The sequence below is a fragment of the Bradyrhizobium commune genome, from assembly GCF_015624505.1.
In the GTDB taxonomy this organism is placed as follows: Bacteria; Pseudomonadota; Alphaproteobacteria; order Rhizobiales; family Xanthobacteraceae; genus Bradyrhizobium; species Bradyrhizobium commune.
On the sequence record NZ_CP061379.1, the window covers coordinates 7,398,810 to 7,514,152 of the forward strand.

A 115,343-nucleotide genomic window follows, 5' to 3' on the forward strand; every position below is an offset into this window, starting at 1 on the left:
CCTTCAATTGATGACGGCTATTGGACCGCGGGGGCCAATCCGCACATAAGTGAAGGATGTAACAGCTGCGAGAATCGAGGGCGCATCATGGCCGCAAATCCCCATCGCGTCGTCATCGTCGGCGCCGGCTTCGGCGGGCTGGAGACGACCTACCGGCTCGACGGCAGCCCGGTCGAGATCACGCTGATCGACCGCCGCAACCATCATCTGTTTCAGCCGCTGCTCTATCAGGTCGCGACCGCATCGCTTGCGACCAGCGAGATCGCCTGGCCGATCCGCCATCTCATGAGTGACCGGCGCGAGGTGACGACGCTGTTTGCAAACGTCAGTGGCGTGGACGCGGAGAAGCGCTGCGTGCTGCTCGACGACGGCAGCGAGGTGCCCTACGACACGCTGGTGCTCGCGACTGGGGTCCGCCACGCCTATTTCGGCCATGATGAATGGGAACAGTTCGCACCCGGACTGAAGACGCTGGAGGATGCGACCACGCTGCGCCGGCATATTCTGGTGGCGTTCGAGCGCGCCGAGCGCGAGACCGATCCGGCGCGACGCGCGGCACGGCTCACCTTCGTCATCATCGGCGCTGGACCAACCGGTGTCGAACTGGCCGGCACCATCATCGAGCTGGCGCGGCACACATTGCCGCCGGACTTCCGCAACATCGATACGACCAAAGCGCGCGTCGTGCTGATCGAGGCGGGTCCTCGCGTGCTCGCCGGTTTCGCCGACGATCTCTCGGCCTATGCGCAGGCCTCGCTCGAAAAAATCGGCGTCGAGGTCGTGCTGGGCCAGCCCGTCACCGAGATCGACCGCGACGGCGTCGTCTATGGTGGACAGCGGCTGAACGCGAAAACCATGATCTGGGCCGCCGGCGTGCGCGCCTCGCCCGCCGCCGAATGGCTGGGCGCGCCGGCAGATCGCGCCGGGCGCGTGCAGGTCGAGGCGGATCTCACCATCCCCGGCCATCCCGAGATCTTTGCGATCGGCGACACCGTGAGCATCAACGCCTGGAACGGCAAGCCGGTGCCCGGCATCGCGCCGGCGGCCAAGCAGCAGGGCCGCCATGTCGCCGAGACCATCAAAGCGCGCCTGCGCGGCGCGGCGACGGGCCCATTCCGCTACAAGCACGCCGGCAGCCTCGCCCAGATCGGCAAGCAGCTCGCCGTGATCGACTTCGGCCGCATCAAGCTGCGCGGCACCGTCGCGTGGTGGATCTGGGGCATCGCCCACATCTACTTCCTGATCGGGCTCCGCCACCGCCTCAGCGTCGCCATGAGCTGGCTCTGGGCCTACGCCCGCGACCAGCGCGCGGCGCGGCTGATCACGCAGGGCAGCAGCAAGGTGGTGTAGGGGACGATTCTTCTCCCTCTCCCCGCTCTTACGGGGAGAGGTGAAGAACCCCTACTTCACCAGCTCGCACCCGCCCTCGGCCATCGGGCGGAACGCCTGATCAGGCGCAATCGTCGAGACCAGCCTGTAATAGTCGTACGGGTATCTCGACTCCTCCGGCTTCTTGACCTCGAACAGATACATCGGATGCACCACGCGGCCGTCCTGGCGAATTGTGGTGTCGCCGAACAGTCTGTCCTTGCCTTTGAACTTCTTCATTTCGGGCACGACGTCCTTCGCATTATCGCTGCCGGTGGCGGCGACTGCATTGAGATAGGCGAGCGTGGATGCATAGACGCCGGCCTGATTGCCGCTCGGCATCTTGCCGTTCATGCCGGGACGCGCGGCAAATCGCTTGGCGAAGGCGCGGGTGTCGTCGTTCATGTCCCAGTAGAAGGCTTCCATCAGCTGAAGCCCCTGGGCAACCTTGATGCCCATGCCGTGGACGTCGTTGATGAAGAGCAGGAAGGCGACCAGCTTCTGGCCGCCTTGCTGGATGCCGAATTCGGCCGCCTGCTTCACCGCGTTGATGGTGTCGCCGCCGGCGTTGGCAAGCCCGATCACCTGCGCCTTCGAGCCCTGCGCCTGCAACAGGAAGGAGGCGAAGTCTGACGTGCCGAGCGGATGCTTCGACGACCCCAACACCTTGCCGCCATGCGCTTCGATGTATTTCTGCGCTTCCGCCTCGATGCCCTTGCCGAGCGCATAGTCGACCGTGAGGAAATACCAGTCCTTGCCGCCGCGCGACATCATTGCGGCCGCCGTCGTATTGCCGGTCGCCCAGGTGTCGTTGACCCATTGGATGGTGTTGGGTGAACACGCCTTGCCGGTGAGATCGGCGCTCGCAGTCGACGACGCGAGGAACGTCATGCGGCTACCGCGCAACAGCGTGTTGATGGAGAGGCCGACCGCCGAGTTCGGCACGTCGACGATGGCATCGACACCTTCGACATCCAGCCACTTGCGCGCGATGGCGTTGCCGACATCGGCCTTGTTCTGATGGTCGGCATAGACGATCTCGACCTTGATGCCCTTACCCCCACCGTTGAAATCCTCCGCCGCCATGCGCGCGGCCTCGACCGAGCCCATGCCGTTAGTATCCTGGAAAATGCCGGAAATGTCGTTGAGCACGCCGACACGCACGACATTGTCGGAAATCTCTGCGCTCGCGGCGCCGCTCAACAGGCTCGCGGCCAGCGCAAACGCCCACTTCAGATGCTTCATTGGTCCCTCCCCTTTTGTTTCGCCCCCGGTCGCGTCAGGCCGGCGTGATCGTCACCGGCAGGCTGTCGAGCCCGCGCAGGGTGTTGTTGAAGCGGCGCCTCGGCTCGCCCGTGATCTCGATGCTGGCGACCCGGCGGGCCAACGCCGAGAGCATCGTCTCACCTTCAAGCCGCGCCACCAGCTGGCCGACGCACATGTGAATGCCGGAGCCGTAGCCGACATGACCGGAGGTGCGGCGCGTGATGTTGTAGCTGTCCGGCTGGTCCCAGCGCCGCGGATCGCGATTGGCGGCAGCGAGGAACATCAGCACTTTCTCGCCCTCGCCGATGGTCGCGCCTGACAGCTCGACCTCGCGTGTTGTCGTGCGGAAGAAAGTCTGCACCGGGCTCTCGAAGCGTACGGCCTCCTCGAAAGCATTACGCGCGAGCGTGAGGTCGCCACGCAAGCGCCGCCATTGCTCGGGGAAGCGAGCCAGGCAATAGACCGCAGCACCGATGCCATTGACCGTGGTGTCGAGGCCGGCCGACAGCAATGAGCGCACAAGCAGCGGTGCTTCAGTCGCGCTGATGGCCCCCTCATCGACATGGGCGTGGATGCAGGCGCCGATGCCGCCGGCCGTGAGGTTGTCGCGCTGGCATTGTGCGGTGACGTAGGCCTGGTGCGGCGCCGAGCGCGCGATTGCGTCCTGGCGCAGCTGGTTCGGGGGGCCGAAGGCGTTGAACACCAGACTGGCATAGGGAATGAGATTCTCGCGTCCCTCCGGCTTCAGCCCCAACACATCCGGGAAGATCGAGAGCGGATAGGCTTCCGCGAGATCCGTGATGGCGTCAAAACTGCGCTTCTCGAGCAGCACGTGGACCCGCGCCTCGGCCGCCGCGGCAAAGCGGTCGCGAAGCCCCTTCATCACGGTTGGCGACAGCACCTTTGACAGCACCGCGCGGGTGCGGGTGTGCGCGGGCGGGTCGGCCTCGAGGATCAGGCTCGGCGGCCGCCACGGCGTCTCCCTCTTGAAATCGGACAGGCCGACGCCGCGGCTGGAGCAGAAGGTCGCGGGGTCGTTCAGGACGGCATGGACCTCGGCGTAGCGCGCCACGCCATAGACGCTCCATTTGTCGAGATAGACCACCGGCCCCGCCTCCCGCAGCTGCTCATGTGCGGGATACGGATCGGCAAAAAAATCCATCGCGAAGGGATCGACGTCGAGATGCGGGACGCCCGACGCAGGGAAGCCGGATGCGCTCATGAAAATCCTCCCTCATTTTGATCTTGTGAAAGGGCAGCGCTTGCCCTTAGGTCTTCCGGCGCGCCACGAATGAGCCCGACATGCCGCCTTCGACCAGATCCCGCCAAAGACCTGCGCCCGCTGATGTGGGCCCGACGCTCGATCTCGATCGCTACGTCCCGGCCTTCATCACCTTCATCGCCAACAAGCTCTCGAACAGCGCGACCGCGTTCTATCAGAAGCAGTTCGGCGTCAACGTCACGGAATGGCGCATCATGTCGCTGCTGGCGATCGAGCCCGGCATTCCCGCCTCGCGCATCTGCCACGTCATCGGTTTTGACAAGGGCCCGGTGAGCCGCACGCTTGCGGGCTTGGAGAAGCGTGGGCTGGTGTCGATCCGCACCGATCCTGACGATGGCCGCACCCATTCGATCTCGCTGACGGCGAGGGGCCGCGCCACCCATGACAAGGTGATCGTCGCGGCGTTCGAGCGCGAAAAGCGTCTGTTGTCGTGTCTGAGCAAGGACGAGCGCGAGGTGCTGATCGATTTGTTGCGCCGGCTGCACGAAAATCTCGGCGCGGTGACCGACAGCAGTTACGGCTAACGCGAAGCGCGTCGTGTTGCTGCGTCCAGGCACGCACAGGCATTTGCCCGCGGCATCCTCTCTGCCGAGCATCGTTTCCTCCAGTATCAGGCGCAGCGGTTCCCCCGCCGTCATCCTTGTCTGGAACGGTTCGCATAAATTAGTTGCTTAAGCAACAAAAGAATCGTGCGGGATATTGCGGCAGAATGGCTGGCTTATCTATTTGGGCGAGCTACCCGCAGCCGATCCACTCCCCCGACGCATCGTCATTCAACCGCGCCACCTCACCCGCACGCCGCGTCAGCACCGCGCGCTGATTGATGTAGCCCTTGTCGGTGATCTCGCCGCCGTCGACCGACGGCGGCTCGGCGAGCAGCAGCGCGCGCGTGGCGTGGCCGGAGGAGTTGGCGCTCTGCTGCTTCAGCTTTGCGAGACCCTGCGCGATCGCAGTTTTGACCTTGTCATGCGCCAGCACGTCGCTTACGCCCGCCGTCTCGGGCAACCCGGCATGGGCGCGGCAGGCGGCGGTGTTCGGGAACACGAGGAAGCGCACCTCGTCGCCGCCATGACCTGTAACCACGATATCCTGTGCGAGCGGCGCCAGAGCCGCAATGCCGGCAACGCGCAACGTGCCGACGCTGACCCATGTGCCGGAATTGAGCTTGAAATCCTCCGCGACACGGCCGTCGAAGAACAGGCCGCGCTCCGGCCGCTGCGCATCGGCGAATTTCACGGCGTCACCGATGAGATAAAAACCCTCTTCGTCAAACGCCTGCCTGGTCAACTCCGGCGCCTTCCAATAGCCGGGCGTGACGTTGGGGCCGCGCACGCGCACCTCCAGCTTGTCACCGGAGGCGACGAGCTTCAACTCGGTGCCGGGGATCGGTACGCCGATATTACCGGAACGCTCCGCAAGGAAGTGGCAGTCGGTCGCAAGCGGCGACGTTTCGGTCGAGCCCCAGGCCGAGACCATCGGCAGCGGGCGGCCGACGGTCTCGACGGACAGCTGCTCGAGCGCATCCCAGAGGTTCTGCGGCAATGCCGCACCGGCATAGAAGGCGAACTTCACCTCGTCGAAGAAACGGCGGCGCAGCCCCTCGTCGCCGCGCAGCGCCGCAATCAGCATGTCGAAGCCGCGCGGCACGTTGAAATAGATCGTCGGCATCACGCTCTTGAGGTTCGCGATCGAGGCCGCAAACAGGGCCGGCGCGGGCTTGCCGCCGTCGATATAGAGCGAGCCGCCGTTGCGCAGCACGAGGTTGAAATTGTGGTTGGCGCCGAAGGTGTGGCTCCAGGGCAGCCAGTCGAGAATGACGAGATCGCCTGGCTGTTCGAGAAACGTCCAGGTCTGCGCCTTGGCCTGCTGGCTCGAGGTCAGCATGCGATGGGTGTTGATGACGGCCTTCGGCGTTCCGGTCGAGCCCGAGGTGAACAGAAATTTTGCGATCGTGTCCGGCGTCACTGCGGCGAAGGCCGTTGCGACGTCCGGCGTCTCAGCCGTTGCTGCAACGGTGCGGAACGCCAGCACTTCGTCGTCATCGGCATTGCCGCTGATGACCTGCGCGTGGTGCAGCGGCCGGATCGCCGCAAGCGCCGCGGCAAACGGCGTTGTCGCGGAGACATAGATCGCGCCGGGCTCGAGCAGCGCGATCATGCCCTTGAGCTTGTCAAAATCCTTCGACATCAGCGAATAGGCCGGCGAGATCGCAGCCGACGGCACGCCGACATGCTGCGCGGCGAGCGCGAGCAGCGCATGGTCGATGCTGTTGTCGGAGAGGATGACCAGCGGGCGCTCCGCGCCCAGGCCCTGCCCCAGGATCCAGGACGCCGCCCCACGCACCTGCCGCAGCGCCTGTGCATAGGTGACGGTGGTCCAGGGCCCTTCGGTGTTGCCGCGCTCGGCGAGGAAGATCGTATCCGGCGTCTGCCGCGCAAAATGCTCCAGCCAGTCGCCGACGCAGCGCGCGCTGTCGCGCAAAGGCTCCGGAGATCGCAGCACGATGCTGCCGTCGTCGCGATGCTCGGCGACGGTCTTTGGCGTTGCGAACGGGCTGGCAGCGTCACCGCGTGGGGCGGATGTCATGTGTTTCCTCCTCGCCGGACGTCCGGATCGGCCGCAGCCTCGTTCCGGGCCGCTTTGGCCATAATGTTGGGCAAGGCAATTGTTGTCGTCAACAACAATCTTTCGCTTGGACCATCGAGACGCTATGGTTGCACAGCAGGAGAGACGATGTGACAGCCACCGCAACCCAGACGTCCCCACGCAAGCGAGCCAGCAACGGCGCGGCGCGACTGAACGACGCGGACGAAATCGGGCTCGGCGCGCTGGTCGGGCACGCCGGCTATGCGGTGCGGCGTTTCCAGATCTGGATCTTTCAGGACTTCATCAAGACGCTCGGCGACGTCGACATCCGTCCGACGCAATATTCGGTATTGACGGTGATCGGCGCCAATCCGGGCCTGTCGCAGATGGCGGTCGCAAAACGCCTCGGCATCGAGCGGGCGCGACTGGTGCATCTGCTCGACAGCCTGGAGGGCCGCAAGCTGGTCAAACGGATCAAGTCGAAGGCGGACCGGCGCTCGCATGCGCTGCACCTCACCGCTCAGGGCGAGACGGCACTGGCAAAATTCAAGCGGCTTGCCGCCGAGCATGAGCGGCATGTCGAGGACAAGATCGGCAAGGCGAACCGGGAGCGGTTACTTCAGATCCTCGCCGACTTCACCTGACGCCAGCTGCCCAAAATTTATGCAAATGCCCGTTACGAGGCGCGAGCGCGGCACTGGCCCAGATTGTAAAAAATTCTCCTAACCACATGATCCTTCGATAACATCCGGAGCATCGCGCCTGCCCGGATTCTGTACACAATGGCACATCGCTTGCTTCGATCCGGGTGAGGACGAGTTGCCGGAGTTTTGACGCCATGGGGGCTGAGCAGCCTGAAACGATCGCCGCGATTGTGGCCGCGCATCGCGCGGGCACGCTCACGCCGGCCGAGACGATCGCCCGCACCTACCAGCGTATCCGCGACTACAACGACCCCGCCGTCTTCATCAGCCTGCGCGACGAAAGGGATGCGATTGCGGACGCCGAGAAGCTTGTCGCGCGCGCGGATGCCGCAAGCCTGCCGCTCTACGGCATCCCGGTCGGCGTGAAGGACAATATCGACGCGCTCGGCTTTCCCACCACGGCGGCCTGCCCGGCCTTCTCCTACAACCCGGCACATGACTCCACCGCGGTGGAGCGGCTGCGCGCGGCCGGTGCGATCATCGTCGGCAAGACCAATCTCGACCAGTTCGCAACCGGCCTCGTCGGCGTGCGCTCGCCTTACGGCATTCCCAGGAATTCGCTCCGCGAGGATCTGATCCCCGGCGGATCGAGCTCGGGCTCGGCGACCGCGGTCGGCGCCGGCCTTGTACCGCTGACTCTCGGCACCGACACCGCCGGTAGCGGGCGCGTGCCGGCGATGCTCAACAACATCGTCGGGCTGAAGCCGAGCCTCGGCATGATCTCAACCGCGGGCCTCGTGCCGGCCTGCCGCACGCTCGATTGCATCTCGGTGTTTGCGTTGACGGTGGACGATGCCATGCTCGCGCTGTCCGTGATGGCCGGCCCCGACCAGGCCGATCCGTTCTCGCGCGACCGGCCGCTTGGCGCGATCACGCCGTTCCCCGCGAACGTCCGCCTCGGCGTGCCGCGCAACGGGCAGCTGATCTTCTTCGGCGACAAGAAGGCGGAAGCGGCCTATGGCGATGCGTTGAAGCGCTGGACGTCGCTCGGCGCAACGCTGGTCGAGTTCGACCTCGAGCCATTCTACGAGACGGCGCGGCTGCTCTATGAAGGTCCCTGGGTTGCCGAGCGTTATCTCGTGATCCGCAACCTGCTCGCGTCCGCGCCCGACTCGATCCATCCGGTCACGCGCGAGATCACCGCGGCCGGCGCACGGCTGACGGCGGCGGAAACCTTCTCGGCGCTCTACCGTTTGCAAGGCCTGCGCAAGATCGCCGAGCGCACCTTTGCCAATATCGACGCGCTGGTGCTGCCGACGGCGCCGACGGCCTATACGACCGCGCAGGTGCTGGCCAATCCGATCGAGCTCAACAGCCGGCTCGGCACTTACACGAACTTCGTGAACCTGCTCGATCTCTGCGGTCTCGCGTTGCCGGCATCGATGCGCGCGGATAGCATTCCGTTCGGCATCACACTACTGGCGCCTGCGGGGCGCGACGCGATGCTCGCCAGCATCGGCCGCGTATTTCATGCGGACACGAAGATGACCGTGGGTGCGAAAGGCGTGGCACAGGCACCCCTGGCGCCGCTGCCGGCAAACAATGCCGACGAGATTCCAATTGCGGTGGTCGGCGCGCATCTCTCCGGCATGGCGCTGAATGGCGAGCTGAAGGCGCTGAACGGGCGCCTGATCGAGGCCACCAAGACAACGCCGGACTACAAGCTCTATGCGCTTCCGACCACGCCGCCGAAACCGGGTATGCTGCGCGTCGAAGCCGACAAGGGCGCGGCGATCGAGCTGGAGATCTGGTCGCTGTCCTCATCCGCGTTCGGCAAGTTCGTCAACGCGATTCCCGCGCCGATGGCGATCGGCACGATCCGACTTGCCGATGGTCGGAGCGTAAAGGGCTTTCTCGTCGAGCCGGAGGTGCTGGGCGAAGCGCGCGACATCACGAGCTATGGCGGCTGGCGCGCTTATATGGCGGAAGCGGCGACGGCGTAGCTGCCGTAGGGTGGGCAAAGCGAAGCGTGCCCACCATTCGCGAAGTCGGTACGGACGATAGATGGTGGGCACGGCGCGCGAAATGCGCGCCTTTGCCCACCCTGCGGCATCTACGAGATCACACTGACACCGCGTAAATCTCGTACTCCCCGCGCACCAGCTCGATATGCGCGCGCATGGCAGCCGCGGCACCCTGCTTGTCGCCGCGCATGATGGCGACGACGACGCGGTCGTGCTCGGCTTGCGACTTGGCGAGACGGCCGAGGTTGCGGAACTGGGCACGGCGGAACGGCTGCACGCGCACGCGCGTCGCGAGCGTGATTTCCGCGATGTAGCCGTTCTGTGAACCCGCATAGATCGCGTTGTGGAAGCGCTCGTTGACCTCATGGAAGCGATCGGGATTGCCGGTGTAGCTCAACACCCGCAGCTCTTCGTGGACGGCCTCCAAGCCGTGACGCTCCGCCGCCGTCATGCGCTCGGCCGCAAGGCCGGCGCACAGCGCCTCAAGCTCGGCCATCGCTTCGAACATGCTGGTCAGCCGGTCGATCGAGGGTTGAGCTACGACAGCGCCGCGATGGGGCCGCGCCTCGACCAGGCCGCTCGCCACCAGTTGGCGCAGCGCCTCGCGCACCGGCGTGCGGGAGACGCTGAAGCGGCGTGCAATATCGGTCTCGTCCAGCGGCGCACCGGGCCGCAGGGTTCCGCGTACGATCTCGTCGGCGAGCTGAAGGCGCAGCTCCTCGGCGCGCGTGACCTTCTGCACCGACGGCAGGGCGCGGTCGACGCGCGGCACCACCGGCTCGGCCGGCAGTATTCCGGGCGGAAGATCGTCGAGCGTCATACGGTCAGGTCTCTTTCGACTCGTCGATGATGCTGACATGGGCAGCGACGACGCGCCAGCCCTCCGGGAAGCGAATCCAGGTCTGCATCTGCCGGCCGACCCGGCCGGGCGACGTATCGCGATAGAACAGGGTGGAGGCGACCGCGGTGTCGCGTCCGTAGCTGGTGATGACGGTCTTGGCAGTGCGGCGGTTGAGGCCGACCGGCGAGCGCCCGGCGCGGAAGCCGGAGATCGCCTCATAGCCATAGAGGTTCTCGCCGATGCCGTAGCGCAGCGTGCGGGGATCGTTGCGGAAGAGCTCACCGAGCACGGCGACGTCGTTGGCAACGAGAGCCTGCTCGTAACGCTCGAACGCGGCCTTCACTTCCGCGATCACGTCGGGGAGATCGATCTCCATCTCAAAATCCTCTCGGCGCTGGCGCAGACGCCACGCCCATCTTTTCCAATGCGTAAGCGACACGCAACGCGATGTCCTCGCGCCAGGGCGCGGCGATGATCTGCACGCCGATCGGCAGCGGCTCGAGCGGCACGGGCACCGCGACCACGGGCAGGCCGATGAAGGAGATCGGCTGGGTGTGGATGCCGATATTGGCGCGCACCGGCAGGTCGACGCCGTCGAGATTGAAAGTGACTTGCCCGAGTTTTGGCGCGGTGCAGGGCGTCGCGGGCGCGAGCAGCACGTCGACCGATTTGAAGATCTCGGCAAACTGCGCGCGATACCAGCGGCGGAACTTTTGCGCGCGGTCGACCAGCGGCGCGGGGACCATGGCGCCGGCGATCAGCCGGTCGCGCACGGCGGGATCGAAATCGTTCGGGCGCTTGCGCAGGCGGTCGAGATGCAACGAGGCGCCTTCTGTGGTGGTGATGATATAAGCCGCCGCGCGGGCGCGCGCGGCTTCGGGCACGTCGACGACCTTTGTCGCGCCGAGTGCCTTGGCGACACGGCTGACAGCTTCGACGGCTTCTGGAAACAAGTTTGTCTGGAAGTGTCCGCCGGCAATCGCGATGCGCAGGTCCGAAACCGGATTGGCGATCAGCGGCGCCGTTGGCTCCAGCCCGCGCGTGGTGCAGGCGGCATCGTCCGCATCCGGTCCCTGCATCACATCATAGGCGAGCGCGAGATCGGTGACGGAGCGCGCGAACGGGCCGAGATGATCGAGGCTTGCGACGAACGGGAACGAGCGCGCCCGCGACAGCCGGCCATAGGTCGGCTTCAGGCCAAAGATGCCGCAGAAGGAGGACGGCACGCGGATCGAGCCATTGGTATCGGAGCCGAGCGCGATCGGCACCAGCGCGCCACCGACGGCGCTGCCAGAACCGCCGGACGAGCCGCCGCTCATCCGCGTCGTGTCATGCGGATTGCGCGAGGGACCGTCATGGACGTTCTCGCCGGTGAAGTCGTAAGCGTATTCGCCCATGTTGAGCGCGCCGACGAGGACGGCGCCGGCGGCTTCCATCCGCTCGATCAGCGTCGCGTCGCGCTTGGATGGCGCGAGATCGCGGTTGATCTTGGAGCCGGCGCGCGTGGCGAGGCCGGCGACGTCGAACAGGTTCTTCACCGCAAAGGGCACGCCGGCGAGCGGCCCGACCTTCTTGCCCGCGGCGATGTCGGCATCGATCGCGCGGGCCTTGGCGCGGGCGCGATCGGCGGTGACGTCGGTGAAGGAATTGAGGACGCCGTCGTGCTGCTTGATCCGGGCAAGGGCTGCTTCGGTGGCATCGAGCGCGGACAATTGGCCGCCGGCCACCGCTTTCGCGATGTCGGCCGCATTCATCTCTGGCTTGGTCGTCATGGCGGCGTCAGGCGGTGAAGATCGGCGCCGGCTCGGTCTCGTCCGGCAGCGCGAATTCATCGACCAGGCGGGCGAGCCGCAGCGACACGTCGAGATTGGCGCGAACCGCCGGCCTCCACGCCTGTTCGACCGGCAGCGCCAGCGCTTTGGATAAGGCGTCGATGTAGTCGTCCAACGGTTCGGCGGCCATTACTCTCTCAAACCATGCGTCTCGCGCACGAGATCGCGCGTGTCGGTCAGTGAACCGGCAACGGCGGGTGCGGGATCGCCGTCAGCAGCTCCTTGGTGTAGTCGTCCTGCGGATCGCTCAAAACCCTCTCGGAAGTGCCTTCCTCGACGATTCGACCCGTCCGCATGACAATGACACGATCGCACAACAAGCGCACTACATTCAAATCATGCGAGACGAACAGATAGCTCATACCTAGCGTCTTCTTGAGGTCCTGGAGCAGGTTCAGGACCACGGCCTGGACCGAGACGTCCAGCGCCGCCGTCGGCTCGTCCAGGATGACGAGCTTGGGGTGGAGCGCAATCGCCCGGGCAATGCCGACGCGGGCCTTCTGGCCGCCGGACAATTGATGCGGGAATCGGTCGAGCAGATTGTGCGGCAGCCCGACCATGGTGGCGAGCTCCTCGCAGCGGAAGCGGAGCGCCTCGCGCCCCCTGATGTCGCCGAGCTGCATGATCGGGTCGGCGATAGCACGCACGGCGGTGAAGCGCGGGTTGAGGCTGTCGGTCGGGTCCTGGAACACCATCTGGATGCGGCTGCGCTGGGGCAGCCGGGCGAAAGAGGCAGGCTGGATGGCGCCGATGTCCTCGCCGTCGAACTGGATCAGGCCGGAGGTCTGGTCGAGCAGGCGCATGACCATCATGGAGGTGGTCGATTTGCCGCAGCCGGATTCGCCGACCAGGCCGACGCTCTCGCCATGGCCGATCGAGAAGCTGATGCCGTCGACGGCGCGGAACACGTCGGGCTCCACGGGGGGCTTGCGGCCGAACAGTTTTCCGAGCGTCGCAGTGGCGCCCTGGCGGGGATATTCCTTGACCAGCTTTTCGATAAGGAGGAGAGGCTTCTGACTCTCGGCACTTGCCGCGGCGGCCGGAGCAGCCTCCGCGGGCGCGGCGGGTGCAGCACCCTCCTCTTCCGGCAGCAGGTCGCGCAAGGACACACCGAGCCGCGGCGTCGCGCGCATCAGCTTCTTGGTGTAGGGGTGCTGCGGGTTGGCAAAGATGTCGGCGGCCTTGGCGGTCTCGACCACCCGGCCCTTCTCCATCACCACCACGCGGTCGCAATAGGCCGCAGCCAGGCCAAGATCGTGGGTGATCAGGATGGTCGACATCGCCTTGCGTTTTGTGAGTTCGACGATCAGGTCCATCACCGCTTTCTGCGTGGTGACATCGAGGCCCGTGGTCGGCTCGTCGGCGATCAAGAGTTGCGGATTGCAGGCGAGCGCGAGCGCGATGACGACGCGCTGGCACATGCCGCCGGAGAGCTCGAACGGATAGGCGTGATAGCGCTCGCGCGGGCGGGCGATCTTGACCTGCTCCAGCGCCTCGATCGCCTTTTCTCCGTGATCCGAGACCATCGCCTGCTGCACGTGGGTGCGCAGCACGTCCTCGATCTGGTCGCCCACTTTGCGGATCGGGTTCAGTGCCGCGCGCGGGTTCTGGAAGATCATCGAGACCTCGCGGCCGCGCAAATCGCGCATCTGGTCTTCGGTCGCGGCCTTGACGTCGATGCCGGAGAACATCACCGAGCCCTCGGCGATCTTGCCGGCGCGGTCGAGGATGCGCATCACCGCGTAGGAGGTCACCGACTTGCCGGAGCCGGACTCGCCGACGATGGCGAGCGTCTCGCCCTTGGCGACGGAGATGTTGACGTGCTGCACGGCTTTGACGATGCCGCGTCGGGTGGTGAATTCGACGGTGAGGTCCTGGACGTCAAGCAAAGGCTGGGCGGTCATCGATGGCTCCGGTCGCTCAAGACGTCGAAAACAACCCCATGCACAGTAGAATCGACATTGAAATCATTGGAGAATTTTTGCCTGACGTTTGCCATCACGTCCTCCGCTGGGGGTCGACGATGTCGCGGAGGCCGTCGCCGAGGAGGTTGAAGCAGAACACGGCGATCATCAGCGCGAGGCCGGGGAACAGCGCAATCCACCATTCGCCTGAGACCATGAAGCCCGCGCCTTCGGCGACCATGATGCCCCATTCTGCCGTCGGCGGACGGACGCCGAGGCCGATGAAGGACAGGCCGGCGGCATTGAGGATGGCGTAGCCCATGGTCAGCGACATCTGCACGATCATGATCGGCATGATGTTGGGCAGGATATGCACCAAGAGGATGCGGAATTCGCCGTTACCGGACAAACGCGCGGCCTGCACGAAGCCGGCATTGCGGCGGACGTTGGCCTCGGCGCGCGCGACGCGGGCGTAGAGCGGGAAGTTCACGATGGCGGTGGCCAGGATGATGTTCTGCACGGTGTTGCCGAGTGCGGCCACGATGCCCATCGCCAGCACGAACAGCGGGAAGGCCATGATGGTGTCGGCGATGCGGCCGACGATGCGGTCGGTCCAGCCCCCGAAATAGCCGGCGGCAATGCCGGCGAGCCCGCCCATCAAGAACACCAGCACGACGGAGGCGACCGCAATGAACGTATCGAGCCGCGTCGCCACCACGACCCGGCTGAAGATGTCACGGCCCAATTGGTCGGTGCCGAACCAGTGCGCGGCCGACGGTGCTTTCAGCGCCGCCGCGGTATCGGAGGCGAGCGGATCATACGGCACCACATAGGGGCCGAAGACCGCGGCAAGGAGAATGACGATCAGCAGGGCGAAAGAGAAGCCCGTGACCTTGTTCTCGCCGAGAACGTAGCGCGTCTGTTCGAGGAGCGCGACGAGTCCTGAGGTTCGCGCGGGACCGGCGGGTTCGACGGCAGGTGCAACGGAGCTCATGGTTCAGCCCTCCAGCCTGACGCGTGGATCGATCACGCCATAGAGAATGTCGATCACGAGATTCAAAAGCACGTACATCACCGCCATGGTCAGGACAAAGCCCTGCACCGGCGCGAAGTCCGACGAGATCAGCGCCTCGACCGCATAGGAGCCGATGCCGGGCCAGGCGAACACTTTTTCGACCAGCACGTTGGCGCCGAGCAGGAACGAGAACACCATGCTGAGCGTGGTGATGACCGGCAGCATCGCGTTGCGGAATGCGTAGGTGACGATGACGGTCGCCGGCGACAGGCCGCTGGCGCGCGCGGTGCGGACGAATTCGGACGACAGCACGGCGAGCATCGAGGCGCGCGTCATGCGCGCGATCGGCGCCAGCGAGAAGATCGCAAGCGTCGTCGCCGGCAGGATCAACTGGCTCAGTGCCGAGCGAAACGCTTCGAGGTCACGCGCAATCAGCGTGTCGATCAGATAGAAGCCGGTCACCGTTGGTGGCGCGCTGTAGAAAACGTCCAACCGGCCGAGCGGCGCCGGCGACCAGCCGAGCTGGAAGTAGAAGAAATAGACCAGCACAAGGCCGGTGAAGAACACGGGTAACGACACGCCGGCTGTCGTCGTGACCCGACATAAGTGGTCGACCCATGATCCCGGTCGCGTCGCCGCCAGCACGCCGAGCGGAATCGCAATGACGATCGAAACGACGAGGCCGAGCAGCGTGAGCTCGGCCGAGGCCGGCAGGCGGTTACGGATCTCGGTCGCGACCGGCTGGCCGGTCGTGAGCGAATTGCCGAAATCGCCATGGGCGAGGTCGTTGGTGTAGCGGAAGAACTGCTCGATCAGCGGCTTGTCGAGGCCGAGTTTCTTGCGGATCTGCTCGACGGCTTCCTTGGTCGCGGCGGGACCGGCGAAGTATGCCGCGGGATCACCCGGCAGCGCGCGGGTCAGCAGGAAGGTGACGATGACGACGCCGATCAGCGACGGAATCGCGAACATCAGGCGCTTGCCGATCATGGTCAGCATGGGACGCGCTCCGCGCTTGCGAGTGGCGAGTAGCGAATGGCGAATGGTCGTTCGCGATTGACGGTCATGATCCCTGCTCCCCTATTCGCTATTCGCCACTCCCTATTCGCTCACCTCACCCCTTCGTCATCGCGCGATAGTCGAGGCGGCGGTGGAACCAGTATTGGTAGCCCGAGATGTTCTTCTGCATCGCGACGTTGACGAAGGGCTGGTACAGCGGGATGCGCGGGACGTCGGCAAAGGCGAGGTCGACAAAGCCTTTCACGTCGGTGTCGTAGGTCGCCATGTCGCCGGTGGCTGCCGCAGTGCGCGCGCCGTCGATGAACTTGTCCATCTCCGCCGACTTGTAGCTCATGGTGTTGAAGACGGAATTGTTGCCGTGATAGCACCAGTAGAAGAAGTATTCGGGGTAATCGAGCCAGCCCGAGAACACGTTGGTGAAGAGCGGCATCTCCTTCTTGTTCAACTCGGTGCGCCAGTTGGCGCCGGGCACCTTGTTGATGGTGGTCTTGATGCCGAGCTGCGCGAGCGATTCCTGCACCAGCACGCAGAGCGGCTCGTTGACGCCGGCGAAATTCAGATCGAACGAGATCGTGGTCTCAAAACCGTTGGCGAGGCCTGCTTCCGCCATCAGCGCCTTGGCCTTCTCGATGTCGGTGTTGTATTTGTGCGGCTGCGGCCAGGCGACTTCGGTCGGCTTGTCCTTGGCCGCACCGAACATCGGGTTCGCAAGCCCGAACATCACGGCGTCCATGATCTTCTGATAGGGCAGCGCGTAGGCGACCGCCTGCCGCACCTTCACATTGTCGAACGGCGGCTTGGTGACGTTCATGCCGATATACTGGATGCCGTTTGAGAACGGCAGCGACACCACATTGAGCTTGCCGTTCGCCTTCATCTCCTGAAAATCCTTGAACGGCAATTCGTAGGAGATGTCGGCGTCACCGCGTTCGAGCAGCGCACGGCGGTTGCCGGCCTGCGGCACCATGCGCCAGATCACGCGCTTGATCTTCGGCAGCGGACCGCCGACCCAATCCTCGTTGCGCTCCATGACGACTTCGGTGCCGGCGGTCCACTTCGTCACCTTGTAGGCGCCGGAGCCCGCGGTCTGCTGCTTGGTATATTCGAGACCCCACGGGTCCTTCTCGCTGGCGTTTTTCTTCACCAGCTCCGAATTGATGACGCAGGGCACGATGACGGCGAGATCGGGAATCGTCAGCCGATCCTTTTTCGCGAAATCGACGCGCACGGTGCCGTCGTCGACCACGACGAACTGCTCCGGTTTGGTCAGCGAGCCCGCGCTCATCTGGAAAGTCGGGAAGCCACCGACGGTGACGGCGCGATCGAGCGACCACTTCACGTCCTTCGCCGTGACCGGCGTGCCGTCGTGGAATTTGGCGTTCTTCTTCAGCTTGAAGGTGACCGACATGTCAGAGATCTTCATGTCGTCGGCGAGCTCGCCCTTGAACTTGTCGCGGTCGTAATAGGGCACGCCGCCCGGACCGCTCTTCATCTCGTGGCTGATCAGGCGGTCGTAGCAATTCCACGACACCTCATAGCCGGGCACGTTGGTGCCGACGCCGTGGATGTCGAGATTGTTGGGGCCGCCTTCCGAGACGATCAGCAGCGTCTCCGAGCGGGCATCGGCCTTGGCGGACGAGATCACGGACGGCACGACCGGAAGCGCCGCGCCCGCGGCCAATCCGGAAACGGACTTGAGGAAATCGCGGCGCTTCATGGCAATCGCTCCAACTCAGAAGTTTCTGGTTGGAACTGGATTCGCAAGGTTCGTGCCAAGGCTTAATGGGAGCTTGCTCGCGGCCTAAGGCATTGATATATTGAATATATTGTTGAGTCTAACAGGATGGATCGAGCGCCCATCATTGCATACAAAGATGCAGACTTGCTCATCAGATAGGCTGAATAGATCATCAGCCCATTTGGCAGGCTCTCTCGGCTATCGTCGTCCCGGCGAAGGCCGGGATCCATACCGCGAGGTCTGTCGGACGTGGGCGGTGTGCGTACCGAGCGACCGGTCTTCGCCAAACTCCTCCCTGGGGATATGGGTCCCGGCCTTCGCCGGGACGACGAAGGAGATTGAGGCGCGAGCGCGCTCACTCCGCCCAGATCAGGTCCTGAAGCCCGACGAGATCATCCGCCTTGTCCTGCCAGCCTTCGATGCAGATGTGGCTGTTGAGGTCGCTGGCCGAGTGCAGCAGCATCAGGGCCATCAGGCGGCGCTTGAGGGCGCCATCCGGCTTGGCATAGCCAAAGCCTCCGAGCAGGCTGCGCACCCTGCCCGGCCGGCCCGCCGCCATGAAGGCGCTGGGGCCGAGCAGATCGTAATCGCGCCAGCCTGCGCGCACGTCGCCGAAATCGAACAGGCCGGCGAGCGACCAGTTACTGTTGTGGCAGGCGAGCAGGAAATTTTCCGGGATGTATTCGCCGATCAGGATCACCGGCGGCGCGTCCATCGGAATCAGCGTCGCCGCGTCGCGCAGGAGATCGTCGAGGCCGGCGAGGAATTTTGGCGCAAGGCCAAGACGCTCGTGCCGCGCACGGCAGCCCTCAATCTGCCGGCGCATGAACGCGTCCCAGCGCGGCTCAATGCTCGCCAGCTGGCCGAGCGGGGCGCGCTGCACGGCGGCGATGGTCTCGCCGATCTGGCCCAGCACGCGCTCCTTCTGCTCTTCCGGCAACGACGGCCAGACCTCGGAGCCGAGCGTGCCGGCCAAGCGCGTGATGATCAGATAAGGCCAGCCATCGCGTTCGCCCTCCGCGACGATCTCCGGGATCGGCAGATCGAGACGGCCCTTGAGCTGCATCAGCGAGCCACGCTCGGAGACGAATTGCGCGCGGAGCAGCGGCGGGAAGATTTTCAGGATCAGGCGATCGCCGAAGCCGACAACGAGATTGGTGCCGGTGGAGAACACGTGCACCGGGCCATCGACGCCATGGCTGCGCGCGATGGCGATCGCGATCGGCAGCCATCGCGGCGGGTCGGAGCGGAAGGAGCGAAAGGCCTGAGCATCGGCGAAGGCCGGCAACTGTTGCGATGGAGCGATGGTCATTCGCGCACAGCAGGCGGTGCACCTCTCCCGCTTGCGGGAGAGGTCGCGCCCAACGGGTCGCGCCAAAGGCGCGCCCGATGATAGGCTCCGGCGCGGGTGAGGGTTCTCTCCTCTGGGGGAGTGTCCCGTTGCGGAGACACCCTCTCCCCTGCCCTCCCCCGCAGGCGGGGGAGGGAGCGCACCTCGGTCGCGGTTGCAGCGATATCCAATCGCGACATTCTACCGCTCCGGGCTGGCGCGCTCGAACTGGCGCAGCAGCTTGTTGCCGCGCTCGACCGCGGAATCGAGCGCGGCCTGCGCGCCTTTGTGGCCGGCAAAGGCCTGCTCCAGCTCGTCCTCGATCACGCCGCGGATCAGCACGAAGGAGCCGAGCCGGATGCCCTTCGAATTCTCCGTCGGCGGATGCAGCGTGATCTCCTCGAACGAGATCGCCGAGCCCGGATTGCGCTCGTAAAAGCCGATCGCGCGCGTCAGCTCGAAGGCGGCGCGGGTGATCGGCAGATAGCCCGTGTTCTGGTGCCAGGCGGCCTGCACGCCCGGCTGCGACAGATAGGCGAAGAACCGCGCCACGCCCTTGTATTCCTCGCGCGGCCGGTCGCGCAGCACCCACAGCGTGGCGCCGCCGATGATCGAATTCTGCGGCGCGCCCGCAACGTCCGGCCAGTACGGCATCAGGCCGTAGCCGATCTCGAATTTCGAGTTCGCCTTGATGTCGGCGCGCGTCGCCGAGGAGCCGATGAAGAGCCCGCATTCGCCGTTCTGGAAGCGCGGCTCGGCCGCCTGCCCGCGGCCGCCATAGTCGAACAGTTTTGTCTTTTGCCATTCGGCGAGCTGGGCGACGTGCTTGACCACGGTCGGATTGTTGATGGTCAATTCCGCGTCCAGCCCGGCAAAGCCGTTGGCGCGCGTGGCCAGCGGCAGATTGTGAAACGCGGAGAAATTCTCGATGTGGATCCAGGACGGCCAGGACGTGGTGAAGCCGCACACCGCGCCGCGGTCGCGCAGGCGCTTTGCGGCGGCACCGAGCTCGGGCCAGGTCTTCGGCGGCGTCTCCGGATCGAGGCCGGCGTCGCGAAACATGGTCTTGTTGTAGTAGAGGATCGGCGTCGAGGAGTTGAACGGGAACGACAACAGATTGCCGGATGCGTCGGTGTAGTAGCCGGAGACGGCGGGCAAATAATCGTTGAGCGAGAACGGCTCGCCCATGTCGCGCATCATGCTGAACACGGGATAGATCGCGCCCTTGGCCGCGGTCATCGTCGCGGTCGCGACCTCGTTGACCTGGACGATCGCGGGCTGGCTGCGCGAGCGGAAGGCGAAGATCGCGGCCGTCACCGTCTCGGTGTAATTACCCTTGTAGCTCGGTACGATCTTGTAATCGGATTGCGAGGCGTTGAAGTCGGCGGTCAGCTTCTCGAGCTGCTTGCCGAGCTCGCCGGACATCGCGTGCCACAGCGCGATGTCGGTTGTCGCCTGCGCCGGTGCGGTGAATGCGAGGACCGCAGTGGCGGCGGCGACCTGCAAAAAGCGCAATGCTGAAGTCACGATGGCTCGTCCCGTCTTGAGCGGCAAAAGGCGACCGCACCCTGCTTAAGGCGCGACACCTCCGGTTTCAACCGGGAATGAGGGCCGGGCGCGGCGCAGCGTCGCCGCCCGGGGCGGGATGGTCTTCCCTTCACTCGAAAACGCTCTAGATTGCATTGAACCTTTTGGTCCCGCCATAGACTCCATCTCCGAGGGGTTGAGTGTGCCAGTGCTAAACCGTGCCGAACTCTCACGGACCGGGGTGATTTTCGTCGCGCTTCTGCTCGCCATCTGCGCGACGGGCGCCGCTGCGCGCGAATTCCGCGCCGCCGACACCCAGACCGAGGATTACCCGACCGTCCAGGCGCTGCGTTACATGAGCGCGCTCATTGCCGAGCGCACCGGCGGCCGGCACGAGATCAAGGTGTTTCACTCCCGCCAGCTCGGCGAGGAGAAGGAGACGATCGAGCAGACCCGGGCCGGCGCTATCGACCTCAACCGGACCAATGTCGCGCTGATCGGCAATTTCGTTCCGGCGATGAACGTGCTGGCCATGCCGTTCCTGTTCCGGTCCATCGAGCACATGCAGAAGGTGCTGGACGGTCCGATCGGCAACGAGATCCTCGGCAGCTTCGAGCCCTACGGCTTCGTCGGGCTCGCCTTCTACGATTCCGGCGCGCGGTCGATCTACAACGGCGTCCGTCCGGTGAAGAGCATCGCCGACCTCAAGGGATTGCGGATCCGGGTGCAGCAATCGGAGTTGATGAGCCAGATGATCCGCTCGCTCGGCGCCGAGCCGGTCGAATTGCCCTATGGGCAGGTGCTCACGGGGCTCGCGACCCGGCTGATCGACGGCGCGGAAAACAACTGGCCCTCCTTCGTGACCACCGACCATTACAAATATGCCGGCTATTATACCTTGACCGAGCACACCATGAGCCCGGAGGTGCTGGTGATCTCGCTGAAGGCCTGGAAGAGCCTCTCGGCCGAGGACCAGCAGATTTTTCGCGAGGCTGCAGCCCGCTCGGGCCAGTTCATGCGCGAGAAATGGCGCGACCTCGAGGAGCAATCGCAGCGCAAGGCGGAAGCCGCCGGCGTCACCATCGTCAGGGATATCGACCGCAAGCCGTTCGAGGACGCGATGGCGGCAATCTACGCCAAGGCCGCGCAGGATCCCGCAGCCGCCGCGCTGATCGAACGCATTCGCAAGGTGGAGTGACGCGTCTTGGCAGCGCCCGGACACAGCGAGCTCGCGGAGCGGCCCCCCGGCCCGCTCGGGCGGCTGCGTGTGCGACTGGTCGGCGTGCTCCGCGCAGTGCCGATCCGCTGGCGCATCCTGTCGATCGCGGCGCTGAACTCCGCCGTCGTGATCGTGCTGGCCGCGCTGATCTGGAACGGCGCGCAGGTGCTGGGCTCGGCCTGGGACGACGTGCGCCAGGTGCGAGAATCCGACCGGATCCTGGCGCTGCTCGAAAGCGAGACCGGGCGCTTACAGAACCTGATCCACCGCTACATCAACCAGCCGAGCCCGGACCTGTTCGCCGAGATCCTGCTGCTGCGCGAGGCCGTGCTCGGCACGCTGACCGACCGCGCCGCCAAGGACCCGATGCTGGCGGGCTCGGTCGAGGAGCTGGAGCGCACCACCGACCGTTTCCTCAACGGCTTTGGCGAGCTGCGCAGCGTGCAGGCGACCATCGCCAAGACCTATGAGGAGCAGGTGCAGGGCCCGGCCAAGGACATGGCGGGGCTCTATTCCATCATCGAGGGCGCCACCGGCCATCGCGACGCGCTGATCTGGCCCTCGCTCGGCAAGTCGCGCGAGGCCTTCACGGCGATGCTGGTGGCGGCGAACTCCTATTACCTGTCGCTGTCATCAGGTGCGGCCGACGACGCCCGCCGCAACACCGAGACGATCGAGACCACCATTCCGGTGATGCTCGACCTCGCCGACAACGACCTCCAGCGCATGGCGCTGCAAAAGCTCGCGACCCGCACCATGGCGCTGCGCGAGGGCTTTGCAAAACTCTCCGAGCAGCTGATGAGCCGCACTGAGCTCCTGCGCAACACCATCGATGCCAGCCAGGCCGAGGCGATCGGCGCCATCGACGACCTCTCGACCAAGATGCGCCAGCGCGAGCAGAAGGCGCAGGAGACCTTTGACCGCACGCTGGCCGACATCTCCCGCCGCGTGCTCTCCATTGCCGTGATCTTCCTCGGCATCATCCTGACCGTCGGCGTGCTGATCGCGCTGTCGATCCGGCTGCCGCTGCAGCAGATCATGACGGCGATGCGCGCGATCACGCTCGGCGACCTCGACCGCGAGGTGCAAGGCACGCGCGCCCGCGACGAGGTCGGGGCCATGGCGCGCGCGGTCGAAGTGTTCCGCGAGAATGCCATAGCCAAGCGCCAGACCGAGGATGAGCTGCGCGCATCGAAGGAAAAGGCCGAGAGCGCGCTGCTCGAGCTCAACACCGCGCAGCAGAATCTGATCGATGCCGAGCGGCTCGCAGCCCTCGGCGGCCTCGTCGCCGGCGTCGCCCATGAGGTCAACAACCCGATCGGCATCAGCCTGACGGTCGCCTCCAGCTTTGCCCGGCGCAGCGAGATTTTCGAGGCTCAGCTCAAGGGCGACGGCGGCCTGCGCCGCTCGCAGCTGGAAGAGTTCGTGCAGGCCTCGCGCGACGCCTCGCAGCAGCTGGTCGGCAACCTCACCCGCGCCGGCGAGCTGATCCAGTCGTTCAAGCAGGTCGCGGTCGACCGCTCGCATGCCGAGCGGCGGCAGTTCTCATTGAGCGAAGCAACCGACCAGATCATCGCGAGCCTGCGCCCCGTCTTGAAGCGCTCGCCGATCACGCTCCAGGTCGACGTGCCCGAAGGGCTGCTGCTCGACGGCTATCCCGGCTCCTACGGCCAGATCCTGACCAATTTGTTCCTCAACGCCGCCAATCACGCCTTCGCCGACGGCCGCGCCGGCACCATCACGATCTCGGCGCGGCCGCGCGGGGCCGAGGACATCGAGATCATCTTCGCCGATGACGGGGCCGGCATGACCCCGGACGTGCAGCGCCAGGCCTTTGACCCATTCTTTACCACGAGGCGCAACGAAGGCGGCACGGGACTCGGGCTTCATATCGTCTATAACCTCGTGACCCAGCAGCTCGGCGGCCGGATGATGCTGGAATCCAAGCTGGGACAAGGCACTATCTTTCGGATTATCATGCCGCGGGTCGCCAAGGGCGGCGCGCCAAGCGCAGAAAGTGACGGGACTTCGCAATGGCCGAACAGGACGATGTCCTCCACCTGATCGACGATACCGGTACCGCGTCGGAGGATACGGACACAAGGAAGTGGAAGATCGCCGTCATCGACGACGATCCGGCCGTGCACGACGGCACCCGCTTCGCGCTGTCCGACTACAATCTCAACGGCCAGGGCCTCGAGATCCTCTCGGCCCATTCCGCGGCGGAAGGCCGCAAGCTGATGGCCGCGCACCGCGACATCGCCGCGGTGCTGCTCGACGTCATCATGGAGACCGACGTCGCCGGCCTCGAGCTGGTCGAATACATCCGCAACGAGCTGCGCAACGAGACCGTGCGCATCATCCTGCGCACGGGACAGCCCGGCCAGGCGCCGGAGCGGCGCGTGATCGTGCAGTACGACATCAACGACTACAAGGCCAAGACCGAGCTCACGGCCGACAAGCTGTTCACCTCGCTGACCGCGGCGCTGCGCTCCTACCAGCAGCTCGAGCGCATGGTGCAGACGCGGCGCGGGCTCGAGATCATCATCGATGCCGCGTCCACGCTGTACGACTTCAAGTCGATGCAGCGGCTCGCCGAGGGCGTGCTGACCCAGCTCGCCTCGCTGCTCAATGTCGACTGCGCCGGCATATTGGTGCTGCGCGACAATGGCGGCGTCGATCCCGAGCTGTCGGTGCTGGCGGGCAGCGGCTGCTACAGCCGCTTCATCGGCACGACCTCGTCGAAGGCGCTCGACCCTGACCTGCGCCAGCTGGTCGAGGACGCCTTCCAGCGCCGCAAGAACGAATTCGCCGACCATCGCAGCGTGATCTATCTGCGGACCGGAAGCGGCCGCGAGGTGGTGGTGCTGCTCCAGGCCGAGCGCGAGCTGTCCGAGACCGACCGCTCGCTGGTCGAGATCTTCTCCTCCAGGCTCTCGATCGCCTTCGACAACGTCATCCTCTATCAGCAGCTCCAGGACGCCAACACCCAGCTCGAGGACCGCGTCGCCCAGCGCACCCGCGCGCTGATGCAGGCCAATCGCCGCCTCTCGGCGCAATGGCTGCGGCTGCAACGCGCCAACGGCTTCAAGAACGAGATTCTGGGCACCGTCGCGCACGATCTGAAGAACCCGCTCGGCGTCATCCTCGGCCGCACCGAGATGCTGAAGGAGCTGATCTCGACCGGCGCCTCGGCCAGCGGCGTGGTCTCCCAGGTCGATCACATCCGCGACGCCACCAAGCGCCTGACCACGATGGTCGACCATCTGATCTCGGATGCGATGGCGGACGCCTTCGACATCACCATCCGCCGTGAGCCGGTTGATGTCGCAGCTTTGGTGAAAGAGGTCGCCGACGCCAACCAGCCGCTCGCCGTCAACAAGCAGCAGACGATCAGCGTCGCCGCGCCGGCCAACATCGTCACCATGTGCGACACCGACCGCATCCGCGAGGCGATCGACAACCTCATCAGCAACGCCATCAAATACTCGCCGATCGGCGGCAAGATCGTCGTCGCGGTGACCCATGAGGGCAACGACACCATCGTCCGCGTCAGCGACGAGGGCGCCGGCCTGTCGCCGGAGGATCTCGGCCGTCTGTTCGGCCGGTTCCAGCGGCTGTCCGCCAAGCCGACCGCGGGCGAGAGCTCGACGGGGCTTGGGCTTTCCATCGTCAAGCGTATTATCGACATGCATGGCGGCGAGGTGACCGCCGACAGCGACGGCCCCGGCAAGGGCTCGACCTTCACCATCACGCTGCCCGCGACTGAAATGCCATGACTGAAGTACAATGACTGAACTGCCATGATCTGAGTACCGAGATCTGAGTGACATGACACAAAGCCAGCACATCATGATCGTCGACGACGAGGCCCCGGCCCGGGAGATGGTCGGCGATTACCTCAAGATGCACGGCTTCACCGTGACGCTGTGCGACGGCGGCAAGTCGCTGCGCGCCGCGATCGACGGCAGCATGCCCGATCTCGTCGTGCTCGACCTCAACATGCCCGAGGAAGACGGCCTCTCGATCATCCGCGACCTCAAGAGCCGCATCAACGTGCCGGTGATCATGCTGACCGCGACCGCGAGCCCGATCGACCGCGTGGTCGGTCTCGAGCTCGGCGCCGACGATTACGTGGCAAAGCCCTGCGAGCTGCGCGAGCTGATGGCGCGAATCCGCTCGGTGCTGCGGCGGAGCGCGCCGGTGAAGGCCGCCGCGGCTGAAGCGGCGCCCGCAAAGTCGGACAAGGACCAGCTGGTGCGGTTTGGTACCAAATGGCTCGATCTCGAAGCCCAGGCCTTGCGCGACGACGAGGGCAACGAGCATCCTTTGACCGCATCCGAGTTCGGGCTGCTCAAAGTGTTCGCGGCCAATCCGAAGCGCGTGCTGTCGCGCGAGCGCCTGCTGGAATTGGCCAATGCGCGCGACGCCGAAGCGTTCGACCGCGCCGTCGATCTGCGCATCATGCGCATCCGCCGCAAGATCGAGCCCGATCCGACAAAACCCGCCGTGATCCGCACCATCCGCGGCGGCGGCTATCTGTTTTCGCCGGCGGGCGAGAAGGCGTAAGCGCGCGCGTCACCTGCCGCCATCGTCCCGGACAAGCCGGGTGTGCGGCAGAGCACACAACGCAATCCCCCGGATTACGTTCCAGGCCGTTCCGCCCAGTCCAAATGCGCACTTCCGTATTTTCCGCATATTGAAATTCCACGACTTTTTGCCCCGAATGTTTCGTCGGGGCCGTTCCGACGAAATAATTTGGCGGCGCACGAAACCATTTTCCCCTTTTGGTGCAGACGTCCCGAAACGTTGGCTGATTAACACTTTGGTCCAAGGAAACGCCGCTCGGTTGCGGCGCTACGGGGAGCCAAGTCAATGCCGAACGTCATCGCCATCAACGCCCAAGCCAGCCAGAGCATCATCGCCGCTCAGGCGACCTCGGACGACATGCTTCTTGAAAGCATTGCCGACGGCAACCGGACGGCCATGCACATCCTTTATTGCCGTCACAATGTGCGGGTGTACCGCTTCATCCTGCGCATCGTGCGCGACGCCACCACCGCCGAAGACCTGGTCAGCCAGGTGTTTTTGGACGTGTGGCGGACCGCCGGCCAGTTCCAGGGCCGCTCGCAGGTTTCGACCTGGCTGCTGTCGATCGCCCGCTTCAAGGCGCTGACCGCGATGCGCCAGCGTCGCTTCGAGGACATCGACCAGGAAGACGTGCGCCAGATCCCGGACGATTGCGACACGCCGGAGACCTCGCTCGACCGCAGCGACACCAGCGCCATCCTGCGCGCCTGCGTGGCAAAACTGTCACCCGCACATCGCGAGATCATCAACCTCGTCTACTACCATGAGAAGTCGGTGGAGGAGGTCGGGCAGATCATCGGCATCCCCCAGAGCACGGTGAAGACCCGGATGTTCTACGCCCGCAAGCAGCTGGCCGATTTGCTTAAGGGTGCCGGCGTCGATCGCTTCGCCGCGTAAGGCCAACAGTTTCAAAGGGATAGGACCGGACATCTGGTCTCGTCCCGGCACACGAAAGCGTTACCGCCGACGAAACAATTGAAACAATCGACAACATCAGGCGGAAAAACTTCCTCCCTATAAAGCTCACATACGGTTTTCGTTAAACCTCCCAAGGACCTCCAGCGACCCGGACGATGCCCCCGTCCGGGTCGTTTTGTATTTGGGGGGCGCTCTCGCCGCGCATTTCCGTCACGAACGTGTGACGCCACGTAACGACCTCCGCATCCATTCCGAACTGCCCTCGTGACCCCCATCACGAGTGCCCCATGCTCGAGCTTCTCTTCGCCGTCCTGGCCGGCGTCCTCACCATCGCGGCGCCCTGCACGCTGCCGATGCTGCCGATCCTGCTCGGCGCCTCGATCGGGCGCTCTTCGCAGCTGCGGCCGGCAATGATCGCGCTCGGCTTCGTGATCTCGTTCTCGGCGGCCGCGCTGCTGCTCGGCGCGCTGACAAAACTGTTCGATTTCGACCCGAACGTGCTGCGCGAGGCGGCGGCGATCCTGCTGCTCGGCTTTGGCCTGCTGATGCTGTGGCCGGCGCCGTTCGAATGGCTGTCGATCCGGCTCAATGGCTGGCTCAATCTGGGTGCTGCGAGCGACGTACAGCGCGAGGGCCCGCTCGGCGGTCTCGTGCTCGGCACCACGCTCGGCCTGGTCTGGACGCCCTGCGCCGGCCCCGTGCTCGGCTCGATCCTGACGCTGGTGGCGACGTCGAAGAACCTGGCCTGGGCGAGCGTCCTGCTGGTCGCCTACGCGATCGGCGCCGCGATCCCGATGCTGGCGATCGCCTATGGCGGACAGGCCGCGACCACGCGCGTGCGCAGCCTCGCCCGCATCTCGCCGCGGCTCCAGCAGGGCTTCGGCATCGTTGTGATCGCCTTCGCGGTGGCCGCCTATTTCCAATACGACACGCTGATCGTGGCGTGGCTCACCGGCTTCTACCCCACCGGCCAGATCGGCCTGTGATCACCCAGCATCTCAACCGGAGGACGCTTCCATGACACCCAAACTGCTCGCTGTATCCGCGGCCCTGATCGGCATGGCCGTGACCGGCGCCGTGATTCCCGGCATCTGCGGCGAGGCCGCCGCGCCGGTCAAGGTCGCGGCCGCGACGCAAGGCGCCGCGCCCGATTTCGCCGGCATCAGCAACTGGTTCAACTCGAAGCCGCTGAGCATTGCGGACCTGCGCGGCAAGGTCGTGCTGGTCGACTTCTGGACCTATGGCTGCGTCAACTGCGTCAACACGCTGCCGCATGTCACCCAGCTCTACGCCAAGTACAGGGACAAGGGCCTGGTCGTGGTCGGCGTGCACACGCCGGAATTCCCGTTCGAGCGCTCGGCCTCCAACGTGCAGGCCGCGCTGAAACGCCACGGCATCACCTATCCGGTGGCGCAGGACAATGATTCCAGGACCTGGGACGCCTACCGCAACCAGTATTGGCCGGCGCAATACATCATCGACCAGAACGGCAAGATCGTGTTCCAGCACGAAGGCGAAGGCCGCTACGACGAGATCGACCGCACCGTCGGCCGGCTCTTGAACGCCAGCAGCTGAGCCACACAGGGCGGATTTGCGTTGCTGCTTGACTCCACGGAGCCGTCCGTGGAGTTTCGCGCCAACGCAATCAGCCGCCCGCAATGGACGACGCGACCACCAGCAACGACATTCGCCTTCGCGAAGGCTCCTCGATCGCGCAGCGACTGGTCGTGGCCGGCTCTGCGGGGGCCGTTGCGCTCTGCTTCACGCCGGGCCTGTTCACGCACGACGCGTTGGAAGTGATTATCTCCCTGGCCGCGCTGCTCGCGGGCGCGGCGTTCGTCTGTGCCGTGATGCTTGCGCCGGCGGTGGTGTGGATCATCACGCCGGATGAAATCCTAATCGGACGGCAGCGTCCGTTCGGGAAGCTGCGCACGCGGATCGTCACGAAAGACGACATTACGGGATTGCAGGTTCCCGGCAGCAAGACGGCAAAGACCCGCTTCCAGCTGGCCTTCACGCTGGCTTCGGGCGAGCGCCTGACGTCCCCGCCCCTCTCCGACGTCACGCATGTTCGCGACACCGTGGCCCGGATCGCCGCGCAGTTCGATGTCGCCAATGTCGAGGCACCGGTCAACCCGCTCGATGCCTCCAATCCCGAGATGCATCTTGGCGATCCAGTCGAGGCATTTTCCGCACGCGACATCCGCATCGTTGCGTTGATCATCGTCGCGTTGTGCGTCGTGCCCTACGCCTACAAGCTTTGGCGCGGGCTGTCGCCCGGACCGGTCGACATCCTGCTGCTGCCGCTCGGCGCGATCGCCGCGTTTGCCGTGCATCGATACGCCAACCTCGCGGCCGGCAGCTTCTGGATCGTCCGGCAAGCGGATATCCGCGTCGAACGGCTGTGGGGCGACGGCACGGTGCGCGCCGACCATTTCGAAGGGCGCGAGGTGAAAACGATCACGGTCGAGCGGCGCGGCCGCTCCGAGGACGAGCACTGCATCGTCGTGATCCGATTGCGCTCCGGGCAACGGTTTCGCAGCCCCCGCATCGGCTCGCGGCTTGAAGCGCGCGCCGTGGGCGCCGAGATCGTCCGCCGGCTCGCCATTGCCCCGGAGGCGCGCCAGATCTAGGGCGCCTCAACCCTCAGGCGAGGTTGCGCGCACGGCTTTTTGCGCCATCCCCCGTTCAAGGCATTGCCGGGCGCCGTCAAAAAACCAAAGCATTCTCGTGACATACCAGCCGGACGCGCCATCAACTTGCCATGAAGCTGCCCCTGAGTTCAGATGGTTCCTGACGATTTGCGCTGTGGCAGCGGGGAGAGCTTGAAATGACGGATTTTCGTCGCCTGACCGGGGCGTTTGTGGCTGCGATCGGGCTGATCCTGTCCGCGCCGCACGCCTTCGCCCAGCAGCCCGATCGCGGCGACGAGCCTGGTCTGGTCGCCGATGACAGCTACGAGCTCGATCCGGAATGGCAGAAGCAGGTCGTGTACTACCGCACGACTGAAGCGCCGGGCACCATCATCATCTCGACCACAGAACGGCATCTCTATCTGGTGCAGCCCGGCGGGCGCGCGATCCGCTACGGCATCGGCGTCGGGCGCGACGGCTTTCAGTGGCAGGGACTGGTGAACATCACCAACAAGAAGGAATGGCCGGATTGGACGCCGCCGCCGGAGATGATCCAGCGCCAGCCTTATCTGCCGCGCTTCATGGCCGGCGGTCCCGGCAACCCGCTCGGCGCGCGCGCCATGTATCTCGGCACCACGGTCTACCGCATCCACGGCACCAACCGGCCCGACACGATCGGCACCAAGGTCTCTTCCGGCTGCTTCCGTCTCGTCAACAATGACGTCGCCGATCTCTACGATCGCGTCCCGGTCGGGACCAAGGTCGTCATTCGGCAGAAGCCGGAGCTCTAAGCTTATTGTCCGAGCATGATCTTCCGGATCATGCTCCCCGCCCTCGTCCAGCTTCCTTTTCTTCCCGATTTTTTCGAGAGAGTAACATGATGCGCACATTTCGAGGCGGCCTGCTGATCGGGCTCGCGGTCGCCGTGCTGGTCGCCGCCTTGGCCATCACTTACGAGTTCTACGACACCCGCACGCTGAAGCGCACCGTGCGCCGCGGCGAGGTGCTCTGCGGCGTCAACAAGGGCCTGCCGGGCTTTTCGATCCCCGACGACAAGGGCAACTGGAGCGGTTTCGACGTCGATTTCTGCCGCGCTGTGGCGGCCGCGATCTTCGACGACCCGAGCAAGGCGCGCTTCGTGCCGCTCGACGCCAGCGAACGCTTCAAGGAATTGCAGAGCCGCAAGGTCGACATCCTCTCGCGCAACTCGACCTGGAGCATGTCGCGTGAGCTCGACTACGACCTCTATTTCCCTGCTGTCGCCTATTACGACGGCGAAGGCTTCATGGTGCCGCGCTCCCGCAACAAGGAGACGTCGCTGGACCTCGCCGACAGCAAGGTCTGCGTGCAGTCCGGCACCACCACGCTGCTCAACCTCGCCGACTACTTCCGTGCCAACAACATGAAGTATGAGCTGGTGAAGTTCGACAAGCTGGAAGACGTGGTGAAGGCTTACGACACCGGCAAGTGCGACACGCTGACCGCCGACGTCTCCCAGCTCTATGCGCTGCGGCTGAACATGTCGAAGCCCGGCGATCACATGATCCTGCCCGACGTGATCTCCAAGGAGCCGCTCGCCCCGGTCGTGCGCCAGCGCGACGACGACTGGATGATGATCGTGAAGTGGACGCTCTACGCCATGATCAACGCCGAAGAGCTCGGCGTCACCTCGGAGAACATCGACGAGGCGCTGAAATCGAAGAAGCCGGAAGTGATGCGGCTGGTCGGCACCGAAGGCAATTACGGCGAGCAGCTCGGCCTGACCAAGGACTGGGCCGTGCGCATCATCCGCCGCGTCGGCAATTACGGCGAGATGTACGAGCGCAATATCGGCGAGAAGTCGCAGCTGAAGATCCCGCGCGGCATGAACCAGCTGTGGAATGCGGGCGGCGTGCAGTACGCGCCGCCGATGCGGTAGGACGCTGTGTCGTCCCGGCGAAGGCCGGGACCCATACCGCGTGATCTATCGATAGGCGCAGGTGACGGTACCGCGGGAAGACCGTTCAACTCCAAGTCTTCGTCAAACTGCTCCCTGGGGCTATGGGTCCCGGCCTTCGCCGGGACGACACCTGATATTGAGGCGCCACTCTGCCCGCCTCTCAATACCCCCGCGCCTTCGCGAGCTGCGCGGTGTGGTAGTTCGCATCACCAAACAGCTCCTCGCACACCCGTGCGCGCTTCATGAAGAAGCCGATGTCGAACTGGTCGGTCATGCCCATGCCGCCATGCATCTGCACGCCCTCCTGCACCGCGCGGGTGGCGGTGGTGCCGGCGCGCGCTTTTGCCACTGCGACGGCCGAGGTGGCCTTGGCGACGTCGGCGTCCAGCGCCTGGAGCGCCTTCATGGTGGCGGCCCGGGTGATCTCGATGTCGACATAGAGCTCGGCGGCACGGTGCTGAAGCGCCTGGAATTCGCCGATCAGCTTGCCGAACTGCTTTCTGTTCTTGAGATACTCGACGGTGCGGTTGAAGACCTCTTCGCTTAGGCCGACCATCTCTGAGGCGACCGCGCCGCGGCCAATGTCGAGCACGCCGTCAAGCAGCGTAGCCCCCTGATCAACCTCGCCAAGCACATTGTCGGCATTGACCTCGACATTGGCAAGCTCGATCCGCGCAGCATTGTGCGCGTCGACCATGATGGTGCGCTCGATCGCAACGCCCTTCGCCTTGGGATTGACCAGGAACAGCGTCAGCCCGTCGCGCTCGCCGGCGGAGCCCGCGGTACGCGCGGCGACGATGAAGAGATCGGCGACATGGCCGTCAACGACAAGCGCCTTGGCGCCGGAAAGCTTGAAGCCGTTGCCGGCGCGCACGGCCTGGAGGCTGATCTGGAGCGGGCGGTGCTTTGCGCCCTCGTCGATCGCGAGTGTCGCAAGCAGCGAGCCGTTGGAGATTTTTGGCAAATATTCCGACTTCTGCGCGGCATTGCCGCCGCGGTTCAGGGCCGAGGCCGCGATTACGCTGGTGGCGAGGAACGGCGACGGCATCAAGGTGCGGCCGATCTCCTCCATCACCACGCCGGCCTCCATGAAGCCGAGACCGCTGCCGCCGAATTCTTCCGGCACCAGCAGGCCGGCAAAACCCATCTCGGCGAAGGAGTGCCAAAACTCCTTGGAGAAGCCGGTGGGATCCTTGGCGTCGCGCAAGGATCGCAGGTGCGACACCGGCGCCTTGTCGCTGATCAGCCCGCGCGCTGAGTCGCGGAGCATCGATTGTTCTTCGGTGAGGACGAGGGCCATGTGCTTGTTTCCGATTCGAAATCTATTTTGTCTGCGTCATTCCAGGATGCGCCGCTAAACTCGGGCTTGCCCGAGTTTAGCATTTTGGTTGCCAAGTCGGCAGCAGCCGACTTGGGTGGGCGCAGGCCCGGAATCCATAATCCCGATTCGTGGTTATGGATTCCGGGCTCGCGACTTCGTCGCGCCCCGGAATGACAGGCGGTGGAGTACGCTTCACGCCCCCGGCAAATCCAGGATGCGCTTGGCGACAATGCCGAGCATCACCTCGCTGGTGCCGCCCTCGATCGAGTTGGCCTTGGTGCGCAGCCAGGCGCGCGGACGCGCACCCTGCCTGGAGCGTTCGCTCTCCCATTCCAGCGCGTCGACACCGCCGGCCGACATCAGGATCTCGTAGCGGCGCTTGTTGAGCTCGGTGCCGTAATATTTCATCGCTGACGAGAACGCCGGATGTGCCTGCCCGGCCTTGGCGAGATCGACGGCACGCTCGGCGCAGGCCGCAAGCGCGGCCTCGTCGACATCAAAGGTCGCGATCTGGCCGCGCAGCATCGCATCGTCGAGCTTGCCTTGCGCATCGGTGCCGACCGAATCGGCCGCGATCTGGCCGAGCGGACGGCCGACGCCGCGCTCGCCCATGCCTGATATCATCGCGCGCTCGTGCTGGAGCAGATATTTCGCGACGTCCCAGCCGCGGTTGACGGTGCCGACCACGTGCGATTTCGGCACGCGGACCCCGTCGAAGAAAGTCTCGCAGAACGGCGAATAGCCGGAGATCAGCAGGATCGGCTTGGTGGTCACGCCCTTCGAGGTCATGTCGAACAGGATGAAGCTGATGCCGTCGTGCTTCTTCGCTGTGGGATCGGTGCGGACCAGGCAGAAGATCCAGTCGGCATAATTGGCATAAGACGTCCAGATCTTCGATCCCGTGATGACGAAATCGTTGCCGTCGCTCTCGGCGCGGGTCTGGAGCGAGGCGAGGTCGGAGCCGGCGTTCGGCTCGGAATAGCCCTGGCACCAGCGGATCAGGCCCGCCGCGATTTTTGGCAGATGCTCCTTCTTCTGCGCTTCGTTGCCGTACTTGAGAAGCGCCGGCCCGAGCATCCAGATGCCGAAGCTCGACAGCGGCGGGCGCGCGCCCATCTTGGCCATCTCGCTCCGCAGCACCTTGTGCTCGGCGGCGCTGAGGCCCCCGCCGCCATACTCCTTCGGCCAGTCCGGCACGGTCCAGCCCTTGTCGCGCATGCGCTCGAACCAGATGCGCTGCGGTTCGGACGCGAACTTTGCGTTACGTCCGCCCCAGAACACGTCGGTATCCGAGGTCGCGGGCTTGCGCATTTCCGGCGGGCAGTTGGCCTCGAGCCAGGCGCGCGTTTCGCTGCGGAATTGTTCGAGATCGGCGTTTTCGGATTCGCTCATGGTCGTTTCCATCAATCACAATCGACTTGTTGGGCGCGACTCTGGGCCATCGCACTGCGGAATTCAACCACTTCCGTGCCGCGCATTCCGGTATAGTCGCCGTCACGACGGTGCTTGAAAACAAAGAGGAAACGAGAATGCGCCTGAAACTTCTTTCGCCTGGCGAAATGAGCGAGAGCCAGCGGCAGACCTATGATGAGTCGATTGCCGGCAAACGCGGCAAGCCGCCGGCGCCGATGATGGCCTGGCTCAACAGCCCCGACATGGCGCGGCACGCGACGCGGCTCGGCGAAGTGCTGCGCTACGACACGATCTTCCCGGCAAAGCTCTCGGAGATCGCGATCCTGGTGACGGCGCGGCACTGGACCGCGCACTACGAATGGTATGCGCACAAGCGTCTCGCGCTTGCAGGCGGCATGAAGCCGGAAATCATCGACGCGATCCGCGACCGCCGTACGCCGGACTTCGACGATCCCGTGGCTAAGATGATCTACGATCTCTCGAAGTCGCTGCATGAGGGCCATGGCGTCGAGAAAGGCCTCTACGATGAAGCAGCAAAACTGCTCGGCGAACGCGGCGTGGTCGAGGTGATCGGGCTGTGCGGCTACTACACGATGGTGTCGATGACGCTGAACGCATTTGAATTCGAGCTGCCGGAGGGCGAGGTGCCGGAGCTTTCGTAGTTGCTTGTCCGGAAACGCTGGGTTTCGGGAGAGGGCCGTAGCGCTGTCCCGAAGCCGGGCCTATCTGGAGTTCACAAACGGAGCACCATCATGTCGCAGAGCCCTGCCGTCGCCGCCGGCACCCGGATCGGCCACGTCCATCTCAAGGTCGCCGATCTCGATCGCGCGCTCGGCTTCTATTGTGGCGTGCTCGGCTTCGAGCTGATGCAGCGCATGGGCTCCGGCGCGGCCTTTATTTCGGCCGGCGGCTATCATCACCACATCGGGCTCAACACCTGGGAAAGCAAGGGCGGCTCGCCGCCGCCGCCGGGCACGACCGGGCTGTTTCACACCGCGATCCTCTATCCGACCCGCCCGGCGCTGGCGGATGCGCTGCACCGGGTGCTGACGGCGGGCATTGTGCTCGACGGTGCCAGCGACCACGGCGTCAGCGAGGCATTGTATCTGCGCGATCCGGACCAGAACGGCGTGGAGCTGTACTGGGACAAGCCGCGGGAGCAATGGCCGTTCGGGGCGGATGGCAAGCTTGCGATGGTGACGAAGCGGCTGGATGTGGAGGGGTTGTTGAAGCAGCGGGAGGCGTGACGCCGTAGGGTGGGTTAGTCTTACTGCGTCATGGTCGTCGCCGTCCATTTGACGCTGCGCTGGTGCCACAGCACGGACATCGCGGCAGGGTTTTGATGAGCGCGCGGATCAACCGGGCGCGCATGGTTGCGATCGAGTTCGGGATGTGGCGTTCAGGCCGCGTGGGCGGAGCCTCTGGGTCGATAATCGTCGGGTAAGCGAGGTAGCGGGACTGGCGCGGCGGAACGAGGTCCTGAGGGGGGAATCGTCGCCTGCTCGGCGATCAGGAAGCCGTAGGCTGCGATGCACAGAGTTGCGTGGTGATGGAAGCCACGCCAGCCGCGTCCCTCGTAGTGACTGAGCCCGACCTCTTGCTTGAGTTCTTGATAGTCGCGCTCGATGCGCCAGCGAAGCTTGGCGAGATCGACGAGCCGCTCGAAGCTGATGGTCTCCGGCAGCGTTGAGAGCCAGTATTTGGTAGGCTCTGCTTCCCCCTCGGGCCATTCGATCAGCAGCCATTCCGGCGACAGCTTCTCGGGGATCAGTTTGTTGTACCCGACACGGACGCGCACACGTGCAAAGCGCGAGGACAGCCGGTCGGCCGAGCCTTCCCGCCACGTCACCGTACGCCAGGCCTGCTTCGGCAGAGCAAGCGTCACTTCCTTGGCCGAGACAAGATCGGGCTCGTCGCGTCGGCCGGTATTGTTCAGCGGCTTGTCCTTGCGCCGTGGGCGAGTGCCGGGTCGCCACATCAATGTATTAGGCAAAATGCCGGCTACATAGAGCACGCCCAAGGCTGTCATTCCCGCGCGTAGCCGCGAGTCATTGCCATAGGCCGTGTCCATCAATCCGACACCGCGCGGCAGGCCGGCCTCGCAAGCCCAACGTATCTGCTCCAGCGCGATCTCTGGTTTGGTCCTAAACTTGATCTCCTTCGGAACGCCCGCCTTCTTCCGGCGCGCGCGATCCTTCGCCCAAGTCTCCGGCAAATACAGCCGATAAGTCGCTGGAAGACTGGCGGCATGGTTGGCGATCGACAGAGACACCGCCACCTGGCAGTTGGCCTGCTTGCCGAGCTGACCGCAATATTGGTGGTGGACGCCGACCGAATGCTTGCCCTGCTTGGGGAATGACGTGTCGTCGATGATCCACGCCTCGATCGGCCCGCTCTTCTCGATCGCGGGCAGCGCCATCTCGCGGACCTTGGCAAGCACGTCCGCGTCCGACCAGGTCGCGTTACCGACAAAATGCAACAGTGATTGGTGCTGGGCTGCCGTCCGCGCCGGGGCCGTGCGCGCCGCCATCGGCTCGACGCTCTTGCGTTCACCCGGCAGCATCAAGCCGGTGCAATAGTCACGCAGTGGTCTCATCCGCACGGCCTGACCGATCACACTTCCAAGCCCCGCCACATACGCCGTAAACCGTGCCTCGCTGCCTTCACCCTGATTGAGATCCATCTGGCCCCCCGTGTGCCAAACATTGAATCTCTTCAAATATTTGATTCTACGCCCCCGCGGGCGCGACCGAATGACTCAGTAAGGTTAGCCGAAGGCGTAACCCACCATGCTTCCGCACACGCGGGACGAGGTTGGTGGGTTACGCTTCGCTAACCCACCCTACGAAGATTTCCTTCCCCGCACCATGATCAGCGCAGCCGCCGCTACCTCCAGCGCGATGCAGAGATAGAACGGCAGCTCATAGCCGCCGGAGAGATCGCGCAGCAAGCCGACCACGCCCGGACCAAAAGCATACGTCACCTGGTTGATCGCGGTGTTGAGGCTGATCAGCACGCCGAACGAGGCGGAGTCGAATTCCCGTTGCACGATCAGCGACGGCAGGGTGATGAGGTTACCGACCGAGAAGCCGAATACCGCGCAAGCTGCGATCAGCACGTAGTCATTGTGCAGATTGATGACCACGCACAGCGCCGCCGCTTGGCTCAGGAACGACAGCGCGGAGGCGAGCCGCTGGTTGAGGCGGTCGATCACCATCGAGAACAGCACCCGGCCGATCACCGCCATCGCGGTCAGCACCGCGACCGCGATGGCCGCGCGCTCGCGGCCGATCACGGGATCGAGGAACGAGATCAGGTGCACGATGAAGCCGACCTGGGCGAACAGCACCAGCGCGAAGGCAATCGTCACCGTGAGGAAGCCGACGTTGCGCAGCGCCCAGCTGCGGATCTGCGTCGAGGATTGCGGTTTTGCTTTCGCCGCGCCGTGCCAGCCATGAAGATCCGGCGGCCGGCCGACGACAAGCAGGATCACCGGCACGAGCAGCACCAGCATGGCGCCTGATGTCGCGAACATCGCGTTTCCGAAGCCGATATGGCTGATCATCAGGATGAGCAGCGGCACGCCGACGATGCCGCCGAAGCTGGCGCCATTCAGCGCCAGGCTGATCGCCATGCCCCGCTTGTGGTCGAACCACAGGCTGATGGTGTTGGTGATCATGGCCAGACTGGTGCCGGCCCAGCCGAAGGCGAGCACGGCATCGGCCAGATAGAGCTGCCAGGGCTCGCGCACCGCGCCGATCGCTATGGCCGCAGCCGCCATCGCCAGCGTGCCGGCGATCAGGCAGAGGCGCGGGCCGTATTTTCCGACGGCCTCACCGACGAAGACGACGAGCAGCGCTCCGAACAGATAGAAGAACGTGGTGCCGGACGAGATCAGCGAGGTTGGCCAGCCGCGCGCACGCTGGAGCTCGGCGACATAGACGCTCTGTCCGTAGAAGCCGAGGCCCCAGCCGAAGGTGGCGAGCAGGAAGCAGACCGCGACGATGCGCCAGCCTTCATAGCGAAGGGAGGATTCGTCGATTGCTGGCGTTTGAGGATTATCAAGCATGGCGTTTGCTCCGTCATGCCGCGTCATCTAGTCAATCGCCTCACAAAATCACTTCGACCTGGATCGAAGTATCAACGTTGCTGACAGCCTCCTGCCAACTCAAATCGCGTCCGGGAACTCGCCCATCGCCGACTCGAGCCGCGCCCTGCGACGGCGGGCCCAGGAGACCAGCGAGAGCACGGCAAGACCCAGCGCGACCGGCGGGAACACCACCATGTTCACGGCGGACCAACCGTAATTGGCGAGCAATTGCCCCGACGAGAATGAGCCGATCGCCATCATGCCGAACACGCAGAAATCGTTGAAGGCCTGCACCTTGTTGCGTTCCTGCGGGCGGTGCGTCTCCAGCACCAGCGCGGAGGCGCCGATGAAGGAGAAATTCCAGCCCACACCGAGCACGATCAGCGTCGCCCAGAAGTGCATCGCAGTGATGCCGGAGAGGCCGATCGTGGCAGCGCCCGCCTCGAGCAAGAGGCCGGCGGCGACTATTCTGGGCGCGCCGAAGCGCGCGATCAGCGCCCCGGTGAAGAAGCTCGGTCCGTACATCGCGACGATGTGCCATTGAATGCCGAAATTGGAATCGCTGAGGCTGAGACCGCAGAGCTTCATGGCGAGCGGCGCCGAGGTCATCACCAGATTCATCATGGGATAGGAGATGACACCGCACAGCGCGGCTGCGATGAAGCGCGGCTGGCTGACGATCTGAAGCAGCGGGCGGCCGCCATGGAGATCGCCCGCGGCCGGCTTCGGCATGTCGACGCCGGCGACGATGCCCATCGCGACCAGCGCGACGGCGGCCTGCACCAGGAAGCTGAAGGCGAACAGATAAGGCGACCAGACGTTCATGGTCCATTGCACGAGCTGCGGGCCGAGCACGCCGGCGAACACGCCGCCCGCCATCACCCACGACACCGCCTTGGGCCGGTACGCGGCGCTGGCGCCGTCGGCGGCTGCAAAGCGATAGGATTGCGCCACCGAGCCGTAGAGGCCACCGAGGAAAGTCGCGAGACAAAACAGCGCGAACGAGGCGTGCAGGATCGCGAACGAGCCGGTGAGACCGGTGAGTGCGCCGAGGCCCGTGCCGATGACGAACGCGGCGCGGCGGCCGAAGCGGCGCGAGATCGCGCCGGTCGGCAGCGTGCCGGCGGCGAGTCCCACCACATACATCGAGATCGGCACGGTCGCGAACGACATGTCGGGCGCGAGCGTGGCGCCGACGATCGCGCCGGTGGCAAAGATCACCGCCGAGTTGGCGCCGGTCAGTGCCTGCGCCGCCGCCAGGCGCACCACATTTGCACGCACGCGCGCATCGTCGGCGATCTCATTGGCTGAAGTCACGTCTAGCATCGGCATTTCCGCCCGAACGGGCCTTGTTGATTCCCGGCACTATGGAGAGACGAGGGGGGTCGGGCAACCGCCGCAAACGGGCGCGGGCTATGCCGCTGACGCAATCGGGTCGATGATAACGCACCGCGCTCTTGACGGCTTGCGTTCGATCAAATCCTATCGCCCCGCGATTTTTGGGAGTTTCGATCATGTCCGTCGATGACAGGCCTACGCTCGACAAGCCCGACGACGATCCCTGGCTCTGGCTGGAGGAGATCGAAGGGACGCGTGCGCTCGACTTCGTTGAGCGACAGAACCGGCTGACGCTGGACAAATTCGCCCGCGCAGAGTTCGAACGCGATCGCGACGCGCTCGCGGCGATCTACGACCGATCGGACAACATCCCCTATGTCGGCCGCAGCGACGGCCTGCTCTACAATCTCTGGAAGGACGCGACGAACCCGCGCGGCCTGTGGCGGCGAACCACCATGGCGGAATTTCGCAAGCCTGAGACGTCCTGGGAGACGCTGCTCGACATCGACAAGCTCGCCGCCGACGAAGGCGAAGACTGGCTTCTGAACTGGTCGAGCTCGTTGCCGGGCGCCGCGCCGCAGACGATCCTGAGCCTGTCGCGCGGCGGCAGCGATGCCGTCACCTTGCGCGAGTTCGACCTCGACACCAAGGGCTTCGTTGCCGGCGGCTTCACGCTGCCGGAAGCCAAGGGCGGCGTCGATTGGGTCGATGCCGACACTGTGCTGTTGTCGAGCGCCTACGGCACGGACATGGCGACGACCTCCGGCTATGCGCGGACGGTGCGGTTGTGGCGGCGCGGCGAACCGATCGAGAGCACGCGCGTGGTGTTCGAGACGACGCCCGATCGCATGAGCGCCTCTTGCGATGTCGACCGCACCGGCGCGACGCCACGGTTCTGGTTCATCGACCGGCTCGACTTCTTCAATTTCGACCTCTGGCTCGGCACCGAGACCGGCGCGACCGTCAGGCTCGACCTTCCCTCCGACATCTGGCTGCAAGCTCACCGTGACTGGTTCGCAATCAAGCTGCGCTCGGCGTGGACCGTTGGCGGCGTAACTTACGCCGCGGACAGCATGCTCGGCATTTCGCTGTCGGCGTTCCTGGCGGGCGATCGCAACTTCACCGTCGTCTTTGCGCCCGGCGCACGCCGCGCGCTCCAGGGATTTTCCTGGGCCGACGGCAAGCTGCTGCTGTCGATCCTCGACGAGTTGCGGCCGGTGTTCGAGATCTGTACGCCGTCTGCCACCGGCTGGAGCCGCGAGACGCTCCGCGGCCTTCCTGGAATCGGCGTGGTCGACGTCTGGCGCTTCGATCATCATGAATCCGAGAGCAATGGCGATTTGCTCGCCAATGTGCAGGATCCGCTGACGCCGCCTTCGCTCTTATTGATCGAACGCGGCGTCGAAAGCCCGACTGTGCTGAAACAGGCACCGAAGACGTTCAACGCCGATGGCCTCGTGGTGACCCAGCACGAAGCGATCTCGATCGACGGCGAGCGCATTCCCTATGTACAGGCGGGCCCTGCCGGTGAGGCCGGCGATGCGCCTGTCTATATGACGGCCTATGGCGGCTTCGGGGTTTCGATCCGCCCCATCTACAATTCGTCACTGGGAAAACTCTGGATGGAGCGCGGCGGCACCATCGTGCACGCCAATCTGCGCGGCGGTGGCGAGTTCGGCACGCGCTGGCACGATGCGGGACGATACGCCGGCAAGCGGCTCTCGCATGACGATTTCGCGGCGGTGGCCGCCGATCTCGTGCGCCGCGGCGTCACGCAGCCGAAACGCATCGCGGCGCAAGGCGGATCGAACGGCGGCATCCTCATCACCAACATGCTGGTGCGCTACCCCGAACGGTTCGGCGCGCTGTTCTGCACGATTCCCTTGATCGACATGCGCCGCTACACAAAGCTGCTCGCGGGCGCGAGCTGGATCGCTGAATATGGCGACCCCGACAAACCTGATGAATGGGAGTGGCTGAAGACCTACTCCGCCTATCACAACGCAAGGCCCGGCCAGCCCTATCCGCCGATCCTGATCGCCACGACACGCCGCGACGACCGCGTCCATCCCGGCCATGCGCGCAAGATGGCGGCAAAGCTCCAGGCCATGGGCTACGAGGCCTGGTTCTACGAGCCGGAAGCCGGCGGCCACGGCTACGGCAAGGACAACAGGGAGCGCGCCGGCTTCCAGGTGCTGGGGTTTGAGTTTTTGAAGGACAAGATCGGATGGCGGGACGAAGAGGCGTGACGGCCCCGCCTCCTACAATCGCGCAAACACCAGCGTCAGATTGTTCGCGGGCATGTCGACGGCATCGACGAGACGAAGGCCCACCGCCCGCGCCAGTGCCTCGACGTCGCCGACATCGCGCACGCCCCATTCCGGATTGCCTTCGCGCAACGAGGTGTCGAACACGGCGTTGCTGAGCGCGGTGTGCTTGCCGTCGCGCTTGAACGGGCCGTAGAGAAACAGCTTGCCGTCGGGGCGCAGATAACGGCCGGCGCCGGCGAACAGGCCCTCGGCCACGACCCAGGGCGCAATGTGGATGACATTGGCGCAGAAGATGGCCGCAAGGTCCGTCGGCGTCCCGCCCTTCATCTCCGGACACCAATCAGGATCGGCGAGATCAACCCGTAGAGGCGCGCGAATGTTCAAGAGGCCTGAATGCACGCGCCAGGCCTCGATGCTCTTCAGGTGACGCTGGTTGAGGTCGCTCGGCCACCAGACGAGGTTTGGCGTATGGCGGGCGAAATGGACCACGTGCTGGCCGGTTCCGCTGCCGACCTCGACCACATCCCCCGCGAGCCCAGCGAGATGCCGTTCGATCGCCGCCCAGAGCGGCTCGTGATTGCGATGAAACGCCGGCGCGTCGAGACGGCCGTCAGGCTCGACCCTCCCGCCGTCCCTGCCAAATTCGACGACATATTCAGCCAATTGAAGTCCCCGGAAAATGAAAAAGCAGACGAAGACGCGATCCAGGCCAAACGCCCCGGAAAAATTGACTGGCCCCAATCCAGCTCTACGAACGAACTAGCTCTTCAGTTGCAATGCAGAAGATATTAACGCCATTTTGCAGCCTGCATAGTCTTGATTGTCAGGGCATGTCCTTTGTGCTTTGGAGCACTATATTTCTGCGCACGAGACCTTCGATATAACGCTCCGGAACGACGCCTTGACCGCCTTTCGCCGCAAGCCCGCCCTGCTCCTGGCGCTGGCCGCCCTCATTGGCTTCGCCGCGAGCCCGGCGCAGGCGCAATCCGCCGTGGCCGAGGGCCAAAAGCTCGCCTTCGATCGCGGCAAGGGCAATTGCCTGACCTGCCACGTCATCAAGGGCGGTGATCTGCCGGGTACGATCGGGCCGGAGTTGAAGAATCTCAAGGCGAAATACCCCGATCGCAACGAGCTGGTCGCGATCCTGTTCGACGAGACCAAGCGCAATCCGCAGACCATGATGCCGCCGTTCGGCCGCAACCGGCTTTTGACCGACCAGGAGATCAGCGCGATCGTCGATTTCCTGCAAACGCTGTAACGGTGGGCCAAGGAGATTTGAGATGACCACGCACACCGGCCCTCACCCGACCCGCCGCCTGATCCTCCAGGGCGCGACTTGCGTCGCGCTGATCGGCCTCGGCAGTCTGCCATTCGCGCCGGCGCGCGCCGCGGCCAACGACAAATATCCGGACGAGGCGTTCAAGCTAAAGAACGAAGCGGATGCGATCAAGGCGCTCTATGGCCGGACCGCCGAACCGTCCGACAAGATCAAGCTCGATGCGCCCGAGATCGCCGAGAATGGCGGCGTGGTGCCGATCTCGGTCGCGACGACGCTCGACAAGGTCACCTCGATCTCGTTCTTCGTCGCCGAGAACCCAAACGCGCTGGCGGCGTCCTACAAGTTTCCCGACGGCACGATCCCCGCTGTCGCCAATCGCCTGAAGATGGCGAAGACCAGCAACGTGACCGCAATCGTGGAAGCCGACGGCAAGCTCTACAGCGCGACCAAGGAAGTGAAGGTCACTGTCGGCGGCTGCGGCGGCTAGGGGAATCACCATGGCATCCAGCATTCGCGTACGCGCAACATCCAACGGCGACCTCACCGAGGTGCAGACGCTGATCCAGCACCCCATGGACACCGGCCTGGTCAAGGACGCCAAAGGCGAGTTGATCCCTGCACACTACATTCAGGAACTGAGGTTCGCCTGGAACGGCAAGGACGTGTTCGTCGCCAATTGGGGCACCGCGGTCTCCAAGGACCCCTACGTCAAGTTCAGCTTCAAGGGCGCCCAGAAGGGCGACGAGCTCAAGATCTCCTGGACCGACAACAAGGGTGCGTCCGACGAGACCACCGCGAAGATCGCATGATGACGGCCCGAACCTACCTCCTGCTTGGCTCGTTAAGTGCCGCGCTCGTTGCGCTCGCGCTTGCGTCGCCGCGCGTGAGCGCCGCCGACAAGACCGATCCCGCGGCTGACGCCAAGGCGTTCCAGAATTTCTTCTTCCAGAAATTTCCGAACGTGAAGCACGATGATTTCGTCAACGGTCCTTATTCCATGAACGAGGACATGAAGCGGCAGTGGCAGGAGAAGGAAGAGTTTCCGCCTTACGAATTCGCGCTCGACGCCGGCAAGGAGATGTTCGCGACGCCGTTCAGGAACGGCAAGACCTATGCCGACTGCTTTCCGAACGGCGGCATCGGCATTCGCCAGAACTATCCTTATTTCGATACCAAGGAAGGCAAGGTCGTCACGCTGGAGCTCGCGCTCAACCGCTGCCGCGAGGCCAATGGCGAGGCGCCCTATTCCTACGTCAAGGACGAGATGGCCTCGCTGACGGCGTACATGGCGTTCACCTCGCGCGGCAAGCCTTTTGACATCAGGATTCCCGATGATCCGCGCGCGCTCGAAGCGTTCGAGAACGGCAAGCGCTATTTCTACACCCGCCGCGGCCAGATGAATTTCTCCTGCGCGAGCTGCCATGTGCAGAGCCCGGGCGAGCGCATCCGCGCCGAGATTTTGGCGCCGGCGCTCGGCATTCTGAACGCGATGCCGATCTACCGCTCCGAATGGAGCGGCATGGGCACGATCAGCCGCCGCTTCATCACCTGCAACAGCCAGACCCGCGCGGTTCCGCTGGAGCCGCAGGCGGACGAATACCGCGACGTCGAATATTTCCTCTCCTACGTCGCCAACGGCCTGCCGATTTCCGGCCCGGGAGCGCGGCCATGAGCACGACCATGAGCACGGCCATGAGCACGGCCATGAAGCGGTCACTTCCCCTCGCCATGCTGCTGGCCTTGAGCCTCGCGCCGGCGGCGCGCGCGGCGACGGAAGCAGACTACAAGGCCGCCTATGCTGCTGCGGAGGCTGCTTCCAGGGAGGCAGCCGGCATGCGCAATCAATGGACCACGACCGTCACGACCTTGGCGGCCGCCAAGAACGCCGCCGATGGCGGCAATTTCGACCAAGCCGTGGCCGCGGCAAAAGAGGCCGAGGCGCTGGCAAAGGCGTCGATTGTCCAAGCGACGTCTGAAAAAGAAGCCTGGAAGGCGATGGAAATCCGCTAGAATACAAGCAGTGGAACCGTCGAGCTGCCGTTGAGAGGCGCGGAGAAATTTGAGATGGCGATCCGCCGCCGCGATTTCCTGAAGAGCACAGCTGCCGCCGCCGCGTCGCTCGGCCTGCCGCGGCTCGCACGCGCGGCCGAGACCGCGAGCGTTTACGACATCGAGCGGTTCGGCAATGCGCGGATTCTGCATCTCACCGACACGCACGCGCAGCTCAATCCGGTCTATTTCCGCGAGCCGAGCGTCAATATCGGCATCGGCGAGATGGAGGGTCGGCCGCCGCATCTTGTGGGCCGCGCCTTCCTGGAGCGGTTCGGCATCCGGCCTGACAGTGCCGATGCCTATGCCTTCACCTGCTTCGAGTTCGAGAAGTCCGCAGGCCGCTTCGGCAAGCTCGGCGGCTTCGCGCATTTGAAGACGCTGATCGACCGGCTTCGCGGTGATGTCGGCGACAAGCATTCGCTGCTGGTCGACGGCGGCGATCTCTGGCAGGGCACGGGCCTTGCCACCCTCATGCAGGGCCGCGACATGGTCGAGGTCGCCAATCTGCTCGGCATCGAGGCGATGACCGGGCATTGGGAATTCACCTATGGCGAGCAGGTGCTGCGCGACAATCTCGAGCGCTTCAAGGGTGAATTCCTGGCGCAGAACGTCTTCCTGACCGAGGAGGCCGCGTTCAACGACGCCCCCGCCTTCGACAAGGCGACGGGGCGCGTCTTCAAGCCGTCGACGATCAGGGAGCTCGGCGGTTATCGAGTCGCGATCATCGGCCAGGCTTTTCCCTATGTGCCGATCGCGCATCCGAAGCGGTTCACGCCCGACTGGACTTTCGGCATCCGCGAGGAGGAATTGCAGAAACATGTCGACGCTCTGCGCGGCACCGACAAGGTCGAGGCGGTCATCCTGCTCTCGCACAACGGGATGGATGTCGACCTCAAGCTCGCAAGCCGCGTCACCGGCATCGACGTCATCCTCGGCGGCCATACCCATGACGCGGTGCCGCAGCCGATTGCGGTGAAGAACGCGAGCGGCACCACGCTCGTCACCAATGCCGGCTCCAACGGAAAATTTCTGGCCGTGCTCGACCTCGCGCTCGACAAGGGCAAGGTCAGCGACGTCAAATATCATCTGCTGCCGGTCTATTCCGAATTGCTGAAGCCCGATCCGGCGATGGCCGAGCTGATCGGCCGGCTGCGTGCGCCGCATGTGACGGACTGGTCAGAGAAGATCGCAACGCCCGACCGCCTGCTCTATCGCCGCGGTAATTTCTCCGGCCCCGTCGACGAGCTGATCTGCACGGCACTGCGCACCGAGCTCGACGCCGAGATCGCGCTCTCGCCGGGCTTTCGCTGGGGCCTCACCGCGCTGTCCGGCCAGCCGCTGACCATGGAGGACGTGCTCGCGGAAACCGCGATCACCTATCCCGAGACCTATGTGCAGGAGATCACCGGCGCAGAGATCAAGGACGTGCTCGAGGACATCTGCGACAATCTCTTCAACCCCGATCCCTATTACCAGCAGGGCGGTGACATGGTGCGGGCCGGCGGTCTCAGCTACACCTGCACGCCGACCGGCGCGATCGGCAGCCGCATCTCCGAGCTGAAGCTCGCCAATGGCAAGGCGATCAGTGCGAGCCACCGCTACAAGGTCGCGGGCTGGGCCTCCGTCAACGGCCAGCAGGGCGCGCCGGTGTGGGATGTCGTCGGCAAATATCTGCGCTCGGGCCGGATGATGCCGGAGCGGCTCGGCGCCGGCGTGACGTTGAAGGGCGTCGACAACAATCCGGGAATTTCAGGACAGGGATGACGCGCTTGCGGATGTTTCGCGTGACGATGCTGGCGACGCTCGCCTGCGCGTTGATCACGCCGGCGTTAGATCAGAAGGCTTGGGCGCAGCAGGTGCCGCTCCAGGACAAGCCGTTCGCCGAGCACAAAATCGTGCTGCAACTCTCCGACGGCGATGCGAAGAAGCAAGCGTTGGTGCTCAGCGTCGCCAACAATCTCCTCAAGGCCTACGATCCGGACAAGGTCGCGATCGAGGTGGTGGCATTCGGTCCCGGCATCGACCTGTTGCTTGCGGGCAGCGAGCGCCGCAAGCAGGTCGAGAGCCTGATCGCGCAGGGCGTGCGCTTCGACATCTGCCTGAACACGGTCGATACGGTCGAACGCGAGACGGGGAAGCGGCCGGAGTTCATTCCGTCCGCCACGCCCGTGCAGATGGGGGTCGGGCAGATCCTGTTCCTGACGGAGAACGGGTACACGCTGGTACGGCCGTAATCTTAGCCACTCCCTCCGCCGTCGTCCCGGCGAAGGCCGGGACCCATACCGCGTGATCCAGCGATTGGGCGCCGCAGGGATACCAAACGACTGATCTTCGCCAAACCCCTCCCTGGGGGTATGGGTCCCGGCCTTCGCCGGGACGACACCGAGTTTGTGACGACCGAGCCGCGATAAAAAATTTCTAAATTCTATTCTACGGACAGTGAATTGCTTCTCTTTCTAACCCCCGAGGTAGTAGAATTTGGAATCAGTTCCACGCCGGGTCTTGCCATGATCTTCCGCCAGCTCTTCGACAGCGTTTCGGGCACCTACAGCTACGTCCTGGCCAGCCGCCCCGGCGGCGAGGCGCTGATCCTCGATCCCGTGCTGGAGAAGGTCGACCGCTACTGCCAATTGCTGCGCGAGCTCGACCTCAAGCTGGTCAAGGCGGTCGACACCCATCTGCATGCCGACCACGTCACCGGCCTCGGCGAACTGCGCGACCGCACCCATTGCATGACCGTGATGGGCGACCAGACCAAGGCCGACGTGGTGGCGATGCGGGTTGCCGATGGCGACAAGGTGACGATCGAAGGCCTGTCGCTCGACGTCATGTACACGCCCGGCCACACCGACGATTCCTATTCCTACCTGATGGGCGACCGCGTCTTCACCGGCGATACGCTGCTGATCCGCGGCACCGGCCGCACCGATTTCCAGAACGGCTCGTCGCGCGCACAATACGAGTCGATCTTCAATCGCCTGCTCAAGCTGCCGGACGAGACGATGGTATTCCCGGCGCATGACTACAAGGGCGACACCGTCTCCACCATCGGCGAGGAGAAGCGCTACAATCCACGGCTCCAGGTGCGCTCGGTCGACGAGTATATCGAGCTGATGTCCAATCTGAAGCTGCCCAATCCGAAGATGATGGACGTGGCGGTGCCCGCCAATATGCGGGTCGGCCTGCATCAGGAAGAGCTGGAGAAAGAGGGCCGTGCGCTCAGCGCGGTCGAGGCGATCCGCTCGCTCGGCCGACCCGATATCCTCTTGGTCGATTTGCGCGAGAGCAACGAGCGGGTGAAGCACGGCATGCTCGAAGGTGCGCTGCACACGCCCTATCCGTCCGTCGAGAAGAGCCTGAAACCCGGCGGCATGCTGCGCGAGGTCGCGGCCGCCACCGGCCGCCGCATCGTGTTCTTCTGCGCCTTCGGCGAGCGCTCGGCGATGGCGGTGGCCGCGGCCAAGGACGCCGGCCTCGCCAACGCCGCCCATATCGCCGGCGGCATCGATGCCTGGAGGAAGGCGGGCGGCCCGATCGTGCACGCCTGACGCCATCGTTAGCTGCCCTTGAGATAAGTCAGGCGCCGCACATATTTTCGGTCTAGAAGCGGACGACGCATCACCATCCGGGACCAGCGATGGCCAAGCCCGACAACAAGTCCGAGAACAAGACCGGCAAGCCCAGCGAACCGCCGAAAAAGGTGGACGACAAGGCGCAGAAGCCCAGGCGCCTGCGCGACGACGACGACGAGGACGGCGACATCGCCACACCGAAGCAGGATCGGTATGGCAATGATGACGAGCCGTTGTGAGGGGTCGGGCCGACGCGCGCTTTGACGGCGCGCTAGCGCTGCATACTCCGCTGTCGTCCCGGCGAAGGCCCGGACCCATAACCACAAGGCGCAGTTTGGCGACGGATCGTTGTTCGGTACTCCGATCGATCACAATCGAGAGGTCACGCGGGTATGGGTCCCGGCCTTCGCCGGGACGACTGCCGGAAACAGCCACCCGCACTACCTGCCATGCGCCCGCGTTCATGGACAAATAACCGGCCTCCCCGATAGTTTGCGCTCGCTTCAGGGAGTGAAACGGAACTGATGGTCGACGTTCTCGCCGCACCGCAACAAGGCAAGGCGGACAGCGCGCTGCGCACGCTGACCGGGATCTCGATCGCGCATTGGGTCAGCCATTTCCATCTGCTGGTGCTGCCGATGCTGTTCCCGTTCCTGAAGAGCCAGCTCGGCGTCGGCTATGTCGAGCTTGGATTCGCGCTGACCGTGTCGGCTGTCGTCTCCGGGCTGACGCAGGCGCCAACCGGCTATCTCGTCGACCATTTTGGCGCGCGCAGGATTTTGCTGGGCGGGTTGACGCTCGGCGGGCTCGCGCTGATCATGCTTGGGCTGCATCTGAGCTACGCCTCGCTGATCGCCTGCGCCGTGCTGCTCGGGCTTGCCAACAGCGTCTATCATCCGGCCGACTACGCGATCCTCGCCGAGCACATGGACGAGGCGCGGATGGGTCGCGCCTTCTCGGTCCACACCTTTGCCGGCTATCTCGGCGGCGCGGTTGCACCGGCGATCGTGGCCGCGCTCGTCACCGTGTCCGGCGGCGTCGGTGCGCTGATCGCGGCGGGCGCGGTCGGCATATTGGTGGCGCTGCTGCTGGTGGCGATGAGCATTCCCGATGCCGGCGCGCACAAGACGAAGCCGGGTGCGACGAATGCGCCGAAGCAGGCTGTGATCACGCCGGCGCTGATCACGCTGACCGCGCTGTTCATGCTGCTCAGCCTGTCGGTCGCCGGCATCAACAATTTCGGCGTGGTCGCGCTGATGAGCGGCTACGGCGCGTCCTATTCGATTGCCAATGTCGCGTTGACCGCCTTCCTCGCGTCCAGCGCCGCCGGCGTGCTTGCGGGCGGCTTCCTCGCCGACCACACCGAGCGCCACGGCTACGTGGCCGCGGCCTGCTTTGCCGCAAATGCAGCGATCGTATTGCTGATCGCGCTGGTCACGCTGCCGGGCTGGGTCTTGACCATGACGATGGCGACCGCGGGCTTCCTCTCCGGCGTGATCGCGCCGTCGCGCGACATGCTGGTGCGCAATGCGGCACCTCCGGGTGCCGCCGGGCGCGCCTTCGGCATCGTCTCCACCGGCTTCAATCTCGGCGGCATCGTCAGCCCGCTGCTGTTCGGCTGGATCATGGACCAGAGTGCGCCGCACTGGGTGTTCGGCACCTCCGTGATCTTCATGGTGGCAACGGTGGTGCTATCGCCGTTCACTGAGCGGAAGACGCAAGCCAAGCCGCCATAAATTCTACCGTCGTCCCGGCGAAGGCCGGGACCCATAACCCACGAAATGGAGTTGGAGCGCAGCGCTCCCACTCCGAGTCTTCGCCAAACCACTTCCTGGGGGTATGGGTCCCGGCCTTCGCCGGGACGACGATTGTTGGTTTGGTTGGTAGTGATTGCCCACCTTACGTCGGCGACACCGCGCCCTTCAGCTCGCGCGCCTGCGGGGCAGCGACGCGGGTCAGCCTGGCCTTCTCCGTGTTGGGCCAGAGCAGCAGCAGGCCGAGCAGGCCGGAGCCGACCATGATCACGGCGTTGATGGTGAAGCCGGTCATGTAGCCGTCGAGCATCGAGCCGGCGCGCTGGATCACGGTCCCCATCACGTTCGGCGCGATGGTGCCAGAGAGCGTGTAAAGCGCGCCATAGATCGCGATGACGGCGCCGCGCTGCGAGGCCGGCGTGAATTCGCCGAGCATCGGCGGGCAGACGACGTAGATCGCGCCGCACAGGCCGGAGCCGACCACGAGCAGCGCGATCTGGAGACCCGTGCCCTGGACGTGCGGCAAGCACGCCAGGATCAGGCCGCCGATGATCAGCGGCACCGAGCCGAGCACGCCGCGGGCGATGCGGGTGGTGTAGCCGCGCGCCATCATCACCTGCGAGATCCAGCCGGTGAGGATGACGATGGTGGCGCCGAACACCCAGGGCAGGATCGAGATGAAACCAGCCTGGCTCTGCGAGAAGCCGAGCCCCTTGACGATGAACGGCGTGAACCAGGTCAGGCCCAGCGACAGCGCCCAATAGGCGCCGAAGGTGGCGATCACGCAGCCGACGAAGGTGCGTGACGTGAGGAGCTGAATGTAAGGAATTTTCGGCTCGGTGACAGCGAGGACCTGGGTATCCTCGAGCGGGCCTTCCTTGCCGAGCGCGAGCCAGGCACAGACCCAGATCAGGCCGACAACGCCGAGCGCGCCGAAAGCGTAGTGCCAGGAGTGATTGACGATGACCCAGTTCAGCGCCGGCACCGCCAGGATCACGCCGAAGGCCGAGCCTTGCGACAGGATCGCGGTTGGCAGCGTGCGCTTCTCGTCGGGGAACCATTTGTAGATCGCATGCGCCGCGACCGAAAAGGCCGGACCTTCGCCCGCGCCCAGCACGATGCGGCAGATCAAGAGCGTGGTGAACGAGACGCTGCCGACCATCGGAAACTGCGCCAGCGCCCAGATCACCGCCAGCGTCAGCAGCACCCAGCGCGTCGGCACCTTGTTGACGATGAAGCCGACCACGATCGCCGAGATCGAGAACAGGAAGAAGAACGAGGAGCCGAGCAGGCCGAATTGCTCGGCCTCGAGCTTCATATCGGTCATGATCGGCACGCCGGCGAGACCGACGACGATTTTGTCGGCGAAGTTCACCACCATGAAGAGAAACAGAAGAAAAGTGACCGTCCAGGCGCCCTTCGGCGTTTCTTTGGACACCCCTGCCGTCTTAGCCGCCGCGGACGGCGTTCCCTGAGCGCTCATCGTTCTCCCCGTACGTGTTTTTTGGCACTTTTATGATTTGGCCGTTGCCGGAGCTAACAACGGCTTGAACGGCAACGCAACCCCGGCATTTCCGCATCAACTGTGCTACGCAGCAATTCCGTTAATTCCGTCCGGCGCCATTCATCGTGCTGAGCATCCGAAATCTCTCAAAGACCTTCGCCTCGGCCGGTGAGCCCGTGCATGTGCTGCGCGGCGTCGATCTCGACCTCAAGGCCGGCGAGCGCGTCGCGCTGACCGGTGAATCCGGCAGCGGCAAGAGCACGCTGCTGCACCTGATCGCGGGGCTCGACGCTGCCGACGACGGCACGATCCGGCTGGAGGACACCGAGGTCACCAAGCTGTCGGACGCAGGCCGCGCCGCACTGCGGCGGGACCGGGTCGGCCTGGTGTTCCAGCAGTTCAACCTGATCCCCAGCCTGTCGGTGGCCGACAATCTCGCCTTCCAGGCGCGGATCGCCAACCGGCATGATGCCGCCTGGACCAAGGAGCTGGTCGAGCGGCTCGGGCTCGGTGGCCTCATGAAGCGCTATCCCGAGCAGCTGTCCGGTGGCCAGCAGCAGCGGGTTGCGATCGGCCGGGCGCTGGCGACCAAGCCTTCGCTGCTGCTTGCGGACGAGCCGACCGGCAATCTGGACGAGGCCACAGCCGACGACGTGCTGGCGCTGACGCGCGACCTCGTCGCGCGCACCGGCTGCGGCTTCCTGATGGTGACGCACAGCCTGCATCTGGCGCGCACGCTGGACCGCCACGTCATCCTCCATGCGGGGCGGGTCGCATGAGACGCGCGCTGTGGGTCCTCGCGGTGCTGCTCAGCCATTGGCGCCGGCACAAATTGCAGTTCGCAACGCTGCTGATCGGGCTGATCGCGGCGACCGCATTGTGGAGCGGTGTTCAGGCCATCAACCAGCAGGCCCGCAATGCCTATGACCGCGCCGCGGCAACCTTCGGCGGCGTCCGCACGGCGATGCTGGTCGCGCCCAATGCGGCGACGTTTCCACAAGAGTTGTTCGTCAAGCTCCGCCGCGCGGGCTGGCCGGTGTCGCCGGTGCTGGAGGGCCGGGTCCAGATCAACGGGCGCTCGATGCGTCTGCTCGGCATCGAGCCGGTGACCTTGCCGACCGATGTCGGCAACGCGCCACGTCTTGGCGCTGCGGATTTGAGCAGCTTCGTTGCCGCTCCCGGCCAGACGTTGGTGGCGCAGGAGACGCTGACGGACTTGCAGGAACCGGAGGGTGCGGCACCCGCAATCAGCAGCGGCGCAAAGCTGCCGCCGCTGCATGTACTGCAGCAGCTCGTGCCTGACGTGCTGGTCGTCGACATCGGCGTAGCGCAGCGGCTTCTCAACAAGCCGGACCAGCTGTCACGGCTCCTGATCGGCAAGGCGAAGGGCAAGCCCGCGTCACTCGCAAGTGTTGTCGGCGACACGTTGCAGTGGGTCGAGCCGACTGCGGAGACCGAGCTGGAGCGACTGACCGACAGCTTTCATCTCAATCTTACGGCCTTTGGCCTGCTCTCGTTCTTCGTCGGCCTGTTCATCGTGAACTCAGCCGTCGGCCTCGCCTTCGAGCAGCGGCTGCCGATGCTGCGCACCTTGCGGGCCTGCGGCGCCTCGGCGCGGCTGGTCAACAGTGTGCTGGTGGTCGAGCTGGTGGCACTGGCGCTGGTCGCCGGATTGATCGGGCTCGTCTGCGGCTACTTCATCGCCGGTGCGCTGTTGCCCGATGTCGCAGCGTCGCTGCGCGGGCTCTACGGCGCGCCGATCCCGGGACAGCTTTCGCTGAGGCCGGAATGGTGGCTCGCCGGCATCGGCATCAGCGTAGCCGGCGCGATGGTGGCGGCGGCGACCAGCCTGATCAAGGCTGTCAGGATGCCGGTGCTGGCGACCGCGCAGCCGCACGCCTGGCAGCAGCGGCAACAACGCTGGCTGATCCTGCAAAGTCTTGCGGCCTGCACCGTGTTCGCGGTGGCGTGGCTGCTGCTCCACTACGGGCAAACGCTGATCGCGGGCTTTGGCCTTTTGGCAGCGCTGATGCTGGGCGCGGCGCTGATCCTGCCGGCCTTCCTCGAAATCCTTCTGCTCGCCGGCCAGCGCTTTGCGCGCGGGCCGCTTTCGCTGTGGTTCTGGGCGGACAGCCGGCAGCAACTCTCCGGGCTGTCGCTGGCGCTGATGGCGCTGCTGCTCGCGCTCGCCGTCAATGTCGGGGTTTCCACCATGGTGGAAACCTTCAGCCGCACTTTTGTCGGCTGGCTCGACGGTCGGCTTGCCGTCGACGTCTACATCAGCGCCGCCGACAATGCGCAAGCGACAGCGATCCGGAGCTGGCTGAAGCAGCGCAGCGAGGTCGAGGCGATCCTGTCGGGCGGACGCGCGGAGACGCAAGTGGAGGGCCAGCCGGTCGAGCTGTTCGGCCTGCCCGATCATCCGCTTTATCGCGAACGCTGGCCGCTCCTGGAGACCGCGCCGCGGGCCTGGACCCAACTCGTGCCGGGCAATGCCGCCTTCATGAGCGAGCAATTGAGCCGGCGGCTGAACGTTCGCGTCGGCGACGTCATCGAGGTGCCGGCGCCGGGCGGGACCTGGGAGCTCGACATTGTCGGCATCTATGCCGATTACGGCAATCCCAAGGGGCAGTTGGCGGTGAATGTCGCGGCGCTGATCCGGCAGTTTCCGCAAACGCCGCAGACCCGGATCGGGCTCATCGTCGCGCGGGACAAGATCCCGGGCCTGATCGCGGGCTTGCGAAAGCAGTTTGCGCTCGACGATCGCAGCGTCGCCGACCAGGCGACCGTGAAAGCGGAATCGATCCGCATCTTCAATCGCACCTTTGCGGTGACTTCGGCGCTGAACGCCTTCACGCTCGGCGTCGCCGGCATCGCGTTGCTGACGAGCCTCTTGACGCTGGCGAATTCCCGCCTGCCGCAACTCGCGCCGCTCTGGGCGATCGGCATCTCAAGGTCGCGCCTTGCGGCGATCGAATTGACCAAGACGCTGTCGGTCGCGCTGTTCACGTCGCTGCTGGCCGTGCCGCTCGGACTGATCGTGGCGTGGTGCCTGATCGCAATCGTCAACGTGAAGGCGTTCGGCTGGCGGCTGCCGTTCCATGTGTTTCCGCTGCAACTGATCGAGCTCGTCACGGTCGCACTGTTCGCTTCGCTGCTGGCCGCATTGCTTCCGGTCTTACGGCTGGCGCGGATGCAGGCCGCACACCTCGTCAAGGTGTTTGCCAATGAGCGCTGATGGCATTTCGCGACGCGCTTTTGCCGGCGGTCTCGCCGCGCTCGCTCTCGCGCGCGGCGCGGGCGCGCAAGGCTATGCCGGGCTCGGCGAGAAGGCGGACGGCTTTGCGCAGGTCGTGCCGGGAAAAGTGTTCTCCTTTCCCGCCGATCACGGACCGCATCCGGAGTTTCGCATCGAGTGGTGGTATCTGACGGCAAATCTCGTCGACAGCAACGGCGCTCCTTGCGGGCTGCAATGGACGCTGTTCCGGCAGGCGGCGCAACCGGGGCCGCAAGGCGAAGGCTGGGCCAATCAGCAGATCTGGATGGCGCACGCTGCGGTGACCCGCGCCGACACCCACCGTTTCAGCGAGCTGTTTTCGCGCGGCGGCATCGGACAGGCCGGGGTCGCGGCAACGCCGTTTGCGGCCTGGATCGACGATTGGGAGATGAAGGGGACTGATCGCACTGACGATCGAAGCCTGGCGCCGGTGACGCTGAAGGCGTCCGGCACCGATTTTAGCTACGCGCTCGCGCTGGAGGCCGATCATCCGGTCGTGTTGCAGGGCGATGGCGGCTTCAGCCGCAAGTCCGAGCGCGGCCAGGCGTCGTATTATTACAGCCAGCCGTTTTTTCGCGCGCGCGGCAGCATCGCCATCGACGACAAGCCGGTCGACGTTTCAGGCCAGGCCTGGATGGATCGCGAATGGAGCAGCCAGCCGCTCGACGCCGACCAGACCGGCTGGGACTGGCTGTCGCTGCATCTTTCCTCCGGCGACAAGCTGATGCTGTATCGGCTGCGACAGAAGGACGGCCGCGACTATCCGTTCGGCAACTGGATCAGGGCCGACGGGAGCACGCGGATGATTGCGGGCAGCGATATTCAGATGTCACCGAAGGCGACGGTCGAGGTCGCCGGACGCAAGCTGCCGGTGGAGTGGCAGATCGCGATCCCGTCGCGATCGTTCTCGATCGCCTGCAAACCGCTCAATCCCAGGGCGTGGATGGGGACCGGCTTCTCCTATTGGGAAGGACCGATCAGCTTTGCCGGCACGCATGATGGCGTCGGCTATCTCGAGTTGACTGGGTATTGAGCCGCAGCTCTTCGACGAACTCAGTGTCGTCCCGGCAAAGGCCGGGACGACACTGTAAGCTGTAGCGTCAATGTTGATCTAACTACTTCGTCAGCGGGCAGCCGCTCTCCTTCGCGGTGAAGAACGCCTTGTCGCCGGGGACGGTGGCGAGCTCCTTGTAATAGTCCCACGGCTTCTTCGATTCCGAGGGCTTCTTGACTTCGAACAGATACATGTCGTGGACCATGCGGCCGTTCGCGAGCACCTTGCCCTTGGCGAAGGCGTCGTCGACCGGCAGCTCCTTCAGCTTCTTGGCCACCGCATCGGAGTCCTTGGTGCCAGCGGCCTTCACCGCCTTCAGATAGCTCAGCGTCGCCGAATAGGTGCCGGCGTGGATCATGCTCGGCATCCTCCCGGTGCGCTTGAAGAAGCGCTCGGAGAACGCGCGCGTGGTGTCGTCGTGATCCCAATAGAAGCCTTCGGTCAGCACCAGGCCTTGCGCGGCCTGCAAGCCGAGGCCGTGAACTTCGGCAAGCGTCATCAGCAGGCCGGCGAGCTTCTGGCCGCCCTGAACGATACCGAACTCAGCCGCCTGCTTGATCGAATTGGTGGTGTCCTGGCCGGCATTGGCAAGGCCGACGATCTTCGCTTTCGAGCTCTGCGCCTGGAGCAGGAAGGAGGAGAAGTCCGACGAGTTGAGCGGCACGCGGACCGAGCCCAGCACCTTACCGCCATTGGCGGTGACGATCTCGCTGGTGTCCTTTTCCAGCGCGTAGCCGAAGGCATAGTCGGCAGTGAGGAAGAACCAGGTGTCGCCGCCAGCCTTGGTCAGCGCGCCACCGGTGCCGACCGCGAGCGCATGGGTGTCGAACGCCCAATGGAAGCCGTAGGGCGAGCACGCCGCACCGGTGATGCTCGACGTGGCCGCGCCGACCACGATGTCGATCTTCTTCTTTTCCTTCGACAGGTCCTGCACGGCCAGCGCCACCGACGACGTCGTCAGCTCCGTGATCATGTCGACACTATCGGCGTCATACCAGCGCCGTGCGATGGAGGTGGCCAAATCAGGCTTGTTCTGATGATCGGCAGTGACCATCTCGATCTTCTGGCCAAGCACCTCGCCGCCAAAATCCTCAATCGCCATCTTGGCCGCTTCGACCGAATATTTGCCGCCGTAGTCGGCGTAGACGCCGGACTGGTCGTTGAGGACGCCGATCTTGACGCCTTGCGCGGAGGCCGGCGCGGCCAGCAACAGGGCTGACGTTGCGACAGCGGCCAAAAGTGCTGATTTCATTCGTTGCTCCCAGCAGTGTTCTGTTTTGAAATCGCGCGGATACTAGTGAAGAACCCCGGCGCTGCCCATCCATTTCGGCGTAGGTCGTTAGTATGGGCGCGGCCGCACAAAAGGTGTCGTCAAGGTGACGGGACCACGCCCTTGTCGTTCCGCCCTTCCGCGAGGTTCCGCACCGCCACGTAGAAGATCGGCGTGAACAAGAGGCCGAACAGGGTGACGCCGATCATGCCGAAGAACACGGCGACGCCGACCGCCTGCCGCATCTCCGAGCCCGAGCCGGACGAGATCACCAGCGGCAGCACGCCGAGGATGAAGGCGAAGGACGTCATCAGGATCGGCCGCAGCCGCAGCCGGCAGGCGTCGATCACCGCCTCCAGCCGCGGCTTGCCTTCCTTCTCGATGTCGCGTGCGAATTCGACGATCAGGATCGCGTTTTTCGCCGCCAATCCCACCAGCACGACAAAACCAATCTGGGTGAGGATGTTGACGTCCTGGCCCATGAGGCGCACGCCGATGGTGGCGGCGAGCAGGCACATCGGCACGATCAGGATCACCGCGAATGGCAGGGTCCAGCTGCCATATTGCGCGGCGAGCACGAGATAGACGAACAGCACGCAGATCGGGAACACGTAGAGGCCGGCATTGCCGCCGGTGACCTGCTGATAGGACAGGTCGGTCCACTCGAACGTGAAACCGCTCGGCAAGGTGTCGTCGGCAAGCTTCTTGATGGCGTTGAGCGCGGTGGTCGAGCTCGTCCCCGGCGCCGGCTCGCCCTGGAGCTCGGACGCCGCATAGAGATTGTAGCGCGCGACGCGGTCAGGCCCCGAGACATCCTTGAAGTCGACCACGCTGCCGAGCATCACCATGTCGCCGGAAGCGTTGCGCGTACGCAGCCGCGCGAGGTCGGCGGGCTCTTTCCGGAACGGAAAATCAGCCTGCGCCGTGACGTGATAGGTACGGCCGAACAGGTTGAAGTCGTTGACATAGGTCGATCCGAAATAGGTCTGGATCGTGTCGTTGATGTTCGAGATAGGCACGCCAAGCTTCTGCGCCTTGGTGCGGTCGATGTCGACGAACAGCTGCGGCGTACTGGCCGAGAACGGCGAGAACACCGTCGGGCCGAGAAGCGAGGGCGATTTGCGCGCGGCGGCGACGAGCTCGTCGGTCGCGGATGCCAGCAGCTCGGGCCCTCGGCCCTGGCGGTCCTGGATGCGGATGGTGAAGCCGCCGCCGGTGCCGATGCCGGGCACGGCCGGCGGCGGGATGACAATAATGAAGGCGCCCTGGATCGCGGCGAGGCGCTTGCGCAGCTCGGCCGTGATGGCATTCGCCGTCAGGCCCTTCTTCAGCCTCACCTCGGGCTCCTCGAACACGGGGAAGAGCGCGGCCGCGTTGCCGGCCTGCGTGCGGGTGGCGCCGGAGAAGCCGGCGAAGGCGGCCACGCGGATAATGCCTGGCGTGTCCAGCGAGATCCGCTCGATCTCTCGGACAATCTCGGTGGTCCGCGCCAGCGATGCCGCACCCGGCAACTGCACCGAGATGATGACGTAGCCGCGATCCTGCGCCGGGATGAAGCCCTGCGACGTCGTCCCGATCAGCCAGCCGGCGCTGCCGATCAGCACGACATAGATCAGGATCATCACCACCGAGTGTCGGATCACGAAATTGGCGAGACCAGCATAGCCATGCGAGAGCCGATCGAAGACACGATTGAAGGCGCCCGTGAAGGCATTCCACCCCCGCGCGAGCAAATTCCAGGCGGCCGGCGGCCGCTTCTCCTCATGCGGCGTGAGGATCTGCGAGGCCAAAGCCGGCGACAGCGTCAGCGAGCAGAAGCAGGAGATCGCGGTGGCCACCGCAATGGTCACGGCGAATTGCTGGAAGAATTGCCCGGATATGCCGCCCAGGAACGCCGTCGGCACGAACACCGCGCAGAGCACCAGCGCAATCGAGACCAGCGCGCCGCCGACCTCCTCCATGGTCTTGAGCGCGGCGTCGCGGCGACTGAGGCCGTGCTCGAGATGGCGCTCGACATTCTCGACCACGACGATGGCATCGTCGACCACGATGCCGACGGCGAGCACCAGGCCGAACAGCGTGAGATTGTTGATGGAGAAGCCGAGCGCCGCCATCACCGCGAAGGTGCCGACCAGCGACACCGGAATCGCGATGATCGGAATGATCGCCGGCCGCCAGCCTTGCAGGAACACCAGCACGACGACGACCACGAGCAGCATGGCCTCGTAGATGGTCTTGATCAGCTCGTGGACCGACTGCGCGATGAATTCGGTCGGGTTGTAGCCGATATTGTAGTCGAGCCCCTTCGGAAAGCTCTCCTTCAGCTTCACCATGGTGTCGGAGATGGTTTTGGCGGTAGCGAGCGCGTTCGATCCCGGCCGTTGCGTCACCAGCATGGCGACCGCCGACTTGCGCAACAGGAAGCTGTTGGTCGAATAGGCCAGCGCGCCGAGCTCGATGCGGGCGACGTCGCGCAGTCGCACCGTGCGGCCGTCGGAGCCGGCCTTGATCAAAATATCCTCGAACTGCCTCTGGTCTTTCAACCGTCCGGTGAACACGAGATTCGGCTGAAAGGCACGATCAGCGATCGGCGGCTCGGCGATCTGGCCACCGGCGATCTGCACGTTCTGGGCGCGTATCGCGGCCAGCACTTCGGTCGAGGTCAGGCCGAGATTCGCAATGCGGTCAGGGTCGAGCCACAGCCGCATCGAATAGTCGCGCGCGCCAAAAATCTGGATGTCGCCGACGCCGTCGATGCGCAACAGCTGGTCGCGGACCTGGAGCAGCGCATAGTTGGAGATGTAGAGCTGGTCGAAGGTGTCGTCGGGCGACAGCATGAACACGACCATCAGGATGTCCGGCGAGTTCTTGCGGGTAACGACGCCGTTGCGCTGCACCTCGTCCGGCAATTGTGGCTGCGCGATCGCGACGCGGTTCTGCACCAGCACCTGCGCCTTGTCGAGGTCAGTGCCGAGCTTGAAGGTGACGGTGATGGTGAGCTGGCCGTTCGAGGTCGCCTGGCTGTAGAGATACAGCATGTCCTCGACGCCGTTGATCTGCTGCTCGATCGGAGCTGCGACCGTATCGGACACAGTTTGCGCCGATGCGCCGGGATATTGCGTGGTGACGACGACGGTCGGCGGCACCACTTGCGGATACTCGGAGACCGGCAGCGTCGTGTAGGCAAGCGCGCCGACGATCAGCAGCACGATCGACAGCACCATCGCCAGGATGGGCTGGTTGATGGAGAGACGGCCAAGATTCATGACTTGTCACCAGCCTTGCCACCGGCCGGCGCTTGCGCGGGAGACGGGGCGACCTTGGCGCCGACGCGGGCACGCTGGAGACCGTTGACGATGACACGATCTTCCGCCTTCAGCCCTTCACGGATCACGCGCAGGCCCTCGTCGAGCGGCCCGAGCACCACGGCGCGCGCTTCCACGGTGTCGTCCGGCTTCACCACGAAGACGATCTTGCGCGACTGGTCGGTTGCGACAGCGACATCGGGTATCAGCAGCGCCTCGTACGGCGCACTGCCGATCAGGCGGACGCGGCCGAACTGGCCGGGCAGGATCGACAGATCGGTGTTCTTGACCACGGCGCGGCTACGCAGCGTGCCCGTGGAAACGTCGAGCCGGTTGTCGAGGAAGTTGATTGCGCCGTCATGCGACGGCTTGGTCTCACCGGCGAGCGTCACCTGCACCGGGTTCGCGGTGTCACGCGAGCTCGGGCGCTTCCCCTCGAACCACAGCTTGCTGTACTTGATGAACGTGGTCTCATCCATGTCGAAATAGATGTAGATCGGATCGAGCGAGACGATCGAGGTGAGCAGCGTCGACGTGCCGGTGTCGCTGCCCTGCACGAGATTGCCGGGACTGACGAGATGCCGGCTGACGCGTCCGGTGAGCGGCGCGGCGACATGGGTGAACTCGATATTGAGCCGGGCAGCCTTCAGCGCGCCCTCGGCCTGGGTCTCGGCGGCGTGCGCGGCCTGCAAAGCCTGACGGCGCTGGTCGACGACCTGCTCGGAGACCGCGCTGGTCTGGACCAGATTCAGACCGCGATCGAGCTCGCGCTTGGCCAACTCCACCTTGGCGCGGGCGTCGGAGAGCTGGCCGTCGGCCTGCTCGGCCACCGCCTCGAACGGGCGTGGGTCGATCACGTAAAGCAGATCACCCTGGTGCACGATCGCGCCGTCCTGGAACTCGACGGAGTTGACGAAGCCGCCAACGCGGGGGCGCACCTGCACCTCCTCGACTGCCTCGAAGCGGCCGGTGTACTCGTCCCAATCGGTCACTGTGCGCTTGACCGGCTGGGCAACGGTCACCGGCGGCGGTGGCGGCGCGGCCGCCTGCGAATTCGGCTGTCCGCAACCGGCGAGTGCGAATGAAGCGGCAAGAAGGCCGCCGATGGCACTATGCCGCAGCTGAACGAAATCGTGCTTTTTGACAAACCGCTCGCTTCCGTCCGGTCCGCTCATCCCAGGTCCTCGCATCAAAGCCGCAGAAACAGCAGGGTACGCGCGTACCCGCGGGCGACACAAGATGGGTCGCCATGATGAAATCTTCAAGACGAACCCGCGCGCAATGCTCGGCAAGACACCCTAGCCGGATGATGGGTTGACACGGAGATAGCCGGCTTCGCGCGCGGCGGCTAGCGGGCGGAATGCGAATGGACTTTATTCGCGGGGCTCGTGAATGGAGTAGCGCCGAGTAAGTTCGGCACCACAGTGCCACCCTGCCCCTCCAGGCCTCTCCAGGGGAGGGTAAAGGTTGCCCAGCGTCTTCGCACATGACGGGCGCGGCGGGCTCGGCTAGATTACCCCTTACAAAACAAGACGAATTGTCCGGGAGGACAGGCGTGCATCAGGGACGTGTCGTTTATGGTGCGATCGAGGAGGTTGTGTTCGGCCACCCGGCAGCCGAGGCCATCGTTGCGCAAATGGACCGGCTGGGAACTCGCCGCGCCTTCCTGATGGTCTCCGGCACGCTGAGCCGGGAGACCGACGAAATCGCAGAGATCAAAGCGGCGCTGGGCGCGCGCTGCGCCGGGCTGTTCGATGCGATGCCTGCGCATACGCCGCGCGAGGCGGTAATCGCGGCAACCAACGCGGCACGCGAAGCCGGCGCGGACCTCATCGTCACCGTCGGCGGCGGCTCGATCACCGATGGCGCCAAGGCGGTGCAGCTCTGCCTTGCCAACGGGATCGACGATATCGACGGCATCGAGCGTATCCGCGTCCACAAGGGCGTCGCGCCGGAGATGACGCCGCCGACGGTGCGGCAGATCAGCGTGCCGACCACGATCGCCGGCGGCGAGTTCTCGTCGATCGCCGGCGTGACCAACCGCCGCACCCATGTGAAGGAGATGCTGCGGCATCCGCTGGCGGTGCCGCGCGCGACCATCCTCGACCCCGCCATCACCGTGCATACGCCGGAATGGCTGTTCCTCTCCACCGGCATCCGCGCCGTCGACCATTGCGTCGAGGCGATCTGCTCGCGCGAGACGCATCCTTATGCCGATGCGCAGTCGGTGAAGGGCCTCGCCATGCTTGCCGACGCGCTGCCGCGCGTGAAGGCGGACCCCGCCGATCTCGACGCACGGATGGACGCGCAGATCGGCACGTGGCTGTCGATGGGCGCGCTCGCCGCCGGCGTGCCGATGGGCGCGAGCCACGGCATCGGCTACGTGCTGGGTGCCGCCTTCAACGTGCCACATGGCTACACCTCCTGCGTCATGCTGCCGGCGGTGATGCGCTGGAATGCGAGCGACAATGCCGAGCGGCAGATGATCGTCGCAGCCGCGATGGGCTTTCCCGGCCAGAACGCCGCCGACGTGCTCGATGCCTTCATCCGTTCACTCGGCATGCCCCGCAGCCTCGCTGACGTCCGCGTCTCGCCGGAGCATTTCGATGCCATTGCCGAACAGGCGATGCGCACGAACTGGATCCCGCGCAACCCGCGCAAGATCGAAAGCCCGGCGCAGTTGCGCGAAATCCTGCTTCTCGCCGCATGATTTTCAAACCGGAGGACTGATGTACCCAGGTCTGCACGCTCGCCTGCGCCCGCTGCAACCCGCCTTCATCATGGCGGCGACGGGCGAAGCCGTCACCTATCGCGAGTTGGAGGCGCGCAGCAACCGGCTCGCACATCTGTTGCGCAAGCACGGCTTGAAGCGGCGCGATCACTACTCGATCTTCATGGAGAACAATTCCCGCTATCTCGAAGCCTGCGCCGCGGGCGAGCGGTCCGGGCTGTACTACACCTGCATCAACTCCTTCCTGACGCCGGGCGAGCTCGCCTATCTCCTCGTCAACAGCCAGTCGAAGATTTTGATCACGTCCGTTGCAAAACTCGACATCGCGCGCGAGGCGATCCGGGCCTGTCCCGACGTCAAGCTCTGCATCGTCGCCGACGGACCGGGCGAGAGCGACCGCATCGTCGGGCTCAAGGAGATCACCGCCGGTCTGCCGAAGACGCCGATCGCAGACGAACGGCTCGGCACCTCGATGCTCTATTCGTCCGGCACGACGGGACGGCCGAAGGGCATTTTGAGACCGCTGCCGGAGGAGCCACCGAAACACAATCTGCCGCTGTTCGATTTCCTGACCAAGCTCTGGCATTACCGCGAGGGCATGGTCTATCTGTCGCCGGCCCCGCTGTATCACTCGGCGCCGCAGGCCGCGGTGAATCTGACGATCCGCATCGGCGGCACCGTGGTCATCATGGAGACCTTCGATCCGGAGCGTTACCTCCAGCTGGTCGAGCAATGGGGCATCACCCACAGCCAGCTCGTGCCGACGATGTTTTCGCGCATGCTCAAGCTGCCGGAAGAATTGCGCAGCCGCTATGATCTATCCTCGCTCGAGATCGCGATCCATGCCGCAGCGCCCTGCCCGGCGCTGGTGAAGGACGACATCATCAAATGGTGGGGGCCGATCATCCATGAGTATTACGGTGCCACCGAAGGCCTCGGCTTCACCGCCTGCAACAGCGAGGAATGGCTTAGCCACCGCGGCACCGTCGGCAAGGTGCTGTTCGGCGACCTCCATATTCTCGATGAAGATATGAAGCCGTGCCCCACCGGCACGCCCGGCCAGGTCTGGTTCAAGACGGGATCGCCGTTCGAATATTTCAACGACCCGGAAAAGACCAAGGAGGCGCGCTCGGCCGACGGCAGCATGAGCACGGTCGGCGATGTCGGCTATGTCGACGACGACCGCTTCCTCTATCTCACCGACCGCGCCACCTTCATGATCATCTCGGGCGGGGTGAACATCTATCCGCAGGAATGCGAAAATTTGCTGATCACCCATCCCAAGGTCGCAGATGCCGCCGTGTTCGGCGTGCCCAATGCGGATCTCGGCGAAGAGGTGAAGGCGGTGGTCCAGCCGATGCCGGGCGTGATGCCGGGCGAAGCGCTCGCCGAAGAGCTGATCGCCTTCTGCGGCGCATCGCTGTCGCGGCAAAAGGTGCCGCGTTCGGTCGATTTCGAGAAGGAATTGCCGCGACTGCCGACGGGGAAGCTCTACAAACGGCTGTTGCGGGACCGGTATTGGGGCAACAAGACCTCGCGGATTGTGTGACGGCGTAACCGCAAACTCTCATGTCGTCCCGGCGAAGGCCGGGATCCATTACCACAGGGAGTAGTTTGACGGAGAAAGTCGTTCGGCACTCCTACCCGCGACAGTCGACAGATCACGCGGTATGGGTCCCGGCCTTCGCCGGGACGACGTTGGGGAACGAAGCGAGCCCCGCACTCTCACATTGTGAGAGACACACCCCTGCGGCTCTTCCGTCATCCGAATTGTCGAGAGCGCCGCCGCCCTTGCCGGTTGCCTCCCTTCCCCCGCCTCGGCTATCGTCCTGACAAACAGGCCGCAAACGGCCGATGTCCAGGGAGGGACCGAGGATGCGGAGCGTATGGGCGCTCGCCGCGATGGCGGCGCTATCTTTGCTGGCGTTTTCGACCATCGCGTTTGCCGACGAGGGCAAGCAGGGCGGGATCCTGCGGATGTATCACCGCGACAGCCCCGGCAACGCCTCGATCCACGAAGGCGCGACCTACTCGATCAACGTTCCCTTCATGCCTGTCTTCAACAACCTCGTCATCTACAAGCAGGACCAGGCCCAGAACAAGATGGAGAACATCGTCCCCGAGCTCGCCGAGAGCTGGGCCTGGGTCAACGACAACAAGACGCTGACCTTCAAGCTGCGCCAGGGCGTCAAATGGCATGACGGCAAGCCGTTTACCTCGGCCGACGTCAAATGCACATTCGACATGCTGATGGGCAAGTCGCAGCAAAAATTCCGGCAGAACCCGCGCAAGTCCTGGTACGAGCAGGTCAACGACGTCTCGACCAATGGCGATTTCGAGGTGTCCTTCAATTTGAAGCGACCGCAGCCGTCGCTGCTGGCGCTGCTCGCCTCGGGCTACACGCCGGTCTATCCCTGCCATGTCTCGCCCGGCGACATGCGCACGCATCCGATCGGCACCGGCCCGTTCAAATTCGTCGAGTTCAAGGCCAATGAATCGATCAAGCTGACGCGCAATACCGACTATTGGCGCAAGGGCCGGCCCTATCTCGATGGCATCGAATTCACCATCATCCCGAATCGCTCGACCGCCATCCTCGCCTTCGTTGCCGGCAAGTTCGACATGACGTTCCCGACGGAAGTCAGCATTCCGCTGTTGAAGGACGTGAAATCGCAGGCGCCGAACGCGGTCTGCGTGGTCGAGCCGAATAACGTTTCGACCAACATCATCGTCAATTCGAGCGCGGCGCCGTTCGACAACATCGACATCCGCCGCGCCATGGCATTGGCGCTCGACCGCAAGGCGTTCATCTCGATCATGTTCGAGGGCCAGGGCGACGTGGGCGGCACCATGCTGCCGCAACCGAACGGGCTGTGGGGCATGCCGAAGGAGATGCTCGAGAGCATTCCGGGCTACGGGCCCGACGTGAACGCCAACCGCGAGGAAGCCAAGAAGCTGATGCAGAAGGCCGGTTACGGACCGGACAAGCACCTCGCCGTGAAAGTCTCGACCCGCAACATCCCGGTCTATCGCGATCCCGCGGTAATCCTGATCGACCAGCTCAAGAGCATCTATATCGACGGCGAGCTCGACGTGGTCGAGACCGCAAACTGGTTCCCGAAGGTTGCGCGCAAGGACTACATGCTCGGACTCAACCTCACGGGCAATGCGGTCGACGATCCCGACCAGTCCTTCTACGAAAACTATTCCTGCGGCTCCGAGCGCAACTACACGAACTACTGCAACAAGGAGATCGAAAAGCTGTTCGACGTGCAGTCGCAGGAGACCGACATCGCCAAACGCAAGAAGCTGGTATGGGACATCGACAAGAAGTTGCAGGAGGACGTTGCCCGCCCGATCATCTTCCACGCGCGCACCGGCACCTGCTGGCAGCCTTACGTGAAGGGCGTGACGGTGATGTCGAACAGCTCCTATAATGGCTACCGGTACGAAGACGTTTGGATGGACAAGTAGCGCGCGAACGGCCCGACGGGAGGGGCGCGAATGTTTGCCTATCTGGTGCGGCGCCTGTTCCTGATGCTCGTGACCCTGTTCGGGATCTCGGTCGTCATCTTCTTCCTGTTGCGCATCGTGCCCGGCAATATCGTCGACATCCTGTTCGCCGCCGCCGGCTATGTCGATCCCGCCGACAAGGCCAATCTCGAAAAGGAGCTCGGCATCGACCAGCCGCTGATCGTGCAGTACTGGCACTGGATCAGCGGTTTTCTGCGCGGCGATTTTGGCTATTCCTATGTCTCGGAGAAGCCGGCGCTACAGGAGATCCTGCCGCGGATCCCGATTACGGCACGGCTTGCCGGCCTAGCGCTATTGTTCTCCGCGTCAATCGGCATTCCACTCGGCGTCATCAGCGCGGTGAAGCAGGGCACGCGGCTCGATTACGCGTTGCGCGTCGTCAGCCTCAGCGGCTTGTCCCTGCCCTCGTTCTGGCTGGGACTGCTCGTCCTCACCGCCTCGGTGGCGATGTTCGGCCAGATGCCGATCTTCAATCCGAACCCGCAGAGTTTTGGCGAGGCGCTTGCGACCTATTGCATCCCCGCGATGGTGGTCGGATTCCGCAGCTCGGCGCTGACCATGCGCATCACGCGATCCTCGATGCTGGAAGTGCTGCGGCAGGACTATATCCGCACCGCCCGCGCCAAGGGCGCATCCGACGCCGCAGTGAATTATCAGCATGCGCTGAAGAACGCGATTTTGCCTGTCATCACTGTCATCGGAATCGAGGCGGCATTCCTGATCGGCGGCCTGATCGTGACGGAGACCGTGTTCAACATTCCCGGCGTGGCGCGCTTCCTGGTCGAGGCGATCCGCTGGCGTGACTATCCGATCGTGCAGAACCTCGTGATGCTCATTGCCGTCGTGGTGGTGAGCGCGAATTTCATCGTCGACATGCTCTACGCGGTGTTCGACCCGCGCATCCGGTACACGGATTAGGAGATCAGCTTGGCTGCGATCGACTTTGAGGTTGAACTGCGACGCGCCGGCGCGAATGCGACCGGCGGCTGGCGGCGCGTGCTGTTCCTGGCGCAGCGGCATGTGCTGGGTGCGGCGGGGCTTGTCATCATGACGTTGTTCGTGCTCACGGCGATCTTTGCGAACTTCATTGCGCGCTACGATCCACTCACGGTGGACGCTGCACATGCGCTGGCACGGCCGAGCCTCGCGCACTGGATGGGCACGGACTCGTTCGGCCGCGACGTCTTCAGCCGCATCATCCATGGCGCGCGCATCTCTCTCGCGGTCGGGATCGGTTCGACCGCGCTGGGCGGCACGATCGGCGTGATCGTCGGACTGACCTCGGGCTATCTCTCCGGCTGGGTCGATCTGGTGTTCCAGCGTGTCTCCGACATTTTGCAGGCGCTGCCGCTGCTGGTCCTGGCCTTGATCATGACGGCCGCACTCGGCCCGTCGCTGCCGAACGTCATCCTCGCCATTGCCATTCCGCTGATCCCGACCGTCTCGCGCGTCACCCGCGCCAACACGCTGGCGCTGCGCGAGCAGCCGTTCGTGGAGGCGGCGAAATCGATCGGCATGAGCGAGGTGCGCATCGCGCTGCGACACGTGCTGCCGAACACGCTGGCACCGCTGATCGTGCTCGCCACCGCGCAGCTCGGCTCCACCATCCTCACCGAGGCCTCGCTCTCCTTCCTCGGCCTCGGCATTCCCGAGCCCTATCCGTCCTGGGGCCGCATGCTGTCTGAATCCGCCGCCGAATATGTCCGCACCGCGCCGTGGTTGGTGATCTTCCCGGGCATCGCCATCAGCCTCGCGGTGTTCGGCGCCAATTTGTTCGGTGACGCCCTGCGCGACATCCTCGATCCCCGGCAGCGCGGCTGATGGCGAAAGAATCCGATCTCGTGCTCGAGGTGAAGAACCTGAAGACGGTGTTCTTCACGAACTCCGGCCTGTTCAAGGCGGTCGACGACCTGTCGTTCGCCGTGCGGCGTGGCGAGACGCTGGCCATCGTCGGCGAATCCGGCTGCGGCAAGAGCGTCACGGCGCTGTCGCTGATGCGGCTGGTACCCGATCCGCCCGGCCGCATTGTCGGCGGCTCGGTGATGCTCGAAGGCACGGAACTGCTCGCGCTGGATGACGCAAAGATGCGCATGATCCGGGGAAATCGCATCTCCATGATCTTTCAGGAGCCGATGACCTCGCTCAATCCGGTGATGCGGATCGGCGACCAGATCGCCGAGGCCGTGCGGCTGCACCGCAATTTGTCGGCCAAGGAGGCCCAAAACATCGCGGTCGAGATGCTGCGGCTGGTGCGCATCCCCGAACCGGCGCGGCGCGCGCGCGAATATCCGCACCAGCTCTCCGGCGGCATGCGCCAGCGCGCGATGATCGCGATGGCGCTGGCCTGCCGGCCGGCGCTGCTGATCGCGGACGAGCCGACCACCGCGCTCGACGTCACCATCCAGGCCCAGATCCTGGCGCTGATCCTCGACCTCCAGAAGGAGCTCGGGACCGGTCTCGTGCTGATCACGCATGATCTCGGCGTCGTCGCGCAGACGGCGCAGCGCGTCATCGTGATGTATGCGGGACGAAAGGTCGAGGAAGCCGGCGTCGAAGCACTGTTCGCCGCGCCAAAGCACCCCTATACGCGCGGGCTGATGGCCTCGATCCCGGCCGTGCCGGCGTCCGGTATCCCCGCTTCGGCGCGGCTCAACGAAATTCCCGGCACCGTCCCGTCGCTGGTGCGGCTTCCCACTGGCTGTGCCTTCGCCCCGCGCTGCAAGCTCGCGATCAAGCGCTGCCAGGACGAGTATCCGCCGCTCACCGATTGGGGCGGCGGCCATCTCGCCGCGTGCTGGCGCGCGGCAGAAGTGGCGGAGGTCGCATGAGCGAGGCACTGCTCGAAGTCACCGATCTCAAGAAACACTATCCGGTGCGTGCCGGCGTACTGCGACGGCAAGTCGGTACTGTGCATGCGGTTGACGGTGTCTCGTTCTCGCTTGGCACCGGCGAGACGCTCGGCCTCGTCGGCGAATCCGGCTGCGGCAAATCGACGGTGGCGCGCAGCGTGTTGCGGCTGGTCGAGCCGACCTCGGGCCAGATCTACCTCGACGGCGAGGACATCACCCATCTCTCCAAGACGGCGCTGCGGCCACATCGCCGCTCGATGCAGATCGTGTTCCAGGACCCCTTTGCCTCGCTCAATCCGCGCATGGTCGCGGGCGACATTGTCGGCGAACCGCTGGCCGTGCACGGGCTCGCAAGCGGCAAGGCGCTGGAGGCCCGTGTCGCAAAACTGTTCGAGCAGGTGGGCCTCCGCCAGGACCAGATGCGCAACTTCCCGCATCAATTCTCCGGCGGCCAGCGCCAGCGCATCTGCATCGCCCGTGCGCTGGCGCTGGAGCCGCGGCTGATCGTCTGCGACGAGCCGGTCTCCGCGCTCGACGTCTCGATCCAGGCGCAAGTGATCAATCTACTGATCGACCTGCAACGCCAGCACGGCTTCTCCTATCTCTTTATCGCCCACGACCTCGCCGTGGTCGCCCATATCAGCCACCGCGTCGCCGTGATGTATCTGGGGCGGATCGTCGAGATCGCCGACAAGGACGAGCTGTTCAGGAATCCGCGCCATCCCTACACGCAGGCCCTGCTCGCCTCCGTACCGGTCGCCAACCCGCTCACGAAAAAGCTTGTGCCGCTGGTCGACGGCGACGTGCCGAGCCCGGTCAACCCGCCGCCGGGCTGCGCGTTTCACACGCGCTGCCGGTTTGCGATGGAGCGATGCAGGACGGAGCGGCCGGCACTGGTGGATGCCGGCGACGGACATCAGGTGGCGTGCCTGCTCAATGAGGGGACGGGGCGGGCGCCGTAGGGTGGGCAAAGCGAAGCGTGCCCATCACTCGCATCACGAATGCGGATGCAGGGTGGGCACGGCGCTTTGCGCCTTTGCCCACCCTACTAGACTGCGTTTGCCGCGCTACCTCGCCCCGATCTCCGCGACGATCCTGCCGGTGGTCACCTGCTCGCCCTCGGCGACGTCGATCGCGGCGACAACGCCGTCAATGCCGGCCTTGTGGACGTGCTCCATCTTCATCGCCTCCAGCGTCAGCACCGGTTGGCCGGCGGTGACGTGATCACCGGGCTTGACCAGCACGGCGACGACGCGGCCGTTCATGGCGGCGCGAACCTTGCCGTCACCGCCATTGGCTGCGGCGGCCTTTGGCGCGGCGAGGGTGAAATCAGTGACTGTGAGCGGGATGCCGCGACGTGCGAGATAGAGCCGGTCGCCATCACGCAGGAATTTTGCGTTGTCCATCACGCCGTCGTGGCGGAAGCGGATGGCGTTGGCATCGAACTGATCGATCTCGAACCTGTCCTGATGTTCATCGGTGGCGACGATGTAGCTGCCGCCACGCTCCCGGGTGATTTCGAGCTCGTGCGTCTGACCGGCGATCTCGATTTTTGCAGGCAGAGGGAATGTTGCCGACAGGCTCCGGCCACTCCGCCACGCCGGTGCGCGCGGATTCGTCACGTAGAGCAGCAGGCCTGCCAGCGCCGTATCGAATGCAGCGTCCGCGCGCGGCGCCAGCAACTCGTCGCGATGTGCGCCGATGAAGGTCGTCGTCGCCTCGCCCTTGGCAAAGCCGGGATGACGCAAGCACGACGTCAGGAAGGCCTGATTGGTGGTCACGCCAAACGCGGTCAGCTGCTCCAAGCCGACGATCAGACGCCCCCTCGCCTCCTCGCGCGTCGCGCCATGGCTGATCACCTTGGCGATCATGGAATCGTAGAACGGCGGGATCTCCGAGCCCGATTGCAGCGCGTGCTCGACGCGGATGCCATCCGGCACCTGCCAGCGCGCCATGCGGCCAGACTGCGGCATGAAGTCCTGCGCGGCATCCTCCGAGCAGAGCCGCACCTCGATGGCGTGACCGGAGAAGCGGATATCCTGCTGCTTCACGGTGAGCTGCTCGCCGCGCGCGACGCGCAATTGCAGCTCGACGAGGTCGAGACCGGTGATCGCCTCGGTGACGGGATGCTCGACCTGGAGGCGCGTGTTCATCTCCATGAAGTAGAACTCGCCGTTCGCGTCGAGCAGAAACTCCAGCGTGCCGGCGCCCTCGTAGCGCAGCGCCTTGACGGCCGCGACCGCGACCTCGCCCATTTTCGCACGCAGCTCCGGCGTCACGGCAGGCGACGGCGCCTCCTCGATCAGCTTCTGGTGCCGCCGCTGCACTGAGCAGTCGCGTTCGCCGAGATGGATGGCGTTGCCATGGCTGTCGCCGAACACCTGGATCTCGATGTGGCGGGGATTCTGAATGGCCCGCTCGAGGATCACGGTCGAATCGCCAAACGCGGCCTTTGCCTCCGACCGCGCGCTGCGCAGCGCGTCGGGAAACGACGTCGCATCGGTCACGAGCCGCATACCGCGGCCACCGCCGCCGGCGACCGCCTTGATCATCACGGGGAAGCCGATCTTCTTGGCTTCCGCGAGCATGACTTCGTCGCCCTGGTCGGCACCCTGATAGCCGGGCACGCAGGGAACGCCGGCCTTCTTCATGATCTCCTTGGCGCCGGCCTTATTGCCCATCGCCTCGATCGCCTGCGGCGACGGACCGATGAAGACCAGGCCGGCATCCTTGCAGGCCCGCGCAAAATCTTCGTTCTCGGCGAGGAAGCCATAGCCGGGATGCACCGCATCCGCGCCGCTGGCTTTGGCCGCCGCGATGATCGCGGGGATGTTGAGATAGGATTGCGCCGGCAGGGCCTCGCCGATCCGCACCGCCTGGTCGGCCTCCCGCACGTGGAGGGCATCGCGGTCGGCGTCCGAATAGACCGCGACGACGCCGAGGCCGAGCCGCCGCGCGCTGCGCATCACGCGCAATGCGATCTCGCCGCGATTGGCAATCAAGACCTTAAAGAACGGCCGGAGCTGCACTGATCCGTTCCTCATGGGCGGGCCACCGAGAATTGCATGCGCTGGGGCGTGCGCGCGTCGCCCTCGCGGCAGATTGCGAGCACTTCGGACAGGACCGCGCGGGTGTCACGCGGATCGAGCACGCCGTCGTCAAGCACGCGCGCGCTGGTCGAGAACACATCCATCTGGCCGTCGAACACGCCGACAATCTGCGCCTTCATCGCATCGAGCTTGTCCTTCTCGATCGGCTTGCCGCGGCGCGCGGCAGCGGCTTCGGTCACGATCGCCATGGTCTCGGCGGCCTGCTCGCCGCCCATCACGGCGGTCTTGGCGTTCGGCCAGGAGAAGCAGAAACGGGGATGGAAGCCGCGGCCGCACATGCCGTAATTGCCGGCGCCGAACGACGCCCCGCAATAGATGGTGATCTGCGGCACCGTCGCCGACGTCACCGCCTGGATCATCTTCGAGCCGTGCTTGATCATGCCGGCTTCTTCATAGGCTCGGCCGACCATGTAGCCGGTGGTGTTATTGAGATAGAGGATCGGCGTGCGGGTCTGGCAGCAGGCCTGGATGAAATGCGTCGCCTTGTTGGCGCCCGCGGGATCGAGCGGGCCGTTGTTGGTGATGATGCCGATCGCCTGGCCCTCGATGCGGGCATGGCCGCAGACGGTGGCCGGGCCATAACTCGGCGCCATCTCGGTGAAATCGGAATCGTCGATGATGCGCGCGATCACCTGCTTCATGTCGACGGGACGCTTGTGGTCCATCGGCATGATGCCGAGCAGCTCATCCTGATCGTAGCGCGGCGGACTGAATTGCGGAGCCGCCAAGCCCGGCCGCTCCCATTCCAGCGCGGCCATGATCTCCCGCGCGATACGCAGCGCGTCGCGGTCGTCTTCGGCGAGGTAGTCGCCGAGACCGGAGATTTGCGTGTGCATCTCGGCGCCGCCGAGCTCTTCTTCCGAAGCGATCTCGCCGGTCGCGGCCTTCAGCAGCGGCGGCCCGGCGAGGAAGGCGCGGGTGCGACCGCGCACCATCACGATGTAGTCGGAGAGACCCGTCTGGTACGCTCCGCCCGCGGTGGATGAGCCATGCGTGACGGTGACGACCGGAAGGCCTGCCGCCGAAAGACGCGCGAGATTGCGAAAGATATTGCCGCCGCGGACAAAATCCTCGACGCGGTAGCGCAGCAGATTGGCGCCGGCGCTTTCGACGAGCTGGACGTAAGGCAGCTTATTCTCCAGCGCGAGCTCCTGCACTCGCAACGTCTTGTCGAGGCCGTAGGGCTGGAGCGCACCGGCGTCGATGCCGGAATCACTGGCGCTGACCATGCAGCGGATACCCGAAACAAAACCGATGCCGGCAATGACGCCGCCGCCAGGCACGCTCTTGCTGGCATCCGGCACGTCGAACATATAACCGGCGAGCGTGGACAATTCGATAAAGGGCGCACCGGGATCGAGCACCAGCGCGACACGCTCGCGCGGCAGCAGCTGTCCGCGCTTGTGGAAGCGATCCTTTGCCGCGGCCGACGCGGCGCGCGTGCGCTCTTCCAGCGCGCGCATGCGGTCGATCAGACCGAGCATGCCGTCGCGGTTGGCGTGATAGGCGGCGCTGGCGGGGGAGATGGTGTTTTCGAGAATGGACATGAATTAATCCTGCTCGCCATTGCGAGGAGCACTTGCGACGAAGCAATCCAGACTGCACCCGTGGAGAGATTCTGGATTGCTTCGCTGCGCTCGCAATGACGGGTGAGGCGGCACTCAGCGGTTCGTCCCAAAGATCTTCCGCGCCTCGGCGGGGCTGGCGATCTCGCGGCCGGCGCGGCGGGCGCAGGCGGCAATGGCCTCGATTAGCTGGCCGTTCGATGTCACCTTCTTGCCGTCGGCGAGATAGAAGGCATCCTCCAGACCGGTGCGCAGATGGCCGCCGAGCTCGGCGCAGCGCTGGTGCAGCGGCCAGATCTCCTCGCGGCCGATCGCCGTGACCTGAAAATGTGCTTCGGGACGCTTCAGCTTGATCAGGATCGGCAGCAGCTCGGGATCAGACGGCATGCCGGAAGCGACGCCCATCACGAAGTTATATTCGAGCGGACCCTTGTACATGCCGACCTGGTGGTACATGCCGACGCAACGGACGATGCCGACGTCAAAACATTCGAACTCGGGGATGGTGCCGACCGCGTTCATGACGTCGAGATAGTCCTTCACCTTCTCGACCGCGTTGTCGAACATCATCGGCGGCCAGGCCCAGGTATTGTCGGCCTTGACCTTCAGGTAATTCAACGAACCGGCATTGCAGGCAGCGATCTCCGGCCTGGTCTCGCGGATGCAGTCAAGCGCACCGCTGTAGTTGGGACCGGAGACGCCAGATGTGTGGTTGATGATGACGCCGGGGCAGGCTTCGCGGATCGCTTGCTGGATCTCCTTGCTGACGGCGACCTCCCAGGACGGCAGATGCCCCTTGCCCGGCGCCTGCTGGCGCAGATGGATGTGCATGATGCTGGCACCGGCATCGAACGCAGCCTTGGCCTCACGCGCCATCTGCTCGGGCCTCACGGGCACGTTGTGCTGCTTCGGGTCGGTGAGCACGCCGTTCAGCGCGCAGGTGATGACGGCCTTGTCGCTCATGCTCTGGACATCTCGCACGTTGAGAATTCAACGCTTACGATCATGTGACGCGCGGCATGCGGCTTCTTGCGCGGAGAAGCTGGAGAAAGGCGAGAAATCGTAGGGTGGGTTAGCCGCAGGCGTAACCCACCTCTTTGGTTTCCGCAGAGACCGAAGTGGTGGGTTACGCTTCGCTAACCCACCCTACGAAGAACTAACTCGCTTCCGCGAGCCGCACCGTCTCGGTGCTGCGATAGATCGCAAGATCCCGCGAGCCGACGAAGATTGCGCGTGGCTTCAAGCCGTAGAAGCGGCGGATCGAATGGCTAAAATGGGTCGAATCGGGATAGCCGATGTCCTGCGCGAGATGGGCGAGGTTGAGATCCTGGTTGGCGAAGTGGAGCAAATGCCGCGCGCGCTTCCAGGCGCGGAAGGAGCGGAACGAGATTCCGGTCTCTTCCTTGAAGAGATGCAGGAAGCGCGAGGCCGACAAGCCCGCCTCGGCCGCGCAGGTGTCCGCCGTCACCGGCTCGCCGGAGAAGCGCCCGATGCGGGCGACCGCACGCGTGACGCGCGGGTCGAGCACGCGGCGCGGCAGCGCCTCACCAAAGCACATCTCGTCGAATTCGGCGGTGGTGATGTCGCCATAGCGGCGCTGGCGCAGCAACGTGTAGGCGGCGAGGATCTTGCGGGCGTAGACGGCCCGGTCCGGTCCGGTCAGCCGCGCGGCCAAGGCCTCGACCACGCCATCCGACATGCTCTCCGGCTCCAGCGTCACGCTGATTGCGGTGCGGTAGTCGCTGGCGATGGAGTGCCGCTGGTTCGGCAGGGTGACGAACAGCTCGCCGGTCGCGAGGACGTCGTCGATGGTCAGATGCAGATTGCCTTTCACCGCCACATAGACATGGCAGCAACCGGGCGTCCGCTTTCGGGGGCGGCCGAGCAGGCCGGCGTAAAACACCCGCTCTGGCGTGATCAGCATCAGATGGTCGGATTCGCGACCGTTATCTACCATTGGGATCCTCCTCGCGCGGCTCTCTGGCCACTGCGGACGGAGGTCACCTTAGCGGAAATTTGGGCGCTGTCACGACGGGATAGCGCTGTCACGGCGCGCAAAAGATTACCGGTTCGGGACGGCGGCGCGCCCGTCCGGAACCGCCATGAGACCGTAGTCCCATCCTTCGTAACCTTACGCCCTCACCCGCGGCGCAACATTCTGCTCTTGCCCAGCCTTCTGCTCCGCGGCAACTGCGCGCTTGAATCCATCGCGCTGCTGCAAGCGGGCCCAATAGGTGGCGACATTGGGCCCAAAATCCTTGGCGAGCCCGATATTGTCGGCGAGGCGGAGCGCGTAGCCGATCACGATGTCGGCGGCAGTGAAACGGCCGGCGCACAAGGTTTCGGCATTGGCGGTCGCGGCCTCAACGGCGCGCAACCGGCCCAGGAACCATTTTGCATAGTCGGTGGCGACCTGTGGATTGCGGCGTTCCTCCGGTTCGAGCTGAGTATAACGGAGCACCAGCGTCTGCGGGAAGGTTAACGTGGCGTCGGAAAAATACATCCAGTTGAGGAAGGCGCCATAGGCGGGATCCTCGACGTCCACCATCAGCGGCGTCGGGGCATATTTGGTGCCGAGATAGTGGCAGATGCCGGAGGATTCGGTCATCCTGCTCTCGCCGTCGACCATGAAGGGAATCGTACCGAGCGGATTGAGTGCGAGATATTCCTTGGCGAAGACCCGCGGCGGAAACGGCAGCATCTTCAGCTCATACGGCAGCCCCATCTCCTCCAGCATCCAGAGCGGACGGAACGAGCGCGCGGCGTCACAGTGATAGAGCGTGATCATCAAGCGTTCCCCTTGCTGCCGGGCAGCGTACCCATCATCTTGCACAACACCATCAGCATGACCTCGTCGGCGCCGCCGCCGATCGAGGTCAGCCGGCTGTCACGATAGGCGCGGCTGACCGGCGTCTCGTTGGTAAAGCCCATTCCGCCCCAATATTGCAAGCAGGCGTCGGTGAGCTCGCGTCCAAGCCGGCCGGCCTTCAGCTTGGCCATGGTCGCGAGTTTTGTCACGTCCTCGCCGGCAACCAGCTGCTCGGCGGCGCGATAGATCAGCGCGCGCAGCAGCTCGACCTCGGTCTGCATCTCCGCGAGCTTGAAGTGGACAACCTGGTTGTCGAGGATCGACTTCCCGAAAGCCTTGCGGTTGCTTGTGTATTCGATGGTCTCGTTGATGATGTATTCGTGCGCCTTGAGGCAGGCGGCCGCGCCCCAGAGCCGCTCCTCCTGGAACTGGATCATCTGGTAGGTAAAGCCCTTACCCTCCTCGCCGATCCGGTTGCGCTTGGGCACGCGGACATTGTCGAAGAAGATCTGCGCCGTGTCCGACGAGCGCATGCCCATCTTGTCGAGCTTTCGCGCCACCGTGACGCCCTTGCTCTTCATGGGCACGCAGATCAGCGATTTGTTGCGATGAACGGGGCCATCGCCGGTGTTGGCGAGCAGGCAAATCCAGTCGGCCTGGGTGCCGTTGGTGATCCACATCTTGCCGCCGGTGATGACGTAGTCGTCGCCATCCGAACGCGCATTGGTCTTGATCGAGGCGACGTCCGAGCCGGCGCCGGGCTCGGAGACGCCGATGCAGGCGACGTAGTCGCCGGAGATCGAGGGCGCCAGGAATTCGCGCCGGACCTCGTCCGAGCCGAACCGCGCCAGCGCCGGCGTCGCCATGTCGGTCTGCACGCCGATCGCCATCGGCACACCGCCGCAGGTGATGGCGCCGAGCTCCTCCGCCATCATCAGCGCGTAGGAATAATCGAGGCCCGAGCCGCCGAACTCGACCGGCTTGTTCAACCCGAGGAAGCCGAGGCTGCCCATTGTCTTGAACAGCGCATGCGCCGGGAAGATGTCGGCCTTCTCCCATTCATCGACATGAGGATTGATCTCGTTGGCGATGAACTTTTGCAGGCTTCGGCGGATATCGTCGTGGTCGGCGGTGAACAGCATTCTCTCTCGGCCTCGTCCTTCACAACCCCATCTGCCGGCTCGCAAGGTCCTTCATGATCTCCTCGGTGCCGCCGCCGATGGCGTTGACCTTGACCTCGCGGTAGATGCGCTCGGCCTTGATGCCGCGCATGAACCCGGCACCGCCAAAGATCTGCACGGCTTCCGAGGCGCAGAACGCCATGGTCTGCGTCGCCTGATTCTTCATCATGCAGATTTCCGCGACCGGACTTTCGCCCTGCTCCAGACGCCAGGCCAGCATTTCGAGCATCGCTTGCGAGGCCGCGACCTTCTGCGCCATGTCGACGATCTTGTGCCGGATGACCTGGTGCTGGGCGAGCGGCTTGCCGAAGGTCTTGCGTTCCTTGGCGTAGGCGACGGCCTCGTCGAGGCAGACGCGCGCGAAGGCGGTGCAGCCCGCGGCCATGCCCATGCGCTCGCTGTTGAAGTTCTGCATGATGATCTTGAAGCCGTGGCCTTCCTCACCGATCAGGTTTTCGGCCGGCACACGACAATCGTCAAAGTGCAGCGTCGCGGTGTCGGAAGCCCACCAGCCCATCTTCTTCAGCTTCGTACGCGACAGGCCGGGCGTGTCACCCTCGATCAGGAGCAGGCTGACGCCGCCGGCACCCTCGCCGCCGGTGCGCACCGCAACGGTCAGATAATCGGCACGCATGCCGGAGGTAATGAAGGTCTTCTCGCCGCTCACGACGTAGTGATCGCCGTCGCGCTGCCCCCTGGTGCGCAAGTTCGCGACGTCGGAGCCGCCGCCTGGCTCGGTGATTGCGAGCGCGGAGATCTTTTCGCCGGAGAGCACCTGAGGCAGCACACGCGCCTTGACCTCAGGGCGCGCTGCGCGTGCGATCGGCGGTGAGCCGATGGTATGGCTCATCAGGCTGGCGCTGACGCCACCGGCGCCAGCCCGCGCCAGTTCCTGGCTCGCCACGATCTTCATGAACTGGTCGGCGGCAATCCCGCCATATTCCTCGGGGAATCCGAGACCCAACAGGCCGATCTCGGCCGCCTTGCGATAGAGCGCGCGGGGGAATTCGCCGGCTTCGTCCCATTCATGGGCGAATGGCTCGATCTCCTTCGCGACGAAGCGGCGCATGACGTCGCGGAAGGCCTCGTGCTCGGCGGTGTAGAACGGGCTTTTCATTATAGTCTCGCCTTCGACGACTCCTGCCGTTCCACCATGGCTGGAACACCGGCAGCTCACTTGCGCGGAGTGGCTGACCCCGGGGCACCGCTTCGGCGCAGGCCGCGGCCTAGCAACTCAACGCAAGACGATTTTCACCCCTCGCGGGCCAACTCCGCATCAAAAAGACGCGCTGCACAAAACTCCGGCTGGCCTCTCAGGGCCACGCCGGGCATGGTGCACAGCAATAAAGATCAGGCGGCACAAGACCGCCGAGGGAGGGATTGTTGGCCGTTCGTTACTACGACTGGATCGCCCATCATGGCCGCCGCACGCCGAACAAGGTCGCGGTGATCGACCTCGCGAGCGAGCGGCGCTTCACCTATGCGCAGCTCGACGCACGCGTCGCGCGCCTCGCCTCATTCCTCCGTCACACGCTGAACATCTCGCGGGGCGACCGCGTCGCGGTGCTGGCGCTGAACACGACCGATACGCTGGAGGTGCAGTTCGCCTGCGGGCGGCTCGGCGCGATCTTCGTGCCACTCAACACGCGCCTCACCGTTCCCGAACTCCAGTTCATCACCGGCGATTGCGCGCCGAAGGTGATGATCCACGACACCGACCTCGCCGAGACGGCGCTCGATGTTGCAAGACTCTGCAATGTCGCGACGAGTCTGCTGCTCGGCCCCGGTGGCACCTACGAGGCGGGCATCGCAGCCGCAAAGCCGCTCAACCGTGCTGAGGAGGTCACGCTCGATGACGTCTCGACCATCATGTACACGTCGGGCACCACGGGGCATCCGAAGGGCGCCACCATCACCCACGGCATGACGTTCTGGAATTGCGTCAATCTCGGCGGCCCCGCCTGCATCGGACCCTCCTCGGTGCTGCTCACCGTGCTGCCGCTGTTCCACACCGGCGGGCTCAATTGCTACACCAATCCGGTGCTGCATGCCGGCGGCACTGTGATGATCATGCGCGCCTTCGATCCCGGCGCGGCGCTCGGCCTGATCAACGATCCCGCGCAGGGCATCAACGTGTTCTTCGGAGTGCCCGCGATCTACCAGTTCATGGCGCAGCATCCGGCGTTCGCGACGACCGATCTGACCCGGTTGATCGTCGGCGGTGTCGGCGGCGCGCCGATGCCGGTGCCGCTGCTCAAGGCCTGGGAAGCACGCGGCGTCGCGCTCCAGCAGGGCTACGGCATGACCGAGACCTCGCCGGCCGTGCTGGTGCTCGATCGCGAGGATGCAGCGCGCAAGGCCGGCTCCGCCGGCAAGCCGGTGCTGCACACCGAGGTTCGGATCGTGCGGCCAGACGGCGGCGATGCCGATATCGGCGAGCTCGGCGAGCTCTGGGTCAAAGGGCCGAACATCACGCCGGGCTACTGGAACAGGCCGGAGGCGAACAAGACGTCCTTCACCGACGGCTGGCTCCATACGGGCGACGCGACCCGCATCGACGAGGAGGGCTTCTACTACATCGTCGACCGCTGGAAGGACATGTACATCTCCGGCGGCGAGAACGTCTATCCGGCCGAGGTCGAGAACGTGCTGCACCAGATCGCGGCGATCGCGGAGGCCGCCGTGATCGGCATTCCCGATCCGCAATGGGGCGAGGTCGGCCTTGCCATCGTCGCAGTCAAGCCTGGCCAGCGGCTGAGCGAGGCCGATGTCTTTACGCATTGCGCGGCTAATCTGGCGCGCTTCAAATGCCCGCGCCAGGTTCGCTTCGTGGATGCGCTGCCACGCAACGCCACCGGCAAGATCCACAAGCCGACCTTGCGCAAGGAATTTTCAGTGACCTCGGAAGTCGACAAGAAAGTTGCCAACGCCTGACCGAAGCGCCCCTCCTACGGGCGCTTCTTCATTTCTGACGTGCCTCCAACCCATAAGAAACCCAAGGAATGTTCATGACCAGGAAGCTCTCTTTGCTTGCCGCGGCTGCGGCGCTGACATTGCTCGCGACCCAGGGCGCCCAAGCCCAAAAGGCATACGACACCGGCGCCACCGACACCGAGATCAAGATCGGCAATGTCGAGGCCTATTCAGGGCCCGCGTCCGCCTACGGCGTCATCGGCAAGACCGAGGAAGCCTATTTCAAGATGATCAACGACCAGGGCGGCATCAACGGCCGCAAGATCAACTTCATCTCTTACGACGACGGCTATTCGCCGCCGAAGACAGTAGAGCAGATCCGTAAGCTAATCGAGAGCGACGAGGTGTTTCTGGTGTTCAATGCGCTGGGCACGCCGACCCAGACCGCCGTGCAGAAGTATCACAATTCCAAGAAAGTGCCGCAGCTCTTCCTCGCCACCGGCGCCAGCAAGTGGAACGATCCGCACAGCTTCCCCTGGACCATGGGCTTCCAGCCGAGCTACCGGGTTGAGGCGCGGATCTTCGCAAAATACATTCTGAAGGAGAAGCCGGACGCGAAGGTTGCGATCTTCTATGCCAATGACGATTTCGGCAAGGACTACGTCGCCGGCATCAAGGACGTGTTCGGCGACAAGGCCTCGAAGCTGATCGTGGCCGAAGAAAGCTACGAGACGTCCGAGCCTTCGATCGACGCCCACATCGTCAAGCTCAAGGGCACCGGCGCCGATGTCTTCGTCAACATCGCGACGCCGAAATTCGCGGCTCAGGCCATCAAGAAGATCGCCGAGCTGGAATGGAAGCCGATGCACCTGATGACGGACGTCTCAGTGTCGATCGGCGCGGTGATGAAGCCGGCCGGCCTCGAAGCCTCCGAAGGCGTGCTGTCGGCCGGCTATCTGATGGATGCGTCCGATCCGCAGTGGAAGGACAACGAGGGCATGAAGAAGTTTCTGGCCTTCATCGACAAGTACATGCCCGGCGCCAACATCTCGGACACAAACCTGGTTTACGGCTACGCTGCGGCCCAGACGATGGTGCAGGTGCTGAAGCAGGCCGGCGATAATCTCACCCGCGAGAATGTGATGAAGCAGGCCGCGAGCCTGAAAGATTTTGTCCCGGATACGCTGATCCCGGGGATCAAGATCAACACGTCGGTCAACGATTTTGCGCCGATCGAGCAACTCAAGATGTGGCGGTTCAAGGGCGGCCAGTGGGAGCTGTTCGGCGACATCATCAGCGCCGAGGTCGGCGGCTAGCCTGACGTGACATTGGCGGGCGATGGCGCAAAGCTCGCGCCATCGGCTGCGCTGACATCGATCCCCGCGACCGGCAGGCCCAGCCGGCGCGGGTCATTGGCGGCCACAAAGCGCGGACATGTCCAGACCAGCATCGCCGTGCCCGATGGCGGAAGGTCGATCCTCAGCACGAAAGCGTCCGCGTCGATCGTGATCGCAGCGTCCGCCACGCGCCTGCCGTCAAGATAGAACTTGACTCCGATCCGATCCAGCGCCTCGCGAATCTGCGGCGACGCGATGCGAATGATATTGCGTCCGGGCGCCGCCTTGATCCGCAGAACGGCCTCCGGCTCGCTCCAGCGAAAATTGCGGCGGCGCCAGACTTCCGGCGCATTGAAGCCGGCCTGTGCCATCACCTGATCGCTGACAGGCGACGAAGCCCAACCGACGGCCTCGCGACTGCCGTGAATGCATTCGAGGCGCTGGAAGTAGATCAGGGCCGCGATATAGCGTCTGATCCCGCGAGCAGTCGCCTCGCGCGTGCCAACGATGCACAATATCGACAGGACACAGCGTGCGTGGCCCGCGGCAAGGCGCGCCGCGCTCCGCGCGAGGCGGTCGCCGACCAGCGCAATCGCGCCCCAGCGCCAAAGCGCTCGAAAAAGCTCCCCGACCAGGTACCCGGAGCGTATCCGCGCCCCAAGCGCGCTGCGCGCGAACGCGACGTCGAAATCGCCGCGGCTGCACCATTCGATCGGAGTCTCGATCAACTCGTAGCCGGGATCGCGGCACGCCTCGCCGAGATAGCGGATCTCGCCCTGCACGAAGTCGAGCGTGAATGCCTTCAATTCGCCGATCCGGCCGATGTAGAAGTGATGGAAGCGCGCCTCTTCCAGATAGCCGATGGCATAGCCCCTCGCGTGGTATGCGGCTGCGAGCACCCATTCGGCGAAATGGCCGAGCTCCTCGCGCAGGCCGCCGCATTCCTCGTAGACGTCGCGCCGCGTCACGAAACACTGGTCGAGCACCTTGCGCCACGGATGCTGCTTCATGCCGAACTCGATGTCGGCCTGGTACATCGCGGCCTCGGCCTCCGACAGGCGGTTGTGGCAGACCGGGACTGAGCGACAGGACAAGCCGGCCCATTCGGGGTGCGCATCGATCGCGCGCATACAAAGCTCGATCACATCGGGCTCGGGCCAGCAATGCGATTCCGTGAAGAACAGATACTCTCCACGCGCCTTGGTTGCGCCGAATGCGCTGAGCCCGATATCGTGTTTGAAGTCGGTGAATTCGAGGCGCGCTTTGTCGCCCGCGAGTGCTTTCAGCTCCCCGTGCGCCGTGAAATCGGGCGGCACCACCAGGATGATCTCGTAGAGGGATTGATCCGCGGTCTGGGACATCCAGCCGCGCCAGGACTGCTCCCACTGCCCGCGATGAAATTCTAGCGGGATGATGATGGAAAGCAGCGGAGATCCGCCGCGGGCATTTCCAGCCAAGTCCTGCATGTTAGCTCGACTATCCCGGCAGGAAGAGCGCGAACGGCTCTTCCACCGTGCGCCGCAGATGACCGCGATATAACGCATGATTGGCGTCGCCGGGCCCGACCCGTCCCAGCGACGGCTGCGGGACGTTCCTGAGCGGAACATAGGCGATCGGCGCGGCAATCGGCGTCAGCTGCGAGCCGGGCCCGGCGCGCAGTGAGGAGATGATGCCATACATCTCACCGGCCACAGTCGGCCGCGACACCGTGATCACGCGATGCTGGCCGTGCTTGTTGATCACGAGATAGATGAAGCCGGACTGATGCGGCACCGCAACCTCGCCGGTGTGCTCATAGGCCGCATCCGTCCGCTCACCCTCGCGAAAGACCAGTGACGAGACTTTCGGCTCCCAAACGATCTCGGTGCGATAAGCGAAGATCGCATCCTTGTCGCCAAACGACGGACGCAGCGTGATGTAGACATCCTCGAGCCAGGTCACCGCGCGGTGCGAATAGGAGCCGAGGCTGTCGGGCGCGACATCGTTTGCGGCCGGAGGCGCCATCACGGCAACGCTCTTGCGCAGGGACACGCCCAGCGCCTGCTCCAGCCGGACCGTGGTGGCCAGCGTGAACGGGCGGCGCCCGCCAAGCGCCTTCTCCAGGGTCGACAGGCTGAGCTTGGCCTGCTCGGCCAGCGCCTGTCGCGATATCCGGCGCCTCGCAATTTCCTCGCGGATCGTCTCGGCCACCTCGCGGCTTTGCTCGTCCGAAAGCTGCCCGTCGTTGAGTTTATCCGGCGTCTGCATCGTCAGCCCTGCTTCCCACGCGCGCCATTCTAGCAGGGCGGACAAGTCCGCACAAAACCGGACATGGCCGCCTTGACGGCGGCCCGCCCGGGCCAGCCGCGGCGGAACATTGCCGATCATTCTGCTCGCGAAATCGCCCCCTCCCGACCGATGCTCGGCGTCGTCAAACACCTTCGGGAGCAGGCCAAATGAGCAGTTACGACGCAGTCGACCGCAACGCGAACCCTTGGCTGGGCAGGCTCATCGTGGTCGGACTGTTCCTTCTGGCGCAGGGCGTTGCCGTGCTCCTGGTCAGCTTCGTGGCCTTGCTGGTGAGCTTCGAGCCGGGTTGGTCGGCAACGACGGACCAAGCGAGCCTGCTCCAGCCCGGCGACGCCCGTTCCGGCACTCTCCTGCTGAAGCGGGACGGCGCCACGACGGAAGCCATCCGCCTCGGCATCGACGTCGATATCACGGTGTCCGGCCCGACGCTGCGCACGCGCGTCACGCAAGTCTTCCGCAACCCGACCAAGGACTGGGTCGAGGCTACTTACGTCTATCCGCTTGCCAGTGACGGCGCCGTCGACACGTTGAAGATGGTGGTCGGCGATCGCGTCATCGTCGGCGATATCAAGGAACGGGGGCAGGCGCGCGTCATTTACGAGCAGGCGCGAAGCGCCGGACAGAAGGCAGCGCTCACCGAGCAGGAGCGACCCAACATCTTTACCAACTCGGTCGCCAATATCGGCCCCGGCGAGACCGTGCTGGTGCAGATCGAATATCAGGAGCCCGTGCATCAATCCGGCAACGAATATTCGCTGCGCGTGCCGCTCGTGGTCGGACCGCGCTACAATCCGGCGCCGATCGTGCAGAGCGTCGATTTCCGCCGGGACGGCTCCGGCTGGGGCGCGACCACATCTGATCCGGTTCCGGATCGCGATCGTATCTCGCCACAGGTAGCGGATCCAGCCAAGGCTGCGCCGGTCAACCCAACCAGCATCACGGTGCATCTGAAGGCCGGCTTCGCACTCGGCGAGGTGAAGAGCCATCACCACAACGTCAAGATCGAAAGCCCCGACAGCGCGACGCGTGTCGTCACGCTGGCCGACGGCGCCGTGCCCGCCGACCGCGATTTCGAACTGACCTGGAAGCCGGCCGCCGAGAAGGCGCCGTCTGTCGGGCTATTCCGCGAGCACGTCGGCGATGCCGACTATTTGCTCGCCTTCGTCACCCCGCCCGCGGCCGAACAGGCGACGCAGAAGCCGCTGCCGCGCGAGGTGGTGTTCGTGATCGACAATTCAGGCTCGATGGGCGGCACCTCGATCGTTCAGGCCAAGGCGAGCCTGCTCTATGCGCTCGGACGTCTACAGCCGACCGACCGCTTCAACGTCATCCGTTTCGACGACACGATGGACGTGCTGTTTTCGACCTCCGTGCCGGCCGACCCTGCGCATCTCGGCGAAGCACTCGCTTTCGTGAATGGGATACAGGCACGCGGCGGCACCGAGATGGTGCCGGCGATGCGCGCCGCACTGACCGACAAGCTCGGCGAGACCAACATGGTCCGCCAGGTCGTGTTCCTGACCGACGGTGCGATCGGCAACGAGCAGCAATTGTTCGAAACCATCACGGCGATGCGCGGCCGCTCGCGCATCTTCATGGTCGGCATTGGATCCGCGCCCAACACCTATCTGATGACACGCGCGTCCGAGCTCGGCCGCGGCGCCTTTACTCACATCGGCTCCGTCGAACAGGTCGAGGAGCGCATGCGTGGCCTGTTCGCCAAGCTTGAGAACCCTGCGGTGACCGGCCTCACTGCAAAATTCTCTGACGCCAAGGCCGACGTCGCGCCCGCGATCATTCCCGACGTCTATCGCGACGAGCCGCTGGTGCTGGCGGCGAAGCTCGACAAGCTCGCGGGCTCGCTCGAGATCAAGGGACGCGTCGGCGACCACCTGTGGTCGGTGACGCTGCCGCTGCAAAATGCCGCCGAGGGCAAGGGCCTGTCAAAACTCTGGGCGAGGCGCAAGATCGGCGATGCGGAAGTCGCGCGCACGCTCCGCGAGATGACGCCAGAGGAGACCGACAAGACGATCCTGGCGCTCGCGCTCGACCATCAGATCGTCACGCGGCTGACCAGCCTCGTCGCGGTCGACAAGACGCCGAGCCGCCCTGAAGGCGCGCCGCTCAAGCTCAGCGAGTTGCCGATCAACCTGCCGGCCGGCTGGATTTTCGAAAAGGTGTTCGGCGAGCGGCCCGAGCCGACGCAGTTGCGCGAGCGCCGCGCCGATGCGAGTGGCCAAGCCTCGGCGAGGCGGCCGGCACCGGTCGCACCCGATGCGATCCGCCTGCCCAAGACCGCAACCTCGGCCGAGTTGAAGATGATCGCAGGCCTGATCCTGATCGTGCTCGCCCTGATCCTGCTCGTGTTCAATCGGCGTCAGCCCTTGCTCACTGACGTCGCTTGAGAGAGGAGCCCCCCGAACTCCTCTTCTTCAGCGCGCGCGGCTGCCCGTCCCATCCAAACGGCCGCGCGCGCCTTTTTTCTTCCCCGTCATTGCGAGTGTGGAAACAATGACCCGCCTCATCCCTCCTCTCGTTCTGGCGCTCGTCGGCACCATCCTGTTCGGCGATGGCGCCTACATCCACGCCAAGGCCTGGCTTGCGCAGCTGCTGCTGGAGCGCGCGTTCGACAGGAGCGTTGCGACCGGCCAAGCGGTCAAGCCGTGGTCCTGGGCCGACACATGGCCTGTCGCACGGATCGAGGTGAAGCGGATCGGCGCAAGCGCCATCGTGCTCGCAGGCACGAGTGGACAGGCGCTTGCCTTCGGGCCCGGCCATCTCAATCAAACTGTTGATGCCGGCGAGCGCGGCGTTGCCGTTTATGCCGCGCATCGCGACACGCATTTCCGTTTCTTGCGGAACGTTGCCATCGGTGAAGTGATCGAGATCACGCGCGCCGATGGCAGGCACTTCCGTTATCGCGCGGACGCTTCCAACGTCGTCCGTTTTGACGCATCGGGGATCGATCCGGCAACGCCGGGTTATGAACTGGCGTTAACAACCTGCTGGCCATTCGATGCCATCACGCCCGGTCCCGAACGCTACATCCTTCACGCCACGCTGATTGAATCCGACAGCGAGGCTGTCCATTAAGCATCTCGTAAATCGCGCAGGAGTGGCGCGACCAATCGCCTCAAGATGAAAGGGCCGAACTGGCGCCGCCGGCCGTAGACCTGTAGGAAGGCCCCTGGATTTTTTATTTTTTTATGGGCGGAGAAGAAGGGGTAAATGGACAAGGAGCTCAGGCAGCGTCTCGATCAGCGGCTGGAGCAGCTCGAAAACCGCGTCGCTTTGCTGGAAAGGAACCTGGATCTCGTTGCCGCCGGACAGCGACGCACCTCTCTTCGCAGCCTCTGGCGGCGTCCGCCAATGTGGACCTTCGAACAATATCCTCCGCGCCTTCTCAACTTCAACGCGTTCAAGCCTGCGCCTGCCATTCCCGCCAATGCGCCGCGGATCGCGATGGTCACGCCGAGCTACAACCATGGGCAATATCTCGGCGCCACGATCGATAGCATCGTGAGCCAGGCTTATCCGAACCTGTACTATCACGTGCAGGACGGCGCCTCGATCGACGGTACCATCGATCTCTTGAGGAGCTGCGGCGACGGCCTCAGCTGGAAAAGCGAGCCCGACAAGGGCCAGTCCAGCGCCATCAATCTCGGATTTGCCGGCGTCGACTGCGAAATCATGGCCTACCTCAACAGCGACGACATCCTGCTGCCCGGGACGCTCGCTTACGTCGCCAACTATTTCGTGTCGCATCCAGATGTCGACATCGTCTACGGCAACCGCATCTTCATCGATCGCGAGGGACTAGAGGTCGGCCGCGCGGTGCTGCCGCGCCATGACGGCAAGGCACTGCAATATGCCGACTACATTCCGCAGGAGACGATGTTCTGGCGCAAGCGCGTGTGGGACAGGATCGGACCGATCGACGAGAACTTCCACTTCGCATTGGATTGGGATTTCATCCTGCGGGCACAGGCCGCCGGATTCAAGTTCGTGCGCCTGCCGCGATTCCTGTCCTGCTTCCGCATCCACGATGCACAAAAGACGGCGGCGACCTATGCGGTCGGCGCCAGGGAAATGGGCATCTTGCGGCAGCGCGTTCTCGGATTCGAGCCGACGCATATGCAGATCCGACGCGCCATCGCACCTTACCTCGTGCAGCAAGTCGCCTATCACTATGGCTACAAGCTCGGGCTCTTGCGATATTGAACGACAACGCGGCTCATGAAGCGAAGGCGTCAGTCATGGCAGCGGTCACAAACGCCTGATGGATCGAACATTCCATCGCGCGGCATGCCATCCGGAAGGTTGCCACTCCGGAGAACTCACCATAGAAGAGAGTGACGCACCGCCAAGAAGAACAAAAGGTGAGGTCACGCCATGGAAGCCCGAGTTTCTGTTGCATCCGTGTCTGCCGCGTCTGTCTCTCCGCGCCCGTGGTCTCCGCCACCTGACGCCGGCGACATCGTCAAGGGCATCCATGCCATGCTGCACCCGCACAACATCGTGCTGGTGGGCGCGACCGACAAGCCGGGCAATTATGCCGAGCGCATCTGGAACAATCTGGTCAAGTACGGTTTCAAGGGCGGGCTCTACCCGGTCAACACCAAGCGCGAAACCATCTGGGGCGTACCCTGCTTCAAGGACTTTGCGAGCCTCCCGGAAAAGCCTGATCACGTGCTCGTCCTGGTTCCCGCACGCTTTGCCGTGCAGGTGATCCGCGACGCTGCCGCAGCTGGTGCGCGGTCGGCGACGATCGTCACCTCGGGCTTCAGCGAGTTGCAGGATGAGGAGAGCCAGAAGCTCGCTACCGAATTGCAAGCCGCGGTGCGCGAGACAGGCCTCGCCGTCACCGGCCCGAACTGTCTCGGAAACTTAAGCGCCGGCGAAAAGCTTTTCACCAATATCGACGATCGCATCGTCACCATGGAACAGGGCGCAGTGGCGATCGCCGGACAGTCCGGTGCCATCGTCATGGCGATCCGCCAGGCGCTGGAGGATCGCGGCGTTGGCGTCGGCTACATGGTCACGACCGGCAACGAAACGGGGCTTGAGACACCGGACCTGATGCGTTATTTCACCGAGGATCCGAGCATCAGGGTGATCGTGGTCTACCTCGAAGGCGTGCGCAACACCAAGGCGTTTCGCGACGCCTGCAAGGCCGCGCGTGCCGCGAGCAAGCCCGTGATCGCGCTCAAGCTCGGGGCATCCGAAGGCGGCCGCGCCGCTGCGATGGCGCACACCGGCGCGCTCGCTGGCTCGATCGAGACCTTCGACGCGATTGCGACCCGCGAGGGTGTGATCCGTGTGCGCGGGCTCGATGAGTTGATCGAGACCACCGAATGCTTCGTCCACGCCGCCGTGCCAAAGAGCGATCGGCTTGCCGCGGTGACGCTGTCCGGCGGCAAACGCGGCATGCTGATCGACGCCTTCGACGCGGTGGGACTGAAGTTCGCGCCGCTGAGCCCGCATGTCAGCGGCGATCTCGCAAAGATGCTCGGGCCGGGCTCGATCGTTGGCAATCCGCTCGACGCCGGCTTCGCCGCGGTCGTCGATCCCTCCGTCTACATCAAGTCGATCAAGCTGATGATCGACGATCCCGACATCGACATCGTCATCGTCGACGCCGAATTTCCAAAGGTGCCGCACGAGCTCCGCGAGCGCAACTTGCGCATCGTCAACGAGATGGCGGGCAAGGCTGCGAAGCCGGTCATCTATATCAGCGCCATGTCGATCGGCTTCACCGAGTTCACCAAGGGCCTGCGCAAATCTCTGCCCCATCTCGCGGTGATGCAGGGCCTCGACCGCGCGGTGACCGCGATCAAATCGCTGCTCGACTATGCCAGGCTGCGCAAGGAAGTGCCTGATATCGTCTCGAGCTCGAAACCCGCCGCGCGCGCCGTGCTGGAGAAAGCGCTGGCATCAGCAACGGGCGCCGCACTCGACGAGGTCGCCTCGAAGAAGCTCTTGAAGGCCTACGGCATCCCGGTCTCGCAAGAGGGAATCGCTCAGACGGCGGTGGAGGCGGTGAAGATCGCCAAAGCGATCGGCTATCCCATGGTCGCCAAAGTCGTCAGCGCCGAGATCCTGCACAAATCCGATATCGGCGGCGTGGTGCTGAACCTCAACAGCGCGGCCGAGGTAAAGAAGGCATTCGCCGACATCACGGCGCGCGTGAACAAGCTGAAAGGCAAGCCGAAGCTCGACGGCATCCTGATCGCACAGCAGGTCAAAGCCGATCTCGAGCTCGTGGTCGGCGCCTCCCTCGATGCCGAGATGGGGCCCGTCGTGCTGTTCGGCACCGGCGGCATCGACATCGAGCTGATGAAGGACGTGGCACTTGCCGGCGCGCCGCTGGACGAAGCCGAGGCGCGCCTTCTGATCGGCCGCACCAAGGCCGGCGTCAAGATTCGGGGCTATCGCGGCAAGCCGGCGTTGCACGAGGCCTCCGCGGTCAAGGCGCTGGTTGGCCTCTCCAACCTGATTGCGGACGCCGGCGACCGCATCGCCTCGATCGACATCAACCCGTTCCTGATCAACGCCAGGACCGGCGTAGCCGTCGATGCGCTGATCGTCCTGAACAATGCCGCGGCCAAGCGCGCCGCCGGACATTGAGATCGCATGGGGCTAACTTGTGGCGAGTTATGCTCCCGTCTTCGCTCTGCGAGCTGCGGCGGACAAGTCGTTAACCCGCCCAGGTTAACATCGCGGGCTGCTTCCAACTTCCCTGCTTTAGCCGTAAAATCGCCCCTCATGGCACGCGCGAGCAATCTGGTGATCGGAACGGCAACGCTGGCGGTGATCGCCGTGGCGTTCGGCGGCCTGCTCGGCGTACAGAAATGGCGTACCATCCAGAGCCGCAGCCAGTTGCGCGTCGTGTTCGAAGGCGGTTCGGCAAGCGGTCTGCGCCGCGGCGGCCCGGTCAATTTCGACGGCGTTCCCGCCGGCCAGATCGTATCGATCAAGCTCGACAATCCCCGCAAGGTCGTCGCCCTGGTGATGCTCGACAACGCAGCTCCAATCCGCAAGGACACGGTCGCGGGCATCGAGTTCCAGGGCCTTACCGGCGTCGCTGCGGTCTCGTTGATCGGTGGTGCGCCTTCGGCGCCGCCGGTGCCGCTCGATTCCGACGGCATCCCGGTGCTGACTGCCGATCTCAGCGACGCCGAGTCCATCGTCGACACCCTGCATAACGTCGACCGCGTGATCGTCAACAATTCCGCCGCGATCAAGGACGGACTGCGCACATTCGAAGCCTACACCGCCGATCTCAAGACCAAGGGCAACGAGATCGATGCGGTCATGGCCAAGGTCGACAGCGCATTTGCGGGCTTCGACAAGGCGGTCACGAAGATCGAGGGCGTGGTGCCCGGCTTCGTCGACGGCAAGGCCGACGAGCTGTTCGAAAAGGTGAAGGGGCTGCACGAGCTCGCCGACACCATGAAGAAGAAATCGACGGCCTTCCTCGAGGATACCCGCCGTACGTTGCTCGACGTGAGCGAGGCCGCCAACAAGATGGCCGGCACGCCAGCACCCGTGGCGCCGCGCCCGCCGCGCAAGCCGACGCAGCAGAAGCAGTGACGCCTACCAATTGTAGCGCACGACGCCCTTGCCGGCATAGGAGCGCGTGACGCTCGAAAACTCGCCCTCGAAGGTTGCCGACGCGGACCAACCGTTCATCCAGTTCATCTGCACTGAGGCGGTGGTCAGCGCCGAGTCGCGCGACTGCGCTGCGCCGTTCACGACGAAGGCAGATCCCGGCAGCGTCTGGAACACCGCACCGACAGTGCGGTCCGGATTGAAGTCATGCGCCCACGCGGCACGGCCGCGCAGCGTTACCACACCACCCGCCGCGGCAAACGCCTTGTCTGCGCGCAGGCCGAGCTCGGTGCGGGTGCTGGTCACATCCTTGGCGGCGTAGTTGAGCGCGAAGGCATTGGTGCCGAGCGCCGCGAATTCCGAATAGCTCGGCAGGCTGAATAGGGTGGCCTGGAGCGCGGCATAAGGCGTCAGCCCGATCCACTGCGTCGCGTAGCGATAACCGCCCTCGACGCGGCCCGAGACGGCGTTGGCGTTGAACTGCGCGCGCAGCTGGTCGAAGCCGGCGGCCGTGACGGTGCGGTTGGTGGTGACGTCCTGCCAGCCATAGGCAAGCGCCGCGGTGACATAGGCCGGTCCCAAATTGTGGCGCACGAAGGCGCCGGCCTGAAACAGATCCGAGCGGCCCCAGCCGAGCCCGTTGACGCTAAAACCGGTGCCGCCGCCGGCGAGCGCAAAGCCCGCGACCGTCGATGGCGAGAAGCGGTAGTCGACGCCGACGGCAGTGCCGTAGACGCTGCTGGTGGTGGTGTTGGAGCCGAGCGCGGCGTTGCCATCGGTGGTCTGCGAGCCGCCGAAGCCTGCCGCCCAGACGCTCCAGCGCTGCTCGAATGTCGGCGGCGGCGCCTTGCGGTAGATCGAGGCGAAGGCGTCGCTGGGGCGCTTGCCGGTTGCGGCATAGGCCGACGCGCTTGTCTCGTCGGCATAAGGCGTCGCGCCAGGCGTCTCACCGTGTCCCGAACCGTAGACGTCGGTCAACAGGCTGAGGAACAGGCCCATCGCGTTGAACGTGGTCTGTTGCGATCCCGTCGCCGGCTCACCGGAAGCCTGGCTGAGGCCCTGCGGCGACAGATTCGCCAGCGCCACGGGAAGGCTGCCGGTGGTGTTGAAGATACGCGTCAGCACATTGGCAACGTTCTGCTGATTGATGTTGAGGCCGCCGCCATAGCTGAGCGCGAGATCCAGAAACACGTCGTGGGGATCGTAGCTCAGCGTCGCGTGCAGGTTCGACGACAGACCCGTAACCACAGGATTGAAGGTGTCAGGCAGCGTTCCCGCGGTGAGGATCGTGTAGTGCTTTGCGATCGAGCCGATCGGGACGACTGTGACGGTCGCGCCATTGAGCGTGGATGTCCCCGTGACGACCGCGATGCCGTTGCTCGCACCCGAAACCTGCACCATGTAGGTCGACGCGGTCGTGAAGGTGAGGTCGCCGTTCACGTTGAGCGTACCGGTCGGACTGCCCGGCGCCAACGTGCCGCCATTGAGATTGATCGTGTTGACGTTGCCCACTCCGCCGAACGTGCCGCCGGATGCGATGCTCACATTGCCGTTGATGGTACCAGCGAGCAGCAGCGTGCCACCCAGCACGTTCCAGTCCTGGTTGCCGGTGCCGGTGACCGTCCAGGTCGAGCTGTCGACCTTGTTGAAAGTCGCGAAGCCGTCGTATTGGCGGCCAGTGCCGATCAGGTCCAGGTTGAAAATATCCTTGCCGGTACCGCCGAGCTGAAACGTGTCGGTGCCGGAGGCGAGCACTAGGCCGTTAATGATGCTGCCGGGGCCGAGGGTGAGAATGTTGCTGCCACAGCCGCAGAGATCAATCGCGGCGAAACCGGTCGCGGCATTGATCGTGCCGGAATTGAAGACGTTGCCGCCAAAGCTCGTGCTGATGCCGACGCCTCCAGCGCCGACATTGATAGTGCCGGTGTTGATGACCTGGTTGCTGGTCGAAAATGCCGACGTCGTGATTCCGGTGCCCGAGGCCCCGACGGTGATGATGCCGTTATTGATGGCGACGTTATCGTCGCCGAACAATGCGATGCCCTGGGTACCATCGCCGCCAGTAATCCGGCCGTTGTTGGTGATGATGCCGGACAAGCCGGACAGACCGACTGCGATGCCTCCCACGCCGACGGTGACCGAGCCAGTGTTGGTGACCTTTGCGTCGTTACCGGTGACGCCTATGCCCAGGCCGAACAGCGCGGCGGCAATGGTGCCGGCGTTGGTGATGGTCTGAGTGTTGCCCAAGGCCAAGATACCGACGGCGCCCTGGCCCACGGAAATCGTGCCGGTTGCCGTGTTGATGACCGTGTTGCCAGCATTGATCACAACGATACCCCCGGAAGATCCGAAGGAGGAATCACCGACTGTGATCACGCCAGAGTTGATCGCCGTTGTGCCCCCGGCGACGAAGATGCCGGTGGCGTCTTGAAGGCCGTTGATCGTCCCGGTCGAAGCGTTGGTGATCGTATTGTTCAGACCTGCAAAGACTCCAAATCCTCCGACACCGACCGACAAGGCGCCGCTGTTGCCGACGATGTTGTTGTCAAACAGGGAGATCGCTTGACCACCGTCACCGGTGGTGATCGTCCCGATATTGGCGATGGTGTTGTTACTCAGCATCGAGATGCCGAGACCGTTGTCGAGCACCGTGATGGTATTGTTGTTGGTGACGGTGTTGAAATTGCCGCCATTGATGCCGGTGAGGCCAGAGCCGGCCGACACCGTGCCGTTGTTGGTGATGACGTTGGTATCGTTGACGTTGATCGACGCCGTTCCATTGTCGTTGACGGTCGCCCCCGCCAGCACTTTCACGGTCAGATTGGTGACGCCACCGCCGGCTGCAAAGCCGTTCGTATCCGTGCCGCTACAGGTGACGGTCTGGCCGCTGGCCGCCGGGTCTGGCGCGCAGTCGGCCTGTGCCGAGGTTGCCGACAGGCAGAGGCTGAACAGCATTGCCATGGCCGGCGACGCGGCCGCGCCAAGGCGCAGTCCAACCCGCCCGCTCAATGGCAACCGAAACCCCACCCCAACGCCCTCGGTCCGGCACTCCCAGCGGTGCCGCCGGTAAATTAGGCGACCGGGTCCCTACGTGGAACTACGGAATCGGCGGAATCACCGGTCCGGGGGTTCATGGGGCCAATTCGACAACCCATGTTGCAACCGAGCAACTCTTTTGCTGCGCGGAATTGTCATGGTGCGCAAGTGCGGAGGCGCCGCCAGGTCGCGGTGTTGACGGTCGTTCACATCAATGACCGACCGTCATCGGCGTGATCTAATAATTGCTGGCCGCAGCCCCGTTCGGGATGCCGTCGATCGGGCATTCGTCAGTGCCCGGCGTGGAGCGCGTCATCGCCTCGACCATGTCCCGCGTGCCTTCGGGATCAGCGATCCAGTTCTTGTAGAAGTCGTACGGGCAGGCCGCGACGCCGCGCGGGCTGTCGCCGGAATTGATCATGCCGGTGTAGCCGCGGTGGACCAGCTTGTAGAGATGGTTCTGCGACTGGCCATTGCGGCGCGCGTCACGGATCAGATGTTTCGAGAGCTGGGCGTACTGGATGCCGTAATCCTCTTCGCCGCATTCGCCGAGCGTGCGGCCATCGAAGCCGATGATGGCGGAGTGACCGAAATAGGAATAGACGCCGTCGAAGCCGGCGGCATTGGCAACCGCGACATAGACGTTGTTGGCCCACGCCATCGCCTTGGAAATCATGACCTGCTGTTCCTTGGCCGGATACATGTAGCCCTGGCAGCGCACGATCAGCTCGGCGCCCTTCATGGCACAGTCGCGCCAGATTTCCGGATAATTGCCATCGTCGCAAATGATCAGGCTGACCTTGAGGCCTTTCGGCCCCTCGGAGACATAGGTGCAATTGCCGGGATACCAGCCTTCGATCGGCACCCACGGCATGATCTTGCGATACTTCTGCACGATCTCACCCTTGTCGTTCATCAGGATGAGCGTGTTGTAGGGCGCCTTGTGCGGATGCTCCTCGTGACGTTCGCCGGTGAGCGAGAACACGCCCCAGACTTTCGCCTTGCGGCAGGCCTCGGCGAAGATCGCAGTCTCTTCGCCCGGCACCATCGAGGCCGTCTCATACATCTCCTTGGAGTCGTACATGATGCCCTGGGTGGAATATTCAGGGAAGATCACGAGGTCCATGCCGGGCAGGCCGACCTTCATGCCGACGATCATGTCGGCGATCTTGCGGGTGTTATCGAGCACCTCGGCCTTGGTGTGCAGGCGGGGCATCTTGTAGTTGACCACTGCGACGCCGACGGTGTCGTTGCTGCTGGAAATATCGCCGTGAAGCATGTTGAGCGCTCCTGTACTTTGTTCGTTTGATGTTGGCGCGTGGCGTTAGTGGCTGATCATCCAGGGCCGCGCGGTGGGAAAGCCCTTGGCACCACTTTTTGTCTTGGTCATCAGCCGCGCGGGCCTCTTCTTGTCGGTCGAGATCTTGTCCTTGACGGTCTTCCCCGACGAGCAGCAGCCGCAACCGGGGCCATGCGAGGCCTTGTATTGCGCAAGCGTCTGGGGCGCGTGCGAGCTGCGCTCGTTGACGGCGTGGGCTTTTCGCTTCTCCGCCGGCATGCAGAAGAAATTCGGTGCGGTCAGGATCACCCGCGGCGCGAGCGTCTCGCAGTGCGGGCAGCTTTGCGGATCGTCGCATTCCGCCATCGGGCGCAAATCCTTGAAGGGTCCGCAGTCGTCACAGAGATATTCATAGACCGGCATCGCATCATCCCTACGCTATTGCCTGTTCACTATTCCTCGCGGCGGATGCGGGGCGGCCAACAGGCGCCGTCCCGCATCCCGTCGCGCAGGGATCATTTGTCCGGCGAGATCGGCATCTGGATATCGCCGGTGATGTGCTTGATGGGTCCGGCCGACGACGGCATCACGTCGAAGTCGAAGATCTCCGTCGGCAGCCACAGCGTGGCGCAGGCGTTGGGCACGTCGACCACACCGGAGATATGGCCCTGGCACGGCGCGGTGCCGAGGATCGAATAGGCCTGGGCGCCGGAGTAGCCGAACTTCTTCAGATACTCGATAGCGTTCAAGCACGCTTGGCGGTAGGCGATGTGGACGTCGAGATAGTGCTGCTTGCCGGCCTCGTCGACCGAGATGCCCTCGAAGATCAGATAGTCCTTGTAGTTCGGCGTGATTGGCGACGGCTTGAAGATCGGGTTCTTGATGCCGTACTTCGCCACGCCGTCCTTGATGATTTCGACCTTGAGATGCAGCCAGCCGGCCATCTCGATGGCGCCGCAGAAGGTGATCTCGCCGTCGCCCTGGCTGAAGTGCAGATCGCCCATCGAGAGACCGCCACCGGGAACGTAGACCGGGAAATAGATCTTCGAGCCGCGTGAGAGGTCCTTGATGTCGCAATTGCCGCCATGCTCGCGCGGCGGCACGGTGCGTGCGCCTTCCGCGCCGATCTTGGCCTTGGCGTCGCCCTTGGCACGGCCACCATGGGCGGTCGGCGCGAATGGCGGGTTGGCCAGGCCGGGCACACGGGTCGGGTTGGTCGAGATCAGCTCGGCCTCACGCCTGTTCCACATGTCCAGCATCTTCGGATCGGGCAGACAGCCGATCAAGCCGGGATGGATCAGGCCGGCGAAGTTGACGCCGGGCACGTGACGCGACGAGGTGTAGAGGCCCTTGATGTCCCAGATCGACTTCTGCGCCAGCGGGAAATGGTCGGTGAGGAAGCCGCCGCCATTCTGCTTGGAGAAGAAGCCGTTGAAGCCCCAGAGGCTCTCCTTGAGCGGGCCGACGTCGAGCAGGTCAACGACGAGGAGATCGCCGGGCTCGGCGCCCTTGACGCCGATCGGGCCAGACAGGAAGTGCACGATCGAGAGATCGATGTCGCGCACGTCGTCGGCGGAATCGTTGTTCTTGATGAAGCCGCCGGTCCAGTCATAGGTCTCGATGATGAAATCGTCGCCGGGATTGACCCAGGCCACGATCGGAATGTCGGGGTGCCAGCGGTTGTGCACCATGTCATTTTCATAGGCCGACTTGGTGAGATCGACCTTGATCAGTGTCTCTGGCATCGAGATGCTCCCCTTTTACTACGGTTGGTTAGACGGACAGATATTTCGAGACCTGCGCGGCATCGACGCTGGCTCGCGGATCATCACGCACAATCTCGCCGTTCTCGATGACCAGCACGCGGTCGGCGATATCGAGCGCGAAGCTCAAAACCTGCTCGGACACGACGATCGACAATCCACGCTCGTCGCGGATGCGCTTCAAGGTGCGCGCCATCTCCTTGATGATCGAGGGTTGGATGCCTTCGGTAGGCTCGTCCAGCAGCAGCACTTTCGGCTTGGTCGCGAGCGCACGCGCGATCGCCAATTGTTGTTGTTGCCCACCGGAGAGATTGCCGCCGCGGCGGCCCTTCATCTCCAGCAGCACCGGAAACAATTCGTAGATGCTGCCGGGCACCTCGGATTCGCCGGAGACGACGAGGCCGGTCTCGATGTTCTCCTTCACCGTCATGGTGGAGAAGATCATACGGCCCTGCGGCACATAGGCGAGACCCTTGGCGACGCGCTCATAGCTCGGAAGATTGCCGAGCTCGGCGCCATCCATCGTCACCGAGCCGCTCTTCGCCGGCAGAATTCCCATCAGCGACTTCATCAGCGTGGTCTTGCCCATGCCGTTGCGACCCATGATCGCAACGATCTCGTTGGGCGCGACCTTGACGTTGAGCCCGTGCAGCACCTCGCTCTGGCCGTAAGCGACGTGAAGATCGGAAATTGCCAGCATGATAACTTCCCGGGTCAGTGTGAATTTTGATGAGGCCGTTTTGCCGCGAACGCCTTCCTTCTCCCCTTGTGGGAGAAGGTGGCCCGGACGAAGTCCGCGACGGATGAGGGGTCTGCATCTGCGCATGCGACAGGCGGTTTGACGCGCGGAGAGATACCCCTCACCCGGATTGCTTGCGCGATCCGACCTCTCCCACAAGGGGAGAGGTACACCGTCACTGCCGCAGCGGGCTCACTCGACTTCGCCATACCTCAGTGCCCCAGATAAACTTCGACGACCTTGGGATCGTTCTTCACCTTGTCCATGGTGCCCTCGGAGAGGATCTGGCCCTGGTGCAGAACAGTGACCTTGTGCGCGATGTCCTCGACGAACTTCATGTCGTGCTCGATCACCAGCACCGAGCGGTTCTTGATGATGCGATTGAGCAGCTCAGCGGTCTTGGCACGTTCGGAGACGCTCATGCCGGCGACGGGCTCGTCGAGCATCAAGAGGTCCGGGTCCTGGATCAGCAGCATGCCGATCTCGAGCCACTGCTTCTGGCCGTGGCTGAGCAGATCGGCACTCATGTTCAGCCGATCCTTCAGGAAGATCATCTCGGCGACTTCATGCACCCGGTCGCGCACCGCGGCGTCGCGGGTGAAGGTCAGCGCACCGAACACCGAACGTCCGCGCGGATAAGAGATCTCCAGATTCTCGAACACCGTGAGATCGTCGTAGATCGACGGGTTTTGGAACTTGCGGCCGACCCCGGTCTTGACGATCTCGTTCTCCTTCATCCGCGTCAGCTCCTTGCCGCGGAACTGGATCGAGCCGGATGTCGCTTTGGTCTTGCCGCAGATCAGATCGAGCACGGTGGTCTTGCCGGCACCGTTCGGACCGATGATGACGCGGATCTCGTTTTCGTCGACGTAGAATGAGAGATCGTTGACCGCCTTGAACCCGTCGAACGAGACGGTGAGCGCTTCGACGGCGAGCAAAAATTCCTTGGGCTGGTGACCTACGAGCATGATGATGTCCTCACTCCGCCGGGGCGCCGTCGGCGACTGAATCGTCGGTCCAGCCGGCGGGTTTCGGTTTGCGCAACGAGATCAGGCGATCGATGCGCGGCTGCACATAGTCGCCCCAGATCCCGGCAAGCCCGTTCGGGAATGCGAGCACCACGGCGATGAACAGGCCGCCGAGGCCAAACAGCCACAATTCGGGGAAGGTTTCCGACAGGCTGGTCTTGGCAAAATTGACCAGCAGCGTGCCGTAGATTGCGCCCAGGATCGACAACCGGCCGCCAACCGCGGTGTAGATCACCATCTCGATCGACGGCACGATGCCGACGAAGGACGGTGACATGAAGCCGACATTGAGTGCGAACATCGCGCCGCCGATCGCGGCGAACACGGCGGCGATGCAGAAGGCGAAGATCTTGAAGTTGGCGACGCTATAGCCGGAGAAGCGGACCCGGTCCTCCTTCTCGCGCATCGCGACCAGGATGCGTCCGAGCTTGGAGTGCCGGACGAACTGCGCGATCATGATGCAGACGAACAGGCATCCGACCTCGAAGAAGTACAGCACGACCTTGGCGTGATCGGGCCGGATGTCCCACCCCTTCAGCGTCCGCAGATCAGTCATGCCGTTGATGCCGCCGGTGTAGCCTTGCTGTCCCACGATCAGGATGGTGAGGATGGCTGCAACCGCCTGGGTGATGATGGCGAAATAGGTGCCGCCGACACGGCGCTTGAACATCGCGGTGCCGATGATCCAGGCGAAGATGCCGGGCACAAGAATGATGGCGGCGATGGTGAGGGTGAGGCTGTTGAAGGGCTTCCAGAACAGCGGCAGCGCCGTGATCTGATTCCAGTCCATGAAGTCGGGAATGCCGGGTGTCGACTGGATCTTGGTGTTCTCCACGCTCGATGCCTCGAGCTTGAGAAACATCGCCATGCAGTAGCCGCCGAGCCCGAAGAAGACGCCCTGCCCAAGACTCAGGATGCCGCCATAACCCCAGCAAATCACCAAACCCAGCGCGACGAAAGCGTAGGTCAGGTATTTCGCGACCAGATTGAGCCTGAAGACGTCGAGCGTGAGCGGCAGGACCACCACCAGGAAGACCGCGAGCACCAGAATCCCGATGAGCTCCGATCGATTGAAGAACCGACTGTCGGTCATTGCATCAGCCTCATTTTCTCACTTGCGGACCTTAAGGGCGAACAACCCCTGCGGCCGCAGCATCAGGATTCCGACCACGGCGAGCAGCGTCAGCACCTTGGCCATCGAGCCCGACATGAAGAACTCGAGGGTGGATTGGGTTTGCGAGATCGAGAAGGCCGAGGCGATGGTGCCGAGCAGGCTCGCAGCGCCACCGAACACGACCACCAGGAACGTATCGACGATGTAGAGCTGACCCGACGTCGGTCCGGTCGAGCCGATCATGGTGAAGGCGCTGCCGGCGACGCCGGCGATGCCGCAGCCGAGGCCGAAGGTGTAGCGGTCGACCTTCTCGGTGTTGATGCCGACGGCGCCGGCCATGATGCGATTCTGCACCACCGCGCGGACCTGGCGGCCCCAGCGCGACTTGTACATCACATAGGCGACGACGATGGTGATCAGCACGGTGAGGCACATCACGAAGACGCCGTTGATCGGCACTTCGATGCTGTCGGTGACGTGCAGCGATCCGAGCATCCACTGCGGCAGCTCGACGCCGACCTCGCGCGCGCCGAACACGGAGCGATAGGCCTGCTGGAGCATCAGGCTGAGGCCCCAGGTGGCGAGCAGCGTATCGAGCGGGCGCTTGTAGAGGTGCTTTATCAGCACCCATTCCACCAGCATTCCCAGCGCACCTGATGCGACAAAGGCAAGGATCATTGCGAGGAAGAAGTAGCCGCTGAAAAGGCTCGGCAAATAGGACTGGAAGAAATTCGAGGTCATCCAGGTGACGTAGGCCCCGAGGATCATGAACTCGCCATGGGCCATGTTGATGACGCCCATCTGGCCGAAGATGATCGCGAGTCCCAGCGCCATCAGCACATAGACAGAGAACAGGATCAGTCCTGCAAAACCCTGCATGACGAAGATGGAGCCAAGGTCACCAAGCGAGTAGTCGCCGAACATCGATGTCCTCCGTCAGGGATGAGGTCCCGCGTCGCGAGCGGATTCGCGACGCGGGGGTCTTGGGCATGGACTTGCAATCCACGCCAGGGAGCGGTTTTGCCTTCAGGGAAGACGACGACGAACGCCGCGTCTCTTACTGGTAACCCTTCGGGAATGGATCCGGCTCGACGAGATCGGCGGTCTCGTAGATCAGCTCGAATTGGCCATCGAGCTTGGCGCGGCCCACGCGGGTCTTCGACCAGAGGTGATGGTTTTCGTGGATGCGCACGTAACCTTCCGGCGCGCCCTTGAACTCGACGCCGGGCGAAGCCGCCGCGATCTTGTCGACGTCGAAGGAGCCGGCCTTCTCGACCGTCAACTTCCACAACCACGGGCCGAGATAGGCAGCCTGGGTGACGTCTCCGATCACGGTCTTCTCGCCCCACATCTTCTTGAACGCGGGCACGAAGGCCTTGTTGTTCGGATTGTCGAGCGACTGGAAGTACTTCATGCAGGCATAGGCGCCCGCGATGTTCTCGCCACCGATGCCGTCGATTTCGTCCTCGGTCACCGAGATCGTCAGCAGCGCCTGCTTGGAGAGGTCGATGCCGGCCGCCTTGAGCTGCTTGTAGAAGGCGACGTTGGAGCCGCCGACGACGTCAGTGAAGATCACGTCGGGCTTGGTCAGCTTGATCTTGTTGATGACCGAGTTGAATTGGGTGTTGCCGAGCGGATAGTACTCCTCGCCGACGACCTTGCCTTTCAGCACGTTCTCGACATGCTTGCGCGCGATCTTGTTCGAGGTGCGCGGCCAGATGTAGTCGGAGCCGATGAAGAAGAACGACTTGGCGCCCTTCTCCTTGGCGATCCAGTTCAGTCCGGCGAGGATCTGCTGGGTCGCCTCCTGGCCGGTGTAGATCACGTTCTTGGACTGCTCGAGACCTTCATAGAAGGTCGGATAGTAGAGCATGCCGTTGTACTGCTCGACGACCGGCAGCACCGCCTTGCGCGAGGCCGAGGTCCAGCAACCCATGATCGCCGCGACCTTGTCGTTGACGAGCAGCTTCTTCGCTTTCTCCGCGAAGGTCGGCCAGTCGCTGGCGCCGTCTTCCTGGATGAACTTGATCTTGCGGCCGAGCACGCCGCCGGCGGCATTGATCTGCTCGATGGCAAGCTTTTCGGCCTCGATCGAGCCGGTTTCGGAGATCGCCATGGTACCGGTCGCCGAATGCAGGATGCCGACCGTCACCTCGGTGTCAGTGACCGCAAGGCCGGTGGTGTTGACCGCCGAGGTCGCCGGAGCCTGCGCGAATGACGCCCGCGGCAGCATCGTGATGGCCGGCACGGCCGCCATTCCCATCAATAGTTTACGCCGGAGCGGCGACAACAGGCCCTTGTTTGCTTCGTCTGACATGAGCACCCCACTTTTGTTCGAGGACACGCGATTGGTCCTGTGAGGATGGCTCGAATTTGTGCAGCGCAAGCATACGCAAGATCGCGTATACTGCACCGCAAAATACCGACGTAGGCTTTTGGTACGGGATTTGCGAGGGATCCGGCAGTTTCGGAAGTGGGGTTAGAGTGGCAGGGCGGCAGCGAATAGACCGCGTCAGGCGCCAGTACAACCAATGGGTCGCCAACCAGACGCTGGAAGACTACGCGCTGCGCTTCACCGCCAAGAGCGCGCGCCGCTGGTCCGCCGCCCGTGTCGCCAACACCGCAATCGGCGCGATCTCCTTCCTGGTGCTTGAAGCGATCGGCGGCACCATCACCCTCAATTACGGCGTCACCAACGCCGCCGCCGCGATCCTCGTCGTTTCCGCCATCATCTTCTGCTGCGGCGTACCCATTGCCTATTATGCCGCCAAATGCGGCATCGACATTGACCTCCTCACCCGCGGCGCCGGTTTCGGCTATATCGGCTCGACCATCACCTCGCTGATCTACGCCTCCTTCACTTTTATTTTCTTCGCGATCGAGGCGGTGATCCTGGCAACCGCGCTGGAGATGTGTTTGGGCATCCCGCGCCCGATCGGTTACCTCATCAGCGCGGTCGCGATCATACCGCTCGTGACCTACGGCATCACGCTGATCAGCCGCTTCCAGCTCTGGACGCAGCCGCTCTGGGTCGTCCTGCACATCCTGCCGTTCGCCGCGATCGCATGGGCCAGCCCGCACTCCTTCACGGAGTGGCACAACTTTGCCGGCGAGCACGGCGACCTCGGTGGAGGTTTCGATCTGCTGCCGTTCGGCGTCGCGTCCTCGGTTGTGTTCTCGCTGGTTGCGCAAATCGGCGAGCAGGTCGACTTCCTGCGCTTCCTGCCGCGCGACCGCCGCACCTCGAAGGCGTCGTGGTGGATCGCGCTGATGAGCGCCGGGCCTGGCTGGATCGTGCTCGGCGCGCTGAAACTCATGGCCGGCTCTTTCCTCGCCTTCTTTGCGCTGAGCCACGGCGTGCCACCCGAAGAGGCCGCCGAGCCCGCGCATATGTATCTCGTGGCGTTTCGCTACGTGCTGTCGGAGCCGGACCTCGCGCTGGCGCTGACCGGCTTCTTCGTGATCCTGTCGCAACTCAAGATCAACGTCACCAACGCCTATGCCGGCTCGATCGCATGGTCGAACTTCTTCTCGCGGCTGACCCATAGCCATCCCGGCCGCGTCGTCTGGCTGGTGTTCAACGTGATGGTGGCGCTGCTGCTGATGGAGATCGGCGTCTACAAGGCGCTGGAGCAGACGCTCGCGCTCTATTCCAACGTCGCGATCGCCTGGGTCGGCGCGCTGGTGTCCGACCTCGTGATCAACAAGCCGCTCGGCCTGCGTCCGCCGCAGATGGAGTTCAAGCGGGCGCATCTCTACGACATCAACCCGGTTGGCGTCGGCGCGATGACGCTCGCGATCATCGTCTCGATCGCCGCCTTCTACGGCCTGTTCGGCCCGACCATGAAGGCGCTCGCCGCCTTCGTCGCGCTGACGGTCGCCTTCGTCACCGCGCCGATCATCGCGTGGCTGACGGACGGCAAGTTCTACATCGCACGCAAGCCGAAGCGGAGCTGGGCCAATATCGAATCGATCCAGTGCTGCATCTGCGAGCACCATTTCGAGCCGGAGGACACCACCTCCTGCCCCGCTTATGCCGGACCGATCTGCTCGCTTTGCTGTTCGCTTGACGCGCGCTGCCACGACCTCTGCAAACCGCATGGACGCGCACAGGCGCAGTTCGCCGACGCGCTCAGCAAGATCCTTCCGCAACCGATCTACGCGCGGATCAATTCGCAGTTCGGTCACTACATCGGCGTGTTCGTGGTCTCTGCCGGCCTCGTCGCGCTGGTGCTCGGGCTGATCTACCTCCAGACCTCGGCGAGCGTGCATGGCGATAACATGCTCGTCTCCAACGTGCTGTGGAAGGTGTTCTTCTCGCTCAGCATCATCATCGGCGTGGTCGCCTGGCTGTTCGTGCTGGCGCAGCAGAGCCGCCGTGCGGCGGAAGCCGAGACGCGGCGGCAGACCACGCTCTTGATCCAGGAAATCGACGCGCACAAGCGCACCGACGCCGAGCTTCAACGTGCCAAGGAGGTCGCCGAATCCGCCAACCTCGCCAAGAGCCGTTATGTGGTCGGCTTAAGCCACGAGCTGCGCTCGCCGCTGAACGCGATCAGCGGCTATGCCCAGCTGCTGGAGCAGGATTCGACGCTGAACACCAAGCCGCGCGACCAGGTCCGCGTCGTCCGCCGCAGCGCCGATCATCTCTCCGGCCTGATCGACGGCATTCTGGACATCTCCAAGATCGAGGCGGGACGGCTTTATCTCTCCCGCGATGAGGTCCGCTTGAGCGATTTCCTCGATCAGCTCGTCGGCATGTTCCGCCTCCAGGCCGGCGCCAAGGGCATCGACTTCGTCTTCAGGCGGCCGCCGACATTGCCGACGGTGGTCTATGCCGACGAGAAGCGGCTGCGCCAGGTCCTGATCAACCTGCTGTCAAACGCGATCAAGTTCACCCAGACCGGCAGCGTCCAATTTGTGGTGCATTATCGCAGTCCCGTCGCCGAGTTCGAGGTGATCGACACCGGCCCCGGCATCCAGGGTGACGACCTCGAACGCATCTTCGCGCCGTTTGAACGCGGTGCACTTGGGGTCTCGCAACCGCATACCGGCACGGGACTGGGGCTCACGATCAGCCGATTGCTCGCCGGCGTGATGGGTGGCGACATCAAGGTCACCAGCACGGTCGGCACCGGCAGCACGTTCAAGGTGAAGATGCTGCTGTCGGAGGTCACCAATCCCAGGCGCACCGCGCCGGTGGAAGCGCCGGTCTCCGGCTATCACGGCGCGCGCAAGACCATCCTCATCACCGACGACGATCCAGTTCACCGCGACCTCTTGCGCGAGGTGCTGACGCCACTCGGGTTCATCCTGCTCAGCGCCGCCGACGGCCCGGGCTGCCTGGCGCTGGCGCAGCACTGCAGGCCCGACCTGTTCCTGCTCGACATCTCGATGCCGGGCATGGACGGCTGGACGGTCGCGGAGACGCTGCGCGCGAGCGGCCATCACCAGGCGCGTATCCTGATGGTGTCGGCCAGCGCGCTCGAAGCCCACGGCGCGCCGCTAGCGCAGCCCTTCCACGACGGCTATCTGATGAAGCCGATCGACATCCCGCGGCTTCTGGAAAGCATCCGTCAACTGCTGAAGATCGAATGGCAATACGGCTCTGACGAGATTGCCGTGCCGTTGTGGCGACCGGACAGTGGCTCGCGTCCACCGGTCAAGCACATCAAGGCGCTGATCGGGCTCGGCCAGATCGGCTACGTCAAGGGCATCCAGTTGAAGCTGGACGAGATCGGCGGCGAGCATCCCGAGCATGCCGACTTCGTCGCGGAAATGCGGTCGCTGGTCGATCGCTTCGATCTCGACCAGTACATGGCAACATTGAAAACACTGCATGCTTATGAGCATTGAGCCAAAAAAGCGCGACGTCGCGCTCGTTGTCGACGACTCTCCGGAGACGCTGCGACTGCTCACCGACGCCCTCGACGGCGCCGGCATGACGGTGATGGTGGCGCTCGATGGCGCGGCCGCAATGCGCATCGTCGACCAGATCACACCCGACATCGTGCTGCTCGACGCCGTGATGCCCGGCATCGACGGATTCGAAACCTGCCGCCGGCTCAAACGCGACGCGGGCCTTGCCAATGTGCCCGTGATCTTCATGACCGGCCTCGCCGAAACCGAGCACATCGTGCGCGGGCTGGAAGCCGGCGGCGTCGACTACGTGACAAAACCGATCGTGATCGAGGAGATGCTGGCGCGCATCCGCGTCCATCTCGGCAATGCACGGCTGACGCAAAGCGCCCGTGCCGCGCTCGACGTCTCCGGCCGCTTCCTGTTCGCGGTCAACCGCCAGGGCAGCATTCTCTGGGCAACGCCGCAGGCGCAGAAATTATTGACCGACCACCACGGCGCGCCCACGGGCGAAGAGATCAGACTGCCGCCATCGCTGCTGCAATGGCTGGAACAGGCGCACAAGGGCAAGGGCGGATCGAAATCGCAGGCCGCCTCGCTCCCCGATAATCCGCAGCTACGATTTTATTACATGGGCGAGCTCGGCCCGAACGAATTCCTGCTGCGGCTCTCCAAGGAATCCGGCACCGCGCTGCCGCCGGAGTTCACCAGTGAGCTCGGCCTCACCACCCGCGAAGGCGAGGTGCTGGCGTGGCTCTCCAAAGGTAAGACCAACCGCGACATCGCGCAGATTTTGGGCCTCAGCCCGCGCACGGTCGACAAGCATCTGGAGCAGATCTACGCCAAGCTGGGCGTAGAGAACCGGACGGCGGCCGCGGCGATTGCCGCGAATACGACGCGGAAGAATTCCTAGCCGCGAATGAGTTGAGGCGCTAACGCGCCCCCTCACCCGTACACGAACGCCTTGTCATCCAGATCCGTCTTCGGGATCTCGTCCTTCTCGGTCCAGTAATCCTGGCTGTGCTGCCATTCCGGCTTGTCGCCGCGCTTCGGCAACAGGTTCATGTCGCGCATAATGTAGCCGGGGTTGAAATTTTCCGGATCAATCCAGGGCAGGATCGGCATGTTGTGATCTTCAGGGCGTAACGCGACGGCGACCTTCTTCGTGCCTTTCGCCTTCATGTGGCCAAGCAGCCGGCACACAAAGTCCGCGACGAGGTCGACGCGCAGCGTCCAGCTCGCGCGGAAATAGCCGAACACCCAGACCATGTTCGGCACGCCCGTGAACATCATGCCGCGATAGGTGACGGTGTCGCCGAAGGCAAGCGGCTTGCCATCGATCTCGAAGGCGATGTCGCCGAGAGCTGCGAGATTGAAGCCGGTCGCGGTGATGATGACGTCAGCTTCGAGCAGCTTGCCCGATTTGAGCTGGATGCCGTTCTCGACGAAGCACTCGATCTCGTCGGTGACGACGGAGGCCTTGCCGCTGGCGATGCCCTTGAAAAGGTCGGCATCCGGCACGAAGGCGATACGCTGCCGCCACGGCCGATAGCTTGGCGTGAAATGTGTCTCGACGTCGTAGTCCGGACCGAGCACCGCGCTGATCTGGCCGATCAGCTCCTTCTTCACCTGCTCGGGCTTGGCGATGCAGAGCTTGGTGAACGCATCCTGCTCGAACAAAATCTTGCGGCGGACGATCTCGTGGATCCAGGCCTCGTCGACCTGGAGCCGGCGCAATTCCTCCGCGATCTCGATGGCATTGCGGCCGAGACGGAAATAGGTCGGCGAGCGCTGAAGCATGGTGACATGCGCGCATGTGTCGGCGATGTTCGGCACCAGCGTGGCCGCCGTCGCGCCCGAGCCGATCACCACGACCTTCTTGCCGGCGAGGTCGATATCGTCCGGCCAGGTCTGCGGGTGGACGATGCGGCCCTTGAAGCGGTCGGTGCCCTTCCATTCCGGCGTATAGCCTTCGGAATGGCGATAATAACCCTGGCACATCCAGAGGAAATTCGCAGTGAAGGTCTTCGGCTCGCCCGTATCCGTCGTCGCCTCGATGGTCCAGAGATCTTGCTCGCTCGACCAGCTCGCCGAATTGATCCTGTGCTTGTAGCGGATGTGGCGCGCGATATCGTTGTCCTCGATCACCTCGTTCATGTAGGCGAGGATCTCTTCGGCGGTCGCGATCGGCGGACCGACCCAGGGCTTGAAGCTGTAGCCGAAGGTGTGGAGGTCGCTGTCCGACCGGATGCCGGGATAGCGATGCGTGGTCCAGGTGCCGCCGAAGGTTGCCTGCGTCTCCAGGATGACGAAGCTCGTCCCCGGCAGCTGCTTCTGGACGTGATAGGCGCTGCCGATGCCGGAGATGCCGGCGCCGACGATCAGCACGTCGAAATGCTCTGAGGCCTGTCTGGTGGTGGCGCGACTGCGAACAGCGACATTCATTGTTGCTTCTATGCCTTGCTTGCTTTTTGAGGCCGCCCTCGATGGGCGGCGCGTTTCCTCCGCGACGGGCATGGTCGCCCACCGCGCCTTCGCTGCAAAATGACATAGATCAGTTCGCGATCAAATCACAGAGGTGCACCCCAGCTCCGCGCAGTCTGCAAGATCCAGTCGCGATAGAGGGTGAGCGGCGTGACGCCGGTCAATCCGCCGCAGCCGGCCGCGCCATTCGGCCCCGTCGACCAGCTGATGAGGCCGACAAGCACGGCACCGTTCGGCTTGTCTTCAAACACGGGGCCACCGGAATCACCGGTGCAGGCGCCGATTCCATCGCGAACACCGTTGGTTACGGGATCGACCAGCCGGATCTGCAACGTGCCCGGCTGTCCGGTAGCAACGAGCGCAGCGACACGCGTCGTGCCGCCGCTCTTGCCATCGCCGCGCACGGTGACGCCGATGCCGGCGATGGTGAAGCGGCTGCCGACCTGGATTGGAATATTCGGCGCGCCGACCGCGGCAGTCGATTTTCCCTTGAGTGGAATATCGAGTTGCAACAGTGCCACGTCCGCGCTGGCGCGATGCGCCTGCATCGCCTGCATATTGAAATTCGGATGGATGGCGACGCTGCGAACGTTCAACAATTGCGGCTGACCGTCAGTGCCGCGATCGACGATCTTGTAGTCCGCGCCGGGTTGCACACAGTGCGCAACCGTCAGAACCAGCTTCGGTGCGATCAGGCTGCCGGTGCAAAAATTGCCACGTGAGCCGACGATGGTGACGACCGCGCGAGCCACACCGTCCATCTGCGGCGTGCCACCGCCGACGATGGCATGAGCGGGCGTGGCGAGCAGCAGTGCGGCTGTGATGAGAATTGCGAGCTTCTTCATGGGAACACGGCTTAGCGGCGCGATTGCTTCGGACTGGTCCTTGCCGATAGCGCATGCTAGCCGTCTTGGAAAGCAATTGACGAGGGCGGGACATTGGCGATCGAAGCTGTGATCTTTGATTTTGGCGGCGTGTTGACGAGCTCGCCGTTCGAGGCGTTCGCGCGGTTCGAGCGCGAGCGCGGGCTACCGACCGACACCATCCGGCGCACCAATGCGGCCAATCATCTCGAAAATGCCTGGGCCAAGTTCGAGCGCGCCGAGGTCGATATCGACACCTTCGATAAGCTATTCGCCGAGGAATCACGCGCGCTCGGCGCCGAGGTGCGCGGGCGCGACGTGCTGCCGCTGCTTCAGGGCGACCTGCGCCCGGAGATGGTCGAGGCCCTGAAGCGTATCAAGGCACAATTCAAAACCGGCTGCATCACCAACAATCTGCCCGCCAATGCCATCGGCAGCATGACCGGACGTTCGCTCTACGTCGCGGAGGTGATGGTGCTGTTCGATCACGTCATCGAGTCCGCCAAGATCGGCCTGCGCAAGCCCGACCCGCGCATCTACCGGATGATGGTCGAGACACTGAAGGTCGATCCGAAGACGTGCGTCTATCTGGACGATCTCGGCGTCAATCTGAAGCCCGCGCGCGAGATGGGCATGACGACGATCAAGGTGACCAGCGGCGCCCAGGCGATTGCGGAGCTCGAGACGGTGACGGGGCTGAAGCTGACATAATTCACAAAGGCCGTAGGGTGGGCAAAGCGAAAAGTGCCCACCAATTCCATTGGCACAAGCAGATGGTGGGCACGGCGCAAGAGCGCCTTTGCCCACCCTACCAGAGCCTACTCCGCCGCGGCGGCGATCCGCTCGGGAAAGGCGGCGGCGAGCGCGGCGCGGTCGGGCTTTAACACACCGCGCTCGGTGATGAGGCCGGTCACGAGACGCGCCGGCGTCACGTCGAAGGCGTAGTTCGCGACCGGTGATCCCTCCGGCACGATCCGCACCGTCTCCAGTCGGCCGTCCGCGGTGCGGCCGGTCATGTCGGTGACCTCCGCGCCGCTGCGCTGCTCGATTGGAATATCCCGGATGCCATCATTCACCGCGAAGTCGATCGTCGGCGACGGCAGCGCGACATAGAACGGCACGTTGTTGTCGTGCGCGGCAAGCGCCTTGAGGTACGTGCCGATCTTGTTGCAGACGTCGCCATTGGCGGCGACACGGTCGGTGCCGACGATGGCGAGATCGACCATGCCATGCTGCATCAGATGCCCGCCGGTATTATCGGGGATCACCGTATGCGGCACGCCGTGATGGCCGAGCTCCCACGCGGTGAGCGAGGCGCCCTGGTTGCGCGGCCGGGTCTCGTCGACCCAGACATGGACCTTGATGCCGCGCTCGTGCGCAAGATAGATCGGCGCCGTCGCCGTGCCCCAGTCGACGGTGGCAAGCCAGCCGGCGTTACAATGCGTCAGCACGTTAACGACCTCGCCCGGCTTCTTCTTAGCCATGATCGCCTCGATCAGCTTGAGGCCATTGCCGGCGATGCCGCGGTTGATCTCGACGTCCTGCTCGACGATCTCGTCGGCACGCGCATAGGCGGCCTCAGCCCTCTCCACCGGATCGATCGGCACGAGCGCCGCGCGCATCTCGTCCAGCGCCCATTTCAGATTGATCGCGGTCGGCCGCGCCACGACCAGCGTCTCATAGGCCCGCTTTAGACCGGCGTCGGAACTGTCCTCGCGCATCGCCAGTGCCATGCCGTAAGCTGCGGTCGCGCCGATCAACGGCGCGCCGCGCACCAGCATGTCGCGGATCGCGACTGCGGCATCCTCGCACGAGATCAGCCGTGCGACCACGAATTCATGCGGCAGCCTGCGCTGGTCGATCGCGCCAACCGACCAGCCGTCGCGCTCGCGCCAGATGCTGCGAAAATGCTTGCCGTCGACTTTCATGGCAATCTGCCTTTCGCTTCACGCGCGCAGGATGCGCCCGGCCACCGCGTCGAGCTTCTTCAGAAGTTCCGGATCGCGCGCTTCGGGCGCGGTGATCAGCGCGGTATCGAGCGCGCGGTCCGAGCCGATCGGACATGGCTCATGCTCGCGCGGAAAATCCTTGGCCAGCCGCGCCACCAGCGCCTTCGCCTTGTCGGCGTTCGAAGTCAGCACGCGGATGATGTCCTGCACGGTGACGGCGTCGTGATCGGGATGCCAGCAATCGAAATCCGTCACCATCGCGACCGTGGCGTAACAAATCTCCGCCTCACGCGCGAGTTTTGCCTCGGGCATGTTGGTCATGCCGATCACGGAATAGCCGAGCGTCTTGTAGGTCATGCTCTCCGCATAGGTAGAGAATTGCGGCCCCTCCATGCAGACATAAGTGCCGCCGCGTGCAATCGCGATGCCCTCGGCTTCGGCCGCCGCCGCAAGATGGATGCGCAGCCGCGGCGAGACCGGGTGCGCCATCGACACATGCGCGACGCAGCCCTTGCCGAAGAACGAGCTCTCGCGCTTGTGGGTGCGGTCGACGAACTGGTCGACGAGAACGAAAGTGCCGGGCGGCATCGCCTCCTTGAAGGAACCGCAGGCCGACAGCGAGATCAGATCGGTGACGCCGGCGCGCTTCAGCACGTCGATATTGGCGCGATAGTTGATGTCGGAGGGCGACAGACGGTGGCCCTTGTCGTGGCGCGGCAGGAATACGATCGGCAGCCCCGTGATGGTGCCACGCCGCACCGGTGCCGACGGCTCGCCCCAGGGGCTCTCGATCACCTCTTCGTGCGCGCCCTCGAGCCCCGGCAGGTCGTAGATGCCGGAGCCGCCGATGATGCCCAATACCGCCTGCGTCATGCCTGCTCCACCCTGTCCGCCACCTGCGACATGGTTAAGCTATGCCAGTTTTGAGGAGGTTTTGGAACGGGGATGGCGGAGAGTGACCGCGTTGGGGCAAGGCGCTCGCCACATGTTCGGTGTCGTCCTGGCTTTCGCCAGGACGACACCGAGGGCTAAGCCGCGGTCGCAGGCCGCAGCTGCGTCGCGACCATACGCTCCAGCGTCTCGACCGACTGGAAATTCTCCGGCGTGATCTCGGACTGCGGGATGGTGAAGTCGAATTCGGCTTCGACGCCCAGCATCAGGTTTACCATGTCCATCGAGGTCAGGCCGACATCGACGAGCTTGGCCTGCGGCGTCACATCAGCTAACAGCGAGTTCTGTTCAAGGATGCCCTTCACCAGCTTGATGATGCGACTGCGCAATTCGGTATCGAAGGCCTGCATCGGCAAATTCCCATCTGTCTATCGAGGTCGGACCGGACTGCCAGCTACGGTGGGCAGGGGGGCCCGATCCCGCAATGGGCGCGACCCTTACTTCGCAATTCTTAGTAAACGATGACTCAGATTGTCTAAAATCGATGCCTCTTCCAAATGGCTAACGCCATACCGGATTTTTCGGCGACGCAAAAAACTGGGCCTTAACTGTTCGTTCGGAATTTGGCTTCGTTTACCCTCTATTTCATCGACGAATTTGAATTAAATCCGTAGCCTCACTCTACAAGCAAAGATGGTCGGATGGCGTGAATGGCATCGCAAATGGTGCCTCTCGGTCTCGAACGGCGAAGCGGAGGCGGACGAGCATGAACGTGCGTGAAGCGATCCTCACTGTCGACGAAACGCAAACGAGCCTTCTCGAGCAGGGCCCCTCCTTGATCGAGCGCGCGGCCCGCACCGCCACTGTGGCTGCGGCCGACGCTGACGGCGTCGATCGCGACGCCCGCTTTCCCCACAAGGCTTTCGATGCCGCGCGTGAGCAAAAGCTGCTCGGCGTCATGATCCCGGTCGAGCTCGGCGGCTTCGGCGCCTCGATCTACGACGTCAGCGACATCTGCTACACGCTCGGCCGCGCCTGCGCTTCGACGGCGATGATCTACGCGATGCACCAGACCAAGGTTGCCTGCGTTATCAGGCACGGCCACGGCATCCCCTGGATGGAAACCATGATGCGCCGGGTCGCCCGCGACCAGTGGCTGCTCGCCTCCTCCACCACCGAGGGCCAGAACGGCGGCAACATCCGCGCCAGCGCGGCTGCCGTCGACCACGCCGGCGAC

The 115,343-nt window shown here is 64.2% G+C and carries 94 protein-coding genes (1 of these 94 only partly in view); 48 read left to right on the forward strand and 46 right to left on the reverse strand.

Annotated elements, in window-relative coordinates; translation table 11 throughout:
• Nucleotides 1-87 precede the first annotated feature (87 nt).
• A complete protein-coding gene (locus IC761_RS34765; RefSeq protein ID WP_195801108.1) occupies nucleotides 88-1,350 on the forward strand; it encodes an NAD(P)/FAD-dependent oxidoreductase in 1,263 nt (420 codons plus the stop codon).
• Between the two features lie 51 nt (nucleotides 1,351-1,401).
• Here IC761_RS34765 and IC761_RS34770 read toward each other — a convergent pair whose 3' ends face one another.
• A complete protein-coding gene (locus IC761_RS34770) occupies nucleotides 1,402-2,613 on the reverse strand; it encodes an ABC transporter substrate-binding protein (RefSeq protein WP_195801109.1) in 1,212 nt (403 codons plus the stop codon).
• Nucleotides 2,614-2,647: 34 nt separating this feature from the next.
• On the reverse strand, nucleotides 2,648-3,856 hold the full coding sequence (locus tag IC761_RS34775) for a cytochrome P450 (RefSeq protein ID WP_195801110.1): 1,209 nt from the start codon (nucleotides 3,854-3,856) through the stop codon (nucleotides 2,648-2,650).
• Nucleotides 3,857-3,936: 80 nt separating this feature from the next.
• On the opposite strand from IC761_RS34775, the gene IC761_RS34780 reads away from it, so the two are divergent.
• Nucleotides 3,937-4,440, forward strand: coding sequence for a MarR family winged helix-turn-helix transcriptional regulator (locus IC761_RS34780; RefSeq protein WP_195801111.1), 504 nt, complete (start codon nucleotides 3,937-3,939; stop codon nucleotides 4,438-4,440).
• A 211-nt stretch (nucleotides 4,441-4,651) separates the two neighbouring features.
• Here IC761_RS34780 and IC761_RS34785 read toward each other — a convergent pair whose 3' ends face one another.
• Complete coding sequence (locus tag IC761_RS34785) at nucleotides 4,652-6,502, reverse strand: feruloyl-CoA synthase (RefSeq protein WP_195801112.1); 1,851 nt, start codon at nucleotides 6,500-6,502, stop codon at nucleotides 4,652-4,654.
• Nucleotides 6,503-6,651: 149 nt separating this feature from the next.
• On the opposite strand from IC761_RS34785, the gene IC761_RS34790 reads away from it, so the two are divergent.
• Nucleotides 6,652-7,146, forward strand: a complete 495-nt coding sequence (locus IC761_RS34790) for a MarR family winged helix-turn-helix transcriptional regulator (protein WP_195801113.1) — start codon at nucleotides 6,652-6,654, stop codon at nucleotides 7,144-7,146.
• Between the two features lie 194 nt (nucleotides 7,147-7,340).
• On the forward strand, nucleotides 7,341-9,149 hold the full coding sequence (gene atzF / locus IC761_RS34795) for an allophanate hydrolase (RefSeq protein ID WP_195801114.1): 1,809 nt from the start codon (nucleotides 7,341-7,343) through the stop codon (nucleotides 9,147-9,149).
• Between the two features lie 118 nt (nucleotides 9,150-9,267).
• Here the strand turns inward: atzF and IC761_RS34800 are convergent, their stop codons facing one another.
• The 10 genes from IC761_RS34800 to ugpB all read right to left on the reverse strand — a co-directional run bounded on the left by IC761_RS34800 (nucleotide 9,268) and on the right by ugpB (nucleotide 20,374).
• Nucleotides 9,268-9,990, reverse strand: a complete 723-nt coding sequence (locus IC761_RS34800; RefSeq protein WP_195801115.1) for a GntR family transcriptional regulator — start codon at nucleotides 9,988-9,990, stop codon at nucleotides 9,268-9,270.
• 4 nt (nucleotides 9,991-9,994) lie between these two features.
• The gene (hpxZ, locus tag IC761_RS34805) at nucleotides 9,995-10,387 is read right to left on the reverse strand and encodes an oxalurate catabolism protein HpxZ (RefSeq protein ID WP_195801116.1); all 393 of its coding nucleotides are present in this window, start codon (nucleotides 10,385-10,387) and stop codon (nucleotides 9,995-9,997) included.
• A gap of 1 nt (nucleotide 10,388) precedes the next feature.
• A complete protein-coding gene (locus IC761_RS34810) occupies nucleotides 10,389-11,783 on the reverse strand; it encodes an AtzE family amidohydrolase (protein ID WP_195801117.1) in 1,395 nt (464 codons plus the stop codon).
• Nucleotides 11,784-11,790: 7 nt separating this feature from the next.
• Complete coding sequence (locus tag IC761_RS34815) at nucleotides 11,791-11,973, reverse strand: DUF4089 domain-containing protein (RefSeq protein WP_195801118.1); 183 nt, start codon at nucleotides 11,971-11,973, stop codon at nucleotides 11,791-11,793.
• 46 nt (nucleotides 11,974-12,019) lie between these two features.
• On the reverse strand, nucleotides 12,020-13,747 hold the full coding sequence (locus IC761_RS34820; RefSeq protein ID WP_195801119.1) for a dipeptide ABC transporter ATP-binding protein: 1,728 nt from the start codon (nucleotides 13,745-13,747) through the stop codon (nucleotides 12,020-12,022).
• Between the two features lie 94 nt (nucleotides 13,748-13,841).
• Nucleotides 13,842-14,741 carry an ABC transporter permease gene (locus IC761_RS34825; protein WP_195801120.1) on the reverse strand — a complete coding sequence of 300 codons (900 nt, stop codon included), beginning with the start codon at nucleotides 14,739-14,741 and terminating at the stop codon, nucleotides 13,842-13,844.
• A 3-nt stretch (nucleotides 14,742-14,744) separates the two neighbouring features.
• Nucleotides 14,745-15,758: an ABC transporter permease gene (locus IC761_RS34830; RefSeq protein ID WP_195801121.1), complete on the reverse strand. Its 1,014-nt coding sequence runs from the start codon at nucleotides 15,756-15,758 to the stop codon at nucleotides 14,745-14,747.
• Nucleotides 15,759-15,873: 115 nt separating this feature from the next.
• Nucleotides 15,874-17,496, reverse strand: coding sequence for an ABC transporter substrate-binding protein (locus IC761_RS34835; protein WP_195801122.1), 1,623 nt, complete (start codon nucleotides 17,494-17,496; stop codon nucleotides 15,874-15,876).
• A 376-nt stretch (nucleotides 17,497-17,872) separates the two neighbouring features.
• Entirely contained in the window at nucleotides 17,873-18,829 is a 957-nt protein-coding gene (locus IC761_RS34840; protein ID WP_195801123.1) for an aminoglycoside phosphotransferase family protein, read from the reverse strand.
• 219 nt (nucleotides 18,830-19,048) lie between these two features.
• Nucleotides 19,049-20,374, reverse strand: a complete 1,326-nt coding sequence (gene ugpB / locus IC761_RS34845) for a sn-glycerol-3-phosphate ABC transporter substrate-binding protein UgpB (protein ID WP_438265071.1) — start codon at nucleotides 20,372-20,374, stop codon at nucleotides 19,049-19,051.
• Nucleotides 20,375-20,576: 202 nt separating this feature from the next.
• Between ugpB and IC761_RS34850 the strand changes: the two genes are divergently transcribed.
• The 10 genes from IC761_RS34850 to IC761_RS34895 all read left to right on the forward strand — a co-directional run bounded on the left by IC761_RS34850 (nucleotide 20,577) and on the right by IC761_RS34895 (nucleotide 31,652).
• Nucleotides 20,577-21,572, forward strand: a complete 996-nt coding sequence (locus tag IC761_RS34850) for a TRAP transporter substrate-binding protein (protein WP_195801124.1) — start codon at nucleotides 20,577-20,579, stop codon at nucleotides 21,570-21,572.
• A gap of 6 nt (nucleotides 21,573-21,578) precedes the next feature.
• A complete protein-coding gene (locus tag IC761_RS34855; protein ID WP_195801125.1) occupies nucleotides 21,579-23,657 on the forward strand; it encodes a sensor histidine kinase in 2,079 nt (692 codons plus the stop codon).
• The gene (locus tag IC761_RS34860; protein WP_195801126.1) at nucleotides 23,627-25,372 is read left to right on the forward strand and encodes an ATP-binding response regulator; all 1,746 of its coding nucleotides are present in this window, start codon (nucleotides 23,627-23,629) and stop codon (nucleotides 25,370-25,372) included. The genes IC761_RS34855 and IC761_RS34860 overlap by 31 nt, the downstream gene beginning before the upstream one ends.
• Nucleotides 25,373-25,424: 52 nt before the next feature.
• Nucleotides 25,425-26,162, forward strand: a complete 738-nt coding sequence (locus IC761_RS34865; RefSeq protein WP_195801127.1) for a response regulator — start codon at nucleotides 25,425-25,427, stop codon at nucleotides 26,160-26,162.
• A gap of 306 nt (nucleotides 26,163-26,468) precedes the next feature.
• Entirely contained in the window at nucleotides 26,469-27,080 is a 612-nt protein-coding gene (locus IC761_RS34870; protein ID WP_018644455.1) for a sigma-70 family RNA polymerase sigma factor, read from the forward strand.
• A 308-nt stretch (nucleotides 27,081-27,388) separates the two neighbouring features.
• Nucleotides 27,389-28,087: a cytochrome c biogenesis CcdA family protein gene (locus IC761_RS34875; protein WP_195801128.1), complete on the forward strand. Its 699-nt coding sequence runs from the start codon at nucleotides 27,389-27,391 to the stop codon at nucleotides 28,085-28,087.
• Between the two features lie 31 nt (nucleotides 28,088-28,118).
• Complete coding sequence (locus tag IC761_RS34880) at nucleotides 28,119-28,676, forward strand: thioredoxin family protein (protein WP_195801129.1); 558 nt, start codon at nucleotides 28,119-28,121, stop codon at nucleotides 28,674-28,676.
• 83 nt (nucleotides 28,677-28,759) lie between these two features.
• Nucleotides 28,760-29,734, forward strand: a complete 975-nt coding sequence (locus IC761_RS34885; RefSeq protein ID WP_195801130.1) for a hypothetical protein — start codon at nucleotides 28,760-28,762, stop codon at nucleotides 29,732-29,734.
• Between the two features lie 197 nt (nucleotides 29,735-29,931).
• Nucleotides 29,932-30,525, forward strand: a complete 594-nt coding sequence (locus tag IC761_RS34890; protein ID WP_195801131.1) for a L,D-transpeptidase — start codon at nucleotides 29,932-29,934, stop codon at nucleotides 30,523-30,525.
• Between the two features lie 89 nt (nucleotides 30,526-30,614).
• Nucleotides 30,615-31,652, forward strand: a complete 1,038-nt coding sequence (locus IC761_RS34895; RefSeq protein WP_195804877.1) for an amino acid ABC transporter substrate-binding protein — start codon at nucleotides 30,615-30,617, stop codon at nucleotides 31,650-31,652.
• 181 nt (nucleotides 31,653-31,833) lie between these two features.
• Here IC761_RS34895 and IC761_RS34900 read toward each other — a convergent pair whose 3' ends face one another.
• Both IC761_RS34900 and IC761_RS34905 read right to left on the reverse strand, forming a co-directional pair.
• On the reverse strand, nucleotides 31,834-32,973 hold the full coding sequence (locus IC761_RS34900) for an acyl-CoA dehydrogenase family protein (RefSeq protein ID WP_195801132.1): 1,140 nt from the start codon (nucleotides 32,971-32,973) through the stop codon (nucleotides 31,834-31,836).
• A gap of 213 nt (nucleotides 32,974-33,186) precedes the next feature.
• Nucleotides 33,187-34,386 (reverse strand): acyl-CoA dehydrogenase family protein, encoded by a 1,200-nt coding sequence (locus tag IC761_RS34905; protein WP_195801133.1) that lies wholly within the window; start codon nucleotides 34,384-34,386, stop codon nucleotides 33,187-33,189.
• Between the two features lie 137 nt (nucleotides 34,387-34,523).
• Here IC761_RS34905 and IC761_RS34910 point away from each other — a divergent pair, with 137 nt between their 5' ends.
• Complete coding sequence (locus IC761_RS34910) at nucleotides 34,524-35,069, forward strand: carboxymuconolactone decarboxylase family protein (protein WP_195801134.1); 546 nt, start codon at nucleotides 34,524-34,526, stop codon at nucleotides 35,067-35,069.
• Between the two features lie 90 nt (nucleotides 35,070-35,159).
• Entirely contained in the window at nucleotides 35,160-35,654 is a 495-nt protein-coding gene (locus IC761_RS34915) for a VOC family protein (protein ID WP_195801135.1), read from the forward strand.
• 152 nt (nucleotides 35,655-35,806) lie between these two features.
• Here IC761_RS34915 and IC761_RS34920 read toward each other — a convergent pair whose 3' ends face one another.
• The 3 genes from IC761_RS34920 to IC761_RS34930 all read right to left on the reverse strand — a co-directional run bounded on the left by IC761_RS34920 (nucleotide 35,807) and on the right by IC761_RS34930 (nucleotide 39,823).
• The gene (locus tag IC761_RS34920; protein ID WP_195800564.1) at nucleotides 35,807-37,090 is read right to left on the reverse strand and encodes an IS701 family transposase; all 1,284 of its coding nucleotides are present in this window, start codon (nucleotides 37,088-37,090) and stop codon (nucleotides 35,807-35,809) included.
• Nucleotides 37,091-37,249: 159 nt separating this feature from the next.
• Nucleotides 37,250-38,476 (reverse strand): MFS transporter, encoded by a 1,227-nt coding sequence (locus IC761_RS34925; RefSeq protein ID WP_195801136.1) that lies wholly within the window; start codon nucleotides 38,474-38,476, stop codon nucleotides 37,250-37,252.
• 99 nt (nucleotides 38,477-38,575) lie between these two features.
• Nucleotides 38,576-39,823: an MFS transporter gene (locus IC761_RS34930; RefSeq protein ID WP_195801137.1), complete on the reverse strand. Its 1,248-nt coding sequence runs from the start codon at nucleotides 39,821-39,823 to the stop codon at nucleotides 38,576-38,578.
• A gap of 188 nt (nucleotides 39,824-40,011) precedes the next feature.
• Here IC761_RS34930 and IC761_RS34935 point away from each other — a divergent pair, with 188 nt between their 5' ends.
• Entirely contained in the window at nucleotides 40,012-42,084 is a 2,073-nt protein-coding gene (locus tag IC761_RS34935; RefSeq protein WP_195801138.1) for a prolyl oligopeptidase family serine peptidase, read from the forward strand.
• A 12-nt stretch (nucleotides 42,085-42,096) separates the two neighbouring features.
• Here the strand turns inward: IC761_RS34935 and IC761_RS34940 are convergent, their stop codons facing one another.
• Complete coding sequence (locus IC761_RS34940) at nucleotides 42,097-42,768, reverse strand: DUF938 domain-containing protein (RefSeq protein ID WP_195801139.1); 672 nt, start codon at nucleotides 42,766-42,768, stop codon at nucleotides 42,097-42,099.
• Between the two features lie 238 nt (nucleotides 42,769-43,006).
• Here IC761_RS34940 and soxX point away from each other — a divergent pair, with 238 nt between their 5' ends.
• From soxX to IC761_RS34990, 10 genes are all read left to right on the forward strand, one after another.
• Nucleotides 43,007-43,363, forward strand: a complete 357-nt coding sequence (gene soxX, locus IC761_RS34945; protein ID WP_195801140.1) for a sulfur oxidation c-type cytochrome SoxX — start codon at nucleotides 43,007-43,009, stop codon at nucleotides 43,361-43,363.
• Nucleotides 43,364-43,385: 22 nt separating this feature from the next.
• Nucleotides 43,386-43,871, forward strand: a complete 486-nt coding sequence (gene soxY, locus IC761_RS34950; protein ID WP_195801141.1) for a thiosulfate oxidation carrier protein SoxY — start codon at nucleotides 43,386-43,388, stop codon at nucleotides 43,869-43,871.
• A 10-nt stretch (nucleotides 43,872-43,881) separates the two neighbouring features.
• Complete coding sequence (soxZ, locus tag IC761_RS34955; protein ID WP_195801142.1) at nucleotides 43,882-44,193, forward strand: thiosulfate oxidation carrier complex protein SoxZ; 312 nt, start codon at nucleotides 43,882-43,884, stop codon at nucleotides 44,191-44,193.
• Complete coding sequence (soxA, locus tag IC761_RS34960) at nucleotides 44,193-45,056, forward strand: sulfur oxidation c-type cytochrome SoxA (RefSeq protein ID WP_195804878.1); 864 nt, start codon at nucleotides 44,193-44,195, stop codon at nucleotides 45,054-45,056. Before soxZ ends, soxA begins: the two co-directional genes overlap by 1 nt.
• 32 nt (nucleotides 45,057-45,088) lie before the next feature.
• The gene (locus IC761_RS34965) at nucleotides 45,089-45,394 is read left to right on the forward strand and encodes a hypothetical protein (RefSeq protein ID WP_195804879.1); all 306 of its coding nucleotides are present in this window, start codon (nucleotides 45,089-45,091) and stop codon (nucleotides 45,392-45,394) included.
• A gap of 54 nt (nucleotides 45,395-45,448) precedes the next feature.
• On the forward strand, nucleotides 45,449-47,200 hold the full coding sequence (gene soxB / locus IC761_RS34970) for a thiosulfohydrolase SoxB (RefSeq protein WP_195801143.1): 1,752 nt from the start codon (nucleotides 45,449-45,451) through the stop codon (nucleotides 47,198-47,200).
• 26 nt (nucleotides 47,201-47,226) lie between these two features.
• Nucleotides 47,227-47,670 (forward strand): DsrE family protein, encoded by a 444-nt coding sequence (locus tag IC761_RS34975; protein ID WP_246791602.1) that lies wholly within the window; start codon nucleotides 47,227-47,229, stop codon nucleotides 47,668-47,670.
• Nucleotides 47,671-47,943: 273 nt separating this feature from the next.
• On the forward strand, nucleotides 47,944-48,984 hold the full coding sequence (locus IC761_RS34980; protein ID WP_195801144.1) for an MBL fold metallo-hydrolase: 1,041 nt from the start codon (nucleotides 47,944-47,946) through the stop codon (nucleotides 48,982-48,984).
• 89 nt (nucleotides 48,985-49,073) lie between these two features.
• Nucleotides 49,074-49,247 carry a hypothetical protein gene (locus IC761_RS34985; protein ID WP_195801145.1) on the forward strand — a complete coding sequence of 58 codons (174 nt, stop codon included), beginning with the start codon at nucleotides 49,074-49,076 and terminating at the stop codon, nucleotides 49,245-49,247.
• Between the two features lie 285 nt (nucleotides 49,248-49,532).
• Nucleotides 49,533-50,744 carry an MFS transporter gene (locus IC761_RS34990; protein ID WP_195801146.1) on the forward strand — a complete coding sequence of 404 codons (1,212 nt, stop codon included), beginning with the start codon at nucleotides 49,533-49,535 and terminating at the stop codon, nucleotides 50,742-50,744.
• 163 nt (nucleotides 50,745-50,907) lie between these two features.
• Here IC761_RS34990 and IC761_RS34995 read toward each other — a convergent pair whose 3' ends face one another.
• On the reverse strand, nucleotides 50,908-52,245 hold the full coding sequence (locus IC761_RS34995; protein ID WP_195801147.1) for an MFS transporter: 1,338 nt from the start codon (nucleotides 52,243-52,245) through the stop codon (nucleotides 50,908-50,910).
• A gap of 146 nt (nucleotides 52,246-52,391) precedes the next feature.
• Between IC761_RS34995 and IC761_RS35000 the strand changes: the two genes are divergently transcribed.
• Genes IC761_RS35000 through IC761_RS35010 form a run of 3 tightly spaced genes read left to right on the forward strand, consistent with a single transcriptional unit; the run spans nucleotide 52,392 to nucleotide 56,576 of the window.
• Nucleotides 52,392-53,045, forward strand: a complete 654-nt coding sequence (locus IC761_RS35000; protein ID WP_195801148.1) for an ABC transporter ATP-binding protein — start codon at nucleotides 52,392-52,394, stop codon at nucleotides 53,043-53,045.
• Nucleotides 53,042-55,504 (forward strand): ABC transporter permease, encoded by a 2,463-nt coding sequence (locus tag IC761_RS35005; RefSeq protein WP_195801149.1) that lies wholly within the window; start codon nucleotides 53,042-53,044, stop codon nucleotides 55,502-55,504. The genes IC761_RS35000 and IC761_RS35005 overlap by 4 nt, the downstream gene beginning before the upstream one ends.
• Nucleotides 55,494-56,576: a lipocalin-like domain-containing protein gene (locus tag IC761_RS35010; protein WP_195801150.1), complete on the forward strand. Its 1,083-nt coding sequence runs from the start codon at nucleotides 55,494-55,496 to the stop codon at nucleotides 56,574-56,576. The genes IC761_RS35005 and IC761_RS35010 overlap by 11 nt, the downstream gene beginning before the upstream one ends.
• A gap of 82 nt (nucleotides 56,577-56,658) precedes the next feature.
• Here IC761_RS35010 and IC761_RS35015 read toward each other — a convergent pair whose 3' ends face one another.
• The 3 genes from IC761_RS35015 to IC761_RS35025 form a co-directional block, all read right to left on the reverse strand.
• Nucleotides 56,659-57,849, reverse strand: coding sequence for an ABC transporter substrate-binding protein (locus tag IC761_RS35015; RefSeq protein ID WP_195801151.1), 1,191 nt, complete (start codon nucleotides 57,847-57,849; stop codon nucleotides 56,659-56,661).
• 119 nt (nucleotides 57,850-57,968) lie between these two features.
• The gene (locus IC761_RS35020; RefSeq protein WP_195801152.1) at nucleotides 57,969-61,133 is read right to left on the reverse strand and encodes an efflux RND transporter permease subunit; all 3,165 of its coding nucleotides are present in this window, start codon (nucleotides 61,131-61,133) and stop codon (nucleotides 57,969-57,971) included.
• On the reverse strand, nucleotides 61,130-62,347 hold the full coding sequence (locus IC761_RS35025) for an efflux RND transporter periplasmic adaptor subunit (protein ID WP_195801153.1): 1,218 nt from the start codon (nucleotides 62,345-62,347) through the stop codon (nucleotides 61,130-61,132). The genes IC761_RS35020 and IC761_RS35025 overlap by 4 nt, the downstream gene beginning before the upstream one ends.
• Before the next feature lie 380 nt (nucleotides 62,348-62,727).
• On the opposite strand from IC761_RS35025, the gene IC761_RS35030 reads away from it, so the two are divergent.
• The 7 genes from IC761_RS35030 to IC761_RS35060 all read left to right on the forward strand — a co-directional run bounded on the left by IC761_RS35030 (nucleotide 62,728) and on the right by IC761_RS35060 (nucleotide 71,248).
• Nucleotides 62,728-63,882, forward strand: coding sequence for an iron-containing alcohol dehydrogenase (locus IC761_RS35030; protein WP_195801154.1), 1,155 nt, complete (start codon nucleotides 62,728-62,730; stop codon nucleotides 63,880-63,882).
• A gap of 19 nt (nucleotides 63,883-63,901) precedes the next feature.
• Nucleotides 63,902-65,452: an AMP-binding protein gene (locus tag IC761_RS35035; RefSeq protein ID WP_195801155.1), complete on the forward strand. Its 1,551-nt coding sequence runs from the start codon at nucleotides 63,902-63,904 to the stop codon at nucleotides 65,450-65,452.
• Between the two features lie 326 nt (nucleotides 65,453-65,778).
• A complete protein-coding gene (locus IC761_RS35040; RefSeq protein ID WP_195801156.1) occupies nucleotides 65,779-67,377 on the forward strand; it encodes an ABC transporter substrate-binding protein in 1,599 nt (532 codons plus the stop codon).
• Nucleotides 67,378-67,407: 30 nt separating this feature from the next.
• Entirely contained in the window at nucleotides 67,408-68,355 is a 948-nt protein-coding gene (locus IC761_RS35045) for an ABC transporter permease (RefSeq protein ID WP_195801157.1), read from the forward strand.
• A 9-nt stretch (nucleotides 68,356-68,364) separates the two neighbouring features.
• Nucleotides 68,365-69,258: an ABC transporter permease gene (locus IC761_RS35050; protein ID WP_195801158.1), complete on the forward strand. Its 894-nt coding sequence runs from the start codon at nucleotides 68,365-68,367 to the stop codon at nucleotides 69,256-69,258.
• Nucleotides 69,258-70,265, forward strand: coding sequence for an ABC transporter ATP-binding protein (locus tag IC761_RS35055; RefSeq protein WP_195801159.1), 1,008 nt, complete (start codon nucleotides 69,258-69,260; stop codon nucleotides 70,263-70,265). Before IC761_RS35050 ends, IC761_RS35055 begins: the two co-directional genes overlap by 1 nt.
• Nucleotides 70,262-71,248, forward strand: a complete 987-nt coding sequence (locus IC761_RS35060) for an ABC transporter ATP-binding protein (RefSeq protein ID WP_195801160.1) — start codon at nucleotides 70,262-70,264, stop codon at nucleotides 71,246-71,248. Before IC761_RS35055 ends, IC761_RS35060 begins: the two co-directional genes overlap by 4 nt.
• Before the next feature lie 105 nt (nucleotides 71,249-71,353).
• Here the strand turns inward: IC761_RS35060 and IC761_RS35065 are convergent, their stop codons facing one another.
• From IC761_RS35065 to IC761_RS35095, 7 genes are all read right to left on the reverse strand, one after another.
• A complete protein-coding gene (locus IC761_RS35065; protein ID WP_195801161.1) occupies nucleotides 71,354-73,330 on the reverse strand; it encodes an acetyl/propionyl/methylcrotonyl-CoA carboxylase subunit alpha in 1,977 nt (658 codons plus the stop codon).
• Nucleotides 73,327-74,943 (reverse strand): acyl-CoA carboxylase subunit beta, encoded by a 1,617-nt coding sequence (locus IC761_RS35070; protein WP_195801162.1) that lies wholly within the window; start codon nucleotides 74,941-74,943, stop codon nucleotides 73,327-73,329. Before IC761_RS35070 ends, IC761_RS35065 begins: the two co-directional genes overlap by 4 nt.
• Nucleotides 74,944-75,057: 114 nt before the next feature.
• Nucleotides 75,058-75,924 carry a beta-keto acid cleavage family enzyme gene (locus tag IC761_RS35075; RefSeq protein WP_195801163.1) on the reverse strand — a complete coding sequence of 289 codons (867 nt, stop codon included), beginning with the start codon at nucleotides 75,922-75,924 and terminating at the stop codon, nucleotides 75,058-75,060.
• Nucleotides 75,925-76,117: 193 nt separating this feature from the next.
• Nucleotides 76,118-76,918 (reverse strand): helix-turn-helix domain-containing protein, encoded by an 801-nt coding sequence (locus IC761_RS35080; protein ID WP_195801164.1) that lies wholly within the window; start codon nucleotides 76,916-76,918, stop codon nucleotides 76,118-76,120.
• A gap of 174 nt (nucleotides 76,919-77,092) precedes the next feature.
• Nucleotides 77,093-77,749, reverse strand: a complete 657-nt coding sequence (locus tag IC761_RS35085) for a glutathione S-transferase family protein (protein ID WP_195801165.1) — start codon at nucleotides 77,747-77,749, stop codon at nucleotides 77,093-77,095.
• Nucleotides 77,749-78,912: an acyl-CoA dehydrogenase family protein gene (locus IC761_RS35090; protein WP_195801166.1), complete on the reverse strand. Its 1,164-nt coding sequence runs from the start codon at nucleotides 78,910-78,912 to the stop codon at nucleotides 77,749-77,751. The genes IC761_RS35085 and IC761_RS35090 overlap by 1 nt, the downstream gene beginning before the upstream one ends.
• Nucleotides 78,913-78,931: 19 nt before the next feature.
• Nucleotides 78,932-80,068, reverse strand: a complete 1,137-nt coding sequence (locus tag IC761_RS35095) for an acyl-CoA dehydrogenase family protein (protein WP_195801167.1) — start codon at nucleotides 80,066-80,068, stop codon at nucleotides 78,932-78,934.
• 266 nt (nucleotides 80,069-80,334) lie between these two features.
• Between IC761_RS35095 and IC761_RS35100 the strand changes: the two genes are divergently transcribed.
• On the forward strand, nucleotides 80,335-81,885 hold the full coding sequence (locus IC761_RS35100; protein WP_195801168.1) for an acyl-CoA synthetase: 1,551 nt from the start codon (nucleotides 80,335-80,337) through the stop codon (nucleotides 81,883-81,885).
• A 74-nt stretch (nucleotides 81,886-81,959) separates the two neighbouring features.
• A complete protein-coding gene (locus tag IC761_RS35105; protein ID WP_195801169.1) occupies nucleotides 81,960-83,180 on the forward strand; it encodes an ABC transporter substrate-binding protein in 1,221 nt (406 codons plus the stop codon).
• Here IC761_RS35105 and IC761_RS35110 read toward each other — a convergent pair.
• A complete protein-coding gene (locus IC761_RS35110) occupies nucleotides 83,177-84,562 on the reverse strand; it encodes a glycosyltransferase family 2 protein (RefSeq protein ID WP_438265072.1) in 1,386 nt (461 codons plus the stop codon). The genes IC761_RS35105 and IC761_RS35110 overlap by 4 nt on opposite strands.
• A 115-nt stretch (nucleotides 84,563-84,677) precedes the next feature.
• Nucleotides 84,678-85,448: a helix-turn-helix domain-containing protein gene (locus IC761_RS35115; protein ID WP_195801171.1), complete on the reverse strand. Its 771-nt coding sequence runs from the start codon at nucleotides 85,446-85,448 to the stop codon at nucleotides 84,678-84,680.
• A 188-nt stretch (nucleotides 85,449-85,636) separates the two neighbouring features.
• Here IC761_RS35115 and IC761_RS35120 point away from each other — a divergent pair, with 188 nt between their 5' ends.
• The 5 genes from IC761_RS35120 to IC761_RS35140 all read left to right on the forward strand — a co-directional run bounded on the left by IC761_RS35120 (nucleotide 85,637) and on the right by IC761_RS35140 (nucleotide 93,083).
• Complete coding sequence (locus IC761_RS35120; RefSeq protein WP_195801172.1) at nucleotides 85,637-87,895, forward strand: marine proteobacterial sortase target protein; 2,259 nt, start codon at nucleotides 85,637-85,639, stop codon at nucleotides 87,893-87,895.
• A 106-nt stretch (nucleotides 87,896-88,001) separates the two neighbouring features.
• Nucleotides 88,002-88,583, forward strand: coding sequence for a class GN sortase (locus IC761_RS35125; RefSeq protein ID WP_195801173.1), 582 nt, complete (start codon nucleotides 88,002-88,004; stop codon nucleotides 88,581-88,583).
• A 135-nt stretch (nucleotides 88,584-88,718) separates the two neighbouring features.
• Complete coding sequence (locus tag IC761_RS35130) at nucleotides 88,719-89,711, forward strand: glycosyltransferase family 2 protein (RefSeq protein ID WP_195801174.1); 993 nt, start codon at nucleotides 88,719-88,721, stop codon at nucleotides 89,709-89,711.
• Nucleotides 89,712-89,882: 171 nt separating this feature from the next.
• Nucleotides 89,883-92,117, forward strand: coding sequence for an acetate--CoA ligase family protein (locus tag IC761_RS35135; protein ID WP_195801175.1), 2,235 nt, complete (start codon nucleotides 89,883-89,885; stop codon nucleotides 92,115-92,117).
• Between the two features lie 138 nt (nucleotides 92,118-92,255).
• Nucleotides 92,256-93,083 carry an MlaD family protein gene (locus IC761_RS35140; protein ID WP_195801176.1) on the forward strand — a complete coding sequence of 276 codons (828 nt, stop codon included), beginning with the start codon at nucleotides 92,256-92,258 and terminating at the stop codon, nucleotides 93,081-93,083.
• Nucleotides 93,084-93,086: 3 nt separating this feature from the next.
• Here IC761_RS35140 and IC761_RS35145 read toward each other — a convergent pair whose 3' ends face one another.
• The 9 genes from IC761_RS35145 to urtA all read right to left on the reverse strand — a co-directional run bounded on the left by IC761_RS35145 (nucleotide 93,087) and on the right by urtA (nucleotide 104,377).
• The gene (locus IC761_RS35145) at nucleotides 93,087-96,056 is read right to left on the reverse strand and encodes an autotransporter outer membrane beta-barrel domain-containing protein (RefSeq protein ID WP_246791414.1); all 2,970 of its coding nucleotides are present in this window, start codon (nucleotides 96,054-96,056) and stop codon (nucleotides 93,087-93,089) included.
• 319 nt (nucleotides 96,057-96,375) lie between these two features.
• A complete protein-coding gene (locus IC761_RS35150) occupies nucleotides 96,376-97,416 on the reverse strand; it encodes an aliphatic amidase (protein ID WP_195801178.1) in 1,041 nt (346 codons plus the stop codon).
• A 45-nt stretch (nucleotides 97,417-97,461) separates the two neighbouring features.
• Entirely contained in the window at nucleotides 97,462-97,839 is a 378-nt protein-coding gene (locus IC761_RS35155; protein ID WP_195801179.1) for an FmdB family zinc ribbon protein, read from the reverse strand.
• Nucleotides 97,840-97,931: 92 nt separating this feature from the next.
• Entirely contained in the window at nucleotides 97,932-99,161 is a 1,230-nt protein-coding gene (gene fmdA / locus IC761_RS35160) for a formamidase (protein WP_195801180.1), read from the reverse strand.
• A 28-nt stretch (nucleotides 99,162-99,189) separates the two neighbouring features.
• Nucleotides 99,190-99,879 carry an urea ABC transporter ATP-binding subunit UrtE gene (urtE, locus tag IC761_RS35165; protein WP_195801181.1) on the reverse strand — a complete coding sequence of 230 codons (690 nt, stop codon included), beginning with the start codon at nucleotides 99,877-99,879 and terminating at the stop codon, nucleotides 99,190-99,192.
• A 251-nt stretch (nucleotides 99,880-100,130) separates the two neighbouring features.
• The gene (gene urtD / locus IC761_RS35170) at nucleotides 100,131-100,886 is read right to left on the reverse strand and encodes an urea ABC transporter ATP-binding protein UrtD (protein ID WP_195801182.1); all 756 of its coding nucleotides are present in this window, start codon (nucleotides 100,884-100,886) and stop codon (nucleotides 100,131-100,133) included.
• A gap of 10 nt (nucleotides 100,887-100,896) precedes the next feature.
• Nucleotides 100,897-102,039 carry an urea ABC transporter permease subunit UrtC gene (gene urtC / locus IC761_RS35175; RefSeq protein ID WP_195801183.1) on the reverse strand — a complete coding sequence of 381 codons (1,143 nt, stop codon included), beginning with the start codon at nucleotides 102,037-102,039 and terminating at the stop codon, nucleotides 100,897-100,899.
• A gap of 18 nt (nucleotides 102,040-102,057) precedes the next feature.
• Entirely contained in the window at nucleotides 102,058-102,984 is a 927-nt protein-coding gene (urtB, locus tag IC761_RS35180; protein ID WP_195801184.1) for an urea ABC transporter permease subunit UrtB, read from the reverse strand.
• A 133-nt stretch (nucleotides 102,985-103,117) separates the two neighbouring features.
• Entirely contained in the window at nucleotides 103,118-104,377 is a 1,260-nt protein-coding gene (gene urtA / locus IC761_RS35185; protein WP_195801185.1) for an urea ABC transporter substrate-binding protein, read from the reverse strand.
• A gap of 167 nt (nucleotides 104,378-104,544) precedes the next feature.
• Here urtA and IC761_RS35190 point away from each other — a divergent pair, with 167 nt between their 5' ends.
• A complete protein-coding gene (locus IC761_RS35190) occupies nucleotides 104,545-107,916 on the forward strand; it encodes a hybrid sensor histidine kinase/response regulator (RefSeq protein ID WP_195801186.1) in 3,372 nt (1,123 codons plus the stop codon).
• Nucleotides 107,900-108,832, forward strand: coding sequence for a response regulator (locus IC761_RS35195; RefSeq protein ID WP_195801187.1), 933 nt, complete (start codon nucleotides 107,900-107,902; stop codon nucleotides 108,830-108,832). Before IC761_RS35190 ends, IC761_RS35195 begins: the two co-directional genes overlap by 17 nt.
• 32 nt (nucleotides 108,833-108,864) lie before the next feature.
• Here the strand turns inward: IC761_RS35195 and IC761_RS35200 are convergent, their stop codons facing one another.
• Together IC761_RS35200 and IC761_RS35205 are read right to left on the reverse strand one after the other, a co-directional pair.
• The gene (locus IC761_RS35200) at nucleotides 108,865-110,364 is read right to left on the reverse strand and encodes a flavin-containing monooxygenase (RefSeq protein WP_195801188.1); all 1,500 of its coding nucleotides are present in this window, start codon (nucleotides 110,362-110,364) and stop codon (nucleotides 108,865-108,867) included.
• A 125-nt stretch (nucleotides 110,365-110,489) separates the two neighbouring features.
• Nucleotides 110,490-111,248, reverse strand: a complete 759-nt coding sequence (locus tag IC761_RS35205; protein ID WP_195801189.1) for a S1 family peptidase — start codon at nucleotides 111,246-111,248, stop codon at nucleotides 110,490-110,492.
• Between the two features lie 93 nt (nucleotides 111,249-111,341).
• Between IC761_RS35205 and IC761_RS35210 the strand changes: the two genes are divergently transcribed.
• Nucleotides 111,342-111,977: an HAD-IA family hydrolase gene (locus IC761_RS35210; protein ID WP_195801190.1), complete on the forward strand. Its 636-nt coding sequence runs from the start codon at nucleotides 111,342-111,344 to the stop codon at nucleotides 111,975-111,977.
• 107 nt (nucleotides 111,978-112,084) lie between these two features.
• Here the strand turns inward: IC761_RS35210 and mtnA are convergent, their stop codons facing one another.
• The 3 genes from mtnA to IC761_RS35225 form a co-directional block, all read right to left on the reverse strand.
• The gene (mtnA, locus tag IC761_RS35215) at nucleotides 112,085-113,194 is read right to left on the reverse strand and encodes an S-methyl-5-thioribose-1-phosphate isomerase (protein ID WP_195801191.1); all 1,110 of its coding nucleotides are present in this window, start codon (nucleotides 113,192-113,194) and stop codon (nucleotides 112,085-112,087) included.
• 18 nt (nucleotides 113,195-113,212) lie between these two features.
• Nucleotides 113,213-114,088, reverse strand: coding sequence for an S-methyl-5'-thioadenosine phosphorylase (locus IC761_RS35220; RefSeq protein ID WP_195801192.1), 876 nt, complete (start codon nucleotides 114,086-114,088; stop codon nucleotides 113,213-113,215).
• A gap of 155 nt (nucleotides 114,089-114,243) precedes the next feature.
• Nucleotides 114,244-114,516 carry a phosphopantetheine-binding protein gene (locus IC761_RS35225; protein WP_195801193.1) on the reverse strand — a complete coding sequence of 91 codons (273 nt, stop codon included), beginning with the start codon at nucleotides 114,514-114,516 and terminating at the stop codon, nucleotides 114,244-114,246.
• Between the two features lie 356 nt (nucleotides 114,517-114,872).
• Between IC761_RS35225 and IC761_RS35230 the strand changes: the two genes are divergently transcribed.
• Nucleotides 114,873-115,343, forward strand: the beginning of a protein-coding gene (locus IC761_RS35230) for an acyl-CoA dehydrogenase family protein (RefSeq protein ID WP_195801194.1). The gene runs 747 nt beyond the window's last position; the window shows 471 of its 1,218 coding nt (coding positions 1-471); it begins with the start codon at nucleotides 114,873-114,875; its stop codon lies off the right edge, out of view.

What these genes read in the sequence shown, in the direction of transcription:
- IC761_RS34880 (WP_195801129.1), top strand. Translation starts at nt 28,119, where the DNA reads ATGACACCCAAACTGCTCGCTGTATCCGCGGCCCTGATCGGCATGGCC.
- IC761_RS34995 (WP_195801147.1), bottom strand. Translation starts at nt 52,245, where the DNA reads ATGAGCGCTCAGGGAACGCCGTCCGCGGCGGCTAAGACGGCAGGGGTG.
- IC761_RS35020 (WP_195801152.1), bottom strand. Translation starts at nt 61,133, where the DNA reads ATGAATCTTGGCCGTCTCTCCATCAACCAGCCCATCCTGGCGATGGTG.
- urtB (WP_195801184.1), bottom strand. Translation starts at nt 102,984, where the DNA reads ATGTTCGGCGACTACTCGCTTGGTGACCTTGGCTCCATCTTCGTCATG.
- IC761_RS35015 (WP_195801151.1), bottom strand. Translation starts at nt 57,849, where the DNA reads ATGAAATCAGCACTTTTGGCCGCTGTCGCAACGTCAGCCCTGTTGCTG.
- IC761_RS35075 (WP_195801163.1), bottom strand. Translation starts at nt 75,924, where the DNA reads ATGAGCGACAAGGCCGTCATCACCTGCGCGCTGAACGGCGTGCTCACC.
- IC761_RS35150 (WP_195801178.1), bottom strand. Translation starts at nt 97,416, where the DNA reads ATGCTTCACGGCGATATTTCCAGCAGCAACGACACCGTCGGCGTCGCA.
- soxA (WP_195804878.1), top strand. Translation starts at nt 44,193, where the DNA reads ATGACGGCCCGAACCTACCTCCTGCTTGGCTCGTTAAGTGCCGCGCTC.
- IC761_RS35085 (WP_195801165.1), bottom strand. Translation starts at nt 77,749, where the DNA reads ATGATCACGCTCTATCACTGTGACGCCGCGCGCTCGTTCCGTCCGCTC.
- IC761_RS35200 (WP_195801188.1), bottom strand. Translation starts at nt 110,364, where the DNA reads ATGAATGTCGCTGTTCGCAGTCGCGCCACCACCAGACAGGCCTCAGAG.
- IC761_RS34765 (WP_195801108.1), top strand. Translation starts at nt 88, where the DNA reads ATGGCCGCAAATCCCCATCGCGTCGTCATCGTCGGCGCCGGCTTCGGC.
- IC761_RS34890 (WP_195801131.1), top strand. Translation starts at nt 29,932, where the DNA reads ATGACGGATTTTCGTCGCCTGACCGGGGCGTTTGTGGCTGCGATCGGG.
- IC761_RS34800 (WP_195801115.1), bottom strand. Translation starts at nt 9,990, where the DNA reads ATGACGCTCGACGATCTTCCGCCCGGAATACTGCCGGCCGAGCCGGTG.
- IC761_RS34915 (WP_195801135.1), top strand. Translation starts at nt 35,160, where the DNA reads ATGTCGCAGAGCCCTGCCGTCGCCGCCGGCACCCGGATCGGCCACGTC.
- IC761_RS35105 (WP_195801169.1), top strand. Translation starts at nt 81,960, where the DNA reads ATGACCAGGAAGCTCTCTTTGCTTGCCGCGGCTGCGGCGCTGACATTG.
- urtA (WP_195801185.1), bottom strand. Translation starts at nt 104,377, where the DNA reads ATGTCAGACGAAGCAAACAAGGGCCTGTTGTCGCCGCTCCGGCGTAAA.
- IC761_RS34900 (WP_195801132.1), bottom strand. Translation starts at nt 32,973, where the DNA reads ATGGCCCTCGTCCTCACCGAAGAACAATCGATGCTCCGCGACTCAGCG.
- IC761_RS35060 (WP_195801160.1), top strand. Translation starts at nt 70,262, where the DNA reads ATGAGCGAGGCACTGCTCGAAGTCACCGATCTCAAGAAACACTATCCG.
- mtnA (WP_195801191.1), bottom strand. Translation starts at nt 113,194, where the DNA reads ATGAAAGTCGACGGCAAGCATTTTCGCAGCATCTGGCGCGAGCGCGAC.
- IC761_RS35010 (WP_195801150.1), top strand. Translation starts at nt 55,494, where the DNA reads ATGAGCGCTGATGGCATTTCGCGACGCGCTTTTGCCGGCGGTCTCGCC.
- IC761_RS34920 (WP_195800564.1), bottom strand. Translation starts at nt 37,090, where the DNA reads ATGGATCTCAATCAGGGTGAAGGCAGCGAGGCACGGTTTACGGCGTAT.
- IC761_RS35005 (WP_195801149.1), top strand. Translation starts at nt 53,042, where the DNA reads ATGAGACGCGCGCTGTGGGTCCTCGCGGTGCTGCTCAGCCATTGGCGC.
- IC761_RS34870 (WP_018644455.1), top strand. Translation starts at nt 26,469, where the DNA reads ATGCCGAACGTCATCGCCATCAACGCCCAAGCCAGCCAGAGCATCATC.
- urtC (WP_195801183.1), bottom strand. Translation starts at nt 102,039, where the DNA reads ATGACCGACAGTCGGTTCTTCAATCGATCGGAGCTCATCGGGATTCTG.
- IC761_RS34860 (WP_195801126.1), top strand. Translation starts at nt 23,627, where the DNA reads ATGGCCGAACAGGACGATGTCCTCCACCTGATCGACGATACCGGTACC.
- IC761_RS34780 (WP_195801111.1), top strand. Translation starts at nt 3,937, where the DNA reads ATGCCGCCTTCGACCAGATCCCGCCAAAGACCTGCGCCCGCTGATGTG.
- IC761_RS35135 (WP_195801175.1), top strand. Translation starts at nt 89,883, where the DNA reads ATGGAAGCCCGAGTTTCTGTTGCATCCGTGTCTGCCGCGTCTGTCTCT.
- IC761_RS35115 (WP_195801171.1), bottom strand. Translation starts at nt 85,448, where the DNA reads ATGCAGACGCCGGATAAACTCAACGACGGGCAGCTTTCGGACGAGCAA.
- IC761_RS34830 (WP_195801121.1), bottom strand. Translation starts at nt 15,758, where the DNA reads ATGCTGACCATGATCGGCAAGCGCCTGATGTTCGCGATTCCGTCGCTG.
- IC761_RS34895 (WP_195804877.1), top strand. Translation starts at nt 30,615, where the DNA reads ATGCGCACATTTCGAGGCGGCCTGCTGATCGGGCTCGCGGTCGCCGTG.
- IC761_RS35130 (WP_195801174.1), top strand. Translation starts at nt 88,719, where the DNA reads ATGGACAAGGAGCTCAGGCAGCGTCTCGATCAGCGGCTGGAGCAGCTC.
- IC761_RS34930 (WP_195801137.1), bottom strand. Translation starts at nt 39,823, where the DNA reads ATGCTAGACGTGACTTCAGCCAATGAGATCGCCGACGATGCGCGCGTG.
- IC761_RS35040 (WP_195801156.1), top strand. Translation starts at nt 65,779, where the DNA reads ATGCGGAGCGTATGGGCGCTCGCCGCGATGGCGGCGCTATCTTTGCTG.
- IC761_RS34905 (WP_195801133.1), bottom strand. Translation starts at nt 34,386, where the DNA reads ATGAGCGAATCCGAAAACGCCGATCTCGAACAATTCCGCAGCGAAACG.
- IC761_RS34865 (WP_195801127.1), top strand. Translation starts at nt 25,425, where the DNA reads ATGACACAAAGCCAGCACATCATGATCGTCGACGACGAGGCCCCGGCC.
- IC761_RS35110 (WP_438265072.1), bottom strand. Translation starts at nt 84,562, where the DNA reads ATGTCCCAGACCGCGGATCAATCCCTCTACGAGATCATCCTGGTGGTG.
- IC761_RS34980 (WP_195801144.1), top strand. Translation starts at nt 47,944, where the DNA reads ATGATCTTCCGCCAGCTCTTCGACAGCGTTTCGGGCACCTACAGCTAC.
- IC761_RS35090 (WP_195801166.1), bottom strand. Translation starts at nt 78,912, where the DNA reads ATGCTGTTCACCGCCGACCACGACGATATCCGCCGAAGCCTGCAAAAG.
- IC761_RS35035 (WP_195801155.1), top strand. Translation starts at nt 63,902, where the DNA reads ATGTACCCAGGTCTGCACGCTCGCCTGCGCCCGCTGCAACCCGCCTTC.
- soxB (WP_195801143.1), top strand. Translation starts at nt 45,449, where the DNA reads ATGGCGATCCGCCGCCGCGATTTCCTGAAGAGCACAGCTGCCGCCGCC.
- hpxZ (WP_195801116.1), bottom strand. Translation starts at nt 10,387, where the DNA reads ATGGAGATCGATCTCCCCGACGTGATCGCGGAAGTGAAGGCCGCGTTC.
- IC761_RS34810 (WP_195801117.1), bottom strand. Translation starts at nt 11,783, where the DNA reads ATGACGACCAAGCCAGAGATGAATGCGGCCGACATCGCGAAAGCGGTG.
- IC761_RS34910 (WP_195801134.1), top strand. Translation starts at nt 34,524, where the DNA reads ATGCGCCTGAAACTTCTTTCGCCTGGCGAAATGAGCGAGAGCCAGCGG.
- soxY (WP_195801141.1), top strand. Translation starts at nt 43,386, where the DNA reads ATGACCACGCACACCGGCCCTCACCCGACCCGCCGCCTGATCCTCCAG.
- IC761_RS35125 (WP_195801173.1), top strand. Translation starts at nt 88,002, where the DNA reads ATGACCCGCCTCATCCCTCCTCTCGTTCTGGCGCTCGTCGGCACCATC.
- IC761_RS34815 (WP_195801118.1), bottom strand. Translation starts at nt 11,973, where the DNA reads ATGGCCGCCGAACCGTTGGACGACTACATCGACGCCTTATCCAAAGCG.
- IC761_RS35195 (WP_195801187.1), top strand. Translation starts at nt 107,900, where the DNA reads ATGCTTATGAGCATTGAGCCAAAAAAGCGCGACGTCGCGCTCGTTGTC.
- fmdA (WP_195801180.1), bottom strand. Translation starts at nt 99,161, where the DNA reads ATGCCAGAGACACTGATCAAGGTCGATCTCACCAAGTCGGCCTATGAA.
- IC761_RS34990 (WP_195801146.1), top strand. Translation starts at nt 49,533, where the DNA reads ATGGTCGACGTTCTCGCCGCACCGCAACAAGGCAAGGCGGACAGCGCG.
- IC761_RS35025 (WP_195801153.1), bottom strand. Translation starts at nt 62,347, where the DNA reads ATGAGCGGACCGGACGGAAGCGAGCGGTTTGTCAAAAAGCACGATTTC.
- IC761_RS34840 (WP_195801123.1), bottom strand. Translation starts at nt 18,829, where the DNA reads ATGACCATCGCTCCATCGCAACAGTTGCCGGCCTTCGCCGATGCTCAG.
- soxZ (WP_195801142.1), top strand. Translation starts at nt 43,882, where the DNA reads ATGGCATCCAGCATTCGCGTACGCGCAACATCCAACGGCGACCTCACC.
- IC761_RS35220 (WP_195801192.1), bottom strand. Translation starts at nt 114,088, where the DNA reads ATGACGCAGGCGGTATTGGGCATCATCGGCGGCTCCGGCATCTACGAC.
- IC761_RS34835 (WP_195801122.1), bottom strand. Translation starts at nt 17,496, where the DNA reads ATGAAGCGCCGCGATTTCCTCAAGTCCGTTTCCGGATTGGCCGCGGGC.
- IC761_RS34825 (WP_195801120.1), bottom strand. Translation starts at nt 14,741, where the DNA reads ATGAGCTCCGTTGCACCTGCCGTCGAACCCGCCGGTCCCGCGCGAACC.
- IC761_RS34875 (WP_195801128.1), top strand. Translation starts at nt 27,389, where the DNA reads ATGCTCGAGCTTCTCTTCGCCGTCCTGGCCGGCGTCCTCACCATCGCG.
- IC761_RS35145 (WP_246791414.1), bottom strand. Translation starts at nt 96,056, where the DNA reads ATGCTGTTCAGCCTCTGCCTGTCGGCAACCTCGGCACAGGCCGACTGC.
- IC761_RS35095 (WP_195801167.1), bottom strand. Translation starts at nt 80,068, where the DNA reads ATGAAAAGCCCGTTCTACACCGCCGAGCACGAGGCCTTCCGCGACGTC.
- IC761_RS35205 (WP_195801189.1), bottom strand. Translation starts at nt 111,248, where the DNA reads ATGAAGAAGCTCGCAATTCTCATCACAGCCGCACTGCTGCTCGCCACG.
- IC761_RS34935 (WP_195801138.1), top strand. Translation starts at nt 40,012, where the DNA reads ATGTCCGTCGATGACAGGCCTACGCTCGACAAGCCCGACGACGATCCC.
- IC761_RS34925 (WP_195801136.1), bottom strand. Translation starts at nt 38,476, where the DNA reads ATGCTTGATAATCCTCAAACGCCAGCAATCGACGAATCCTCCCTTCGC.
- IC761_RS35080 (WP_195801164.1), bottom strand. Translation starts at nt 76,918, where the DNA reads ATGGTAGATAACGGTCGCGAATCCGACCATCTGATGCTGATCACGCCA.
- IC761_RS35070 (WP_195801162.1), bottom strand. Translation starts at nt 74,943, where the DNA reads ATGTCCATTCTCGAAAACACCATCTCCCCCGCCAGCGCCGCCTATCAC.
- atzF (WP_195801114.1), top strand. Translation starts at nt 7,341, where the DNA reads ATGGGGGCTGAGCAGCCTGAAACGATCGCCGCGATTGTGGCCGCGCAT.
- IC761_RS34770 (WP_195801109.1), bottom strand. Translation starts at nt 2,613, where the DNA reads ATGAAGCATCTGAAGTGGGCGTTTGCGCTGGCCGCGAGCCTGTTGAGC.
- IC761_RS35120 (WP_195801172.1), top strand. Translation starts at nt 85,637, where the DNA reads ATGAGCAGTTACGACGCAGTCGACCGCAACGCGAACCCTTGGCTGGGC.
- IC761_RS34775 (WP_195801110.1), bottom strand. Translation starts at nt 3,856, where the DNA reads ATGAGCGCATCCGGCTTCCCTGCGTCGGGCGTCCCGCATCTCGACGTC.
- IC761_RS35045 (WP_195801157.1), top strand. Translation starts at nt 67,408, where the DNA reads ATGTTTGCCTATCTGGTGCGGCGCCTGTTCCTGATGCTCGTGACCCTG.
- IC761_RS35140 (WP_195801176.1), top strand. Translation starts at nt 92,256, where the DNA reads ATGGCACGCGCGAGCAATCTGGTGATCGGAACGGCAACGCTGGCGGTG.
- urtE (WP_195801181.1), bottom strand. Translation starts at nt 99,879, where the DNA reads ATGCTGGCAATTTCCGATCTTCACGTCGCTTACGGCCAGAGCGAGGTG.
- IC761_RS34785 (WP_195801112.1), bottom strand. Translation starts at nt 6,502, where the DNA reads ATGACATCCGCCCCACGCGGTGACGCTGCCAGCCCGTTCGCAACGCCA.
- IC761_RS35155 (WP_195801179.1), bottom strand. Translation starts at nt 97,839, where the DNA reads ATGCCGGTCTATGAATATCTCTGTGACGACTGCGGACCCTTCAAGGAT.
- IC761_RS34885 (WP_195801130.1), top strand. Translation starts at nt 28,760, where the DNA reads ATGGACGACGCGACCACCAGCAACGACATTCGCCTTCGCGAAGGCTCC.
- IC761_RS35055 (WP_195801159.1), top strand. Translation starts at nt 69,258, where the DNA reads ATGGCGAAAGAATCCGATCTCGTGCTCGAGGTGAAGAACCTGAAGACG.
- IC761_RS34820 (WP_195801119.1), bottom strand. Translation starts at nt 13,747, where the DNA reads ATGACCGCCCAGCCTTTGCTTGACGTCCAGGACCTCACCGTCGAATTC.
- urtD (WP_195801182.1), bottom strand. Translation starts at nt 100,886, where the DNA reads ATGCTCGTAGGTCACCAGCCCAAGGAATTTTTGCTCGCCGTCGAAGCG.
- IC761_RS34975 (WP_246791602.1), top strand. Translation starts at nt 47,227, where the DNA reads ATGCTGGCGACGCTCGCCTGCGCGTTGATCACGCCGGCGTTAGATCAG.
- IC761_RS35065 (WP_195801161.1), bottom strand. Translation starts at nt 73,330, where the DNA reads ATGAGGAACGGATCAGTGCAGCTCCGGCCGTTCTTTAAGGTCTTGATT.
- IC761_RS35225 (WP_195801193.1), bottom strand. Translation starts at nt 114,516, where the DNA reads ATGCAGGCCTTCGATACCGAATTGCGCAGTCGCATCATCAAGCTGGTG.
- IC761_RS34965 (WP_195804879.1), top strand. Translation starts at nt 45,089, where the DNA reads ATGAAGCGGTCACTTCCCCTCGCCATGCTGCTGGCCTTGAGCCTCGCG.
- IC761_RS34985 (WP_195801145.1), top strand. Translation starts at nt 49,074, where the DNA reads ATGGCCAAGCCCGACAACAAGTCCGAGAACAAGACCGGCAAGCCCAGC.